Source organism: Streptomyces sp. NPDC001231 (assembly GCF_042896885.1).
GTDB lineage: Bacteria > Actinomycetota > Actinomycetes > Streptomycetales > Streptomycetaceae > Streptomyces.
Window position 1 is genome coordinate 44,311 of the sequence record NZ_JBIAXS010000025.1, and the last position, 105,055, is coordinate 149,365.

The following is a 105,055-nucleotide window of genomic DNA, read 5'->3' on the forward strand; positions in this document are numbered from 1 at the left end:
GCCTGCGCATGTTGCTGTGCTCATCCGGGGGGCGACCCCCGGGCCCCCGGCAGACAGCCGGACGCGCCGTCATCGCCGCACCTCCCGCCGAAGCCTGCGCATGTTGCTGTGCTCATCCGGGGGGCGACCCCCGGGCCCCCGGCAGACAGCCGGACGCGCCGTCATCGCCGCACCTCCCGCCGCAGCCTGCGCATGTTGCTGTGCTCATCCGGGGGGCGACCCCCGGGCCCCCGGCAGACAGCCGGACGCGCCGTCATCGCCGCACCTCCCGCCGAAGCCTCCGCATGTTGAACAGCATCACCGGGATGACCAGCAGCAGGAGGAACACCGCGATGGCGCTGGCGATGCCGGGCTGTCCCTCCGAGAAGCCCTTGCGGTACAGCTCCAGGGCCAGGACGTTGGCGTCGTCCTGGGAGGAACCCGGGGCGATGATGAAGACCAGGTCGAAGATCTTCAGCACGTTGATCATCAGGGTCACCGCGACGACCGCGAGCACGGGTGCCAGGAGCGGCACGGTGACCCTGCGGAACACCTGCCACTCGTTGGCGCCGTCGACCCGGGCCGCCTCCAGCAATTCCCTGGGCACGCCGGCGAGCCCCGCGGCGATCAGCACCATCGCGAACCCGGCCCACATCCACACGTACGCGCCGATGATGGCCGGAGTGACCAGCGACGGGCCCAGCCAGTCCACACCGTTGTACGGCGCCTTGAAGTTGCTCGCCGGAAGCCGGAGCCGAGCGCCGTCCGCCTGCGCGGGCAGCGTGAACGTGCCGTCGTCGGCGGCCTTCGCCGAGGCGACCACCTTGCCGTCCTTGACCGCCTCGATCCGCATCCCGGCATAGCCGAACTCCGACGGGTCGACCGCGCCGAGCTTCCCGACGCCCTTGCCGCGTGTGAAGTCCTGCCAGGCGGTGCCGGTGATCCTCCCCGGCTGTGGCTCGGCCCGCACGGCCCGCTTCGCGCTCTTCGGCATCTGGTCGGGGGCGACGCCGACGAGGGGGAGGGCCACCGACTCGCCGGTGCGGACCGTGGCCGAGGTGATGAAGCCGCCCTGGTCCGGCTTCAGCGGCGAGTCGCGGCCCGGGTGGGCCTTCGGGAACGCCGAGGACTGCGCGAAGGTGTCGTGCACGCCGACCCACACCGCGTTGGCGACGCCCCGGTCCGGGTCCTGGTCGTACACCAGCCGGAAGATGATCCCCGCCGCCAGCATGGAGATCGCCATCGGCATGAAGACGACCAGCTTGAACGCCGTTCCCCAGCGCACCCGTTCGGTCAGCACCGCGAAGACCAGACCGAGCGCGGTGGCGACGGCCGGCGCGAACACCACCCAGATGATGTTGTTCTTCAGCGCGGTGCGGATGCCGTCGTCGGTGAACAGGGCCTCGTAGTTGTCGAACCCTGCGAAGCCGTCGCCGGAGGCGTTGTAGAAGCTGCGGACGACCGAGTACCCGATGGGGTAGACCACGAGCGCGCCGAGCAGCACCAGGGCGGGCAGCAGGAACAGGGCCGCCACGGTTCTGCGGGTGCCGGTCACGCTCTTGCGACGACGGGGCGCGGCGGGGCCCGCTGAGGCTCCCGCCGCCGTGGCCGGCGTCATCGCCGGATCAGCTCCCGCCGCCGTACGCCGCCGCCGCGTCCTTCTCCAGCCTCGCCTGGGTGCCCGCGACGTCCGAGGGGTTCTTCAGGAAGTCCTGGAGTTCCTTCCACTCGCCCTTGCCGGGCGTGCCGCCGAAGGCCTGCGGGGCCTGGTCGGACATGTCGAAGCGGAAGTCGTCGCCCGAGTCGATCAGCGCCTTGGCGATCTTCTGCTGGACCTCGTTCGGATACGCCGAGTCCGGCACGTTCTTGTTGGGCGACAGGTAGCCGCCGAGCTTCGCCTGGATCGTCGCCGCGTCCGCCGAGGCGAGGAAGGTGACCAGGGCCTGGGCCGCCTTGGAGTCCTTCAGGATCACGGCCGCGTCGCCGCCGGAGACCACCGGCGGGGTGGAGCCCACGGCCGGGAACGGGAACACCTTCGCGTCCGTGCCCACCTCGGCCTTGGTCTCACCGATGTTGACCTGGGCGAAGTCGCCCTCATAGACCATGCCGGCCTTCGGCTGGTCGCCGCCGGTGAACGTCTGGGTCACCGAGGCCGGGAACTCGGTCTGGAGCGCGCCCTTCGGGCCGCCCGCGATGTAGTCCTTCTTGGACCAGATCTGGGCGAGCGTGGTGAGCGCGTCCTTGACGGACGGGTCCGTCCACTTGATCTTGTGCTGGGCGAGCTGGTCGTACTTCTCCGGGCCCGCCTGGGAGAGGTAGACGTTCTCGAACCAGTCGGTGAGGGTCCAGCCGTCGGCGCCGCCCACGGAGAACGGGGTGACCCCGGAGTCGTAGACCTGCTGCGCGGTGCTCAGCAGGTCCTTCCAGGTCTTGGGCTCGCTCGCGCCCGCGTTCTCGAAGACCTTGGCGTTGTACCAGATCAGCGACTTGTTCGCGGCCTTGTAGTAAGCGCCGTACTGCGTGCCGCCGACCTTGCCGATGTCCTGCCAGCCCTGCGAGTAGTTCCTGGCGAGCTGCGCCTGGGCCTCCGGGCCCAATGGCTTGGCCCACTTCTTGTCCACGGCCTGCTTGATGGCACCGGGCTGCGGGAGCAGCGCCACGTCCGGCGGCTGGCCGCCCGCGATCTTGGAGCCGAGGAAGTTGATGATCGGGTCCTGGGCCGGGACGAAGGTGACCTTGGCGCCGGTGCGTTTCTCGAACTCGGCGAGGACCTGTTTGAAGTTCTTCTGCTCGCCGCCGGTCCAGACGGCGGCCACCTCCAGCGTCGCGCCGTCCAGCTTGGGGAGGGTGACGGCGGCGCCGGGCTTCGTGCTCCTGCTGCTCTGGTCGTCGCCGCTCTTCTTGTCGTCGCTTCCGCCGCACGCGGTGAGGGAGAGGGCCAGGGCTCCCGCGGCGACGGCCGCCGCGGTCCTGGCGGCCCTGTGGCTGAGGATGGTGCTGCTCGTGCTGCGCATGACTGCCCCGTTCTCCGTTCCTCGTCGAACGTCCGAGCGCTGTCCCGTGCGCTCTGGTGTACGCCGGGGTCCGGGAGTCGGCAAGAGCGCCCACGGTGTCAACCGGGCGATCGTGACCACGTCGTGACTCCGAGTCAGATCCTGATCACGGCGGCGGGGGCTGATCGCGGCAACGGCGGCGGGGCTGATTACAGCAGCGAGGGAACGTGGGCCGCCGACACCTCCCGCGCGGCGCGTTCCAACGCGCTTGCCAGCAGGGCGAGATCCGTCGGCCCGTTGCCCAACTCCCGTACCGAGCGCCGGGTGGGCGGGTCGCCCATGCGGTGCCACTTCAGGGGGACGACCGTGGGGCGCTGGGTCGCGGTGCGGGGGATGCGGCCCGTGACGCGACCGCCCTGGAACGCCGTCACCCGGCCGTCCGCGCGGGCCAGCCGGCCGCGTCCGGGCGCCGGTTCGTCCGGTCCCGGGGCCGGTGCGTCCAGCGTGACCCGCAGCGCGGCCCGGCGCGCCGGTTCGGTCTGCGCCGTACGGCCGCCGGGCGTGGTGGCCGCCACCAGGTGGACGCCGAGCCGCTCGCCCTCCCGGGCCACTGCCTCCAGCGCGCGGATCACCGACCCGGCCGAGGGCCGGCCGGGCGAACCGAGCGAGGGCGAGACCAGGGCGTCCAGATCGTCGACGACCACCACCAGGCGGGGCAGCGGCGGTGCGGCCTCCGCCTGCCGGCGGGCGGCGGCGGGCCGCAGTCGCATGGTCGAACTGGGCGGGCTGTCGAGATCCCCCGTGTCACCGGCGTTGCCGGCGGCGCCCGTTCCGGTGTGCCCCGGGGCGAACGCGCCGTGGGTGGTCGCCGTGCGCTGGGCGGCGCGGGCCGGATCCGGGCCGGGCGTGCCCGCGCCGGACGTCCTCGCGCCGGTCGGTGCCGTGTGGGCCGGGCCCGTGCCGGTGGGGCCTGTGGGGGCGCGTCCCGGCTCGAACGTGCCGCGGGTCGCCGTCGCTCGCTGCGGGGCGCGGGCGGTGCCCGAGCCGGCTGCGTCCGCGCCGGTCGGGGCCGCGTAGGTCGGGGTGGGACCGGGCGTGCCGTGCGGCTGGGGTGTGCGTTGGGGGACGATGCGGCCGGAGACCTCGCGTCGGGTGTGCCACTCGGTGAAGTCCGTCAGCCCCACCAGTTCGGCCCGTCGTTTCAGCTCGGCGCTCAGCGACTGGGCGAACTCCCGCATACGGACCGGGTCGTTGGCGGTGAGGTGGGTGGTCACGTGCGGCACGTCCGTGCAGACCCGCAGGCCGTCGCCGTGCCCGCCGCCCGCGCCGGTGCCGTCCCGGCCGTCCACCAGCACGATGCCGAGGCGGTCGGGCCGCTCGGCTGCGGCGAGCGAGGCGACGACGGATCGCAGCAGTTCCGTGCGGCCGCTGCCCGCCGGTCCCTCGACCAGCAGATGCGGTCCCTCGGCCACGAGGTCGGCGCAGACCGGTCCGCGCGGACCGGCGCCCAGTATCGCCCAGGCCCGCCCGCCCAGGGCCGCCGTGTCGTCGGCCGCGTCCGCCCAGCGGGCCTGGAGCGAGGCCGGGGTGGCCCGGGCCAGCCCCAGCTCGTCCAGCAACCGCGCCGACAGGGGCAGCGGCGCCGTCACCCGGGCCGGCCGGCCCGCTCCGGTCCCGTCCGTCCGCAAGGGCGCCAGGGCCCGCGCGAAACGCTCGGCCCAGGCGAGGGACACCGCGTCGACGACGGCGACGGTGCCGGGGGGTATGGGAGCGCGGTGCGGGGCCCGTGCCGCCGGGGTCCGGGCGGGTGCCTCGGCGCGCGGTGCGCGGAGGGGGTCGTCCGGGTGCCGCCGGATCAGCTCGGGTCCGCTGTCCGGATGGGCCGCGGCCGGGTGTCCCGCGACGCGCATCAGCCGCAGCGCCGTCGCCACGTCGCCGCTGAGCAGCGCGACGGCTCCGCACGCCCCGAACGCCGGTGACACCGCGCACGCCGCCTCGTAGGTGTCCGTCACCGGGGACGCGGGTGAGGCGGGCGTCGTCTCGGCGAGACACACCACGTGTATCCCGGCCCGGGGACCCACGTGCGCCAGGCGTGCCACCGCCTCGCGCACCGCCGCGCCGCCCGGGTCGCCGTCCACGACCACCACCGTGTACGGCCCCGCGAAGCCCCACTCGTCCGCCGGATCGTCGTCCCGCGCCCAGGAGGGCCGCCGGGCGCCGGCGCGCGCGTCCTGCGCCCGGTGGTCGCCGGCCGTGGGGCCCGTCCCGGAAGCGGGGTCGCCGCTCGGGTCGTCCGCGGTGTGGTCCTCGACGCGCCGGAGGAGTTCGTCCGTGCGGGCCGCGGCCTGCTCGCGGTCGTAGGCGAGCAGGAGGCGGCAGTCCTGGCCGTGGGCCGGGCGGACGTGCGGCAGCCAGCCGAGCCAGGACCACTCGGCGGTGCGCTCCTCCACCGGGCGGGCGCAGTCGGCGCTGAGCAGCACGATCTCGAGCGTGTCCGGGGAGTGCGCCGCGGCGAGCTGGGCGAGCACCGCGCGGGCCAGTCCCGACAGGCGGGCGCGCGGTCCGGCCAGGCCCAGTGCCCCCACCTCGCGCAGGTCGGCGGTGACCGGGACCGCGGGCAGCAGCCCCGAGCCGTCGGGGGCCGGCCGGTCGGCCGTGCCGAGCCGTACGGTGAGCGCCTCGGGGTGGCCCGCCCCGCGCTCCCACAGCCGCGGTCCCGGGCCCAGGGCCGCGAGCAGCAGTGCCGCCGGGTCCGGCCAGGTCTCCGGCTGTTGCGGCCCCGTGCGCCACGCGCGCGTGTCCTGCGCGCGCGGGTCCGCCCCCGTGCCGTCGTACGTCCCACGCCGGTCGGCCGCCTGCTCGCCGCGCCCGCCGGTCAGCCGCCGCGCCCACGCCCCGAGCCCGCCGCGGCGGCGCAGGACCTGCGGCACGCCGGTGCCGCCGTCGGCCGTGATGGCGAAGGGCACGGGCGGCTGCGCCTGCGCGCTGTGAGTGCCTTCGCCGCTCTCGATCCGGGGCGCGCCGGCCTGCGCGGGGACCGCGGGGGGCTCGACGGTTCCCGGCGCCCCGGCTCCCGGCGGGTGCGGTGCGAATGTTCCCCGGTGGGTCACGGTCGGGCCCGTGGCATCGCCGTACGCGCGCGTGGCCGCCCCGTGCGCACCGCTGCCGTCGTCGTCGCCCCCGCCGTCCCGTACGCGCTCGTGCGCGGTGGTGGTGTCCGGTGCGGGCGCGCCCCCGGAGGGGAGCCGCACATGGCCCTCCCCGTCGGGTGTCGTCCGTACGCGGGCGTCCCGTCCCGCGGCCGGTGTCAGGCGCAGGGCCGACTCGCCGATGCGCAGCAGCGCCCCCGGGGCGAAACGGACCGGGCGGGACCCGACGGGCCTGCCGCCCAGCACCGTGCCGTTGGTGGAGCCAAGGTCGGCGACCGAGACGCCGCCGTCGGGGGCGACCGTCACCGCGCAGTGCACGCGCGAGACGTCGGGGTCGTCCAGCGGCACGTCGGCGTCGGCGGAACGGCCCACCGTGATCTGCCCGCCGTGCAGCAGGTGCACCCCGCCCGCGTCCGGCCCCGCGACCACGTGCAGCTGGGTCGGGGCGTCGTCGAGCTCGGGGTGGGGCTCGGGGTCGGCGGGGGCGCCCAGGGACAGCACCGCGCCGTCGAGCAGCGGGGGCTCGCCGAGCGTGCAGCGCTGGGTGTCCAGCCGCTCCGCGCCCGCGTACAGCACCACGGGGCCCGTGCCCGGCTCCCGGCCGCCGGACGCGCCCCGCTCCCGGCCGCCCCGCTCGGACGCCGACGTCCCCTCGCCGGAGACCGCCGCGGCCAGTGCCGCCGCCACGGAGGCCAGAGCGGTGCCGGCGGGCGCCGTGATCAGCACGTCGCAGCTCGCGGCGCTGCTTCGCGCCGATGGGTGGCCGCCCCGCTCCTGCGAGGCCGAGACCGTGGGGGAGGGCGGGCCCAGCGGATCTACGACGGTCAGCCGGATCTGCATCGCCGTCAGCGGTCCCTTCTGCGCGGGCGCCCGCGACCGGCGTGGGGCGAAACCGCCCCGCGGTCCCCCACCGCGGACTTTCCCCCACCACCGCACGAGCACGTCGGCCAGTTCTGGAGGCATCCTCGCACCTACCACCGACACCGCGCCCGCCGCCCAGCGGCAAGTGATCTTGATTGGTCGGCTCTGCCCGCAAAAGTTCCCGGCCCATGCCCGGCGAATGTCCGCTCGACGCCTGCTCGGGATCGTTCATGTCCGTACCGGGCAACCAACCGACCCGAGCCGAGCGTCTTTCCGTCGAACATGTACGGGGCCCCGTGCGTACGTCGCCGTGGAAGGAGCCGGTGCGGCGCGGGCGGCGGCACCGGGCGCGGCAGCTCGACCGCCCGGCACCGCGGAGGGCGGCACTAAAGTGGGTCGGAACACCCGCGCGGCGGGTCGCAGCACCCGCGGGACGCCCCAGAAGCGCGGGTTCAGGCAAGCAAGTAACAGGGAGCGCATGACGTGCGGCCGGTAGGCAGCAAGTACCTCCTGGAGGAGCCGCTCGGACGCGGTGCCACCGGGACCGTCTGGCGAGCCCGCCAGAGGGAGGCGGCGGGCGCGGAGGCAGCCGTGCCCGGGCAGCCCGGTGAGACCGTCGCCATCAAGGTCCTCAAGGAGGAGCTGGCGAACGACTCCGACATCGTGATGCGGTTCCTGCGGGAGCGGTCCGTCCTGCTCCGGCTGACCCACCCGAACATCGTGCGGGTGCGCGACCTGGTGGTGGAGGGCGATCTGCTGGCGCTGGTCATGGACCTCGTCGACGGCCCCGACCTGCACCGCTACCTGCGTGAGAACGGCCCCTTCACACCCGTGGCCGCCGCGCTGCTCACCGCCCAGATCGCCGACGCGCTCGCCGCGAGCCACGCCGACGGGGTCGTGCACCGCGACCTGAAGCCGGCCAACGTCCTGCTGGGGCAGGACGGCGGGCAGATGCACCCGATGCTGACCGACTTCGGCATCGCCCGTCTGGCCGACTCGCCCGGACTCACCCGTACCCACGAGTTCGTCGGCACGCCCGCGTACGTCGCGCCCGAGTCCGCCGAGGGCCGCCCGCAGACCTCCGCGGTCGACGTCTACGGCGCCGGAATCCTGCTGTACGAGCTGGTCACCGGCCGTCCGCCGTTCGCCGGCGGATCGGCGCTGGAGGTCCTGCACCAGCACCTGAGCGCCGAACCGCGCCGCCCGTCCACCGTTCCCGACCCGCTGTGGACGGTCATCGAACGCTGCCTGAGCAAGAACCCCGACGGACGGCCCAGCGCCGAGAACCTCGCCCGGGGGCTGCGCGTCGTCGCCGACGGCGTGGGCGTGCACGCGAGCCCCGCGCAGATCGCCGCCGCGGAGGCCGTGGGGGCGCTGCTGGCGCCCGACCCGGCGCCCGCGACCGTGCCCGCCCCCGACGTGCCCGGCGCCGCCGACCCCACGCAGGTGCTGCCGCAGGGCGCGGCCTCGTACGACCCGAACGCCGCGACCAGCTTCCTGCCGCACACGGGTGGCGCGCCCGGCGCGGCCGACCCGACCACCGTGCTGCCCGCTAACGGCGGCGACTCCACGCGCGTGATGCCGCCGATGCCGCAGGGGACGCCGGGCGACATGAACGGCGCCGGCGGCGGGCCGTACGGGGACCAGCAGCCCGAGCAGCCGCACCCCTGGCAGAACCAGCTGCGCGCCGCCCGCGACCGCAACGAGCAGACGCAGGTCCAGTACCTGGACCCCAACGAGGACCCGCTGCGCCGCCGCCCCCAGCGGCAGGTCGCCCGGCCCCAGCAGCAGCCGCAGCGTCCGCAGGCGCAGCCCGGTCGCGGCTATCAGCAGCAACAACAGCAACAGCAGCAACAGCCGCAGCGGTACGCGCCCCAGCCCCAGCGGTACGCGCCGCCCGCCCAGCCGGAGCCCCGGCGGCCGGTGCGCGAGCCGAGGCCGCCGCGGCAGCGCAGCGCGAACCCGATGAAGATCCCCGGTCTCGGCTGCCTCAAGGGCTGCCTGTTCACGATCATCATCCTGGTGGTGGCCGGCTGGCTCGTCTGGGAACTGACGCCGTTGCAGCACTGGATCGGGACCGGCAAGGGCTACTGGGAGCAGCTGAGCTCCTGGGCCGGCGCGGTGAGCGACTGGGTCAATAACCTGGGCGGCGGCAACTAGGCGCGGGTTTGGGGATTTGTCGACAGTCGGCGGGTGAATTCCGGCTCTGTGGTGAGGGTTGGCTCGCCGGACGCGTAGCTTTGTCGGCAACACGCGTCTGTAGGAGCAGTCTTGGCACGGAAGATCGGTAGCCGGTACACCGCCAACCAGATCCTGGGGCGGGGCAGCGCCGGCACGGTGTGGCTCGGCGAAGGACCCGACGGCCCCGTCGCCGTCAAGCTGCTGCGCGAGGACCTCGCGTCCGACCAGGAACTCGTGGGCCGTTTCGTGCAGGAGCGGACCGCGCTGCTGGGCCTGGAGCACCCGAACGTGGTCTCCGTACGGGACCTGGTGGTCGACGGCAACGACCTGGCCCTCGTCATGGACCTGGTCCGCGGTACGGACCTGCGCACCCGGCTGGAGCGGGAGCGGCGGCTGGCGCCCGAGGCGGCCGTGGCGATCGTGGCCGATGTGGCGGACGGGCTTGCCGCGGCGCACGCTGCCGGGGTCGTGCACCGGGACGTCAAGCCGGAGAACGTGCTGCTGGACATGGAGGGGCCGCTCGGCCCCGGTGGCGCGCACCCGGCGCTGCTGACCGACTTCGGTGTGGCCAAACTCATCGACTCGCCCAAGCGGACCCGGGCGACGAAGATCATCGGGACGCCGGACTATCTCGCGCCGGAGATCGTGGAGGGGCTGCCTCCGCGGGCCGCCGTGGACATCTACGCGCTCGCCACGGTCCTGTACGAGCTGCTGGCGGGCTTCACGCCGTTCGGCGGCGGGCATCCGGGCGCGGTGCTGCGCCGGCACGTCACGGAGACGGTGGCGCCGCTGCCGGGCATCCCGGACGAGCTGTGGCGGCTGATCGTGCAGTGCCTGGCCAAGGCGCCGGCGTCGCGGCTGCGGGCCTCGGAGCTGGGTGCCCGGCTCAGGGAGCTCCAGCCGATGCTCGCGGGGATGCCGCCGCTGGACGTGGACGAGCCGGGTGCGGAGCCTTCGCAGGAGGCGGGCGAGGAGTCGTCGTCCGACCGGTCGACGGATCCGGCCGGGGGCGGGGCCGGGGAGCGGGTACGGCGACGGGGAGCGGTCCCGTTGGTGCCCGGGGCGAAGCCGGACTCCAACCGGGACACCCACACGTCGATGCGGGTGCCGGCGCCGGACGAGCTGGCGGGAGGCGCGCGGGGGACGGCGCGGGTGCCGCGGGCGGCGGGTGCGCCGCGGCCCGGTTCCGCCGCGCGCCACCGGGCCGCGGCGCGGCGGCGGCGGGTGACGCTGGCAGTTGCGGGGGTGGTGGTCGCGGGGGTGCTCGGGGCGGGGGTGTGGTGGGCGTCGTCGGGGGACGGGGCGGATGTGGCGCCGGGGGCGCCTGGGCAGTCGGCGTCTCCGTGACGCGTTGGTTTCGGTTTTCGGGACCTGGTGTCCCGGACCGGGGTTCGGGACCGCGCCCCGCTTCGCCCACCCGCTCGCCCGTCTCGGTGGGTCCCGGAGGAGGGGAGCGCCGGTTGTGGTGGGCCCTGAGGGCCGTGGGCGTCCGGCAGTAGTGCGGCCTGAGAGGCCGGGGTGGCCCGAGGGGGCGGGGGTGTGCGGCGTTTGTCGGTTGCCGGAGCCGTTACGCTGGATGCGTGGCAGTCGTCGATGTATCCGAAGAGCTGAAGTCCCTCTCCTCGACCATGGAGTCGATCGAGGCCGTTCTGGACCTCGACAAGATGAGGGCAGACATCGCCGTGCTCGAGGAGCAGGCGGCCGCGCCCTCCCTGTGGGACAACCCCGACGAGGCGCAGAAGATCACCAGTCGGCTTTCCCACCTCCAGGCGGAGGTCAGGAAGGCGGAGGCCTTGCGTGGCAGGATCGACGATCTCGGTGTGCTCTTCGAGCTCGCCGAGGCCGAGGACGACCCGGACACCCGCGACGAGGCCGAGGCCGAGCTCGTCGACGTCAAGAAGGCGTTGGACGAGATGGAGGTCCGGACGCTGCTCTCCGGTGAGTACGACTCCCGCGAGGCGCTCGTGAACATCCGGGCCGAGGCCGGCGGCGTCGACGCCGCCGACTTCGCCGAGCGGCTTCAGCGCATGTACCTGCGCTGGGCCGAGCAGCACGGCTACAAGACCGAGATCTACGAGACGTCGTACGCCGAAGAGGCCGGCATCAAGTCGACCACCTTCGCTGTGCAGACGCCCTACGCCTACGGCACCCTCTCCGTCGAGCAGGGCACCCACCGCCTGGTGCGCATCTCGCCCTTCGACAACCAGGGGCGCCGGCAGACCTCCTTCGCCGGTGTCGAGGTCCTGCCCGTCGTCGAGCAGACCGACCACATCGACATCGACGAGTCCGAGCTGCGCGTCGACGTCTACCGCTCCTCCGGCCCCGGCGGCCAGGGTGTGAACACGACGGACTCCGCGGTCCGCCTCACGCACATCCCGACCGGCATCGTGGTCTCCTGCCAGAACGAGCGCTCGCAGATCCAGAACAAGGCCACGGCCATGAACGTCCTCCAGGCGAAGCTGCTCGAGCGCCGCCGCCAGGAGGAGCAGGCCAAGATGGACGCCCTCAAGGGCGACGGCGGCAACTCCTGGGGCAACCAGATGCGCTCCTACGTCCTGCACCCGTACCAGATGGTCAAGGACCTGCGCACCGAGCACGAGGTCGGCAACCCCGAGGCCGTCTTCAACGGCGAGATCGACGGGTTCCTCGAGGCCGGGATTCGCTGGCGCAAGCAGCAGGACCAGGGCAAGTAGCAGCCCGGGAAATCAGAAGCAGACTGTTTGTCGACAAGGCAACTGCCGCTATTGCAGCGGCAGTTGCCTTTTCTATTGGTCGATGTCCGGGTTTTACGTCACACTCACAGACTCCAACCACGCGCAAACAGCGCACAGTTGGACATCGCGCCCGCAACGACCTTGACGCTCTTCCGAAAAGCGGGAAGGGTGAAACGTGGCATGCGCATTTCTGGGGCGCATGTGAACCGGGGGGATTCGCACTGCGCCAACCACCCCCGTTGATCACGGCCCCGCGCGCCGCTCGAAGACGATTCAGCTACTGGGGGTAGCAACCATATGACGAAGAAGACGCGGGTCCGTGTCGCGCGCATCGCGGCCGGTGCCGTGATCGCTGCCGGCGCCTCGCTGACCGCCGCGGGCGCGGCTTCGGCCCTCGACCTCGGCGTCAGCGCCGGCGTCGGCGGCACCGGCATCAAGGCGAACGTATCGCTGACGAGCGAGGGCGACGAGGATCCCGACCCCTCCTGCAGCATCGCCACCGATCCGAACTGCCCGGACCCGGGCAATGGTGGCACGGACCCGGACCCGGGCAATGGTGGCACGGACCCGGACCCGGGCAATGGCGGGACGGACCCGGACCCGGGTAACGGTGGCACGGACCCGGACCCGGGCAATGGCGGCACGGACCCGGACCCGGGCAACGGTGGCACGAACCCCGACCCGGGTAACGGTGGGACGAACCCGGGTGACGGTGGCAGCACCCCGGGCAACCCCGGTGGCGGCGGTAACGGCGACGGCGGCACCGGCAACAACGGTGGCGGCAACGGCGGCAACGGTGGTTCTACCGGGGGCACCACCCCCAACGGCGGCGGCAACAACACCGTCCCGCAGGAGCAGGGCTCCTCGGCCCTGACCGAGACCGGCTCGGACAGCAACCCGTCCGCGCAGGGCAACGGCCAGGAGCTCGCCGAGACCGGTGCCGCGGAGACCACGTTCCTGCTGGTCGGCGCGGCCACGATGATCGCCGGCGGCATCGGCTTCCGGTTCCTGCCGCGCCTGATGGAGGGCCGCGGCGGCGCCGCTGCCTGAGCGTGGCGACCGGCGTACGCACCGTATGCGGCATCCGGTACGGGGCGTACGTGTGAGTGAATGACCAGGGGCCCGGAGCGGCAAGCTCCGGGCCCCTTCACGTCGTCCTCGGCGCGCGTCCTACACCGTCTGGTGGGCCAGCAGCGCCACCGCGGCGATCAGCACCACCAGCAGCGCGATCAGCGCCGTGGGGTTCAGCCCCGCGAAGAAGTTCTCCTGCTGCAGCCGCTCGCGGTTCGCCCGGCACACGGGGCACCGGCCCTCGCTCACGGGCGCCGCGCAGTTCGCGCACACCAGCCGGTCGTACGTCATGCGCTCGCCCTCCTTGCACCGGTTCCACTCTGTCAACGCCCACGCGCGCGCGAACGTTCCCCTCCCCACAATGCCAGGTTCGCCGGGACGGCGCGCGGGTCGCTCCGCAAGCACGGGCCTTGTACCAACTCCGCGAGAATATGCTCCGTACAAAAACACACAACCCACACGTAACCCTGGCCGGCGACTGCGCGCCCGTACCCGGTTCGCGTATGGTCACGCTCATCTACCCCCGGCGACGCGTGGTGCATCCGTGATCCGATTCGACAATGTCTCCAAGGTCTACCCCAAGCAGACCCGCCCGGCCCTCAGGGATGTCTCCCTGGAGGTGGAGAAGGGCGAGTTCGTGTTTCTCGTGGGGTCCTCCGGCTCCGGAAAGTCCACCTTCCTGCGGCTGATCCTCCGCGAGGAGCGGTGCAGTCACGGCCAGGTGCACGTCCTGGGCAAGGACCTCGCGCGCGTCTCCAACTGGAAGGTCCCGCAGATCCGCCGCCAGTTGGGCACGGTCTTCCAGGACTTCCGCCTCCTGCCCAACAAGACGGTCGCCGAGAACGTCGCCTTCGCCCAGGAGGTCATCGGCAAGTCCAAGGGCGAGATCCGCAAGTCCGTGCCGCAGGTGCTCGACCTCGTCGGGCTCGGCGGCAAGGAGGACCGCAGGCCCGGCGAGCTGTCCGGTGGTGAGCAGCAGCGCGTCGCCATCGCGCGCGCCTTCGTCAACCGGCCCAAGCTGCTCATCTGCGACGAGCCGACCGGCAACCTCGACCCGCAGACCTCCGTCGGCATCATGAAGTTGCTCGACCGCATCAACCGGACGGGCACCACCGTGTTGATGGCGACCCACGACCAGAACATCGTGGACCAGATGCGCAAGCGCGTCATCGAGCTGGAGAAGGGCCGTCTCGTCCGAGACCAGGCGCGCGGCGTCTACGGCTACCAGCACTGACCAGTCCACGACGGAAAGGCTTGACCAGACGTCATGCGCGCCCAGTTCGTCCTGTCGGAGATCGGTGTCGGTCTCCGTCGCAATCTGACGATGACCTTCGCCGTCGTCGTCTCCGTCGCCCTGTCGCTCGCCCTGTTCGGCGGGTCGCTCCTGATGAGCGACCAGGTCAACAACATGAAGGGCTACTGGTACGACAAGATCAACGTCTCGATCTACTTCTGCAACAAGAGCAACGCCCAGAGCGACCCCAACTGCGCCAAGGGCGCGGTCACCGAGGACCAGAAGAAGACGATCCTCGCCGACCTGAAGAAGATGTCGGTGATCGAGAAGGTCACCTACGAGTCCCAGGACGAGGCGTACAAGCACTACCAGGAGCAGTTCGGCGACACCCCACTGGCCAGCACCATCACGCCGGACCAGATGCAGGAGTCGTACCGGATCAAGCTGAAGAACCCGGAGCAGTACAAGGTCATCGCGAGCGCCTTCAACGGCCGGGACGGTGTGTACTCCGTACAGGATCAGAAAGGCATCCTGGACAACCTCTTCGGGCTGCTGAACGGTATGAACTGGGCCGCGCGCGCGGTGATGTCGCTGATGCTGGTCGTCGCGCTGATGCTGATCGTCAACACCGTGCGCGTCTCGGCGTTCAGCCGCAGGCGTGAGACCGGGATCATGCGCCTGGTGGGCGCCTCCGGCTTCTACATCCAGGCGCCGTTCATCATGGAGGCGGCGGTCGCCGGGCTGATCGGCGGCGGGGTCGCCTGCGGATTCCTGGTGACCGCGCGGTACTTCATCATCGACCACGGTCTCGCCCTGTCGGAGAAGCTGAACCTGATCAACTTCATCGGCTGGGACGCGGTGCTGACGAAGCTGCCGCTCATCCTCGCGACAAGTGTGCTGATGCCGGCGTTGGCCGCGTTCTTCGCGCTGCGCAAGTACCTGAAGGTGTGACGCACGCCAAAGAGGTCGTACGGTCGAGCAACCGTACGGCCTCGGGGCGTTGTCCTAGACTCACCGCCATGTCAGGCCGTGACCTGTTCCGTCAGCCCCGCCGCGGCCGCGCCGGGGCCGCCCTGACATTGGTCTTCGCGAGCGTGCTGGTGGCGGGCGCGGCGACGGGCTCCCTGCCCGGCCACGACGACCGCAAGTCCCAGGCGGGCGAGGCTGGTTCGGCCGTTCCCATGGGCCGGCCCGAGGAAGTGACCCGGGCGGCGGCCGAGGCCATGGCCGTCGGCGAGTCCCCCATGCAGGCCGCCGCACGTGCCGTCAGCCGCAGCGGCGACCGCTGGGGAGCCGTCTACTCCCGGGGCGAGTACGAGGAGTTCCAGGAGGCCCTGGACGGCCAGTACACCGGCGTCGGACTGTCGACGCGGCGCCGCCGGGACGGCCGGGTGGAGGTGGCGAAGGTCCGGGCGGGCTCGCCCGCGGCGGCCGCCGGTATCCGCCGGGGCGACCGGCTGCGCAGCATCGACGGCGAGCGGACCGACGGGCTGCCGGTGACCGACGTGGTCGCGCTGCTGCGGGGCGACGCCGACGACGCGCCCGCCGGCACCGCCGTCACCCTGGGCCTGCAACGCGGCAAGCGCTTGTGGACCCAGACGCTCCGCCGGGCCCGTCTGTCGACGGACCCGGTCACGGTACGGCGCTCGGCGGGCGGCGTGACCGTCATCAAGATCGCCGCGTTCACGAAGGGCGTGGGCGACAAGGTCCGCACCGCCGTCCGCCGCTCCCCGGCCGTCGACGGGATCGTCCTCGACCTGCGCGGCAACTCCGGCGGCCTGGTCACCGAGGCCGTCACCACCGCCTCCGCCTTCCTCGACGGCGGTCTGGTCGCCACCTACGACGTCGACGGCGACCAGCGCGCCCTGCACGCCGGCTCCGGCGGGGACACCACCCGGCCTCTGGTCGTACTCGTCGACGGCGGCACGATGAGCGCGGCCGAACTGCTCACCGGCGCCCTCCAGGACCGCGGCCGCGCGGTCGTCGTGGGCTCCCGCACCTTCGGCAAGGGCTCGGTGCAGATGCCGAGCAGGCTGCCCGACGGCTCGGTCGCCGAGCTCACGGTCGGGCACTACCGCACCCCCGGGGGGCACGCCGTGGACGGCCACGGCATCACCCCGGACCTGGACGCCGGGCAGGACGCGCTGCGGCGCGCGCAGACGGTTCTGACGGGTTTGGGCGAGGCGTCCTAGCCCGGCCGGGCACGCCCTTTAATACGCTTCCCGCACACCCCCTCCGTAGTGCGAAAATGGGGGGCACTATGGCTAAGGAAAAAGGGCGCAAGCTGATCGCGCAGAACAAGAAGGCGCGGCACGACTACCTCATCATCGACACCTACGAGGCCGGTCTGGTGCTGATGGGGACCGAGGTGAAGTCGCTGCGTCAGGGGCGGGCGTCGCTGGTCGACGGGTTCGTGCAGCTCGACGGGCACGAGGCGTGGCTGCACAACGTGCACGTGCCCGAGTACAGCCAGGGCACCTGGACCAACCACAGCGCCCGCCGCAAGCGGAAGCTGCTGCTGCACCGGGAGGAGATCGACAAGCTGGAGTCGAAGTCCCAGGAGACGGGTCACACGATCGTGCCCCTCGCGCTGTACTTCAAGGACGGCCGGGCCAAGGTCGAGATCGCGCTGGCGAAGGGCAAGAAGGAGTACGACAAGCGGCAGACGCTCCGCGAGAAGCAGGACCGCCGCGAGACGGATCGCGCGGTGGCGGCGGCGCGGCGCAGGCAGCGGGCGTAGCGGCAGGTCCGGGACGCGGGGAATACGCTGGCACGGACCTGCCTTGGTCACGTACGATGACAGCAGCACCGCGAGGCAGGTGCGGATCTCCTCTCCGGAGGGGTTTTGAAAAATCAACATGGGGATGATCGGTTTCGACAGCGGCTGTCGAAGCAGGGGAAGCGTGTCGAGGAAGCGGCCATGATCTCGTAAACCACAGGCCGAAAAAATAATCGCCAACACCAAGCGCGATTCCTCCCAGCAGGCCTTCGCCCTCGCTGCCTGATCTCAGGTAGCAGAGCGAGCCTCCTACTAAGGGAGTGTCAGCCCGGGGCTGTTCCCGACCCGGATCCTGGCATCAGCTAGGGGACTAAACCTTGATCCCGGTCACGGGGTGAAGAGGGAAACCAAACAGTGACTGAGCCCGTCGGAGACTTGTCCGCGTGATCTCCGGGGCTGAGAAAAGCGAAGCGGACTGCACACGGAGAAGCCCTGATTCCGCACCGTTGGACGCGGGTTCGATTCCCGCCATCTCCACGATCGGGAGGCTCCCGAGCCTCCTTCACCCATGTGGGCAAGGCCCCGTCGCTTTCGAGCGGCGGGGCCTTTTCCGTGTGCGCGGCGTCAGCCCAGAGGCAGGGTGGCCGTCACGGAGAACTCCCGGTCTTCCGGGCCGGCACGCAGGGTTCCGCCGAGGGCGACGACTCGGCCTCTGAGGCCGGTGAGGCCTGTGCCGCGGCCGGGTGCCGAGGTGAGGGGCGGGGGCGACGTGGTGGGGACGCCGTCGTTGCGAACGGTCAGGCGGATGTCGTCCTGGCCGGCGCGGAGCTCGATCTCGCAGAACGTGGCACGGCTGTGTTCCAGCAGGTTGCCCACCGCCTCGTGGAGCACCGACCGCAGGCACTCCGTCACCGCGTCGTCCAGTTCGAGGCGCGGCGGCAGCGAGGCGTGCACCCCTATCCCGGAGGTGGTCAGCAGCCGCTGTGCCCGGGTCAGCTCGTCGGCCAGAGACCGGGTTGTCCCGGGGCTGCTGATGAGCCGTACGTCCTCCTGCGTCCGCGGCCGAGAACGCCCTACGGGCGGACGCTTCCGCCGAGTCCGCCGCGGCGGCACTCACCGAGGTCGCCGAACTGGCCCGGCCCACTCCGCATCCTTGACCCGCCCCTGCCATGATCATCTTCGGTCAATTATGGACCCGGCCCGGGTGGCGTCGGAGCAGCTTGAGTCTGTCGTAGTGCTCTGACCTGCACCTTTGCTCGCTTTACATGATCTTCGCAACTTGTGAACCCTTCACTTCTTCGGCTGCGGCATCCCTGCTTTGATCACGGCTCTGCGCCGCCTCATCCGCCGGCATCGGTAGTCTTGTGGGCTACCGGAACGGCAGAAGCCGGTGGAGCGACGCGGCAGTTGCGGGGGGCGCGGCATTCGGGGCGGGCTACTACGCGAAGAGAGGGAAGTGCTTCAGCTAGCTGACAGCTGCTGAGCGGAAGCGAAGGCGCTGAAGCAGGCAGAGTCGGGGCGGAGGGGACTTCTCCCCTCCGCCCCATACGTGAAGGGTCAATGAAGCACCTACGGATAACGCCGCGTTCTCTGATGATCCCCGGTTCGGTGATCGCCTCATGGATTGCTCTGATCGGCCTCGGCCTGCAAGGGGGAGATAATCCGGTTCCTGTCTGGTACCTGATCCTTGCGGGTCTGTTCATCGCGCGTCCGATTCTTTTTCCGATCGTCTTCAAGCGTGAGTACGCGGATGCTGAGGCCGATGCAGGGAGAGTGCGACGCAGTCCCGTCACGTCACGCATCACCTTCATGCTTCTTGCTGTCGGTGGTGCTGTTCCTTTCGTGTCCCGGCAGGGTGATTCCGAAGGTCTGCTGGAACCGCTCGTCTCCGCCCCGAGTTTCTGGCTGGCTGTCGGGATATCTCTTGTCCACTGCACTGTGTCGCCAGTCGTCTGGCCCCTGGCGCGCTGGAGGAGCCGCTTTCGGCAAGGGACAGCCGACCGGTGATCGAAGTGCTCGTGGTCGAGGACCACGCTGTCGTGCGGTCCGGGCTGGTGGTGCTGCTTTCGGGGGAGCTGGGGATGCAGGTGGTCGGCGAGGCCCCCGACGGCTCCTCGGCGCTCACGGAGGCCGAGCGGCTGCGACCCGACGTGGTTCTCCTCGACATCGACCTGCCCGACGTGGACGGTATCGCCGTCGCCTCAGCGCTCGCCGAGCAACTGCCCGAGTGCCGCACCCTGATGCTCACGGCGCTTGACCGGCCCGGGCACTTGGGGCGTGCCATGGACGCGGGCGCCTCCGGCTACCTCCTCAAGTCCGCGACCCCCGCCGAGACCGCGGACGCGATTCGCCGGGTCGCCGCCGGTGGGCGCGTGATCGATCCGCGGATGCGGGACGCTGGGGCCGACACGGTCAGCCCTCTGACCGAGCGGGAGACCGAGGTGCTGCGGCTGGCGTCCTCGGGCGCCCACGCCCGCGAGATAGCCGCCGAACTCTTCCTGAGCCTGGGCACGGTACGCAACCGGCTCTCGTCCGCTGTCGGTAAGCTCCACGCGCGCACCCTCGTCGACGCCGTCCGCATCGCCGAATACCACGGCTGGCTGTAGGCCGCGGTACCGAAAAAATGGGAATTTCATCATGATCAGCTATTGGGTCGCGGTCATACGCCGTTTTGCCGTGGGGCTTGCCGCACTTGCCGTTCTCTGCGGGGGTGCCATGGCCGGTGTCATGATCTGGGACGATGCGACCGCCTGGGTGGCCGCGCTGCTTCAGGGGACACTCTTCGGGCTCGCGGTGGGTGCTGTCGTGGCCATCGTCGGCTCCACGTCGAACGTATGGCAGGCCGCGCGTATGGCTTCGCGCCACGGCCTGACACTTTCCCCCGAGGCCGTGCCCCTGCCGTGCACCGCTGAGATCCGCGTGCCGATACGTCCCGGCACCACCGCCCACCAGCTCACCGCCAGTGTGCTGCACGCCCTCAAGCCGCTCCCGGCCCCCTACGTCGAAAGTGTCACGGAATTCACCCACGGCGAGCTCACCGTCATCTGTAAGGGACGGCTGAGCCTCCCGGTGAGGTTCCACGTCTCCATCACGACGGAAGGGGACACCGCGACCGTGACCATGGACGCCCGTCCCAAGGCCGCCTGGAGAGTCCTTGACGAAGGCGCCAGTTGGTGCGTCCTCAAGGCCTTCGAGCCGCTCGTCGGCAAGGCCGTCCAGGACGAAGCGGGCGGCGTGAGCGCCAATACGTGAAGATCTCACTTCCCGGATTCCCCGCCGCGTGATCGGATCAAGGTCGACCGATGCGCGCCCGCCGCCGCTCGGGCACGGCGCGGCAGGCCTGCGCAGTAGTGGGGGAGTGCACGGTTTCCATGGCGGGGCGGCTGAGTACGGCAGGACGAGCGCGGGCCGAGATGATCGGGGTGTCCGCTCTGGCCGTCCTGGTCCACGGATCGGCCGTGGTGGGTGTGGTGCTCGGTGGGCTGTGGACGCTCGTGTGGTCCCTGCCGGCCATGCTGGGTTCCCTCGTGGTGATCTGGTTCGTCCGTGAAGGGATCCGGGCGGAAAGGTCGGCGGCGGCGGGCGTGGAGGACGGGGAAGAGCCGCGCGAAGGCGACGTCGACCAGCAGTGACATCACCCCTCTGCCTGTGTCCGCGGGTCCGGGGCGAGTTCGAACCACACCGTCTTGCCGATGCCGGCCTCGCGGGGTTCCGCGCCCCAGTCGTTCGCCAGCGTCTCCACCAGCGCCAGGCCCCGGCCCGACTCGTCCTCCGGTGATGCCTCCCGGGGCGTCGGCAGCGTGTCGTTCGCGTCCGTCACCGAGACGCGCAGGCGGCCCTCCTCGCTCAGTACGCAGCGCGCCCGAATCTCCCGGCCCGGCGCCTTCGCGTGGCGGTAGGCGTTCGTCATCAGCTCGCTGAGCAGGAGCACCGCCGTCTCCGTCACTTCATCGGGCAGCTTCCACGACGTTGCCTGTTCGCGCAGGAGCACCCGGGCCCTGCTCACGCTCCTCGCGTCGCGCGGGAAGCGGAACTCGATGTCCTGGGGGAGCGCGGTGGGTGAGCGGTGCGGCGTCGGCATACGGGCTGGTTCCTTGCGTGTGATTCTCCGTCGTTCGGCGGGAGAATGCTGCTGGCCTGCGCCTAGCCTCGGAAGTAGCGGGTCGGGTACGCAGCGTGGCTGTACACGGTGCGGCAGTGGGAGGCGGGTGAGGGCGCGTGGCTACGGGGGACTCCCAGCAGGCGCAGCAGAACTGGCGTTACTGCGGTGGACAGATCAAGCTGTGGCGGGAGGAGGCCCAGGTCACCCGGCAGGTCCTGGCCGAAGAGGCCGGCTACGACTACGAGTACGTCAAGTCGATGGAGTGCGGGCGCCGTCGGCCGACGCTGCGGCTGTTGCAGGTCGCTGATCAACTGTGCGGGGCGCGAGGCAAGTTGTCGGCCGCGCACGAGTTCCTGAAACCCGAGCCGTTCCCCCAACGGACGCAACAGTACGTGCTGGTGGAGGCCGAGGCCATCACCGTCCAGTGGTACGAGCCCCTGTTGATTCCCGGCCTGCTCCAGACTCCGGAGTACGCACGAGCGCTGATCAGCAGCAACTGCCCTCCCCTGGACGAGGAGACGGTGGACGAGCGGGTCGCGGCCCGGCTGAAGCGGCAGGAGAAGCTGACCAGCAAGCCGCCCACGCACTTCAGTTTCGTGGTGCACGAGGCCGCGTTGCGCTCGGTCGTCGGCGGCCGGGACGTCATGCGCAACCAGTGCCGGCACCTGCTGGAGGTTGGCAAGCGGCGTCACCTGTCGATCCAGGTACTCCCGTTCTGCACCGCTCCCACGGCTGCGCTCAGCGGGCCGATGGTGCTGGTGGAGACCGCCGATCATGAGCGCTACGCCTTTGTCGACGGGCAGTCGACGGGCGCCCTTTACTCTGACGGAAACAAGCTCAGTACATTGACTCAGCGCTATGGCATGATCCGCATGCAGGCGCTTAGTGTGGAGGAGTCTGCCCAGTTCACCAGGAAGGTGGCGGAGGAGCTGTGAGCGACGAACTGTCATGGTTCAAGTCGAGTTATAGCGACTCCGAAGGCAGCGCCTGCGTCGAAGTCGCCGCCTCTCCCCGCACCATCCACGTCCGTGACTCCAAACTCGGCGTCCACAGCCCGCGCTTCGCGGTGAACGCCGACGCCTGGTCAGAGTTCCTTGCGTACGCCGCTCACTGAGATCAGCAGCGCGATCGCCGCCGCCGTCACCGGGACCGCGTAGCCCGCCGTCGCCGAGACGTGCTCGACCACCCAGCCACCGGTCGCGCTGCCGCAGGCGATGCCGCCGAGCAGGCCGGTCACCGCGAGGGTCATGCCCTCGTTGAGGCGGCCCTCGGGTGAGCGCTGCTGGACCAGGGTCATGTTGGTGACCATGGTGGGCGCCGTCGCCGTACCTGCGACGAGCAGCGCCGCGGACAGCGCGAGCAGGGAGCCTGTCAGCGCGGCGGCCAGCAGCGGCAGGGCCATGAGGGCCGTCATCGCCGCCACGCACCACGGCAGTCGCCGTCCGGCCGGGCCCGCCGGTCGCAGGGCCCCGTACACCAGCCCGGCCACGCACGAACCGGCCGCCTGGAGGCCGAGTGCCACGCCCGCCACCGACCGATGGCCCCGCTCGTCCGCGAACGCCACGGTGACGACCTCCATCGCGCCGAACACCGCGCCGATGGCGAGGCACACGGCGAGCTGGCCCGGCATACCGGGGGCGCGCAGAGGTGCCCGCGCGGGAGTGCGGGGGCTCGGCGGCGGCTCGGTCGAGCGCTGGGCGGTGAACAGGAGGATGCCGGTCAGCAGGAGTACGGCGCCGACCAGCGTGCCGGCCTCGGGGAAGAACGTCCCGGTGAGGAAGGCCGCGAGGACCGGGCCGAGCATGAAGCACAGCTCGTCCGCGGCCTGTTCGAAGGAGTTGGCGGTGTGCAGGGCCTCGGGGTCGGACCGCAGCAGGTGCGCCCAGCGGGCGCGGGACATTCCGCCGGTGTTGGGGGTGGTCGCGGTGGCGGCGTACGCGGCGAACAGGGTCCAGTCGGGAGCGTCGTGGCGCACGCACAGCAGGAGGGCCAGGCTGCCCAGGACCGCGCAGACGGTGGCGGGCACGGCGATCCGGGCCTGCCCGTACCGGTCCACCAGCCGGGCGACCCAGGGGGCGGTCACCGCGGTCGCCGCGAGGCCGGTGGCGGTGACGGCGCCGGCCAGCGCGTACGAGCCCCGTGCACCGGCGATCATGACGACCGCGCTCACGCCGAACATGCCCGACGGCAGCCGGGCTATCAGGTTCCCGGCGGTGAAGGCGCGGGTGCCGGGGAGGGCGAACAGGCGGCGGTAGGGGACGAGTAGGGAGGCGCGACCTTCCCTGGAGGCCGGCGCGGCGGCCGAGGTGGCGGACGGGGCAGGGGTTTTCGGCATGCCGTCACCGTCGCCCCCGCGCTGACCTGCGGTCCAACACCTGGTCGGGTGCGATTGACGCATCTGCGTTGTAAGTTCGGCCGGTGCCTGCCGAACCCGGACCGCCGTCCCTCTTCGCCGAGGGGATCGCCCCCCGCCTGCTGCGCGCCTTCGTCACCGTCGCCGAGGAACTGCACTTCACACGCGCCGCCGCGCGGCTGTACGTCGCCCAGCAGGCCCTCAGCCGTGACATCCGGCGGCTGGAGCGGGAGTTGGGCGCCGTGTTGTTCGTACGGACCACCCGGCAGGTCACGCTGACCGCCGAGGGCACCCGGCTGCTGCCGTACGCCCGCCGGGTGCTCCAGGCGCAGCGCGCGCTGCTCGACGCCTTCGGCCGGGGCGAGCCGGAGCGGCCGCTGCTCGTCGACGTCAACAGCCCGGGGCTGCTCGGGGAGCGGGTGCTGGACCGGGCGCGGTCCCAAGTCCCGCACCTCGAACTGATGACCCGTTTCGAGAGCGGTCTGACCGGTGCCGCCGCCGAGATCCTGGCCGGCCGGCTCGACGCGTCGTTCGGACGGTTCGCCGGGCTCGATCCCGTGGTCCGGCAGGGACTGCTGCACCAGCCCGTGCGGTACGAGCGGATGGCCGTCATCCTGCCCGAGGGGCACCGGCTCGCGCACCTGGAGCAGGTGTCGCTCGACGCCCTGGCGGGGGAGACCGTGTACGCGGGCGCGGGCAATCCGCGCACGCTGGAGTGGACCGACCTCGCGCGGGAGCTGTTCGAGGGGCGCGGCATCGGCATCGCACCGCCCGCTCCGCTCGCGATCGGCGTGGCCGAGTTCCGGCGGATCATGGCCAAGCACAGGAACCCGATTCTCGCCGTGGTCGACTTTCCGGCGATGCCCCAGACGGTTCTGCGGCCTCTCGTCGAACCCCTTCCGCTGTCGCCGGTGTCGCTGGTGTGGCGAAAGGGGCAGGTTCATCCAGGATTGGATGCGCTCAGGCGTTCTGCTGCCGAACTGGCGCACGAGGAAGGATGGTTGCGCAAGCCGGTGGAGGGGTGGATTCCGGCCATGGACGCGGTCGTGATGGGTGCACACATCTGAGACCCATCTCCACGGCATAGCCACATGCGATACATTCGGGGGCCCGGGTGCACTGTGATAAAGGGGGCGCTCGGGCCGGGTGGAGGCCCTGGCCCGACGACAGTACGTAGGCCCGGATTCGTACGCCTACCTGGAAGTCATGCCCCTGGGGGGAAGCACGTGCGCGTCGACAAATGGCCAGATCACGCCCAACCGAGCGGCTCCGGATCTCCATCCGGAGACGGTCGGCGGACGGCCGGGGCCGCGGACCCGAGCGAGTCACCCATATCCGGTGATGCCCTCGGCACGGAACCGGATTCAGGCCACCCCGCCGTAACGGCGCCGGGTTCCGGTGACCGGGGTGCGTGGCCGGATGCCGCCGGGCGGACGGCGGCCTGGCCGACGGCCGGTCCTGGCGGTGCGCAGAGACGCCCCCAAGGAGTCGGTGAGGACCGGGGTCCGGGTCCGGCGGCGGGCTCCTGGTTCGACAAGGGCCGCACGGCCGAGCCGGCGATCGCGGCGGAGACCCGGGTACTGCCGGGGTCGGGGCCGATGGCGGACACCTGGATGACGACGGACCCGGAGGCTGCCGCCGAGACGCAGATGCTGCCTGGAACGGCTGCCGCCGCGGAGACGCGGATGCTCCCCGGACCCGCGGCCGTGGCGGAGACGCAGTTGCTGCCCGGAGCGCCGGGTGCCGCGGCACCCGGGGTGTCGGCAGGCGCGGGCACCGGTCCCGCCGGCACCGGCCCCCTGCGGGTGCAGGTCGAGGACCCCTGGGAGACCCACGACCCGCACGAGGTCACCGTGCAGCTCGACGCCGTGAGCCTGCGGCCGGGCGGCACCCTCGGGTCGGCCGGCCCCGCCGGCAAGGAGGCCGACCGGCCCGTCTTCGTCGACGAGTCCGGCCGCCGCAGCCGCCGCTTCCGCCGGCTCGGCATGGCCATCGGCCTCGCCTGCGCGGTCTACGCGGTCGTCATCGTCGTCACCCTGCTGTCCGGCAACGCGGCCGCCCCTTGGGTACCGGTCCCGGTCCCGGGCGCCGACGACCAGCCGGCGAGCAAGGTCAAGGAGTCCCCGCAGCAGTCGGATGCCACCAGCCCGTCCCCGGACACCAGCGGTTCGCCCGAGGCCACCACCGACCCCTCCGCCCCCACCGTCCCGAGCGCCGGTGTGAACCCGCCCGCGGGATCCACCGCCGTATCGGGAGCCCCGGCCGTGTCCGGCGGGACGCCCGCCGCGCCGAGCGACCCCGCGCCCTCGGTGTCCAGCACGAAGAAGGCCACCCCGGACCGCAGCGTGCCGCCCGCCACCGGGGGCAACGGCTCGTCCCCGGAGACCAACACGCCGCCGACCGACTCGGGTTCGGCCGATCCCGGCCCGGACCCGACCGCGACCGGCAAGCCCGGCGATTCCGGCGGCAGCGGCGTCACCACCAACAACAATGCCGGGGGAGCCCCCACGGCGAACCCCGTCGCCACCACCGGCCGGGCCGCCGACCGGCCCGGCGTCACCCCCGACCACTCTCCGGAGAACGTCCTCTGATGGCCTCCCGTTCCAACCGTCGCCGCTCCACCAGAGGCGACGGGCGATCACAGCGTGCCCCGGCACACGTCAATCTGCGACGTCGCCGGCTGCCCATGCGCTGGGTGCTCCCCGTCATGCTGCTGGTCGCCATGACCGCGATGCTGATGCTGCGCGGCTATGTGCACAGCGAGATCCTCGCCGACTACCGCATCAGGCCCGAGGCCGGCTACGACAAGGTGCCCGAGGAGATCCTCGAGGGCGGCCCGGTCATCGACACCCGCAGTGGCAAGACCGCCAGCCTGAGCGTGCCCAAGCACCGGCTCGTCCTCACCTTCGACGACGGTCCCGACCCCGAGTGGACCCCCAAGGTGCTCGACGTGCTCAAGAAGCACAACGCGCACGGGGTTTTCTTCATCACCGGCACCATGGCCTCGCAGTACCCGGACCTGGTCAAGCGCATCGTGCGCGAGGGACACGAGATCGGGCTGCACACCTTCAACCACCCCGACCTGTCCTACAAGTCCCCCGGCGGCATCGACTGGCAGCTGTCCCAGAACCAGATGGCCCTGGAGGGCGCCGCCGGCATCCGCACGTCGCTGTTCCGGCCGCCGTACTCGTCCTTCGCCGACGCGATGGACAACGCGTCCTGGCCGGTCACCGAGTACATCGGCTCCCGCGGCTACCTCACGGTCCTCAACAACACCGACAGTGAGGACTGGCAGAAGCCGGGCGTCGACGAGATCATCCGCAGGGCCACCCCGAAGCACGGCGACGGTGCCATCGTCCTGATGCACGACTCCGGTGGCGACCGGCACCAGACCGTCGAGGCGCTCGACAAGTTCCTGCCCGACCTCCAGGCCAAGGGCTACAAGTTCCAGAACCTCACCGAGGCCCTCGGCGCACCCAGCGCGCACACCCCGGTCGCCGGTGCCGAGCTGTGGAAGGGCCGGGCCTGGATCTTCCTGGTCCAGGCGTCGGACGAACTCACCGGCGTGCTGGTCGTCGGCCTCGCCGTCATCGGCTCCCTCGTCCTCGTCCGCTTCGGTCTGATGCTGCTGCTCTCGGGGGCGCACGCCCGCCGGGTGCGCAAGAAGAACTTCCGCTGGGGTCCCGACGCGCCGATCACCCGGCCGGTGTCGGTGCTCGTCCCGGCGTACAACGAGGCCAAGTGCATCGAGAACACGGTGCGTTCACTTGTCGCGAGCGACCATCCGATCGAGGTGCTCGTCATCGACGACGGCTCCAGCGACGGCACCGCGCGCATCGTCGAGAACCTGAACCTGCCGGGCGTGCGGGTCATCCGGCAGCTCAACGCGGGCAAGCCGGCCGCGCTCAACCGGGGCCTGGCCAACGCCCGGTACGACATCATCGTGATGATGGACGGCGACACCGTGTTCGAGCCGTCCACCATCCGCGAGCTGGTGCAGCCCTTCGCCGACCCGAAGGTCGGCGCGGTCGCCGGCAACGCCAAGGTGGGCAACAAGGACTCGCTCATCGGGGCCTGGCAGCACATCGAGTACGTGATGGGCTTCAACCTCGACCGCCGGATGTACGACATCCTCGGCTGCATGCCGACCATCCCCGGAGCGGTCGGCGCCTTCCGGCGCAGCGCGCTGGAGCGGGTCGGCGGCATGAGCGAGGACACGCTCGCCGAGGACACCGACGTCACCATGGCACTGCACCGCGACGGCTGGCGGGTGGTGTACGCGGAGAACGCCCGCGCCTGGACCGAGGCCCCGGAGTCCGTGCAGCAGCTGTGGTCCCAGCGCTACCGCTGGTCGTACGGCACCATGCAGGCGATCTGGAAGCACCGCCGGGCCATCGTGGAGCGCGGCCCCTCGGGCCGCTTCGGCCGCGTCGGACTGCCGTTCGTCTCCCTGTTCATGGTGGTGGCCCCGCTGCTGGCCCCGCTGATCGACGTCTTCCTGCTGTACGGGCTGGTGTTCGGCCCCACGGAGAAGACCGTCGGCGCCTGGCTCGGCGTACTGGCGGTGCAGGCGATCTGCGCCGCGTACGCCTTCCGGCTGGACCGCGAGCGGATGAGCCACCTCATCTCGCTGCCGCTCCAGCAGATTCTCTATCGGCAACTGATGTACGTCGTCCTGCTCCGGTCCTGGATGACGGCGCTCACCGGCGGTCGGCTGCGCTGGCAGAAACTGCGGCGCACCGGCGTGGTGGAGGCGCCGGGTTCGGTCCCGCAACAGCGGGCGACGGGCAACGGCAGTGAACGGAGGCCCGTCGGATGACGGCACACGAGTACGGGACGGCGGACGGCACACCGCCGCCGGGCGTACCGGGGACGCCCCCGGGCCCGGGTCCCGGTTACGGTTCCTCGGTACCCGCCAACTCGGGGCCGGCCCCGGGGAGCCGGCCGTACGGGGACGCGACGGGGACGACGGCCGGTACCGCGGGCGGATACCCGGCCGGGCCCACGACCGGGACCACGGCCGGGTGGCCGTACGACGGTGCCGGCGAGGTGAGGATCCCCGCGCAGAAGACGGCGGACGCGGTGCACGGGGCGGCCCCGGCGGACACCACCGGCGCCGACTCGACCGGCACGACCGGTGGGGCCGACACGGCCGGCGCGGAGAAGAAGCCGGCGGTCCCCGGCCGTGACCGCTATCTGGACCTGCTGCGCTCCATCGCCCTGATACGTGTGGTGGCGTACCACCTCTTCGGCTGGGCCTGGCTGTCGGTCCTCTTCCCGTCCATGGGCGTGATGTTCGCGCTGGCGGGCTCGCTCATGGCGCGCTCGCTCAACCGTCCCGCCGTGTCCGTGATCAAGAGCAGGGTGCGCAGGCTGCTGCCCCCGCTGTGGGTGTTCGGCGCGCTGATGCTCGGGATCCTGTTCGTGCAGGGCTGGAGTCCGGCGAGGGATCCGGACCTCGGGGGCCCTCTCTGGGGCCCGGTCAGCGTGTTCAACTACCTGGTGCCGATCGGCGCCCCGCCGTACCCCTTGAGCATCGGCTCCGAGTCCGGGCTGCTGGAGAGCAGTTGGGCGGACCAGGCGGCGGGTCCGCTGTGGTACCTGCGGGCCTACCTGTGGTTCGTGCTCGCCTCCCCGCTGCTGCTGTGGGCGTTCCGCCGGGTGCCGTGGGCGACCCTGCTGTTCCCGCTGGGGCTCACCGCCGTGGTCGGCACCGGGCTGGTCACCATCCCCGGCGAGACCGGCAACGCGGTCCAGGACTTCGCCGTGTACGGCAGCTGCTGGGTGCTCGGCTTCGCCCACAACAACGGCATGCTGAAGCAGATCCCGCGCTATGCGGCGGTGTCCGGCGCGGCGGCGTTGATGGCCTTCGGCCTGTGGTGGGCGTCCGGCCACCTCGGCTCCGAGGGCTGGGACCTGAACGAGATCCCGCTCGCGCAGGCGACCTGGTCGTTCGGCATCGTGGTGATCCTGTTGCAGTACTCGCCGTCGTGGCAGACGCTGCCGGGTCGGCTGGCCAAGTGGGACAAGCTCATCACCCTCTCCAACAACCGAGCGGTGACGATCTACCTCTGGCACAACCTGCTCATCATGGCGACGGTGCCGATCCTCGACCTGGCCTACGACCTGCCCTTCATGCAGAGCGACGCGGCCTCGTCGTGGCTGGACTCGACGGAAATCATCTGGCAGTTCGTGCTCGTCTGGCCGCTGATAGGGCTGGCCATACTGTCCGTCGGCTGGATCGAGGACCTGGCGGCGAAGCGCAAGCCCCGACTGTGGCCGAACGGGGCGCAGAAGAAGCGGGCAAGGGCTCACTGAGCCGGGCCCGCTGAGCCGGGTTTGCCGAGCCGGGTGCCCCGCGTCCTACGGGCGCGGGGCACCGTCTGTTTGCCGGGCATGGAGTCGTCGGAGTGCCGCCGGACTCTGGCCAACGCGCGTAGACGGGCGCATCATGGGGGTGCTTTGTGCGCACAACCCTCGCACTGAAATTGTCATGCACGCGTCATTCCCGCCTCATTCCGACGTGTGCGTGCACGCTCATCCACGCGCGTCATTCAGCGACAAAGGGAGACGGCACGATGGCTTGCGGATCGACCAGCCTATGGGCCGGTGAAACGAGCTGGTTCTGTTGCGGATCCTCCTGGGGTCCGTGCGGCAGCGCGGGCGGCGGCGCCTGCGGCAACTGCCGGTCCAGCGCGAATCACGGCGCCTGGCCCAACGCGTCACAGGCATGCTGGAACATCACCCGGCCCGACCTGTGCGGCGAGAACATCCCCAGACGCGGCTGCGGTGCGGTGATGAACATCAGACACCAGTGCTCCGGCGCCACCGTCTGCATCACGATCACCGACTGCGGACCGCGCACCAAGGACTGGTGCGGCGAGGCCACCTGCTGCAACGGCGCCTGCCGCACCAACCGCGTGCTGGACCTGACCCCGGCCGCCTTCTCGGCGATCGGCAACCTCAGCTCCGGCAAGCTTCCGGTCTACATCTACGAGTGAGGGGGAGTTCGTCATGACGTACCGTCAGAAGGGCGACGGCGGCCTGGGCCGCCGGCGCTTCCTCACCACGGCCGCCCTCACCGGCGCCACCATCGTCGGCGCGTCCGCCCTCGGCGGCTTCGACGCCGACGCGGCCTTCGCCGCCGAGCCGTCGCTCGACCCGGCGGTCCCCAAGTCGGTCTTCGTGGAGGGCCGGATCACCGGCATCACCGGCAGCGTCCTGGAAGTCGCGGGATCCTACGGCGACCACGCCCGGGTCCAGATGACCAACGTCACCAGCGTCTGGAAGGTCCGGCCCACCACCGCGGCCGAGATCGAGATCGGGGACGGGCTGTACGCGCGGGGCGTCCCGATGCCGGACGGCACCGTCGCCGCCGACGCGGTGTGGGTGAACATCGTGAACCTCGACACCACGATCCGGGGCATCGCGAAGAACCGGGTGCACCTCTCCCACGGGCAGCACGAGATCGTCGGCCACGTGCGTCAGGACGCGACGAACGCCTCCTACGCGGGCCGCGCGCTCACCTCGGACCTTTCCCGACTGCGCATCGGGCAGAGCGCCCAGGTGCTCGGCGCCTGGCGGCCGTCCGACAACTCGGTGGACGTCGTCCGTATCTCCGTCGGGCACTGACGGCCGGATCCGAGGAGGGGAAGGGAAGGGAAGGATGCTCTCACTGACAACGGGCCTCGTACCGCTGGTCCTCGCGGGTCTGCTGGGGTGGACCGGCGCGGTCAAGCTCTTCGACCGGGACACCGTGCGCCGGGCACCGAAGACGGCGCTGGCCCGGATGCTGCGCAGCAGCGAGCGGGCGGCGCTGGTGCTGCGCGGAACCGGAGCCGTGGAACTCCTGCTCGCCGCGGGGCTGCTGGCCGTACCGGCGAACCCGGTGCCGGGCATGGCCACCGCCGCCCTCGGGGCCGGGTTCCTCGGCTATCTCGGCTACGGCCGGGCGCTGGCACCGGAGTCCTCCTGCGGCTGTTCCGCGAACGAGGACACCCCGATCACCTGGCGGGCGTTCGCGCGTGCCGCACTGGTGCTCGCGGGCGGCGCGACGGCGGCGGTGGCGCACGGGGTCTGGTGGTCCACGCTCACCGAACGGCCCGGTGGATCGGTCGTGTTCCTGGCCGTGGCGGTGGCCGTACTGGTGGCGCTGTCGGTCGATCCCGACCGGTGGTGGCTGCTGCCGCTGCGCCGGCTGAGGCTGCGTGTCTTCGGGCATCCGCTCTTCGGCAGTGAGCCGGGGGACCGTGTGCCGGTCGCCGCCAGCGTCGAACTGCTGGAGAACTCCCTCGCCTGGCAGACCGCGTTCCCGGTGGTCCGGTCGGGTCTGCTGGACCACTGGGAGGAGGACGGCTGGCGGATCCTCCTCTACTCGGGCGTGTACGGGACGCGGGAGAACGCGCGGCCGGTCTCCGTGGTCTTCGCCCTGGACGCCACCGCCGGCCGCGACACCCCCGGCGACCCGGTGGTCCGCGTCAGCTTCATCGACGCGAACACCGGCAACCGGGTGGCAGAGGACCTCCTGAAGGCGGTCCCTCCGCGCAGGGCTCTGCCCACACTCGGCTGACGGGGTGACCTCCCACGGCTCGCCGTCCCTGCGGGGCCGGTGAGCCGTGAGCGGAGGTGCGGGCTCCGTTCGCGTACGTCTCATGTGCGGGCGTGGTGGTTGAACCTCTCGCTGGTGTGGGTGCGGGTGATCTCGGTAGCGTGTCGGCTGTTTCGTCCCAACCCACCTGCCCCACCAGGAGCCTGCTGTGAACCGCCGTCCAACCCGCCTGCTCACCACAGTCGTCGCCGGCACAGCGGCCGCAGTACTCCTCGCCGGTTGCGGCGGGAGCGAAGGCGACGCCAAAGCCAACGAGAAGATCGCGGGCGCGGACACGGGTACGGAGACGCCGGCCTCCCCGACTCCGTCCGCGACGGCGGGGCGACCGGAGATCGCGTTGCCGTCGGATCTCACCTACTCCTTCGAGTGGCCCAAGACGGGCGACAAGGCCAAGGACGCCGTTCTCTACGACAGCCAGCAGCTCATCAAGGCAGTGGACATGGCGATCGCCGAGCAGAAGCCGCTCGACAAGGGGTATCGCTTCTACTCAGAGGGCGAGGCGGCGGCGGGAAGCCAGAAGTTCATCCAGGAGTTCGTGGACTACAAGGACCGGATCACCGGCGCCAAGCGGTACTACGCCGCCAAGGTCCAGGTCAACGATGGCGGAACGGCGAGCCTCGTCTACTGCGAAGACCAGAACAAGGCGTACAACAAGAGCCTGAAAACCGGAAAGACGGAGGTGACCCCGCAGTCGAAGGACAACTACGTCCTCTACAGCAGCCGACTGCGAGTCAACAAGCAAGGCATCTGGGTCACTGAGAAGCTGATGTCGCAGCGGGGGAGTTCCGTATGCCAGCCCTGAGCGACCTGCGACGCGCAGGCGTCGTCACCGCCACAGCCGCGCTGTTGCTCTGCCCGACACAGGCATGGGCGGGCTACGGGCACGGCGGCAGCACCAATGGCGGGAGCGACACCGCCGCTTCGGGCGACGCCGACGGTGACACGATCTCCGCGACCGCCGGAGGCATCGTGTTCGACCGGTCCAAGAACGGCACCGGCAGCTCCGCGGGACCGGTCGCCCCGGTTTCGTCCTGGACCCCGCCCGCCTGCTGGTATGCCCCGAAGTACACGCCGGAGCAACTGCAGAAGTACTTGGAGCCGATCTGGGAGGCCGAGTCCACCGGGCACGAGTGGGACGCCCAGCAGCGTGACCGGTACGTCGACGGCCACCCGTACAAGGACTTCAACAAGGACAAGGCCGGCAAGGGCTACTGGTGGGCCTCGTACGTCAACAAGGACTTCCCACCGGGGTGGGACAAGTGCGACGAGCCGATCTTCTGGGTCGACCAGGGCGCCGCTCCACCCGCGAACATCGTGAATGCCGTGACTCCCCGGATCCTTGCCGAACTCGCCTACAACGAGATCCGTGTGCCCGGTACCGAGGTGACGCTTGCCCCGGCGGGGGCGACCAAGGTGAATCTGCCGACCTGGGCGTGGCTGGACGGGGCGCGGTTCAGGCCGGTTTCCGTGACGGCTTCCGTACCGGTGCTGGGGATTTCCGCGACCACCACCGCCGAGCCCGTCTCGCTGAAGATCGATCCCGGTACGGCGGACGCCGAGACCTACCCCGCGTCGGGGGTCTGCGCGATCAACGGTGACCGTATCGGTGAGGCGTACGCCAAGGGGAAGGCCGACCGGACGCCGCCCTGCGGGGTGAAGTACCTGCGGTCGTCCGGTGACGGCTCGTACCGGTTGAGGGCCACCATCACCTGGAAGATTCACTGGACGGGTACCGGCGGTACCGGCGGGGATCTGCCCGAGGGAACCTTCGGCGACACCCAGGACGTCACGGTTCAGGAGATCCAGGCCGTGAACCGCTGAGCCGGAGTCGGACAACCGAAAAGAGGGGGCGCCGCGGTGAACAGGTGGCGGGTTCGGAAGGTGCTCGAGCAGGTGCGGCGGGGGCAGCGCGTGGAGCTGCGCCTCAGTAAGTCGTCCGTGGCGAAGGCAGCCGGACTCGCCTGTCTCGCCGAGCAGTTCGGGTACGAGTACGTGGGTGCCCAGCGAGTGCGCGACAACAAGATGCAGTTGCTCCTGGCGCCCGACCCCAGCCCGCAGGCCCGGGCCCGGGCCGCGCAGAACTGGGCGCAGTATCCGAACGCCGGGGACGGGGTGTCGCTGCCGCCGCTCGTGCCGGACGCGTTCGAGCTGATGACGGCGCGCATCACCTTCGACCTCACGGACGACCGGGATCGGATACCCCTGGCGCTCGTCGGCGTGTTCGCGACCATCGGGTGTGGTTTCTGCGCGGTGCAGGTCCGGGGGGATCGGCTCTTCCTCGTCGTCGTCGGGATCCTGTGGGTTTTCTTCCTGACCTTCTCCGGTGTCGGGTTCGTCGTCATGGGGAGGCGCCATGCCAGGGCCGTGGCACGGCTCCAGGCCGCCGGATTCGTGGCGGTGACGGAAGAGGGCGGGAGGCTGCGGTATCGGCCGCCGGGGCCGCAGGGGGCGGGGCAGGACTGGCAGGGCGGACCGTATGGGCAAGGCCCCTACGGGCAGGGCCCCTACGGCCAGGGGCCGTACGGGCACGGGCCCTACCACCCGCAGTAGAGGGCGGCCCCGCGCCGCCCGGGGTCTACCGGTCCGGCCGGTGGGCGGGCACTGTGGGAGGGAACGGTTTTCCGGCCTCCGACGATGCCCCGGCGAGGCCTGCCGACCGGGGTGAGCCTAGGCGGTGACAGGCACATGGCACTGGCTGCGGCCACGGTCCCGTACGAGCTGAGGTTCGACGCCGGGCGGGTCTGCCTGGATCTTCTCTCCACCACCCATCCCGTGGAACGGCTGGACTCCCTCGCGCCGCTGCGCGCGTGGATCACCGGATCAGGGTTGGTCCCGCCCGGCTGCCCGCTGGCGCACGCCGACGCCTCCTGGCTCACGTGCTTCCAGGAACTGAGGTGCGACGTAGGGGAGTTGGTGCGAGGCCATCTCGCCCAGGAGGTCCGGGCGTACGACCTCGCGCTCGCCCGCGTCAACGACATCGCCCGTACGGCGCCGCCGGCGCCCCGCGCCGTACGAGGTGAAGACGGCACCCTCGTACGCGAGTTGGCGGATCGACCCGAGTGCGCGGCCCTGCTCGCGGCCGTCGCCCGGGACACCGTTGGGCTGCTCACCGATCCCGTGGCACGGGCGGGCCTGCGCCAGTGCGAGGGCGACAACTGCCCGATCGTGTACCTGGACACGTCCCGGGGGCGCCGGAGGCGCTGGTGCTCCAGCGAGGTCTGCGGGAACCGCGAACGGGTGGCCCGCCACCGCCGACGCGCCGCCCTCTCCCGGACGTAGAGGGGCGGGGAGCAGCAACTCCCGCATCCCATTTGCCGGTTGTGGGTGTTCCGCGTCGAAGTGATTTCGGTAACACTCCGTTTGGTTCCCGCCGGGAGCGGGCACTGCTCGCGCCCCTGCTTCTGTGTCGGAAATGTGAAGGTGAAGCGGGGGGAATGTGCGCCCATGTCCTCCCTCGTCACGTCACCCCCCAGAAATCCGTCGGCCGGTTTTGAACACGGCGTGCCCGAGATCCGTACCCGTCGGCGAGCGACCGACTGGGGGCAAGCCCCGGACACCGGAGGTGGGCGTGCGCAAGGATGCGGCCGTGGCCAATGAACGTGGATCGAGGGCCCGACATCGCATGTCCCAGTCCTCGGAACCTGATGAGGAGTTGATGCGTGCGCTCTATCGCGAGCACGCCGGACCTCTCCTCGCGTATGTCCTGCGGTTGGTGGCGGGAGACCGGCAGCGCGCCGAGGACGTGGTGCAGGAGACGCTCATCCGTGCCTGGAAGAACGCCGGTCAGCTCAATCGAGCCACCGGTTCGGTACGCCCCTGGCTGGTGACGGTCGCCCGGCGCATCGTCATCGACGGCCACCGCAGCCGGCAGGCCCGGCCGCAGGAGGTCGATCCGTCGCCGCTGGAGGTCATCCCCGCGGAGGACGAGATCGACAAGGCGCTGTGGCTGATGACGCTGTCGGACGCGCTCGACGACCTGACCCCGGCCCACCGGGAGGTGCTCGTCGAGACGTATTTCAAAGGGCGTACCGTCAATGAGGCAGCCGAGACACTGGGCATACCCAGCGGCACCGTCCGCTCGCGGGTGTTCTACGCCCTGCGGTCGATGAAGCTGGCGCTGGAGGAGCGGGGGGTGACGGCGTGATGAGCGTGTACGGGGGATTCGGAACGGGTGGTGCGGGTATGTCTGGGGCCATGCAGGGAACCCCGGCTCCGAACGAGCACGAGACCGTCGGCGCCTACGCCCTCGGGATTCTCGACGACGCCGAGGCAACCGCTTTCGAGGCGCATCTCGCCACCTGCGAGTGGTGCGCCCAGCAACTCGACGAACTCGCCGGGATGGAGCCGATGCTGGCCGCGCTCGCGGACCTGCCGGGCTCCGGCGCACCCGCGGTCGGCGAGTCCCTGTCGGCCAAGCCGAGCCCGCGCCTGGTGGAGAAGCTCGTCGACGAGGTCGCCGAGCGCCGCGCCCAGAAGCGCCGGCGCGGCTTCTACATGGTCGCGGCGGCGGCAGCGCTGATCATCGGCGGCCCGCTGACGGCGGTCGCGGTGAGCGGCTCGGACGGCGGCGGGAGCGCCGCGGTGGCCGCGAGCCCCGCGAAGTCCGCCTTCGAGTCGATGCCCGACAAGGTCACGGCGACGGACCCGACGACGAAGGTCACCGCGACGGTCGCCGTCGAGAAGAAGGACTGGGGCACGAACGCCGTTCTCGAGCTGAACAACGTCACCGGCCCGCAGAAGTGCTCGCTCATCGCCGTCGGCAAGAACGGCGAGCGTGAGACGGTCACGTCCTGGTCCGTCCCGAATTGGGGCTACGGCGTCCCGAACGCCAAGACGGAGGAGGCCAAGAACCCCCTCTACGTCCGTGGCGGCGCGGCCCTGGAGCCGAACCAGATCGACCACTTCGAGGTGATGACCTTCGACGGGAAACGACTCGTCGAGGTGCCGTCCTAGCCTCTGTGTGGCGGACCGCGTCTGCGACACGGTCCGCCGGACAGACGTTGGCTTCCGCGAGCGGGCCCCCTTCGCGTACGGTTGACGGCTGCCCAGCACGTCAGAAGGGGGCCCGGTGGCCGCACAGGCTCAGCAGGATTCCGCGGTCGGATCGGTCCACGCCGCGGCGCACGAAGCGGCGCACGACTCCGTACGGGACCGAGAGATCGGCGTGGAACAGCAGCACCTGGACCGGGTGTACCGCCGCCTCGAGGAGAAGATCCACGAGGCCGAGTTCCTCATGCGCGACGCGGCCCAGCGCGGCCAGGTGGGTACACCCGGCGCGCTGGCCGAGCGCGACGCGCAGGTGTTCCGGGCGGGCATCCACCTCAACCGGCTGAACAACGAGTTCGAGGACTTCCTCTTCGGCCGGATCGACCTGCTGCTCGGCAAGGACGGCAGGAAGGGCCCGGACGGCGCGTACACCGCGGTCGAGCCGGCCGAGGGCACGGTCCGCGAGGACGGCACGGCGGAGATCGCCGAGACCCTGCACATCGGCCGCATCGGCGTCCTCGACGAGGACTACTCCCCGCTGGTCATCGACTGGCGGGCACCGGCCGCGGCCCCGTTCTACCGCTCCACCCCGGTCGACCCCGGCCGGGTCGTGCGCCGGCGGGTCATCCGCTCCAAGGGGCGGCGCGTGCTCGGGGTCGAGGACGACCTGATGCGTCCCGAGCTGAAGGCCTTCCTCGACGGCCATGAGCTGCCCGCGATCGGCGACGGCGCGCTGATGGCCGCGCTCGGCCGGGCCCGCAGCCACACCATGCGGGACATCGTCTCCTCCATCCAGGCCGAGCAGGACCTGGTCATCCGCGCCCCCGCCGCCTCGGTGACGTACGTCGAGGGCGGTCCGGGGACGGGGAAGACGGCGGTCGCGCTGCACCGGGCGGCCTACCTGCTCTACCAGGACCGGCGCCGCTACGCGGGCGGCATCCTGATCGTCTCCCCGACGCCGCTGCTCGTGGCCTACACCGAGGGCGTGCTGCCCTCGCTCGGCGAGGAGGGCCAGGTCGCCATCCGGGCGATCGGCTCGCTCGTCGACGGCGCCGGGGCCACGCTGTACGACTCTCCGGCGGTGGCGCGGGCCAAGGGCTCGTACCGGATGCTCAAGGTGCTGCGCAAGGCGGCGCGGGGCGCGCTGGAGTCGAACGGCTCGCCGGACCGGCTGCGGGTCGTCGCCTTCGGCCGCCGGCTGGAGCTGGAGGCCGAGGAGCTCGACCACGTCCGGCGCACCGCCCTCGGCGGCACGGCGCCGGTCAACCTGCTGCGCCCGCGCGCCCGCAAGCTGCTGCTGGACGCCCTGTGGGAGAAGTCGGGCGCCGCCGGCCGGCACACCGACCCGGAACTGGCCGCCGAGCTGCGCTCCTCCTTCGACGAGGACGTGACCGGTGAGGACTCCTTCATCGCCTTCCTCGACGCGTGGTGGCCCGAGCTGACCCCGCCGGCCGTGCTCACCGCCATGGCCGACGAGCGGCGGCTGGGCCGCTGGGCGCGCCGGATCCTCAACCCGGGTGAGGTGCGCCGGGTGGCCCGCTCGCTGCGGCGGAACGGGTACTCGGTGCACGACATCGCCCTGCTCGACGAGCTCCAGGCGATCCTCGGCACCCCGGCCCGCCCGCGCCGGAAGCGCGAGCTGGACCCGCTGGACCAGCTCACCGGTCTCGAGGAGCTGATGCCGACGCGCGAGGAGTCGCAGCGGGAGCGGGCGGAGCGCCTCGCTCAGGAGCGCACCGAGTACGCGCACGTCATCGTGGACGAGGCGCAGGACCTCACGCCCATGCAGTGGCGGATGGTCGGCCGCCGCGGCCGGCACGCCACCTGGACGGTCGTCGGCGACCCGGCCCAGTCCTCCTGGTCCGACCCGGACGAGGCGGCCGAGGCCCGCGACGAGGCCCTGGGCACCCGGCCGCGCCGCCGTTTCCAGCTGACCGTGAACTATCGCAACCCGGCGGAGATCGCCGACCTGGCCTCGAAGGTCCTCGCCCTGGCCATGCCCGGCTCCACCGCGCCGACGGCCGTGCGCTCCACCGGGGTGGAGCCGCGCTTCGCCGTCGTCCGGGGCTCCGTGGAGAAGAGCGCGCGGGCGGAGGCCGAGCGACTGCTGGACCTGGTGGACGGCACGGTCGGCGTGGTCGTCGCCATGAACCGGCGCGAGGAGGCCAGGCGCTGGCTGGCCGGGCTCGGCGACCGGGTGGTGGCCCTCGGCAGCCTGGAGGCCAAGGGCCTGGAGTACGACGCGACGGTCGTCGTCTCGCCCGCGGAGATCGCGGACGAGTCCCCGGCCGGTCTGCGGGTCCTGTACGTGGCCCTGACCAGGGCCACCCAGCAGCTGACGGTGGTCTCCGGGGAGCGGGACGAGCCGGACGGGGCCGGGGTGCCGGATCTGCTGCGGGACTGAACCCGGGGTAACCGCAGCGACGGGAATGGCCATGAGGGATCCGTTTGTTAGCCTGGATACGGCACCGGCCCGATCCAAGCCCCCGGGCCCAACCTTCGTCGCTACGAGCGACCACTTGCCGCGAGGCGAGCATGGCGGGTCGGTGTCATACAAACCTCCAGGAGGCCCACGTCACTCATGTGACGTGGGCCTCTTTTGCTGCCTGCGCATCTTCCGTCACTTCGACTGTTCTCGTATGGTGGAATTCAGTTTCCGAAAACGGCACCTCCAGGTGAACACAACGTCCACAACCCGGGGCGGCTAGCACGTACTCGCGGGTAGGTGCGACGATCGGACGGCAGAACTTCGCGACACGGTGAAAGCAGAGGAAGTCGGCCATGGCAACGGCGCCCAGCGTCTCCTACTCGATGACCATCCGTCTGGAGGTGCCGGCGGGCGGAACCGCCGTATCGCAGCTCACCACGGCCGTGGAGTCCTCCGGAGGCTCGGTGACCGGCCTCGACGTCACCGCGTCGGGCCACGAGAGGCTCCGTATCGACGTCACCATCGCTGCCACCTCGACGGCCCACGCCGAGGAGATCGTCGAGAAGCTGCGCGGCATCGAGGGCGTCACGCTGGGCAAGGTCTCGGACCGTACGTTCCTCATGCACCTCGGCGGCAAGATCGAGATGGCGTCCAAGCACCCCATCCGCAACCGTGACGACCTGTCCATGGTCTACACCCCCGGTGTGGCTCGCGTGTGCATGGCGATCGCGGAGAACCCCGAGGACGCCCGGCGCCTGACCATCAAGCGCAACTCGGTTGCGGTCGTGACGGACGGCTCGGCGGTGCTGGGCCTGGGCAACATCGGCCCCAAGGCCGCGCTGCCGGTCATGGAGGGCAAGGCGGCCCTCTTCAAGCGGTTCGCCGGCATCGACGCCTGGCCGCTCTGCCTGGACACCCAGGACACCGACGCGATCGTCGAGATCGTCAAGGCGATCGCCCCCGGGTTCGCCGGCATCAACCTCGAGGACATCTCCGCACCGCGCTGCTTCGAGATCGAGGCGCGGCTGCGCGAGGCCCTGGACATCCCCGTCTTCCACGACGACCAGCACGGCACCGCGATCGTCGTGCTCTCCGCGCTGACCAACGCGCTGCGCGTGGTCGGCAAGTCGATCGACAGCGTGCGCGTGGTGATGTCCGGCGCCGGCGCGGCCGGCACGGCGATCCTGCGACTGCTGCTCGCCGCGGGCGTGAAGAACGCCGTCGTCGCCGACATCCACGGTGTGGTGCACGCCGACCGTGAGGACCTCGTCGGGGCCGCCCCGGACTCCCCGCTGCGCTGGATCGCGGACAACACCAACCCGGAGGGTCTGAGCGGCACGCTGAAGGAGGCCGTGCACGGCGCGGACGTCTTCATCGGCGTCTCGGCGCCCAACGTGCTCGACGGCGACGACGTGGCCGCCATGGCGGAGGGCGCGATCGTGTTCGCGCTCGCGAACCCCGACCCCGAGGTGGACCCGGCAATTGCCCGTCAGACGGCGGCAGTTGTGGCCACCGGCCGCTCCGACTTCCCCAACCAGATCAACAACGTGCTGGTCTTCCCGGGCGTCTTCCGCGGCCTGCTGGACGCGCAGTCCCGGACCGTCAACACGGAGATGATGCTGGCCGCCGCGCAGGCCCTCGCCGACGTGGTCACCGGGGACGAGCTGAACCCGAACTACATCATCCCGAGCGTCTTCAACGACAAGGTCGCCGGCGCGGTGGCCGGGGCGGTCCGGGAGGCGGCCGCGAAGACGGCGGCAACGGCGTGACGATTGCCACGGCGCCGCGAAACCGGCGCGTCGTGAAGCACCCCGCCGCCGGTGGAGCCTTATCGTGACGGCCAGGCTCGGGCATCTCTTCGTGTGACTCCCAAGGGTGTTCTCACGACTCCTATGGGTGCCGGATTGGCATTCGCGCCGCAGGTGGGGGCAGGATGCCTCCCTGGGCGCGAGGGTTCGGCGACGGACCCGGGTCCGGGGACTCACCGAGGACCCTGGCAGCATCGGCTTCGCTGTGCCCAACATGCGGCCTCGCCGCAACGGTAAGAAGAACACGGGAGTAACAACATGAACCGCAGTGAGCTGGTGGCCGCGCTGGCCGACCGTGCCGAGGTGACCCGCAAGGACGCCGACGCCGTGCTGGCCGCGTTCGCCGACGTCGTCGGCGACATCGTCTCCAAGGGGGACGAGAAGGTCACCATCCCTGGTTTCCTGACCTTCGAGCGCACCCACCGTGCCGCTCGCACCGCTCGCAACCCGCAGACCGGCGAGCCGATCCAGATCCCGGCCGGCTACAGCGTGAAGGTCTCCGCGGGCAGCAAGCTCAAGGAAGCGGCCAAGGGCAAGTGACCTCGCCGTCTCGTACGCCGTGGGACGGCGTACGAGACGCTGCAGGCCGGCTCTCGGGCCACCACGACGCCAATGGGGCGGTCTCCCTCACCGGGGGCCGCCCCAAAGTCGTACGCACGTTCCCCGGCGCCCGCCGGGGGAGCGTGGACCCGCCGAGGGCCTCATGCTGTGCCTGCCCGGGAGTGACCCCCGGACCCCCAGCCGGGGCGACGTCGGCCGGCCCGGCTGGGAGGTTCGGTCAGCCGAGGGCCTGGCCCGGGAGTTCCACCTTGGCGCCCAGCTCCATGAGCTTCTCCATGAAGTTCTCGTAGCCGCGGTTGATCAGGTCGATGCCGTGGACGCGGGAGGTGCCCTGGGCGGCCAGGGCCGCGATCAGGTAGGAGAAGCCACCGCGCAGGTCGGGGATGACCAGGTCGGCGCCCTGGAGCCGGGTCGGGCCGGACACCACCGCGGAGTGCAGGAAGTTGCGCTGGCCGAAGCGGCAGTCGGAGCCGCCCAGGCACTCGCGGTAGAGCTGGATGTGGGCGCCCATCTGGTTGAGCGCGGAAGTGAAGCCCAGACGCGACTCGTACACCGTCTCGTGGATGATCGACAGGCCCGTGGCCTGGGTCAGGGCGACCACCAGCGGCTGCTGCCAGTCGGTCTGGAATCCGGGGTGCACGTCCGTCTCCAGCGCGATGGACTTCAACTGGCCGCCCGGGTGCCAGAAGCGGATGCCCTCGTCGTCGATCTGGAACGCGCCGCCGACCTTCCGGTAGGTGTTCAGGAAGGTCATCATCGACCGCTGCTGGGCGCCGCGGACGTAGATGTCGCCCTCGGTCGCCAGCGCCGCCGACGCCCAGGACGCGGCCTCCAGCCGGTCCGAAAGGGCCCGGTGGTTGTAGCCGCCGAGCTTCTCCACACCCGTGATCCGGATCGTGCGGTCGGTGTCGATCGCGATGATCGCGCCCATCTTCTGCAGGACGCAGATCAGGTCCTCGATCTCCGGCTCCACGGCCGCGTTGGACAGCTCGGTGACACCCTCGGCCAGCACGGCCGTCAGCAGCACCTGCTCGGTCGCGCCGACGGACGGGTACGGCAGCCGGATCTTCGTACCGCGCAGCCCCTTGGGCGCCTCCAGGTACTGCCCGTCCGCCCGCTTCTCGATGACCGCGCCGAACTGCCGCAGCACGTCGAAGTGGAAGTCGATGGGCCGGCCGCCGATGTCGCAGCCGCCCAAGCCGGGGATGAACGCGTGCCCCAGACGGTGCAGCAGCGGCCCGCAGAACAGGATCGGGATGCGCGAGGAGCCCGCGTGGGCATCGATGTCGGCGACGTTCGCGCTCTCCACCCGGGTCGGGTCGAGCACCAGCTCACCCGGTTCGTCACCCGGACGGACCGTCACCCCGTGCAGTTGCAGCAGACCGCGCACGACACGCACGTCACGGATGTCCGGAACGTTGCGGAGGCGACTTGGCTCACCTCCCAGCAGGGCGGCGACCATGGCCTTCGGTACGAGGTTCTTCGCACCGCGGACACGGATCTCGCCCTCCAGCGGGGTTCCGCCGTGGACAAGCAGGACGTCATCAGTGCCGTTGACGGTCATGTATCTCGCGTTCCGATGAGGTGGGCAGGATCCGGCCGATCACTTCGGAGGGGGCCGGAGAGACAGGGTAATCGCCGTGCGCCCCCCTTCAGAAAAGCCCGTCGGCGGCCCGGGTTGGCTCGGGACCCTGCGCCAACACGCCCCGTTGAGCGCCGGGCACGTGCGGTCACCGCGGCCGCCGTGCGCCGGTGACGCTTCCGTGTCCCCTGAGCTGCGCTCACCCCCGTAGCCGGATTGGCTCCCCACGCGCAGGAAAGATGCGGGATCATGTCTGGCATGACCGAGGTGTCCTCGCTCACAGGGCGGCTGCTCGTGGCCACGCCCGCCCTGGCGGACCCGAACTTCGACCGCGCGGTGGTGCTCCTTCTCGACCACGACGAGGAGGGCTCCCTCGGTGTCGTCCTCAACCGTCCCACCCCCGTGGACGTGGGCGACATCCTGGAGGGCTGGGCGGATCTCACCGGGGAGCCCGGCGTCGTCTTCCAGGGCGGCCCGGTGTCGCTGGACTCCGCACTCGGCGTCGCCGTCATCCCCGGCGGCTCCGGCGAGGGCGCCCCGCTGGGCTGGCGCCGGGTGCACGGCGCGATCGGGCTCGTCGACCTGGAGGCACCTCCCGAGCTGCTGGCCTCCGCCCTCGGCTCGCTGCGGATCTTCGCCGGATACGCCGGCTGGGGCCCCGGTCAGCTCGAGGACGAGCTGGCGGAAGGGGCCTGGTACGTCGTCGAGTCGGAACCCGGCGACGTGTCCTCCCCGTTCCCCGAGCGACTGTGGCGCGAGGTGCTGCGCCGCCAGCGCAACGAACTGGCGATGGTCGCCACATATCCGGACGACCCTTCGCTCAACTGATGCCCGGGGCCTTCAGTACCCTTGCCGTATGAGCACTCTCGAGCCCGAGCGCGGCACTGGTACGGGTACCCTCGTCGAGCCGACGCCGCAGGTGTCCCACGGCGACGGCGACCACGAGCGCTTCGCCCACTACGTCCAGAAGGACAAGATCATGGCGAGCGCCCTCGACGGTACGCCCGTCGTGGCGCTGTGCGGCAAGGTGTGGGTGCCGGGCCGCGACCCGAAGAAGTACCCCGTCTGCCCGCTGTGCAAGGAGATCTACGAATCCATGAGCGGCGGCGGCGAAGGCGGCGACGACAAGAAGAAGTAACCGGCTCCCCGCTCGGCAGAGACTCGCAGGGCCCCCGAGGCGCGCTCCGGCGTGCCTCGGGGGCCTGTGTCGTCGGACGGCCTGTGCACGATGTGCAACGCTCGTTGCGCCGTGTCGCGGCCGACGCTACCCATGGGTGGCATGACCGACGTGATTCCGGCCCCGCGCGCCGCGGCCCTCTCCCCGGACCGCGCCGTCCCGCTCGACCGGGGCACCACCCTCTGGGCCGCCGAGGGCACCGGCGGCACGGAACGCTGGCTGCGCGGCACACTCGGCGCGGCCCTCGGCCTGCCCTTCCCGCCCGGCGCCGAGGACGACCCGGACTCCGTACGGCTGCGCCTGGACGACTCCCTGGAGCCCGAGGCGTACCGGCTCGCCGCCGTCGCCGGCCGGGGCGTCGAGATCCGCGGCGGCTCCCCGGCCGGGGTGTTCTGGGGTGCGCAGACCCTGCGCCAGCTGCTCGGCCCCGACGCCTTCCGGCGCGTCCCCGTACGGCCGGACGCCGCCCACGCGGTCCCGGCGGGGGTGATCGAGGACGCACCCCGCTTCCGCTGGCGCGGCCTGATGCTCGACGTGGCCCGCCACTTCATGCCGAAGGACGGCGTCCTGCGCTACCTCGACCTGATGGCCGCGCACAAACTCAACGTGCTGCACCTCCACCTGACGGACGACCAGGGCTGGCGGATCGAGATCAAGCGGTACCCGAGGCTGACGGAGGTCGGCTCCTGGCGGGCGCGGACGAGATTCGGCCACCGGGCGTCCCTGCTGTGGGAGGACAAACCGCACGGCGGCCACTACACCCAGGACGACATCCGGGAGATCGTCGCCTACGCGGCCGAGCGGCACATCGCCGTCGTCCCCGAGATCGACGTGCCCGGGCACTCGCAGGCCGCCATCGCCGCGTACCCGGAACTCGGCAACACCGACGTCGTCGACACCGCCGCCCTCACCGTCTGGGACGACTGGGGCGTCAACCCGAACGTCCTCGCTCCCACCGACACCACCCTGCGCTTCTACGAGGGCGTCTTCGAGGAACTGCTCGAACTGTTCCCCGCGGACGCCGTGACGTCCACCGGGCCGGGGTTCTCGGATTCCTCGGGGTTCTCGGGGTTCTCGCGCTTCGTCCACATCGGCGGTGACGAGTGCCCCAAGGAGCAGTGGCGGGCCTCGCCGGCCGCGCAGGCGCGGATCGCGGAACTCGGACTGGCCGGCGAGGACGAGCTCCAGGCCTGGTTCGTGGGGCACTTCGACGCCTGGCTCGCCGCGCGCGGGCGAAGGCTCATCGGCTGGGACGAGATCCTGGAGGGCGGCCTGGCGGCGGGGGCCGCGGTGTCGTCCTGGCGCGGGTACGAGGGCGGGATCGCCGCAGCGCGGGCCGGCCACGACGTCGTCATGTGCCCCGAGCAGGAGGTGTACCTGGACCACCGCCAGGCCCCGGGCGAGGACGAGCCCGTGCCGATCGGCTTCGTGCGCACCCTGGAGGACGTCTACCGGTTCGAGCCGGTCCCCCCGGAGCTGGACGGGGCCCAGGCCCGCCATGTGCTGGGCGCGCAGGCCAACGTGTGGACCGAGGTGATGGAGGATCAGGCACGCGTGGACTACCAGGCGTTCCCCAGGCTGGCCGCGTTCGCCGAGGTGGCCTGGAGTGCCCTGCCCGCCCCGGCGGAACGGGACTTCGCGGACTTCGAGCGGCGGATGACCGCCCACTACGGGCGTCTGGACGCCCTGGGCGTCCGCTACCGGCCGCCCACCGGACCGCACCCGTGGCAGCGGCGCCCCGGCGTCCTCGGGCGGCCCCTCGACGGTCCGCCGCCGAGGTAGCGGGAGGCAGCGGAACGGCCGGCACCGCCCGCCGTCTCGAACAGGTGCCGGAAAAAGGTCGCAAGAGTCAGCGAAGAGTGGGAATTCGCTCGCATCGGTGATGGTGTGCCAAATCGGACCATGTCCCCGATGAGGTGGGCGAATGCCACCTAGCGGACCCCTGTCTTCGGGCCCTGCGAAGATGTGCCAGAGTTGCCACGTCCGCCCTGTCAGCACGTACCGTACGGCAGCACAGGTGGGACCAGTGGGGGCAGCGGGAAGGGGCAGCCGGTTTTGACCACGCACGCACCTCAGGCGGCGCAGGCCGTCACGCTGCCCACGACGCTGAACGAGGCGGTGGCGGCACTCACGGCCATGCCCGCCGCGGTGCCCGTGGCGGGCGGCACCGACCTCATGGCCGCCGTCAACTCCGGGCAGCTCAGGCCCACCGCGCTGGTCGGCCTCGGCCGGATCAGCGAGATCCGCGGCTGGCAGTACCAGGACGGCCACGCGCTGCTCGGCGCCGGGCTCACCCACGCGCGCATGGGGCGCCCCGACTTCGCCGCGCTGATCCCGGCGCTGGCCGCCGCCGCGCGTGCCGCGGGCCCGCCGCACATCCGCAACGCGGGCACCCTGGGCGGCAACATCGCCTCCGCCGCCCCCACCGGGGACGCGCTGCCGGTGCTGGCAGCCCTGGAGGCGATCCTGATCATCGCGGGCCCGGGCGGAGCCCGCCGGGAGATCCCGGTGTCGCACCTGCTGGCCGGCGTGGAGATGCTCCGCGCGGGCGAACTCATCGGCTACGTGCGCGTGCCGCTGCTGCACGCGCCGCAGGTCTTCCTCAAGGCGACCGGCCGCACCGGACCGGGCCGCGCGGTCGCGTCCGTGGCGCTGGTCCTCGACCCGGCCCGGCGCGGGGTGCGGTGCGCGGTGGGCGCCATAGCGCCGATGCCGCTGCGGCCGCTGGACGCCGAGCACTGGGTGGCCCAGCTCATCGACTGGGACAACGGCCGCGTGATCGTCCCGGAGGCGCAGAACGCCTTCGGCGAGTACGTGGCCGCGGCCTGCATCCCCGATCCGGTCCCGGCCGAGGACGGCTCCGTGCAGCAGCTTCCGCCCGCCGTACTGCACCTGCGGCGCACCGTCGCCGCGCTGGCCCGACGAGCACTGGGGAGGGCGCTGTCGTGACCGACGACCAGCACGCGGAGGGCACGCCGGGCAGCGGCGGCCGATGGGACCCGCTGCCTCAGGGCGAGTACGACGACGGCGCCACCGCGTTCGTGAAGCTGCCCGAGGGTGGCATCGACGCCCTTCTCGCCGCCGACAGCCCGCTCGCGGCGCCTGGCCACGGGTACGTGCCGCCGCCGATAGCGGTCACGCCCGCCCCGCAGGCGGCGACCGACCCGGCGGGGACGGGCGGTTGGGCCGTGCCGGGCGTGCCCGCCCAGGGCACCCAGTGGCCCGACCCGAACGCCGTGCCGCAGGACGCGGGCGCGGGCGCGGACGACCGGTTCACGTACCGCCCGGAGGCCACCCAGCAGTGGAACTTCGACGAGGCTCAGGCGGGCCCGGCCGCTCAGGCCCCTCCCGCGCCCCGGCAGGACGTGACCGGGCAGTGGTCGATCCCGGTCGCCGGGGGTGACATCCCGGACGAATCAGGCGAGTTCACCACGTCGTCACTGGTCCAGCAGTGGGGCGGCACCCCTCCGACCACCCTCCCCGGCGGCGCGGCCGCCCCGTGGGCCACGGAGGAGGTCGGCCAGGCCTGGAGCCGCCCCCGCACCGGAGCCGAGGCGCCCGGACAGCCCGGCGAGCCCACGGCGGGCGGCCCGCACGGGAGCGCACCGGCCGCGAACACCTACGAGAACGGACCGACCGGCGCCGCGTTCCCGGCCGGAGGGCCGGGCGGTGGCGGACAGGGTGCCGGGGCGGCTGAGGCGGCGTACGGCGCGCGTGGAGACGCGGGGTTGCCGGGGGCTTCCGCTGCGGGCGGTGCGGCCGGTGGTGGTTCCCCGGCCGGGCGGCCGGGCGGTGGCGGACAGGGTGCCGGGGCGGCTGAGGCGGCGTACGGCGCGCGTGGAGACGCGGGGTTGCCGGCGGCTTTCGCTGCGGGCGGTGTGACCGGTGGTGGTTCCCCGGCCGGTGGGCCGGGCGGTGGCGGAAACGGTGCCGGGGCGGCTGAAGCCGCGTACGGGACGGCGGTGGACGGCTCGCGCGCGGACGTGCGGTTGCCGGGCGTTCACGCTGCGGGCGGTGCGGCCGGTGGTGGTTCCCCGGCCGGAGTGCCCGGCGCGGGCGCGCACGGTGCCGGGGCGGTCCAGGACGCGTACAGGGCCGGGACTTCGGCGGGCGGTGCGCGCGAGGGCGAGCCGGCGGCTTCGGGCGCGGGCCATGCGGACGGCCGTTCGGCGGGGGTCCGGCACCCGGCCGAGGAGCCGGCGTCGGAGGCCGCCCGGCCATTCCCGCCGATCGCGACCGGACCCGGCGCGGACACCGCCGCCACTCGGGGACCCGAGGCTCCGCATGGACAAGGCGCGGCCGCCGTACCCGGGCAGGGCGCCACCGGTTCCCCGGCGGAGCGGCAAGCCCAACTTCGCGCGGAGCAAGGCGCGCAGGCCTCGCGGCCCCGGTCCGAGTCCACGGCGGAGCCCGACGCGGACTCCCCGCGGCCGGCCTCCGGCGCGGTCGAGGCCGGCAAGGACCCCCGAGAGGCCGGGGAGGCCGCGGAGGGGCCCGCCGGGCCGCCCGCGCGACCCGGCTCGCCCCAGAAGACCCAGCCGTCCTCCCGGGCCGCCGGAGAGCCCGTCACGGGCTCCGGCTCCGCGACCCCGGACGGCGCGGCCGCCGGTCCGGACCCGGACGCCGGACAGCCGGATGCCGCCACCCAGGAGGACCCGCCTCCCGCGCCCCCGCAGGACGAGCACCCGCTCGCCTCGTACGTGCTGCGCGTCAACGGCGCCGACCGGCCCGTCACCGACGCCTGGATCGGTGAGTCGCTGCTGTACGTGCTGCGCGAGCGGCTCGGGCTCGCGGGCGCCAAGGACGGCTGCTCGCAGGGCGAGTGCGGCGCCTGCAACGTACAGGTCGACGGACGCCTGGTCGCCTCCTGCCTGGTGCCCGCGGTCACCGCGGCCGGCAGCGAGGTGCGCACGGTCGAGGGACTGGCCGTGGACGGGCAGCCCTCGGACGTGCAGCGGGCGCTCGCCCGGTGCGGCGCGGTGCAGTGCGGCTTCTGCGTACCCGGCATGGCGATGACCGTGCACGACCTGCTGGAGGGCAACCCGGACCCGACCGAGCTGGAGACCCGCCAGGCGCTGTGCGGCAACCTGTGCCGCTGCACGGGCTACCGGGGCGTTCTCCAGGCCGTCAAGGAGGTCGTCACCGAACGCGAGGTGCACACCGCGGCGGACGAGGCCGAGCAGGAGGCCGAGGAGCCGCGCATCCCCCACCAGGCGGGTCCGGGCGCCGGCGGGGTCCACCCCTCCGCGTTGGACACCCCGGCACCGCACGACCCCTACGGCCAGGACGGAGGCCAGGCGTGAGCAACGAAGCCGCCACCGCCGCCGCGGAGACCGCCCCCGCGCCCGAACCCCTGCCGCACGGTCTCGGCTCCTCACTGCCGGCCACCGACGCCCGCGCCAAGACGGAGGGCACCTTCCCGTACGCGGCCGACCTGTGGGCCGAGGGCCTGCTGTGGGCGGCCGTACTGCGCTCGCCGCACCCGCACGCGCGCATCGTGTCCATCGACACGGCACACGCGCGCGAGATGCCCGGCGTACGGGCCGTCGTCACCCACGAGGACGTCCCGGGCCGCCCCGTGCACGGCCGCGGCACGCCCGACCGCCCGGTGTTCGCCTCCGAGGTCGTACGCCACCACGGCGAGCCCATCGCGGCCGTGGCCGCCGACCACCCGGACACCGCGCGGATGGCCGCCGCCGCCGTCATCGTCGAGTACGAGGTGCTCGACCCGGTGACCGACCCCGAACAGGCCTTCGAGGCCGAGCCGTTGCACCCCGACGGCAACCTGATCCGGCACATCCCGCTGCGCCACGGCGACCCGGAGGCGGCCGGCGAGGTCGTCGTCGAGGGCCTGTACCGCATCGGCCGCCAGGACCCGGCCCCCATCGGCGCCGAGGCCGGCCTCGCGGTGCCCCGCCCCGACGGCGGGGTGGAGCTGTACCTGGCCTCCACCGACCCGCACACCGACCGCGACGCGCTCGCCGCCTGCTACGGACTGGAACCCGAGCGCGTGAAGATCGTCGTCACCGGCGTGCCGGGCGCCACCGCCGACCGCGAGGACCAGGGCTTCCAGCTACCGCTCGGCCTGCTCGCGCTGAGGACCGGCTGCCCGGTGAAGCTCACGGCGACCCGCGAGGAGTCGTTCCTGGGCCACACCCACCGCCACCCGACGCTCCTGCGCTACCGCCACCACGCCGACGCCGAGGGCACGTTGGTCAAGGTCGAGGCGCAGATCCTGCTGGACGCGGGCGCCTACGCCGACACCTCCTCCGAGGCCCTCGCCGCCGCCGTGTCCTTCGCCTGCGGCCCCTACGTCGTCCCGAACGCCTTCATCGAGGGATGGGCCGTGCGCACCAACAACCCGCCCTCCGGCCATGTCCGCGGCGAGGGCGCGATGCAGGTGTGCGCCGCCTACGAGGCGCAGATGGACAAGCTGGCCAAGAAGCTCGGCCTGGACCCGGCCGAGGTGCGCCTGCGCAACGTCATCGCGACCGGCGACGTGCTGCCGACCGGCCAGACGGTGACGTGCCCGGCCCCGGTCGCGGAACTGCTCCAGGCCGTACGGGACCACCCGCTGCCGCCGCTGCCCAAGGACGTCCCCGAGGACGAGTGGCTGCTGCCCGGCGGCCTCGAGGGAGCGGGCGAACCGGGCGCGGTGCGCCGGGGCGTGGGCTACGGCCTGGGCATGGTGCACATGCTCGGCGCGGAGGGCGCCGACGAGGTCTCCACGGCGACCGTGCGGGTCCAGGGCGGCGTGGCGACGGTGCTGTGCGCGGCGGTGGAGACCGGCCAGGGCTTCACGACGCTCGCCCGGCAGATCGTCCAGGACACGCTCGGCATCGACGAGGTGCACGTGGCCCCGGTCGACACCGACCAGCCGCCGGCCGGCGCCGGCTGCCGAGGCCGCCACACCTGGGTGTCGGGCGGCGCGGTGGAACGCGCGGCGAAGATGGTCCGCACCCAGCTCCTCCAGCCGCTCGCCCACAAGTTCGGCATGTCCACCGAGCTGCTCCAGATCACCGACGGCAAGATCACGTCGTACGACGGCGTGCTGTCGACCACGGTCACGGAGGCGCTGGACGGCAAGGAGCTGTGGGCGACCGCCCAGTGCCGCCCGCACCCCACCGAGCCGCTGAACGAGTCGGGCCAGGGCGACGCCTTCGTGGGCCTGGCCTTCTGCGCCATCCGCGCGGTGGTGGACGTGGACATCGAACTGGGCTCGGTACGGGTCGTGGAGATGGCCCTCGCCCAGGACGTGGGCCGGGTGCTCAACCCGGCCCAGCTGGCCGCCCGGATCGAGGGGGGCGTCACCCAGGGCGTGGGCATCGCCCTCACGGAGAACCTGCGCACCCCGCGCGGGCTGGTCCGCCACCCCGACCTCACCGGCTACGCCCTGCCCACGGCCCTGGACGCGCCCGACGTCCGGATCGTGAAACTGGTCGAGGAGCGGGACGTCGTCGCCCCCTTCGGCGCGAAGGCGGTCAGCGCGGTACCGGTGGTGACCTCCCCGGCGGCCGTCGCCTCCGCGGTGCGCGCCGCCACGGGCCGTCCGGTCAACCGTCTGCCGATCCGCCCGCAGGCCGCGGTCGTGACCGCGCAGTGAGCGGTGTTCGTCCGCGGTTGCCCGGGCCGGAAGGGAACGCCGGGCGCCCGCCCGGCGTCTTCCGTTTTGAGGTGTTGTCAGTGAGGGGGCGTAGTCTTCGGGCAGTGGGGAAAGGGCCGTCGCCCGAGGGCGGCGCCCGGACGCGCCCAGCCCGGGACGCCGTCCGTTCCGGAACCTGAACCGAACCGCACGGGGGACCGATGAGCACGACCGATACCGTTGTCAGGGTGATCACCCTGCCCGAGGCGGGCCGCGATCTGCGCCGTGGGTACGGCGAGTTCGCGTTCCGCCCTGCGGCGGCTCCCACCCGCCCGGCGGCCCGTGTCCGCGCGGCGGTGCCGGCCGTGAGGCCCGGCACGGCCTCCGGACTGACCCTCGACCTGCGCGCCCGCCTGCTGCACCGTGAGTTCGGCCACGGCCGGATCGCGCGCTACGAGGAAGTCGACTTCCCCGCCACGCTCACCCACGAGCCCACCCGCCGCTTCCTGCGCGACACGGGCCTGCCCGAGGACGGCGTACTCCTCCAGTCCGACACCGACGTACCCCTGCCGACGCTCGCCGAGTTCTGCGCCGACGAGTGCCCCGACGACTTCTGGCCGGACGAACTCCCCGCCCGGGCCCACCACTTGATACGCCTCGGCCGCTTCGCAGGCGGCAGCAGCCTGCTGGTCGACGGCACCACCGGCGCGGTCCTCACCTGGACCGGCCCCGAAGCCGCCCCGGCCCCCCTGACCAAGGACGTCTCCACCCTCGCCTTCACCCTCTGGCTCCTGCGCCGCCGGGCCACCCGCCGCTGAACCGCTCGGTCGCACGGCCTAGGACCAAGGTCCCGGCCGCGGGCCGACTCCCGACAGGGGCCAAAGTGGACTGCGCACCTTACGCTGGCGACCATGAGCGCCCTGGAACCGCGCGACACCGAGGTCGCGGACATCTCTGACAGATCCGGTCCCCACGACGTGGCGACCGACACCGTGCTGAGCCGCAACCACCGGGCGCTGAGCATCGGGATCGTCTCCGTCGTCCTGCTGATCGCCTTCGAGGCGACCGCCGTCGGTACGGCGATGCCCGTCGCGGCGCGGGAACTGGACGGGGTGTCGCTGTACGCGTTCGCGTTCTCGGGGTTCTTCACCACCAGCCTGTTCGGGATGGTGCTCTCCGGGCAGTGGTCGGACCGCCGGGGGCCCCTGGCGCCGCTGACCACGGGGATCGGCTCGTTCGTGGCCGGGCTGGTGCTGGCGGGGACGGCGAGCACGATGTGGGTGTTCATCGCGGGGCGGGCCGTGCAGGGACTCGGCGGCGGCCTGGTGATCGTCGCCCTGTACGTCGTCGTCGGGCGGGCCTACCCCGAGCGGCTGCGTCCGTCGATCATGGCGGCGTTCGCGGCGGCCTGGGTGGTCCCGTCGATCGTCGGCCCGCTCGCCTCGGGCGCGGTGACGGAGCACCTGGGCTGGCGCTGGGTGTTCGTCGGCATCCCGGTGCTCGTGGTGTTCCCGCTGGCGATCGCCCTGCCGCAGATACGGCGGCGGGCGGGCGGCCCGGTGGGCGAGGGCGCCGGGGAGAGTGCTCAGCGGTCCTCCTTCGACCTGCGCCGCATCCGGCTCGCCTTCGGTATCTCCCTGGGCGCCGGGCTGCTGCAGTACGCGGCCCAGGACCTGCGCTGGCTGTCGCTGCTGCCCGGGGTGGCGGGGGCCGCGCTGCTGGTCCCGGCCGTGCGGGGGCTGCTGCCGCGCGGCACGTACCGGGCGGCGCGCGGGCTGCCGTCCGTGGTGCTGCTGCGCGGGGTCGCGGCGGGCTCCTTCATCGCCGCCGAGTCCTTCGTGCCGCTGATGCTCGTCACCCAGCGGGGGCTGTCCCCGACGCTGGCCGGGTTCTCCCTCGCGGCCGGCGGGGTCACCTGGGCGCTGGGCTCGTGGGTGCAGTCGCGTCCGCTGATGGCGCGGCACCGGGAGCGGCTGATGACCGCTGGGATGGTGCTGGTGGCCGCGGCCATCGCCGCCGCGCCCAGTGTGCTGATCGAGGCCGTCCCGGTCTGGACGGTCGCCGTCGCCTGGGCCTTCGGCTGCTTCGGCATGGGCCTGGTCATCGCCTCCACCAGCGTGCTGCTGCTGCGGCTGTCCGCCCCTGAGGAGGCCGGCACCAACTCCGCGGCCCTGCAGATCTCCGACGCCCTCTCCAACGTCGTCCTGCTCGCCGCGGGCGGCGCCGCCTTCGCCGCACTGGGCGGCGGCACGGTGGCCCACACGACCGCGACCACCGCCTCCGCCTCCCACCCGGCGGCGTTCGCGGTGGTCTTCCTGCCGATGGCGGCGGTGGCGTTGACGGGGGCGTGGGTGACGCGACGGTTGCGGGCTCACCCTTGAGCGGTATCGGTCCGATCCCATCTCCCGGCTGCCTTTCCTGGCGCTGAACAACGTGCAGCTGCGCCCGGACATCGACGCCGCCGAGCGCCTGGTCATCGACGTGGCGACGGGCGCTCTCGAAGAAGTCAAGGTGATCGGTGAGGCGCTGCGGGAGCTCGGGGAGCGAGAGATGTGACCTCAGTCCCATCCCCGGGTGACGCCGTGCCGTTGGCGCGTTGACACCGGCGGGCCGCCGGTAGGGTGGCCCGGTCGTCATACGTAGCCGAGCCCCTCAGCACAGCGAACCGGAGACCGTGACTACTACCGCCGCCAGCTCGTCCCACTCGCATCACCTCTCGCCCGCCTTCCCCGGTCGCGCCCCCTGGGGTACCGCCGGGAAGCTGCGTGCCTGGCAGCAGGGCGCGATGGAGAAGTACGTCCAGACCCAGCCCCGCGACTTCCTGGCGGTGGCCACCCCCGGCGCCGGAAAGACGACCTTCGCGCTGACGCTGGCCTCCTGGCTGCTGCACCACCACGTCGTCCAGCAGGTGACCGTGGTCGCGCCGACCGAGCACCTGAAGAAGCAGTGGGCGGAGGCCGCCGCGCGGATAGGCATCAAGCTCGACCCGGAGTACAGCGCGGGCCCGCTCGGCAAGTCGTACCACGGCATCGCCGTGACGTACGCCGGTGTCGGCGTGCGCCCCATGCTGCACCGCAACCGCGTCGAGCAGCGCAAGACCCTCGTCATCCTCGACGAGATCCACCACGCCGGCGACTCCAAGTCGTGGGGCGAGGCGTGCCTCGAGGCGTTCGAGCCCGCGACCCGCCGGCTCGCCCTCACCGGTACGCCGTTCCGCTCCGACACCAACCCCATCCCGTTCGTCACGTACGAGGAGGACGGGGCCGGCATCCGGCGTTCGGCCGCCGACTACACCTACGGCTACGGCTCCGCCCTCTCCGACGGCGTCGTCCGGCCCGTCATCTTCCTCTCCTACAGCGGCAACATGCGCTGGCGCACGAAGGCGGGCGACGAGATCGCGGCCAAGCTGGGCGAGCCGATGACCAAGGACGCCGTCAGCCAGGCCTGGCGCACCGCGCTCGACCCGCGCGGCGAGTGGATGCCGGCCGTGCTGCGCGCCGCCGACCAGCGGCTGACCGAGGTCCGCAAGGCCATCCCGGACGCCGGCGCCCTGGTCATCGCCTCCGACCAGGAATCCGCCCGCGCCTACGCCAAGCTGATCCGCGAGATCACGGGCAGCAGCGCGACACTCGTCCTCTCCGACGACGCCGGCGCCTCGAACCGGATCGACGACTTCAGCGGCAGCGAGGACCGCTGGATGGTCGCCGTCCGCATGGTGTCCGAGGGCGTCGACGTGCCCCGGCTCGCGGTCGGGGTGTACGCCACCACCATCTCCACCCCGCTCTTCTTCGCCCAGGCCGTCGGTCGTTTCGTACGGTCCCGCAGGCGCGGCGAGACCGCCTCCGTGTTCCTGCCGACCGTCCCGGACCTGCTGACCTTCGCCAACGAGATGGAGGTCGAGCGCGACCACGCCCTCGACAAGCCGAAGAAGGACGGCGAGGAGGACCCGTACGCCGAGTCCGAGAAGGAGATGGACGAGGCGAACCGGGAGCAGGACGAGGACACCGGCGAGCAGGACATGCTGCCCTTCGAGGCGCTGGAGTCCGACGCCGTCTTCGACCGGGTCCTCTACGACGGCGCCGAGTTCGGCATGCAGGCCCACCCGGGCAGCGAGGAGGAGCAGGACTACCTCGGCATCCCGGGCCTGCTCGAACCCGAACAGGTGCAGATGCTGCTGCAGAAGCGGCAGGCCCGGCAGATCGCGCACAGCCGCAAGCGGCCCGACACCGAGGCCGACCTCCTCGAACTGCCCGCCGACCGGCGGCCGGTGGTGACCCACAAGGAGTTGATGGAGCTGCGCCGGCAGCTCAACACGATGGTCGGCGCGTACGTCCACCAGAGCGGCAAGCCGCACGGGGTCGTCCACACCGAGCTGCGCCGGGTGTGCGGCGGCCCGCCCAGCGCCGAGGCGACGGCGGGTCAGTTGCGCCAGCGCATCGCCAAGGTGCAGGAGTGGGCGACGCGGATGAAGTGACACGGGGGTGCCACCACGCGTTCCTGATGCGTGGTCCGACGGCATCGCCGGAGTACGTATCGGGATGAACATCGCACTCCGTACCGGACGGTGACCGGATTCTGGACGGAGGCTTCCGCTCAGCGAACCGGCTTCGCTAATGTCCCGCTACGCCGACGCACCGTGGCCACGCCGCCGCGGAGCGCAGCCGTGAAGCGACTTCAGTCCGGGGCGGCCCGGACCGCCGGCCGATCGGCGGCCTCTGCTGCACGTCACCGACGGGACCCGGTGACGTGCCCGACGCGAAGAGGGCCGCCGACCTCACCACTAAGGAGTGGGCGTCGTGACCGCGGAGACCTCCCAGACGCTCGACCGGGGACTGAGAGTCCTCAAACTGCTGGCCGAGACGGACCACGGGCTGACCGTCACCGAGCTGTCGCACAAACTGGGCGTCAACCGGACCGTGGTGTACCGGCTGCTCGCCACCCTGGAACAGCACACGCTCGTCCGCCGTGATCTGGGCGGCCGCGCCCGGGTCGGGCTGGGAGTGCTGCGGCTGGGCCGCCAGGTGCATCCGCTGGTACGGGAGGCGGCGCTGCCCGCGCTGCGGTCGCTGGCCGAGGACATCGGGGCGACCGCGCATCTGACGCTGGTGGACGGTTCGGAGGCGCTGGCCGTCGCCGTGGTCGAACCGACGTGGACCGACTACCACGTGGCCTACCGGGCCGGTTTCCGGCACGCCCTGGAACGGGGCGCCGCGGGCAAGGCGATACTCGCGGCCCGCCTGCAGCCGGCCGTGGATCCCGGCTACACGCTGACCCACGGCGAACTCGAGGCCGGGGCCTGCGGGGCGGCGGCACCGCTGCTCGGCGTGACGGGCCTCGAGGGCAGCGTCGGGGTCGTCATGCTGGCGGACTCCGTACCGGAACGTGTGGGCCCACGCGTCGTACACGCGGCCCGCGAGGTAGCGGAGGCCCTCCGCTAGTGCTGTGACCGGAAAGGTTCACCGGCTCGCGACGCCCGGCACGGCTCCCCCCAAGCTCTTCGAGCAGGGGGGACCCCCAGCCGCGTTGTCGCATCACCCGAGTACATCCAGTACGCGGGTCATGCTCCGCCTTGCGATGTTCCCCCACTGCCCGAACGGCGTGGGAGGTGCCCCCAGCACCGGACGCCGCGAGCTTCCCGGCGAACCTTTCCGGTCACAGCACCAGCCACTGCCTCGGGGTGCCGCGCCACTGCACGCACCTCGCGCCGTGACGACGGCCGACCTCGTGCCACCCAGCAGCTCGCCCTGTGCCGTCCCGCCGGAGTGCGGTGCCCGAGCCCACCCGTACCGTGCCCTCGAGCCCACTCGTACCGTGCCCCCGAGCCCACCCGTCCCGGTCTTCGGCGGCATGGCCGCCCCCGGTGGGCGGGAACGGCTGTCGGGTGGCCGGATCTCGTTCGGGGGATAGATTGATCCCGTGCTCTCTCGCCTCACACGTTCCCAGGCCCTCGCCGTCTGTGCGGTGCCCGTCGCGGCTCTGATCGCCACGGCGGTGTTCGCGCCGCTGCCGTTCTCGGTGGCACAGCCCGGGATGACGGCGAACGTGCTCGGGGAGAACAAGGGCACCCAGGTCATCACCATCTCCGGCGCCCCCACCCGCGACACGAGCGGTCAGCTCCGTATGACGACCATCGAGGCCACCGGCCCGGACGCGAACGTCTCGCTGGGAGACGTGATCGACGGCTGGTTCGCCACCGACCGGGCGGTCATGCCGCGCGACGCGGTCTACCCGAGCGGCAACAGCCTGAAGGAGATCGAGCAGCACAACACCGAGCAGATGAGGCAGTCGCAGGACGCGGCCACCCGGGCCGCCCTGAAGTACCTCGGTGTCAGCGACAAGAAGGTCAAGGTCACGCTGAAGCTCGCCGACGTCGGCGGCCCCAGCGCGGGCCTGCTGTTCTCCCTCGGCATCGTCGACAAGCTCCACGGCGACGGCAACGGCGGCGACCTCACGGGCGGCCGCACCATCGCCGGTACGGGCACCATCAACGCCGACGGCACGGTCGGCGCGGTCGGCGGCGTCGCCCTCAAGACGCAGGCCGCCCACCGGGACGGCGCCACCGTCTTCCTGGTCCCGAAGGCCGAGTGCGCCGACGCCAAGGCCGAACTGCCCAAGGGACTGCGCCTGGTCCCGGTGACCACCCTCAAGGGCGCGGTCGGCGCGCTGGTGGCCCTGGAGAACGGCAAGGGCACGGTCCCGAGTTGCTAGACCGCTGACACGGCGGGGGCCGTCCTGGGAGCGGCGGCAAGACGCAGGCCGAGTTCAACGAGGGTCCAGCCGAGCTGGGTACGGAGGGCGCCGGGCTGCCTGGCCTGGGCGGCAGCGTGGTGCGCCGCGGCCTGGGCCCGGAGTTCGGCGGCGCGGGTGCGGTGCAGGATGAGGTGGGTCTCGGCGTGCATGGGGCTGCCTCTCAGTCCGTACGAGTGGGGAAGACGTGCGTGTGGACGCGCACCTGCTCGGTGTCCGGGGTGCCGTCGGCGGGGGCCAGGGCGCGGTAGCTCTCCACGACCCCGTGCATCTTCTCGATCATTTCGAGGGCGAGTTCGGGCGTGAGGCGCAGCGTCCAGGAGCTCATGTCCGCGGCGCGGGTCCATGCCTCGGACCAGTCGCTCCTCGTGCCGAGCCAGGTCGCCAGCTCCTGAGTGCGCTGGTTCGCGACCTCGTGCATGAACAGGTCCGCGGCGCCGCGTACTTCGGGGTCGGGGTCCCTCAGCAGCGTGTCGTCGAAACTCTCGGCCATGTGGGCCGCCCGCCACCAGCGCTCCCGCCCCTTGCCGTGCTCGGGCGCGTCCTCGACGAAGCCGTGCGCGGCGAGCTGGCGCAGGTGGTAACTGGTGGCGCCGCTGGACTCACCCAGTTTCGCGGCCAGTTGGGACGCGGTGGCCGGCCCGCTGCGTCGCAGCGCGGTCAGCAGCCGCATGCGCAGGGGGTGCGCCAGACCACGCAGCGAGCGGGCATCGAGAGGGCGGACCCGAGGGTCCAGGGGTTCGGCCATGCATACAAAGATAGCGTTGCAAAGAAGGCTTTGCAACGAGTTCTTTGGAAGTAGTCCCTCTCACTCCTCCGCAGCCTGCTCCACCAGCGGGATGATCCGCAGCGGCACCGGGTTCTCCATGACGATCGCCGTCGAGGCCCGGTCGATGCCCTCGAACCCCACCACCCGGTCGATCACGCGCTGGAGATCGGCGTTGGAGCGGGCGACCAGGCGGCACAGCATGTCGCCGGTGCCGGTCGTGGTGTGCAGCTCCAGCACCTCCGGCACGGTCGCCAGATGGGCCCGCACGTCCGGGCCCTGCCCCTGCCGGATCTGGAGCGTCGCGAACGCCGTGACCGGATAGCCGAGCGCCGCCGGGTCCACCTCCGGACCGAAGCCGCGGATCACCCCGCGCGCCTGAAGACGGTCCAGACGTGCCTGGACCGTCCCCCGCGCCACCCCCAGCCGCCGTGACATCTCCAGCACGCCGACGCGCGGCTCGCGCGCCAGCAGCACGATGATGCGGCCGTCCAGATGATCGATCGCCACGCGTCCCGCCTCCCGAATGGTCATCCTGTACAGAAAGTCCGAAGGTGCGCTGCCTTCACCGAGCACATTGCCCAGTGAATGTGCGAACTATTGCGCACCTTGCGAGACCGGGTGACGCTTCCGCTATGACGCAGACCACACACCTCACTCCCGACGCGACCGCCCGGCAGGCCGACCCCTTCCCGGTCAAGGGAATGGACGCGGTCGTCTTCGCCGTGGGCAACGCCAAGCAGGCGGCGCACTACTACTCCACCGCCTTCGGCATGAAGCTGGTCGCCTACTCCGGACCGGAGAACGGCAGCCGCGAGACCGCGAACTACGTCCTGGAGAGCGGCTCCGCCCGGTTCGTGTTCACCTCGGTGATCAAGCCCGCCACCGACTGGGGCACCTTCCTCGCCCAGCACGTGGCCGAGCACGGCGACGGCGTCGTCGACCTCGCCATCGAGGTCCCGGACGCGCGCGCCGCGTACGCCTACGCCATCGAGCACGGCGCCCGCTCGGTGACCGAGCCGTACGAGCTGAAGGACGAGCACGGCACCGTCGTCCTCGCCGCGATCGCCACCTACGGCCAGACCCGCCACACCCTGGTCGAGCGGGCCGGCTACGAGGGCCCGTACCTGCCCGGCTACGTGACCGCGAAGCCCATCGTCGAGCCGCCCGTCCAGCGCGTCTTCCAGGCGGTCGACCACTGCGTCGGCAACGTCGAACTCGGCCGCATGAACGAGTGGGTGGAGTTCTACAACAAGGTCATGGGCTTCACGAACATGAAGGAGTTCGTGGGCGACGACATCGCCACCGAGTACAGCGCGCTGATGTCGAAGGTCGTGGCCGACGGCACGCTCAAGGTCAAGTTCCCGATCAACGAGCCCGCCGTCGCCAAGAAGAAGTCCCAGATCGACGAGTACCTGGAGTTCTACGGCGGCGCCGGCGTCCAGCACATCGCGCTCAACACCAACGACATCGTGCAGACCGTACGCACGATGCGCGCCGCCGGTGTCGAGTTCCTGGACACCCCCGATTCCTACTACGACACCCTCGGCCAGTGGGTCGGCGACACCCGCGTGCCCGTGGAGACCCTGCGCGAGCTGAAGATCCTCGCCGACCGCGACGAGGACGGCTACCTGCTGCAGATCTTCACCAAGCCGGTCCAGGACCGCCCGACCGTCTTCTTCGAGCTCATCGAACGGCACGGGTCGATGGGCTTCGGCAAGGGCAACTTCAAGGCCCTGTTCGAGGCGATCGAGCGCGAGCAGGAGCGCCGCGGGAACCTCTGAGCCCCCGCCGCGAGCCCGCCCACGGGCACCGAGCCCAGGGCATTCCGCCCGCCCGCCGCGACCAGCGAGCCGCGGCGGGCGGGGTTCACACCCGTGGCCCCGGGTGCGAGGCTGTGATCGTGAGCCGCATTGAAGCCGCACCCGACGAAGCCCAGGACAACCTCACCGATCGGCTCCTCGCGGGCCTGCCGGCCGAGGCTGTCCTCATCGATCCCGATGTCACGGCCTCCTACGCCAACGACATGGCCAGCTTCTGCCCGTCCGGCGCCCCGGCCGTCGTCGTCCTGCCGCGCACGGTGGAACAGGTCCAGCACGTCATGCGCACCGCCACCGAACTACGTGTCCCGGTCGTCCCGCAGGGCGCCCGCACCGGCCTGTCCGGCGCGGCCAACGCCTCCGACGGCTGCATCGTGCTGTCCCTGACCAAAATGGACCGCATCCTGGAGATCAGCCCGGTCGACCGGGTCGCGGTCGTCGAGCCGGGCGTCGTCAACGCCGCGCTCTCCCGCGCGGTGAACGAGCACGGCCTGTACTACCCGCCGGACCCCTCCAGTTGGGAGATGTGCACCATCGGCGGCAACATCGGCACCGCCTCCGGTGGCCTGTGCTGCGTGAAGTACGGGGTCACCGCCGAGTACGTGCTCGGCCTGGACGTCGTGCTGGCCGACGGGCGGCTGATGTCCACCGGCCGCCGCACCGCCAAGGGCGTCGCCGGATACGACCTGACCCGCCTGTTCGTCGGCTCCGAGGGCTCGCTCGGCATCGTGGTGCGGGCCGTTCTGGCGCTCAGGCCGCAGCCGCCGCAACAGCTCGTGCTGGCCGCCGAGTTCGACTCCGCGGCCACCGCCTGCGACGCCGTGTGCCGGATCATGGCGGGCGGACATGTGCCCTCCCTGCTCGAACTCATGGACCGTACGACGGTGAAGGCCGTCAACGACCTCGCCCGCATGGGCCTGCCGGAGACCACCGAGGCACTGCTGCTGGCCGCGTTCGACACGCCGGACCCGGCCGCCGACCTCGCCGCGGTCGGCGCGCTGTGCGAGGCGGCCGGCGCCACCCAGGTCGTCCCCGCCGACGACGACGCCGAGTCCGAGATGCTGCTGCAGGCGCGGCGGCTGTCGCTCACCGCGCTGGAGGCCGTCAAGGGCACGACGATGATCGACGACGTGTGCGTGCCCCGCTCCCGGCTCGGCGAGATGCTCGAAGGCATCGAACGGATCGCCGAGAAGTACCAGCTCACCATCGGGGTCTGCGCGCACGCGGGCGACGGCAACACCCATCCGACCGTCTGCTTCGACGCACAGGACCCCGACGAGTCGCGGCGCGCCCGCGAGTCCTTCGACGAGATCATGGCCCTCGGCCTCGAACTCGGCGGCACCATCACCGGCGAGCACGGCGTGGGCGTGCTGAAGAAGGAGTGGCTGGCGCGCGAGATCGGCCCGGTGGGGGTCGAGATGCAGCGGGCGATCAAACAGGCCTTCGACCCGCTGGGCATCCTCAACCCCGGCAAGCTGTTCTGACGCCCCCGCGTTCACTGGGCGAGCAGCCCGGCCAGCTCGTCGTCGATGCCGAGCTGCTCGCCCTCGGTGCCCGGCGGCACCAGGCGCAGCGTGCGCTCCAGCCAGGCCGACACCTGCGCGGCGGACGCCTCCAGCAGGGCCTCGCCGTCGGGCGCGCTCAGTGCCAGCAGGACCACGCTGCGGCCCAGCGCCTTCGACGGCCACACCCGCACGTCGCCGTCCCCGCACGGCCGGAACACCCCTTCCACGAGCAGTTCCCGGGCGAACGTCCAGCGCACGGGGTGCTCGGAGTCGACGTGGAAGACGATGTGCACGGCGTACGGGTCGTCGGTGCGGTAGGCGAGCCGTGCCGGGACGGGGATGCCGCACTCGGGCGACAGGATCAGTCTCAGCTCCAGTTCGCGCTCCACCACGGTGTGCCGCATGGTTCTCTCCTCTCTCCCACGGGCCTCTCGGCGGGCCCGTGTGAAGGGAGAGGGCGCTGGACGCCGGGCATTACGCGGGTTGTCCGAACTTTTTCGATCCGGATCTCGCGTGATCGTGAAGTATGTGTACGAGGTTGCCCGGAAAGGAGTGGGTCCGGCCGGTCCGGCGGTGTCGGCTGCCTCGGTCTGATAGATGTGGAGGCCCCCAAGACGACCTCCGAGCAGATACGGGACGACGGACATGAGCGCCCCAACCCCGGCACCCGGTGACGACAGGCCACGCGAAGGCTACTACCCGGACCCGTCCATCCCTGGCTACGTCCGGTACTGGAACGGCGCCGCCTGGGTGCCGGGCACCAGCCGCCCGGCACCGACCGACGGCGAGCCGCTCGGACCGCCGCCCGGCGTGCACCCCGCGGCGGTCCCGGCGGTGGAGGAGACGGGACCGCACTTCTTCGACGAGGACCCCGTCGCCGACCCGAATCCCGCCGCGGCACCGCAGGGCGGCCGGCCCGAACCGGCGTCGGCGTGGGGCGCCGACCGCAACCGGCAGTCCGGCTTCGGCGGCGGGCAGGACCACCGCGTCTCCTGGGGCGCCCCGGCCGACCCGAGGGTGGCCCACACGGCGGACCCGGCGCCGGCCGACGCGGATCAGGCCCGGGACGGGGGCCGCTCCGACGGCACGTTCGTCTTCCGCCGCCCCACGACGGGCGGCACTCCCGGGACCCCGGGTGACGCCGTCCCCGGTGTTCCGGGACCGGGCACGCCCGTCGACGAGGGCACGATGACCTTCCGCGCGGTGCCCCCCAGGACTCCGGGTGCAGGCACGCCGGGCCTTCCCGGCCAGGGCTCGCCCGTCTCCGGGGCCGCGTCCGGCTCCGGCCTGCCGGGCGGCGCCGGGGCCCCCGCTGCCGGTGGGCCCGCCGCCGGTGGTGCCGGCGGTCCCGGTTTCGGGGCCGGAAAGGCCGCCGCCGCGCGGGCGGCAGCCGCGCAGCCGCCGGGCCAGGCCGGGGCCCGGCCCGGTGGTGCCTCCGCACAGGCTTCCGGCCCGGCGGCGCCCCCGATGTCCTCCCCCTCGGCCCCGCCCCTTCAGCCCGGTGGGCCGCAGAGCCCCGGCGCTCCCGCCGGGACGCCGCTGACCAGTGGTGCCGGTGGTGGGCAGTCCTCCTGGGCGCAGCAGGTGCACCGGCTCGCCGGGTCGGGTGAGCAGCAGCCCGTGGCGCCCTGGAAGCCGCCGGTCGAGGACCCGTTCCAGGCGGCGGCGCGGCGGCAGGCCGCGGCCCGGCCCGCCGGCCTCGGCAAGCGGCTGGCCGCCCGGATCGTCGACTCGGTCGTCCTCGGGAGCGTCACCGCCGTGGCCGCCGTACCGCTCGGCACCAAGGCGATCGACCACGTCAACGGCAAGATCGACGAGGCCCGGCTCTCCGGCCGCACGGTGACGGTCTGGCTCCTGGACGGCACCACGGCGACGTACCTCGGCGTGGTCCTCGCCGTCCTGCTGCTCTTCGGCGTGGTCTACGAGGTGCTGCCCACAGCCAAGTGGGGCCGCACTCTGGGCAAGAAGCTGTGCGGCCTGGAAGTGCGGGACATCGAGGGCCACGAGCCCCCGTCGTTCGGCCCGGCCCTGCGCCGCTGGCTCGTCTGGGGTGTCCCGGGACTCCTCGGCATCGGTCTGGTGGGCATGGCGTGGTGCCTGTTCGACCGGCCGTGGCGCCAGTGCTGGCACGACAAGGCGGCGCACACGTTCGTGGCGGGCTGAGGAAACCGGCGGGGCGGCTCCGCACCCGCGCCGGCCTCATCCACGCCGGCCTTGTCCGTGCCGGTCCCATGCACGCCGGTCCCATGCACGTCGGTCCCATGCACGTCGGTCCCATGCACGTCGGTCCCATGCACGCCGGTCCCATGCACGCCGGTCCCATGCACGTCGGTCTCGTTCACGCCGGTCCCATGCACGCCGGTCCTATCCACGTCGGTCTCGTTCACGCCGGTCTCATCCGTCCGGCCGCGCACCGGGTGCGCGGCGGCCGGGCTCGCGATCCACTCGGCGCATGAGCACCGAACCGCCCCCCGGCTCCGGACCGCAGCCCCCTACCCCCGGGGGACGGCGACCACCCCACGGCGAGGGTCCGTGGGGCGAGAACGCGCGGGGCGACGACGGGCAGGGCGGCGGCGCGTGGGGCGACGCCCAGGAAGGCGGACGGTCCGGCGGCTCCCCGTACTCCGACGACCCGTCAGCAGGCATGCCCCCGCCGCCCGGCGAGCAGCCTCCGCCGCCCGGCGAGCAACCACCCCCCGGCGGCGGACCACAGGGCGGTGGGCCGTACGGCGGTGGCCCGCAGGGCGGCGGGGGGCCTTACGGTCCGCAGGGCGGCGGCCACGGCGGTGGCGGCCCCTACGGTGGAGGCCCGCAGGGCGGCGGTTACGGCGGCGGTCCCTACGGCGGTGACCCGCTCGCCGGTATGCCCCCGCTCGCAGACAGCGGCAAACGCACCCTCGCCCGCATCGTCGACCTGGTCCTGGTCGGCATCGTCGTCACCCTGGTCACCTGGGGCCTGCGGGTCAACGAGTACGTGGTCAACGCCGAGAACGTGCAGGTCGGCAAGTCCGTGGCGCAGTCGGTGGTCGGCGTGGTGTTCTACATGGCCTACGACACGTTCATGATCTCCAGATACGGGCAGACCCTGGGCAAGAAATGGCTGGACATGCGGGTGGCCAACCTCGACGACGGCTCCACCCCGTCCGTCCCGACCGCGCTGGCACGCGCGGCGGTGCTCTGGGTGCCCTTCTGGTTCTGCTGCGCCTGCCTGTGGCTGGCGATCAGCGGCGGCTGGAGCTTCTTCGACCGCCCCTACAAGCAGGGCCTGCACGACAAGGCGGCCAAGACGGTGGTGGTCAGCACCGGTTGACCTCGGCCCGGGGCGGCGAGGAGTTTCGGAGGAGGTCGGAGAACGCCGGAGGGGGTCAGGAGGCCGTCGGCCCCCGTACCGGCTCGACTCCGGCCGTGACGGGCTGCCGGTGTGCCCGCGCCCGGACGCGCGTCTGGACCCGTGCCTGCCTGGCGCCGGCCGGCTCGGCCGTGCGTGCCTTCGGCATCGGCACCGTCATGGCGACCAGGAGCCCCAGCGCGAGTGCCGCGAGGGCGATGACCACGATCCCCAGGCCCGAAGTCGTCCGGGACAGCAGCAGCATGGCGAGCGTCGAGAAGATCACGGTGCAGGAACCGTAGGCGAGCTGTGCGGCGGTGGGACGAGGCATGGCAATCGGTCCTCGGAAGTGGGGGTCTCCCCCCGTGCCTCTCGCTGCGGGGGAGGGTGCGGACAGGGATCTGTAGGTGTGACGTGGGCATCGGCCTGGCATTCCACCGGTTTCCTGGCGGTCCGCCAATCGACTCTATTCGCCTGTGTGCCCGAGTGGAACCACTGGTAAGCACGACCTAACCCATGGTGCCGGTGCACGGGGGGCGCACGGAGTCATGCGGTCCACGGAGTGGACGGGCGCACGCGCCCGGCGGGGCCGTTCGGCCCTGGTGCACCGGTGTCCGCAAAGCGAACACCCGCTCCACATAATGCACTTGACGGGTTCAAGTCAAGGTCTGTTTTTTCTTGCGAACGTCTAGTCGAATGACGTCACTTGACTACACGCGTTCATCGTGCGCGGACCTTTCCATGGCCCATGACCCCCCTTCCGCGCGCACGGACGCGGCTGGGGAGGACCACAAGTGACCAGTAGACGCTGGACGTTCAGAACGACCGCGATCGGTGTCGCGCTCGCGGCGGCCACCGCCACGTTCTCGACGTTCGCCGTGGCGGAGGCCGCGACGACGGCCGACTCCGCCTCCGTGAACCGGCACGACCCGCAGCCGGTGGGGCAGCACTCGCACGACCTCGACGGCCCGCTGAGCAAGACGCAGAAGGCCCAGCGCCAGGAGGCCCTGAGCCAGGTCATCGCCGGCAAGACCAAGGTGCAGGACCGCAAGGGCTCCAAGGTCGTCGAGCTCAAGGGCAAGAAGGGCGACACCAAGTACGTCGAGCTGGGCCGGGAGAAGACCGACAAGATCTTCACCATCCTGGTCGAGTTCGGCGACAAGACGGACCCGAAGTACGGCGGCACCCCCGGTCCGCTGCACAACGAGATCGCCGCGCCGGACCGCAAGAAGGACAACTCCACGGCCTGGCAGAAGGACTACAACCAGCAGCACTTCCAGGACCTGTACTTCGGCACCGGCAAGAACACCGAGTCGGTGAAGAAGTACTACGAGACCCAGTCCTCGGGCCGCTACTCGGTCGACGGCGAGGTCTCCGACTGGGTCAAGGTGCCCTGGAACGAGGCCCGTTACGGCAACAACGCCTGCGGCTCCACCAACTGCCCGAGCGTGTGGAACATCGTCAGCGACGGTGTGAACGCCTGGGTCGCCCAGCAGAAGGCGGCCGGCCGGACCGACGCCCAGATCAAGGCGGACCTGGCCCAGTACGACCAGTGGGACCGCTACGACTACGACGGCGACGGCGACTTCAACGAGCCGGACGGCTACATCGACCACTTCCAGATCGTGCACGCCGGTGAGGACGAGTCCGCCGGCGGCGGCGCCCAGGGCACCGACGCGATCTGGGCCCACCGCTGGTACGCCTTCGGCACCGACGCCGGCGCCACCGGCCCCGAGTACAACAAGCTCGGCGGCGCGCAGATCGGCGACACCGGCATCTGGGTCGGCGACTACACCATCCAGCCGGAGAACGGCGGCCTCGGCGTCTTCGCCCACGAGTACGGCCACGACCTCGGCCTGCCGGACGAGTACGACACCGCCGGCGGCGAGAACTCCACCGGCTTCTGGACGCTGATGTCCTCCGGTTCCTGGCTCGGCCGCGGCAAGGAAGCCATCGGCGACCTGCCCGGCGACATGAACGCCTGGGACAAGCTCCAGCTCGGCTGGCTCAACTACGACGTCGCCAAGGCCGGCGTGAACTCGGCGCACAAGCTGGGCCTGTCCGAGTACAACACCAAGCACCGGCAGGCCGTGGTGGTCTCCCTGCCCGACAAGGCGGTCACCACCACGATCGTCACCCCGGCCCAGGGTGCCACCCAGTGGTGGAGCGGCAGCGCCAACAACCTGAAGAACACCCTGACCCGGTCCATGGACCTCACCGGCAAGAAGTCGGCCGCCCTCACCCTTGACGGCTGGTACGACATCGAGGCCAACTACGACTTCCTCTACACCGAGGTCTCCACCGACGGCGGCGCCAACTACACCGCACTCGACGGCACGGTGAACGGCCAGCCGATCCCGCGCGACGGCAGCGGCAACCCGGCCCTGCACGGCACGGTCGACGGCTGGAAGAACCTGTCGTACTCCCTGGACGCCTACGCGGGTCAGAAGGTCCTGCTCCGCTTCCGCTACCAGACCGACGGCGGAGTGGCGCTGAAGGGCTTCACGGCCGACCGGATCACGCTGACCGCGGACGGCTCGGTGGTCTTCGCGGACGACGCCGAGAGCGCGGACCCGGCGTGGACGGCGAACGGCTTCTCCCGCATCGGCGCGTCCTTCACCAAGGACTACAAGCAGTACTACATCGCCGAGAACCGCCAGTACGTGTCGTACGACACCACGCTGGAGACCGGCCCGTACAACTTCGGCTTCGCCGACCGTCCGGACTGGGTCGAGCACTTCCCGTACCAGAACGGCCTGCTGATCTGGAAGTGGGACACCTCCCAGGCCGACAACAACACCAGCAAGCACCCGGGTGTCGGCCGGATCCTCCCGGTCGACTCGCACCCGGACGCGCTGCGGTGGTCCGACGGCGCGCTGATGCGCAACCGCATCCAGACCTACGACTCGACGTTCAGCCTGTACGGCACGGACGGCATCACGCTGCACAAGGCGGGCGTCAAGACCAAGATCAAGTCGTCGAAGGGGGTGTCGGTCTTCAACGACCGCGCCAACACCTACTACGACCCCGCGAACCCGGCCGGCGGTGTCAAGATCACTGACACCAACACCAAGATCAAGATCACCAAGGAGGCCAAGGACGGCTCCACGATGGAGATCGAGATCGGCGGCGCGCTGAAGTAATCAGCGTTTACGCAGGTCAAGCGCACATCGGCGGCAACCCCCTGGCGGGTTGCCGCCGATCGTGTTTAGGTGCGTCCTGTGACCCGCTTATTGACACCGACCGGAACGGGGGAGTGACCGCATGGCCGCAGGAGGTTTCTGCAAGCTGCCGAACGGCACCGTGGTGGTGGCGCTGAACCTGCCCAGCCCCACCCTTGACGGCGCCGACGGCGTGCGCGTGCTCGTCCACGCGCACAACCGCGCCCGGGCCCTGACCCGGCTGCGCAACCTGGGCCTGCGCGCGGTCTACCTGCGGGGCAACGCGGCTCCGCCGACCCCGGACGAGGTCACCGCGGTCCTGCACCACCCCGACGGCCTGATATGGCGTACGTCACCCGGTGACACCGTGGGCGCCCCGGAACTGTGGCACCCGATCAGAGCCCTGCTGCGCAGACCGGCCGCACACCGGCAGGCGTCGTGACAGTCACCGGCAGGCGTCGCGACAGCCCGTCCCGCACAGGGCCCCCACAGGGCCCGGACAGGACCTGGAGGGGCGCGGTCGGGCCCGGACCGGCTCCCACAGGCCCGGGACACGATCTGGAGCCGGCTGACAGGACCTAGGCGACGACCGGCTTGCCCATGAGTTCCACGCCCGCCTGCCGCAGCTCCTCCAGTGCCCGTTCGGTGGTCGCCTGGGCCACCCCGGCGGTGAGGTCCAGGAGCACCTGGGTGCGGAAGCCCTCCCTCACGGCGTCCAGGGCGGTGGCGCGCACGCAGTGGTCCGTGGCGATCCCGACCACGTCCACCTCGTCGATGTGCCGGGCCCTGAGCCAGTCGGCCAGCGGCTCGCCGTTCTCGTCGGTGCCCTCGAAGCCGCTGTAGGCCGCCGAGTAGGCGCCCTTGTCGAAGACCGCGTCGACGGCTCCGGAGGCGACGGCGGGGGCGAAGTTGGGGTGGAAGCCCACACCCTCCGTGCCCGCGACGCAGTGCGCGGGCCAGGAACGGACGAAGTCGGGGTTGTCGGCGAAGTGACCGCCGGGCGCGATGTGGTGGTCCCGGGTCGCCACCACGTGCCGGTAGCCCGCGGGAGCCTGCCCGATGAGCTCGGTGATCGCGGCGGCGACGTCGGCGCCCCCGGCCACCGCGAGGCTGCCCCCCTCGCAGAAGTCGTTCTGCACATCGACGACGATCAAGGCGCGGCGCATGGTCGGTGTCCTTCGGTTGTCGGATCGGCGGGCGGAGGGGACGCGGGTCCGGTCGTGAGGCCACGGTCCCGGCGGATCCGCCACTCGGACGTGAGGGGACTTTCGGGGGCGTACCGAAGCGGGGGCACGCGCTTTAGCTACCCGAGCCCGTGTGGACGTACTCCGTCGGAAGGACGGGTTCCCCTCGGGAGAGCTGGGTCGCCGACAGCGGCAGGTTGGCGCGGGCGGTAGCGTGCCGGTCCCGGGCGGCGTCCAGCGGCTCGCGGGCGATCACCTCACCGCCCTTGACCAGCTCCACCAGGAGCTGCCGGCCGGCCAGCCGGTCCGGCACCGGACCGGTGCCCACGACCTCCGCCTCCGCGACCCCGTGCGCGTCCAGCCGGCGTGCCGCCCACTTGCGGCCGCCGACGGAGGTCTTGCCGCCGGTGGACTTCTTCGCCACCGGCACCAGCGGCGCCCCGGCGTCGCCGGTCTCGGCGCGCGCGACCAGCTTGTAGACCATGGACGCCGTCGGGTGGCCGGAGCCGGTGACCAGCTGGGTGCCGACGCCGTAGGCGTCCACGGGCGCCGCCGCCAGCGAGGCGATGGCGTACTCGTCCAGGTCCGAGGTGACGATGATCTTCGTGTCCCGTGCGCCCAGTTCGTCGAGCTGCTGGCGCACCCGGTGCGCGACCAGCAGCAGGTCGCCGGAGTCGATGCGCACCGAGCCCAGCTCGGGCCCGGCGATCTCGACGGCCGTACGGACCGCCTCGGTCACGTCGTAGGTGTCCACCAGCAGCGTGGTGTCCCGGCCGAGCGAGTCCACCTGCGCCTGGAAGGCGTCCCGCTCGCTGTCGTGCAGCAGGGTGAAGGCGTGGGCGGAGGTGCCCACCGTCGGGATGTTGTAGCGGAAGCCGGCGGCCAGGTCGGAGGTGGAGGTGAAACCGCCGAGGTAGGCGGCCCGGGAGGCGGCGACCGCGGCCAGCTCGTGGGTGCGGCGGGCGCCCATCTCGATCAGCGGGCGGCCGCCGGCGGCCGAGGTCATCCGGGAGGCGGCGGCCGCGATCGCCGAGTCGTGGTTGAGGATCGACAGGATCACGGTCTCCAGCAGCACGCACTCGCCGAACGACCCCTCCACCCGCATGATCGGCGAGCCCGGGAAGTACACCTCGCCCTCGGGGTAGCCCCAGATGTCCCCGCCGAACCGGTAGTCGGCGAGCCATTCCAGGGTCGGCTCGTCCACCACCCGGCGCTCGCGCAGGAAGGCGAGGACGTCCGCGTCGAAGCGGAAGTTCTCCACCGCGTCCAGCACCCGCCCGGTGCCGCCCACGACCCCGTAGCGGCGTCCGTCGGGCAGCCGCCGGGTGAAGACCTCGAAGACGCTGCGCCGCCCGGCCGTCCCGGCCTTCAGAGCGGCCTGGAGCATCGTCAGCTCGTAGTGATCGGTGAACAGAGCCGTCGAGGGAACGTCCACCGGCAGCCCAAGGTCCGCAACGCCCACCGAAGCTCTCCTAGACATGTCGCGCGGGTGCCCCCGGCGTCGGCCGGGGGTCCGGGGGCCGTCCCCGGATGATGCCTGGCGAAGAATCGTACTCCCATTTCGTCAGACTGACGATTTGGCCCTCCGTTTATGCGAGTACCCCCTCGGGATGGCAGCATGGGCCGTGTGACGGCAGCCGCACCCATCGAGATCGAGAAGACCGAGTCGGCGGAGGAGGTCTTTGCCGTACCCGAACCCGACGTGCCCTGGGTGACGATCGTCCACAACGACCCCGTCAATCTCATGAGCTATGTGACGTACGTCTTCCAGACGTACTTCGGCTACTCCAAGGACAAGGCCACCAAGCTCATGCTCGACGTCCACCACAAAGGCCGGGCCATCGTCTCCAGCGGAACCCGTGAGGAGATGGAACGGGACGTTCAGGCCATGCACGGCTATGGTCTGTGGGCCACCCTCCAGCAGGACCGGAAGTAGCGAACTCCCTCCATGCCAGGAACCTTCGAACCGCTCCCCGGCGGCGGCGCGTCCGTCGCCCTCGACGACGTCGAGATCTCCATCATCCGCTCGCTGGCCGTGCAGCTCCTCGAGCTCATCGGTCCCGGCCCCGCCGAGGACACCCCCGCCGACCCGCTCGCCGAGCTGTTCGCCGAGGGCCCGAGCGAACCGCCGTCCGATCCCGTCCTCATGCGGCTCTTCCCGGACGCCTACCGCGACCCCGAGACTCCCGGCAACCCCCAGGAGGCCGCCGAGCAGCGCGCCCACTCCGCCGAGTTCCGCCGCTACACCGAGAACGACCTGCGGGCCGGCAAGCGCGAGAACGCCCTCGCGGTGATCCACTCGCTCAACGCGCTCACCCCCGGCGAAGGCGGCCTTGCGGAGCTGGAGCTGACGCCGGCCGAGTCCCAGCGGTGGCTCGGCGCGCTCAACGACCTGCGCCTCGCCATCGGCTCCCGGCTGGAGATCACCGACGAGGACGACACGGACGACTTCTACCGGCTGCCGGACGAGGATCCGCGCAAGCCGATGGTGATGGCCTACCTCTGGCTGGGCGGACTCCAGGAGACCCTCGTCTCCACGCTCATGCCGTAGTACCGCGCCTCATGCCGTAGCCCCGCGCCTCTCGCGCTGTGGCCCCGGGCATCGCGCTGTGGTCCCATGCCGTGATCCACCCGGCTCATGCCGTGATCCACCCGGTATATCCGGATTTCGCGTTCGCTCAGAGGACGCTCAAATCCGGATAACGATCGCGTCACTGCGACGGCCGGGTATGGGTGCGCCCTGCGCGCTTCGTCCGCTTCTTCCCGTGGGATGCATCACACAGCTCCCCGTCGATCAGTGTTGCGGCCGTGATAAATCTTCACGACCGCCCGGCGGACACCACCCATGTCCGGCCGGGTGCGCCACCGAGCCGGCAACAGCCGGCCAGGCACAGCGGATCCGGGGAGACCCGGGCACGCACTCCATCAATCCGGGGGGATCGAAACCCGATCCGGGGCCGACCGAGGGCCCGGGGTCGGCATGGAGAAAGGCGCACACCACATGACCTCACCGCAGGTCACGGAAGCCCCCGAAGAGGGGTACGAGCGAGGACTCGGCAGCCGCCAGGTCCAGATGATCGCCATCGGCGGCGCCATCGGCGTCGGCCTCTTCCTGGGTGCAGGGGCGAACATCGCCAAGGCCGGACCAAGCCTCATCGTCATGTACGCCCTCGCGGGCCTGATCATCTTCTTCATCATGCGGGCACTCGGCGAGCTCCTGCTCTACCGCCCCGTCTCGGGTTCCTTCGCGGAGTACTCCCGCGAGTTCCTCGGCCCGTTCTTCGGCTTCTTCACCGGCTGGACGTACTGGCTGATGTGGGTGGTGACCGGAATGGCCGAGCTGACGGCCGCCGCGATCTACGTCCACTACTGGTTCCCCGCCATTCCGCAGTGGGTGACCGCGCTGGTGTTCCTGGTCGTCCTGTTCCTGGCCAACCTGATCTCCGTGAAGGTCTTCGGCGAGATCGAGTTCTGGTTCTCGATGGTCAAGGTCACCGCCCTCATCGGCATGATCGTGATCGGTCTCGGCGTCCTCACCTTCGGCTTCAGCGCCGCCGGTGACACCGCCACCGTCAGCAACCTCTGGGAGTTCGACGGCTTCTTCCCCAAGGGCGTCGGCTCCTCCCTGATGACCCTCCAGGGCGTGATGTTCGCCTACCTCGCCGTCGAACTGGTCGGCGTCACCGCGGGTGAGTCCGAGAACCCGGAGAAGACCCTCCCCAAGGCGATCAACACCCTGCCCTGGCGGATCGCGCTGTTCTACGTCGGCGCCCTCACCGTCATCCTGTGCGTGGTGAAGTGGACCGAGTTCGCGCCGGGCGTCAGCCCCTTCGTGAAGGCGTTCGCGGTCATCGGTATCCCGGCCGGCGCGGGCATCGTGAACTTCGTGGTGCTCACCGCGGCCCTGTCCTCCTGCAACTCCGGCATGTACTCCACCGGCCGCATGCTGCGCACCCTCGCGGACAACGGCGAGGCCCCCCGGTTCTTCAGCCGCCTGTCGACCTCCAAGACCCCGGCGCTGGGCATCACCGTCTCCGTCGCCTTCATGGGCATCGGCGTCGTGCTGAACTACATCGTCCCGGAGAAGGCCTTCGGCTACGTCACCTCCGTCGCCACCGCGGCCGGCATCTGGACGTGGCTGATGATCCTGATCAGCCACGTCCTGTACCGCCGGGGCGTCGAGTCGGGCCGGCTGCGGGCCTCCTCCTTCCCGGCCCCCGGCGGCTCCAAGTGCTCCTACGTCGCCATCGCGTTCCTGCTCTTCGTCACCGGCCTGATCGCGTACGACGCCGACTCCCGCGTCTGCCTGTACGTGATGGCCGCGTGGGCCGCCGCCCTCGCCATCGGCTGGGCGGTCCTCAAGAACCGCAACCCGCAGGTCGCCGACCGCCGCGAGCCGCAGCTCGAGAAGGTCGGCTGATCCCGAAGGCGCTCCCGGACCGGACGTCCCGGCAGGAGCGGGCCCCCAACCCGCTCCCGCGGCCGCTCAGGATGTCCGCAATGTGGGCCGTTCCGTACCGAACTCCGGTACGGAACGGCCCGCCTGTCTATGCTGGCCGCCATGCTGACCCTTACCCAGGCCCTCTACGACCAGATCGTCGCCCACGCCCGCAAGGACCACCCCGACGAGGCGTGCGGCGTCGTGGCCGGACCCGTGGGCTCCGGCCGGCCCGAGCGGTTCATCCCCATGGTGAACGCGGCCCGCTCGCCCACCTTCTACGAGTTCGGCTCGCAGGACCTGCTCAAGCTCTACCGGGAAATGGACGATCTGGACGAGGAGCCGGTGATCGTCTACCACTCGCACACCGCGACCGAGGCCTACCCCTCCCGCACCGACATCAGCTACGCCAACGAGCCCGGCGCGCACTACGTGCTGGTCTCCACCGCCGACACCGACGGGCTCGGCGAGTTCCAGTTCCGCTCGTTCCGCATCGTCGAGGGCGAGGTCACGGAGGAGGAGGTCAAGGTGGTGGAGGCGTACTGATCGGGGAATGATCGGGGAACGTCTCGTGGCGTGGATGGAAAGTGTCCGCGTGACGAGATCACACTCCGGGTCCCGGACCGGGAATCGATACGATGACCGCATGGTTTCCCACGACGTGAGCGAGAAGACGCCGGGCATGCTGCTCGTGGCGCGGCTGCACGTCGACCTGTGCAGGCTGAACAGCGCCATCTGTTGACGTTCCGCGCCGCCGCACGGCCGTGAGGGCCGCGGCGCTCCCCCCAGTGCCGAAAGCCCGGGGGTACCCCTACGGTGCGCCCGGCCGCGTCCGAGCCGGGGGATCCATCCCGACGACATCCTTACCGACAGGAGCCCGCAACCATGGCCATCGAGGTCCGCATCCCCACCATCCTCCGCCAGTACACCGACGGCCAGAAGGCCGTGGACGGCAACGGGGAGACCCTCGCCGAGCTCTTCGCCGACCTCGAGACCCGGCACCCGGGCATCCAGGCCCGGATCGTCGACCAGGCGAACGGCGAGCAGCTGCGCCGCTTCGTCAACGTCTACCTGAACGACGAGGACGTGCGCTTCCTGGACGGTATCGCCACCAAGCTCGCCGACGGCGACAACGTGACGATCCTGCCGGCCGTCGCCGGCGGCATGCGCTGATCGGTCGCTGATCAGAGATGCGTTACGACTCCCCGCTGGCCGCGGTGGGCAACACCCCTCTGGTGTGCCTGCCGCGGCTGTCGCCGTCGGCCGACGTCCGCATCTGGGCGAAGCTGGAGGACCGCAACCCGACCGGCTCGATCAAGGACCGGCCCGCCCTGCACATGATCGAGCAGGCGGAGAAGGACGGCCGGCTCACCCCGGGCTGCACGATCCTCGAACCCACCTCCGGCAACACCGGCATCTCGCTTGCCATGGCGGCCAAGCTCAAGGGCTACCGCATGGTGTGCGTGATGCCCGAGAACACCTCGCAGGAGCGCCGGGACCTGCTCGGCATGTGGGGAGCGGAGATCATCCCCTCCCCGGCCGCGGGCGGTTCCAACACCGCCGTGCGCGTCGCCAAGGAGCTGGCCGCCGAGCACCCGGACTGGGTGATGCTCTACCAGTACGGCAACCCGGACAACGCCGGTGCCCACTACGCCACCACCGGCCCCGAGATCCTCGCCGACCTGCCCTCGATCACGCACTTCGTCGCGGGCCTCGGCACCACGGGCACCCTCATGGGCGTCGGCCGCTACCTGCGCGAGCACAAGCCGGACGTGAAGATCGTCGCCGCCGAGCCACGCTACGACGACCTGGTGTACGGCCTGCGCAACCTCGACGAGGGTTTCGTCCCCGAGCTCTACGACGCCTCCGTCCTCACCACCCGCTACTCGGTCGGCTCGGCCGACGCGGTCACCCGCACCCGTGAACTCCTCCAGCGGGAGGGCATCTTCGCGGGCGTCTCCACGGGCGCCGCGCTGCACGCGGCGATCGGCGTCGGGAAGAAGGCGCTGAAGGCGGGCGAGAGCGCCGACATCGTCTTCATCGTCGCCGACGGCGGCTGGAAGTACCTCTCCACCGGCGTCTACACCGCGGCCACCACCGAGGAGGCCATCGAGACCCTCCAGGGTCAGCTCTGGGCGTAGGTTCTGCCGCCCACCACCGGTCCGTCCAATATCCGCGTGCGCGGGGCCCCGGCCGTCGTATCGGCCGGGGCTCCGGCGTGCGTGGGGGACGGGATCCTGATGTGCTGGAGAAACGTCACACCGGCAGAAGGACAGGGCACGGCACCCCGGGCACAGCAGAAAGGCGGCCGACCCCATGCGCCGTTCGACGCTTCACGGCACCGCCGTCGCCGCCGCGGCGGCGACCCTGCTCCTCGTCGGCTGCGGCGCACAGCACGACGGCGCGGGCTCCGGCAAGGACGGCACCCCCACCCGGCCGACGACCGCGCCCGCTTCCCCGCCCGGATCCGTCCCCTCAGAGTCCGCGACCGGGACCGCCCCGGCCTCCTCCGGCCGTCCCGCCCCCGGCTGCACGGACCGCGCCGAACTCACCGTCGCCGACTCCGGGCGCACCCTCTGCCTGACCGTCGGCGGGCAGGTGCGTCTCACCCTGGACGGCACCGAGGACCGTCCCTGGACACCGGTCAGGTCCAGCGGCTCCGCTCTGCGGGCCGCCAACGCCGGCATCGTGATCCTGCCGGGCGACGCCGTCGCCGCGTTCGACGCCGTCACGCCCGGAACGGCCCGGCTGACGTCCATCCGTCCGCTGTGCGCGGCGGGCCCCGGCCGGATCGCGTGCCAGGGCATCCGGCAGTGGACGGTCACCGTGCGGGTGACAGGGCCGTGAGCCCGACGCGCCACGACACCCGGACACGGCAGCGCCGCGCCTGTTCCGCTCGGCTGGGCCGCGCTCGTCCCGTTCGGTCGGGCCGCGCCGACTCCGTTCGGCTGGGCCGGGCCTGTCCCGTCTGGTCGGGCCGCGCCCGTCCCCTGCGGCTGGGCTGCGCGCGCTGCGTTTGGTGGGGCCGCGTCTGTCCTGTTCGGCTGGGACGCGTTCGTCCCGTTCGGTCGGGCCGCGTCTGTCCCGTTTGGCTGGGCTGCGTCCGCTGCGTTTGGTGGGGCCGCGTCTGTCCTGTTCGGCTGGGACGCGTTCGTCCCGTTCGGTCGGGCCGGGCCTGTCCCGTTTGGCTGGGCTGGGCCCGCTGCGTTTGGTGGGGCCGCGTCTGTCCCGTTCGGTCGGGCCGCGTTCGTCCCGTTCGGCTGGGGCGGGCCTTTCCTGTCAGCTGGGTCGCGTCCGTTCCGTTCAGCCTGCCAGGTACCGCACCTGGTCCCAGAGGACCGGGTCCACGACCCCCACCCGGCGGCGGAAGTCCCACACCGGTATCTCCCGGACCTCGTCGGTCTCCAGGAAGCTGGTCCGGCCCTGCGTGTCCCCGACCGAGCCCGGCGGCAGCGGGATCACTCCGGACCGCTCGTCGTGGTACCTGCTGGTGATCTCCGCGACCCTGGCGCGCTTGCCGTGCACCGCCAGAACCAGACAGGGCCGGTCCTTCGCCCCCGGCCCGTCTCCATGGGGCACGCTGGCCCACCAGATCTCCGCGGGCTGCGGACGCGCCGCGGCACGGTGGCCGGTCAGACGGCCGGGACGCGACCTTCTCGGAGGCCTGCGACCCCGTCCCCAGCCGTCGACGAGCGTGGCGACGAGCGCGAGCAGCACCACCGCCGCGAGCGCCAGCCACCAGGACGTGTCCACAGCCATGACGTTACCGGCGTGCGACCCTCGGTGCGCGCCCTTCAACGCTCCCCATGCGCCCCAGGTCCAGCCGAACCGGTGACACCACAGGTGAGTTCGCCCACAACAGCCCTTGCCGGAGGAGCGACCGGACGTATCCCGCCTTACGCTCGACGGACCGCACGACCCCCGTCATCTTCCTCTCTGAAGTTTTCCCGCCAGCGGAGGTTTCTGCTTCATGAAGCTCACCGTCGTCGGCTGCTCGGGGTCGTTCCCGTCCGCGGAATCGGCCTGCTCGAGCTACCTCGTCGAGGCCGACGGCTTCCGGCTGCTTCTCGACCTGGGCAACGGCGCCCTGGGCGAGTTGCAGCGCCACTGCGGTCTCTACGACCTCGACGCCATCTTTCTGAGTCATCTGCACGCCGACCACTGCATCGACATGCTCGGCTACTTCGTCGCGCGCTACTACCGGTACGACGGAGGCCGTTGCGACCCCATCCCGGTGTACGGGCCCGAGGGCACCGAGCACCGGCTGACCACCGCCTACGCCGACACCCCCACGGCCTCCTCGATGAGCGAGGTCTTCGACTTCCACACGGTCAAGCCCGGCACCTTCGAGATCGGCCCCTTCACCGTGCACACCGAGCGGGTGGCCCACCCCGTGGAGGCCTACGCCATCCGCGTCGAGCACGGCGGGCGGGCGCTGACGTACTCCGGGGACACCGGGGTGAGCGAGGCGCTGGAGGAACTCGCCCGGGACAGCGACCTCTTCCTGTGCGAGGCCGCCTTCACGGACGGCAAGGAGAGCATCCCCGATCTGCACCTCAACGGCCGCGAGGCAGGTGAGACCGCCGCGCGCGCCAAAGTCCGCCGCCTGGTCCTCACCCACATCCCCCCGTGGACCGACCCGCAGATCAACCTCGCCGACGCCCGCGCGGTCTACGCCGGCCCGGTGGAGCTCGCGGCGCCCGGAGCGTCGTACGACATCTAGGCCCAGGACCGCAGGTCCAGGAAGGCCCAGGACACGAAAGGCCCCCGGAGTCATGGAACTCCGGGGGCCCTCCCACGCCGTGACCGGGCTCACGCCTTCGTGAGGTCCTCGGTCTCCTCCTCGGGTTCGCGGCCCGGGGTGGGGAGGTTGAACTTGGTGATGGCGAAGCGGAACACGGTGTAGTAGATGACCGCGAACACCAGGCCGATCGGGATGATCAGCCATGGCTTGGTCGCCAGGTTCCAGTTGAGGGCGTAGTCGATGAAGCCGGCGGAGAAGGTGAAGCCGGCGTGCACGCCGAGCGCCCAGGTTATCGCCATGGACAGGGCGGTCAGCACCGCGTGGATCACGTACAGCACGGGGGCGATGAACATGAACGTGAACTCGATCGGCTCGGTCACACCGGTCACGAAGGAGGTCAGTGCGAGCGACACCATCATGCCCAGGACGGCCTTGCGGCGCTCCGGCCGGGCCGAGTGCGCGATGGCCAGGGCGGCGGCCGGCAGACCGAACATCATGATCGGGAAGAAGCCCGACATGAACTGGCCGGCGTGCGGGTCACCCGCGAAGAAGCGGTTCAGGTCGCCGTGGACGACCTGGCCGGCGGAGTTGGTGAAGTCGCCGATCTGGAACCACGAGACGGTGTTGACGAACTGGTGCATGCCGACCGGGATCAGCGCACGGTTGACCAGACCGAACAGGCCCGCGCCTGCGGCGCCCAACCCGGTGATCCACTTGCCGAGGTCGGTGATCACGTCACCGATGGGCTGCCAGCCCACCACGACCAGAACGCCCAGCGCGGTACCGACGAAAGCCATGATGATCGGGACCAGGCGGCGGCCGTTGAAGAAGCCCAGCCAGTCGACGAGCCTGGTGCGGTGGAACCGCTGCCAGATCACGGCGGAGAGCAGACCGAGGATGATGCCGCCCAGCACGCCCGGGTTCTGGTAAGACGCCGCGGTGATCTCGGAGCCGTGCTTCCACACGCCGCCGAGACCGGTTGAGACGAACTCGGCGCCCTTCGGCACACCGTCCTCGATCGGGAACTGGTGGATCACCGTGTAATAGGTGAGGAACCCGACCACCGCGGCGAGCGCGGTCGAGCCGTCGGCCTTCTTGGCGAAGCCGATGGCGACGCCGATGCAGAACAGCAGCGGCAGGCCGAGCGAGGCATCCAGCAGCGCGCCACCGGCGCCGGCGAACACCTTGGCGACCTTGTCCCAGCCGAGTCCGTCCGCGCCGAACACGTCCGGCTGTCCCAGACGCAGCAGGATGCCGGCCGCCGGCAGTACGGCGATCGGGAGCTGCAGGCTGCGGCCGACCTTCTGCAGGCCCTGGAACAGGCCGGATCCCCATTTCTTCGCCGGGGCCGCCGTCTCGGTGGCGGTGCTCATACATCCTCCATCGGGTGGTGGTCTACACCACTCAGTGGTGTAGACCTGTTGTAACACGATGAAGGGGGCGTAAGGAACCCGTGATTCCCGCGACCGAGCCACTACGCACCGTGTGGATTCGAGCTCAGGGTCAGTGATGTGGGGCAGGGGCGCTGGGCGTCGAGCCGCGTTTGGTCGCCGCGCCTACGCTGGTGTAGACCAGTCGGCGGACGGTTCCGCTGCCGTGAGCGCACCATTCTGCACCCATGGCACGGCCGCTCGCAAAGATGGGCCAACTGTGGGTTACTGCGACAAAGCGGATCGGATCAGGGAGAAGGAACATGGCCACCAAGGCTGAGAAGATCGTCGCCGGGCTGGGCGGCATCCAGAACATCGACGAGATCGAGGGCTGCATCACCCGGCTCCGCACCGAAGTGCACGACGCCTCCCTGGTCGACGAGGCCGCCCTCAAGGCCGCCGGCGCGCACGGCGTCGTCAAGATGGGCACCGCCATCCAGGTCGTCATCGGCACCGACGCCGACCCGATCGCCGCGGAGATCGAAGACATGATGTGAACCCCGCGGTCCGCCGCTGTTCACCTTCAAGGGGCTCTTCCCGATGCGGGAGGAGCCCCTTGTCCATGGGGGACTACGCTCGACGCCATGTCTCGTATCGACGGCCGCACCCCCGAACAACTCCGCCCGGTCACCATCGAACGCGGGTGGAGCAAGCACGCCGAGGGCTCCGTCCTCGTCTCCTTCGGCGACACCAAGGTCTTCTGCACCGCCTCCGTCACCGAAGGCGTCCCGCGCTGGCGCAAGGGCAGCGGCGAGGGCTGGGTCACCGCCGAGTACTCCATGCTGCCCCGTGCCACCAACACCCGCGGCGACCGCGAATCGGTCAAGGGCAGGATCGGCGGCCGCACCCATGAGATCTCCCGCCTCATCGGCCGCTCCCTGCGCTCGGTCGTCGACTACAAGGCACTCGGCGAGAACACCATCGTCCTGGACTGCGACGTCCTCCAGGCCGACGGCGGCACCCGGACCGCGGCCATCACGGGCGCCTACGTCGCCCTCGCCGACGCCGTCGCCTGGGCCCGCGGCAAGAAGCTGATCAAGGCCGGCCGTCAGCCGCTCACCGGCACCGTCAGCGCCGTCTCCGTCGGCATCGTCGGCGGTGTGCCGCTGCTCGACCTCTGCTACGAGGAGGACGTCCGCGCCGAGACCGACATGAACGTCGTCTGCACCGGCGACGGCCGCTTCGTCGAGGTCCAGGGCACCGCGGAGGCCGAACCCTTCGCCCGCGAGGAACTCAACAGCCTCCTCGACCTCGCAGTGGCCGGCTGCACCGAACTCGCGGTGATCCAGCGCACGGCACTCGAGACGGCCCTGGCGAAGTAGAGGAGCAGCCCCACATGACCCGCTTGATCCTCGCCACCCGCAACTCCGGCAAGATCGTTGAACTCAGGGCGATCCTGGCCGACTCGGGCCTGCCCCACGAACTCGTCGGCACCGACGCCTACCCGGACGTCCCCGACGTCAAGGAGACCGGCGTCACCTTCGCCGAGAACGCCCTGCTGAAGGCCCACGCCCTGGCCCAGGCCACCGGCCTCCCCGCGGTCGCGGACGACTCCGGCCTCTGCGTCGACGTCCTCGGCGGCGCCCCCGGCATCTTCTCGGCCCGCTGGGCCGGTCGCCACGGCGACGACAAGGCCAACCTCGACCTGCTCCTGGCCCAGCTCTCGGACATCGCCGACGACCACCGTGCCGCCCACTTCGCCTGCGCGGCGGCCCTCGCCCTGCCGGACGGCACGGAGCGGGTGGTGGAGGGGCAACTGCGCGGCACCCTGCGCCACGAGCCCGCGGGCGCGAACGGCTTCGGCTACGACCCGATCCTCCAGCCCGACGGGGAGACCCGCACCTGCGCGGAACTGACCCCCGAGGAAAAGAACGCGATCAGCCACCGCGGCAAGGCCTTTCGCGCCCTGGTGCCGGTGGTGCGGGAACTGCTGGGCTGAGCACAAAACGGCCTGCGCATCGATCCTTCGATGCGCAGGCCGTTCATGTGCGGCGGAAGGGATTCGAACCCTCAAGCCCGATCAAGGGCCACAGATCCTAAGTCTGCTGCGTCGCCATTGCGCCACCGCCGCTAGCCGTCTGCCATCGTACCGGGAGCCGCCCGTCGCCTTCTGCCTCCCCTGCACCAGGTGTTGGTGATCGCATGACAGTTGGGGCACAGCAGGCGCAGGTTCTCCCTCCGGTCGTCACTCCAGTCTCCATCGATGTGGTCGACCTCCAGCGTCATGGGCTTCCCGAGCCACTCGGGGCCGACCCCACATCCGCGCAGCGTTCCGGTACTCCGATGTCCCGGAGGGCACGACGCAACAGCGCGGTGTCTGTCCGACGCTTCCCTTCATGGCGGACCAGGATGTCCTCGGGGCCTCTGGCGTTGTGGCTCCGCTTGCCACGCCGGTGCCCCTGCCCGAGGAAGTGGGCGGTAGAGATGCCCTCTTCGGCGATCCACTGGCGCAGCAGCGCACGCTGCCAGAGGTTGTCGGGACGATCCAAGCGTTGCAGCACCTCTGTGAGAGATGCCGACTCAGCGATCACCCCGCGCAGTTCGTCGTACGTGGGCTGGGGACGCCTGCCGCAGGGGCTGAAGTGCGATACGTCAATGCCGAAGTCGGTGAATCGCTTCATGAGATAACGCCGGAGGCCGGCGTATGGCCGCGCGCCTGGGAAGCCGATGACCTCGTCGATATCGGAGCGCTCCGCGGCGGCTTCCTCCAGCCGCTCACGGGTGTATTGCAGACCGCTGCTCATCGGTCACGCCTGTCACGGACCGTGCCGCGTCCCCGGTATGTGTCCGTTGTGGAATGACAGTTGGGGCACAGGGGGCGCAGGTTGCCGACGCGGTTGTCGCGCCAATTGCCGTTGATGTGGTCGACCTCCAGCGGCAGTGATTGCCCCTGCCACACCGCCTCGATACCGCACAGGACGCAGCGCTCTTCCAGGCCATGAGCGAGCAGCGCTCGCTTGAGGCGATCGCTCGGGATTCGCCGGGCCTGAGTGTCTCGCAGTTCGACGAGCACGGCTCCTGGCGCCCGACGGGGCCTGGCGTCGCCACCTCGCGTCGGCACCTGAAAGTGCGAGGTGTCGAGACCGTACGCCTGGACACGTCGGCTGATGTGCGTGTGCTGCCCTCCGACGATCTCCAACCCGAGATGGCGCAGTACCTCGCACATGTTCGTCGACGCCGAGACTGCTGCCTGGAGTACTTCCCTGGTCCACCGCACACCCTCCCGCTCGAAGTGCGACGTATCCACGCCCAGTTTCCTCATCCGTTCCCGGATGTAGTGCCGCGTCGAACTCCCTGGATCCACCCGCCAACCGCTCCAACGCTTCCGACAACGTCCGCGACGTCCGCGCCGCCTCCTCCAGCCGTTCTTCGGTGTACGGGCCGGCCCCCATCGAATCCCCTCCGATTCCGGCCGCGCGTTCGTGGCCTCGTACGGAGTAACGAACCGGTTATCGGACAGTCACGTAAGGGATGCGGAACGGCCCGCACCGGGCACCCCCGGTGCGGGCCGCGCAAGTGGTGGGAGTGCTCCTCAGATCCCCAAGTCCTTGATGATCTTGGCCACGTGGCCTGTCGCCTTCACGTTGTAGAGGGCTCGTTCGACCTTGCCCTCCTCGTCGACGACGATCGTGGAGCGGATGACGCCGACGACGGTCTTGCCGTAGAGCTTCTTCTCGCCGAAGGCGCCGTAGGACTCCAGGACCTTCTTGTCCGGGTCGGCGAGCAGCGTGACCTTGAGGGACTCCTTGTCGCGGAACTTCGCGAGCTTCTCCGGCTTGTCGGGGGAGATGCCGATCACGTCGTACCCCGCGCCTGCCAGCAGGTCCAGGTTGTCGGTGAAGTCGCAGGCCTGCTTGGTGCAGCCGGGGGTGAGGGCGGCCGGGTAGAAGTAGACGATGACCTTGCGGCCCTTGTGGTCGGCCAGCGACACCTCCTTGCCTTCGGCGTCGGGGAGGACGAAGGCGGGGGCCACGTCCCCGGGCTGGAGTCGCTCGGTCATGGAAGCTCGTCTCCTCGTGCGTGCGCAGCGTGCGTGCGGATACCGTGTCGCTCCGAGGGTAACCGGGGGTGCCGACAGTGCGGTCGGAGCGAGAACTGACAGACTGTCCCGCACAGGCATCAGTTGACTTCGGAGGCGGCACGGTGGCGGACACCGCGGACACCAGAACCCCGGCTGAGATCGAGGCGGACATCAGGCGCCGCCGCGAGGTGCTGGCCGAGACGCTCGACGAGATCGGGGTGCGCGTGCACCCGAAGACCATCGTCGGGGACGCCAAGGCCAAGGTCGCCTCCAACATCGACCACACGCTCGGACGGGCCTACGTGCAGGTCAACCGGGTGGTGAGCGATGTGCGGGCGCAGTTCGTGGACGAGGAGGGCGCCCCGCGCCTGGAGCGGGTCGTACCGGTCGCGCTCGTCGCCGTCGGCCTGGTCGGACTGCTCGCTCTGGGCGCCCGCCGGCGTCGCCGCTGAGCGGCACGACGCCCCACCGCGTGACGACGTGCCGAAGGCAGGTAGGTTCGAGGCGTGAGCGCCAAGAGAAATGAGCACAGCAGCCAGCACGACAAGCTGCCCATCCGGATGCTGCACGACCGGGTGCTCGTCCGGCAGGACACGAGCGAGGGCGAGCGGCGTTCGGGCGGTGGCATCCTGATTCCCGCGACCGCGGCGGTGGGACGCCGGCTGGCCTGGGCCGAGGTCGTCGCGGTGGGGCAGAACGTGCGGACCGTCGAGCCGGGGGACCGGGTGTTGTTCGATCCGGAGGACCGTGCCGAGGTCGAGGTGCGCGGGGTCGCGTACGTGCTCATGCGCGAGCGTGATCTGCACGCGGTGGCCGCGGACCGGTTCGAGGGTTCGGAGGACTCCACCGGCCTGTACCTGTAGCGGTTCGGGACGTCCTGGGACGTCCTGCGCGACGCTGTACGACGGCTTCGAAGGGCCGACCGCCGAGGGGCTGGTGACCATGGTCACCAGCCCCTTTGTCGTTCTTTTGCTAGCCTCGGGTCCAACCCGACGAGACGCGCCGTACCGGGATGAACGCAAAGACGACGCACACCCGTTCATGTCCTTACGTCGTCCCGGAGGTGCCTGTCATGGCCTGGGTCCTGCTCATTCTCGCCGGTCTGCTGGAAGTGGGCTGGTCGATCGGGATGAAGTTCACCGACGGCTTCACCCGCCCCCTGCCCAGCGTGCTCACCGGCGCCGGGATCGTGACCAGCATGGTTCTGCTGTCGTACGCCGCCCGCTCCCTGCCCATCGGCACCGCCTACGGCGTGTGGGTGGGCATCGGGGCGGCCGGTGCGGCGGTGATCGGCATGGTGGTGCTGGGGGAGCCGGCGACCGCCGCCAGGATCTTCTTCGTGTGTCTGCTGCTGGTGGCCGTGGTGGGGCTCAAGGTCACGTCCGGTCACTGAACACGCCTTGCAGGCCGGTGTTCGTGCCGCCGTCGCCGGGGGTACCGGCCCCCGCGTTCCCGCCCGTGTTGCCCGGGGTGCCGGTGTTGCCTCCGCCGGGTGTGGCTCCCGGGCCACCCGGCGGGGTGCCTCCGACGTCCCCGGTGCCCGGGTCGGTGGGACCGCCCGGCGGGGTGCCGGCGTCGGTCCCGCCGGTGGTGGGGTCGCCGCCGCCGGTGTCACCCGTGCCGCCGTCGCCCTGCCCCTGGTCCTGCCCCTGGTCCTGTCCCGGGTCCTGGTCGCCGGTGTCGGCCGTGCCGCCGCCGTCCTGACCGCCGTCGCCCGGGTTCTCGTCGGGCTCCGAGGGCGGCGGCTGGATCTGGTCGGCGCCCGGCTGGAGCTGGAGGTCGAAGTCGGTCACCAGGGTGTTCTTCAGGGCGTCCCCGCTGTACTGCGCCCAGATCTGGGCGGGCGGCCCGCCGCCGTTGACACGGGCCAGCCCCATGGCGCCGTAGAGCGGCTTGTGATGGGCGGTGACCGGGTCCTGGCCCATGACCGAGACGACGGTGGCGAGTTCGGGCGTGTAGCCGGCGAACAAGGCCGCGGTGTCCTCCTCGGCGGTGCCGGTCTTGCCGGCGGCGGGCCGGCCGGCGGCCTGGGCGGCGGTGGCGGTGCCGTTCTGCACGACGCTGCGCAGTATCGAGGTGGTGGTGTCGGCGGCCTCACGGCTGATCGCCTGGATCTCGGTGCGCCGGGGCAGCTCGACGGTGTCGGTGCCGTCCTTGGTGATCTTCTTGATCATCGTGTACGGGGCGTGCTTGCCGTGGTTGGCGAGTGTGGCGTAGGCGTCGGCCATGTCGACGACGCTGGCGGTGGCCACTCCGAGCGCGATGGACGGGGTGGGGGTCAGGGACGGGGTGTCGGCCGGCAGGCCGAGGGCGATGGCGGTGTCCCTGACCTTGTCGGAGCCGACGTCGGCGGCCATCTGCGCGTACACCGCGTTGACGGACTTGTCCGTGGCCTCGCGGACGGTGATGTCGCCGTAGGACCGCTGGTCCTCGTTCTCGGGGGCGTAGGAGCCGCTCCAGCCCTGTACGGGGCGCTTGTTGGTGCCGTCGTAGTAGGTGTTCGGGGTGATCGTGCGGCCGTCCTGGGTCGCGGAGCCGTTCTGGACGGCGGAGGTGAACACGAACGGCTTGAAGGTGGAGCCCACCTGGAAGTCACGGCGGGTGGCGTTGTTCGTGTACTGCTTGACGTAGTCGATGCCGCCGTACATGGCGACGAGCTCGCCGGTCTTCGGGTCGATGGAGGCGGCGCCGGCCCGGACGTAGGTGTCGACCTTGCGGTTCTTCCGGTCGAGCTTGCTCATCACCTGGTCGTCCACGGCCTTGACCAGGGCGTCCTGCTTGCGCTTCTCCAGGGTCGTGGTGATCTGGTAGCCGCCCGCGGAGAGCTGGTCCTCGTTCAGGATCCTGTTCGCGGCCAGGTAGTCCTTGACCGCGCGGACGATGTAGCCGCGCTGCCCGGACATGCCCGTGGGGGCGGTGGCCTCCTTCGGCATCGGGAACTTCATCCCGGCCCGCTGCGAGGCGCTCAGCCAGCCCTTCTTGACCATGCCGTTCAGGACGTAGTTCCAGCGGGCCAGGGCGGCGGACTTGTTCTCCGGGTGGGCGACGACGTCGAACTCGCTGGGCGCGTTGACCAGCGCGGCCAGGTAGGCGGCGCGGGCCGGGTCGAGGTCCTGGGCCTTGACGCCGTAGTACGCCTGGGCGGCGGCCTGGATGCCGTAGGCGTTGCGGCCGAAGTAGCTGGTGTTGAGGTAGCCCTCGAGGATGTCGTCCTTGGACTCGGTGCGGTCCAGCTTGATCGCGATGAAGAACTCCTTCACCTTGCGGGTGACGGTCTGCTCCTGGCCCAGGTAGTAGTTCTTCACGTACTGCTGGGTGATCGTCGAACCGGACTGCTTGCCCTTGCCGCGGGCGGTGTTCCAGCCGGCCCGCAGCATCGCCTTGGGGTCGACGGCGGACTCGGTGTAGAAGTCGCGGTCCTCGGCGGCGAGTACGGCGTGCTGGGCGTCCTTGGAGACCTGGGCGAGCGTGACGTTCTCCCGGTTGATCTCGCCGTCCCGGGCGATCTCGGAGCCGTCGGCGTACAGGTAGACGTTGGCCTGCTTGACGGCCATGGCGTTGGCGGGCGGGATCTGCACCAGCGAGTAGCCGATCACAAACGCGCCGATGACCATCAGCATGGCGGTGAGGAAGCCGCCGAGCACCATCCGCCAGGTCGGTACGGCGCGGCGCCAGCCGGTGCGCCGGGGCCGTCCGGCCTTTCCGCCGCCCGTCCCGCTGTCCGCCCCGCTCCCCGTCCCGCGCTCCGCCTCGCTCCCTGGACCGCTCTCCGCTTCGCCCCCGGTCTCGGGTGCCGCCGTCGGCTGGTGGTCGGCCACGCCCTGGTTCGGCTGCTGCGGCTCGTCACTCATGTCGTGCTCGGACTCCTGTTTCCCGTCGTACGTCCCCGTACGTGTCACGGCGTACGTCCCCGTACGTCGTCATGCGCCTTCGGCGCCCCCCAGGTGAAGACTCTCGCAGCAACCGTTCCGTTCCCGGTCCCGGGCATTTGTCAGGGCCGGAAAATGCGTGGCATGTCACGCCCGGCACGCATTAGGCTCCCGCGCTTTCGGTGTCGTGGCCTGGGAGGCGGTGCACGTGGGCGCGGGACGGTTGTACGCGGCCGTCGCGGCGGGGGGATTCAGACGGTACGCGACGTATCGGGCGGCGACGGCGGCCGGGGTGTTCACCAATACGGCATTCGGGCTGATCCTGGTGTACACGTACCTCGCGCTGTGGGATGTCCGACCGCACCTGGGCGGTTACGACCAGGCGCAGGCCGTGACGTACGTGTGGCTGGGGCAGGCGTTCCTGGCGGCCCTCGCGATCGGCGGGGGCGGCGTCGAGGACGAGCTCATGGAACGCATCCGAACGGGTGACATCGCCGTCGACCTGTACCGGCCGGCCGACCTCCAGCTGTGGTGGCTGTCGGCCGACGCGGGCCGGGCGATGTTCCAGCTGCTGGGCCGCGGGGTGCTGCCCTTCGTGTTCGGGGCGCTGTTCTTCCCGGTGGCCCTGCCGTCGGACCCGCTGATCTGGGCGGCGTTCCTCGGGGCGGTGCCGCTGGCGCTGCTGGTGGGCTTCGGGATCCGCTTCCTGGTGGCGCTGAGCGCGTTCTGGCTGCTGGACGGCGCGGGCGTGGTGCAGATGGCCTGGCTGGCCGGGTACTTCTGCTCGGGGATGCTGCTGCCGCTGAACGTCTTCCCGGGCGCGCTCGGGGAGGTGGTCCGGGCGCTGCCGTGGTCGTCGCTGCTCCAGGCCCCCGCCGACATCCTGCTGGGGCACGCGGACCCGCTCGACACGTATGTCTTCCAGGGCGCGTGGGCGGTGGCACTGCTGGCGGCGGGGCGGCTGGTGCAGTCGGCGGCGACGCGGCGGGTGGTGGTGCAGGGTGGCTGAGTTCACCGTGGACCCGGCCGGCAACCGGCTGGTGGAGGGACTGCGCGCCTACCGCCTGATCGCCGCGATGTGGATCCGCTCCACGATGGCCTACCGCGCCTCCTTCGTCATGACCACCGCCGGGAGCTTCGTCGCGACCGGGCTGGACTTCGTGGCGATCCTGCTGATGTTCTCCCGCGTCGACGCGCTCGGCGGCTATGCGCTGCCGGAGATCGCCTTCCTGTACGGGCTGTCCGCCACCGCCTTCGGGCTCGCCGATCTGGCGATCGGCTCCATGGACCGGCTGGGGCGGCGGGTGCGCGACGGCACCCTCGACACGCTGCTGGTCCGGCCGGCGCCGGTGCTCGCGCAGGTGGCCGCCGACCGCTTCGCGCTGCGCCGGCTGGGCCGGCTGGCGCAGGGGGCGCTGGTGCTGGGCTGGGCGATGTCGCGGCTCGACGTCGACTGGACGCCGCTGAAGCTGCTGCTGATGCCGGTGATGGTGGTGAGCGGCTGCGCGATCTTCTGCGCGGTGTTCGTGGCCGGGGCGGCCTTCCAGTTCGTGGCGCAGGACGCCTCGGAGGTGCAGAACGCGTTCACCTACGGCGGCACCACGCTGCTCCAGTACCCGCCGACGGTGTTCGCCAAGGAGCTGGTGCGCGGGGTGACGTTCGTCCTGCCGCTGGCCTTCGTCAACTGGCTGCCGGCGCTGTACGTGCTGGGGCGGCCGTATCCGCTCGACCTGCCCCGGTGGACCGCGTTCGCGCCGCCGCTGGTCGCGGTGGCGTGCTGCGCGCTGGCGGGGGCGGCCTGGCGGGTGGGGCTGCGGTCGTATCGGAGCACCGGGAACTGACGGGAACTGACGGGATCCAAAGGGGCGAAGGGGAGAAGGGGCGTACAGGGCGCATGGCGATGGCGGTGGACGGTGTGGAGGACGGGGACAGTGTGGGCGGCACGGACAACAGGGAGGGCGCGGGCGGTGGTCTCATCGAACTCGACCGGGTCGAGAAGGTCTTCGACGTGCGGAAGAAGACCGGGTTCCTGAGGCGCGAGCGGCGGCAGGTGCGGGCGGTCGACTCGATCTCCTTCAGCGTGGCGCGCGGGGAGATGGTCGGCTACATCGGCCCGAACGGCGCGGGCAAGTCGACGACGATCAAGATGCTCACCGGCATCCTGACGCCCAGCGGCGGCCGGCTGCGGGTCGCCGGCATCGACCCCTCCCGCGAGCGGACCCGGCTCGCCCGGCGCATCGGGGTGGTGTTCGGGCAGCGTACGACCCTTTGGTGGGACCTGCCGTTGATCGACTCCTACCGGCTGATGCACCGCATGTACCGGATCCCCGACGGCCGTTACCGCGACAACCTCGACCGCTGTGTCGAACTCCTCGAACTCGGCGAGCTGTTGGACGTTCCCGTACGGCAGCTCTCGCTGGGCCAGCGGATGCGCGGCGACATCGCGGCGGCCCTGCTGCACGACCCGGAGGTCCTCTACCTGGACGAGCCGACCATCGGCCTGGACGTCATCAGCAAGGCCAAGGTCCGTGAGTTCCTGCGCGACCTGAACGCCGAACGCGGTACGACGGTGCTGCTGACCACGCACGACCTCCAGGACATCGAGCAGCTGTGCTCGCGGGTGATGGTCATCGACCACGGGCGTCTGATGTACGACGGCCCCCTCACCGGCCTGCACCAGGCGGGCGAGAGCGAACGCACCCTGGTGGTAGACCTGGAGCGCGAGCTGCCGCCGATCGAGCTGCCGTCCGCGCGCGTGGTGCGGGTCGAGGGGCCCCGGCAGTGGCTGGCCTTCCCGGCGGCGGAGTCGGCGGCGCCCCTGGTGGCGCGGATCGCGGCGGAGTACCCGCTGGTGGACCTGTCGGTGCGGGAGCCCGACATCGAGGCGGTCATCGCGAGGATGTACGCCGAGAAAGCGGTCTCGTAGGCTGCTGCCATGACGGAGGACCTGCCGGAGCTTCGCGCTTCCGACGCCGATCGTGAACGAGTCGTCGAACATTTGCGGGACGCCCTCGCCGAGGGACGGCTCGACATGACCGAGTTCGAGGAGCGGCTGGAGGCGGCGTACCAGGCGCGCACGTACGGCGAACTCGCGCCGCTCACCCGGGACCTGCCCGTGCCCGGGGTGGTCGCCCCGGCGGTGAACATGGTCAAGCAGCCCGTGCGGGACGGCAGTTGGGCGTCGCGAGTGGTCGGCGGCGAGGGGTCCTCGTCGTGGGCCGTCGCCATCATGGGCGGGTTCGAGCGCAAGGGGCGCTGGACCGTGCCCAAGCGGTTCAACTGCTTCACCTTCTGGGGCGGCGGCGGCATCGACCTGCGCGACGCCGACTTCGCCGACCACGAGGTCGTGATCAACTGCGTGGCGATCATGGGCGGTGTGGATGTGATCGTGCCGCCCGGCGTCGAGGTGGTGGTGCGCGGCATCGGCATCATGGGCGGCTTCGACCACCGCGAGGACGGCGCGCACGGCGAGCCGGGCGCCCCGCGTGTGATCGTGACCGGCGTGGCCTTCTGGGGTGGCGTGGGCGTCAGGCGGAAGCCCACCGAAGCGGAAAGGCGCCGCCTGAAGGAGCAGCGCCGCCAGGAGAAGCTGGCGCGCAGGGAGGAACGCCGCAGGCTCGAGTAGCCGCGGCACCCCACCACGGCGCGCCTCACAGCTGTGCCTGCCCCGCCTTCTTCAGCAGCCTCAGCTCGAACACCTCGGCCATCTCGCGGTACCCCTGGTCACTGGGGTGCAGATGGTCCCCGGAGTCGTAGTCGCCCCGCAGCCGCCGCGGAGCGTAGGGGTCCCGCAGCGCCCTGTCGAAGTCGACCACCGCGTCGAACACCCACCCGCTGCGGATCTCCGCGTTGACCTGCTGCCGTACCGCGTCCCGGGCGGGCGTGTACCCGCGGTGCCCCTCGAACGGCATCAGCGTCGCCCCGACGACCTTCAGCCCGCGCGCGTGCGCCCGCGTCACCAGCGTGCGCAGCCCGCCGGTGATCCGCTGCGGGTCGGCGAGTCGCGGATTGCGCAGGATGTCGTTGACGCCGAGGTCGATGACGACGACCTTGGCACCGGTCCGCTCCAGCACGTCCCGCTCGAACCGGCTCAGCCCGCTGGGGTTGTCCGAGGGCCGCCCGAGCCCGTCGGCCAGCACCTGGTTGCCGCTGATGCCCTCGTTGACGACGCTGTAGCGCGGCACGTCCCGGCCGTCCTCGACCGCCGCCCACAGCCGGCCGGACAGGACGTCGGTCCAGCGGCGGTCGGCGCCGACGGTGGCGGTGACGCCGTCGGTGATCGAGTCGCCGAGGACGACGACCGTCCCCTCGGCCTCGCCGCTCAGCACGTCCAGCGCGGTCAGATAGCGCCAGACCGTCGTCCGCTCCGTGTACGGCGCTCCGGTCGCGTCCTCGGTGCGGTCGCCCTGGGCGACGTACGAGATCTGGCGGGCGTGCGGGTGGTAGGTGACCGGGCCCGACGGGGTGGGGGAGTAGGTGGTGACCAGGACGTCGCCGCCCCGCGGTACGGCGATGCGTACGGAGTCGCTCGTCACCTGCCCGCCGGCCGGTACGACGACCGTGGGCGCGCCGGCGAAGGTGAGCCGCCGCATGGTGCGCGTGGCGGCGGCCGCGGTCGCGTCACCGGCGGCGACGGCGATCGAGGCATGGGTGACGTTCAGCGGCGCCTGGCCGTAGAGATTGGACAGCGTGATCCGGGCACTCGTCCCGGCGACGCTCGTGTGCACGACGTTGCGCACCGAGCGGCCCGCCATGCCGTTGATCGCCGTGCCGGGTTCCGCGGCGGCCGGGGAGGTGGCCCAGGTGGCGACCCAGGTGCCGGCGGAGGCCGGAGCGGCGGAATGGCCCGGCGCGCGGCCGGCGGCCGGGGCGTCGGCCAGGCGACCGGAGCCGGAGGCGATCCCGGCGTAGATGGCGGCGGAAACGACGACGATCAGCGCGACGATCGCGGTCAGCAGGGTGTAACCGTGGCGTCTGGTCATGCGGGCGATGCTCTCCTCGGGCGACGCCGGCCGGAGCCCAGGGACTCCGATCTGATGGGCACATGGTGGGTCATGAGCCCGGGGAGAATCGGCAGGATCCTGCCGAACCCCCTCCGGACAGACGCCGGGAACTCTTGTTCCGTTCCGGGAGTCGGTCAGGAAGGGACAATTGTCTGCGGGATCACCGAACGGGTGGAGTGGATGGAACAGACGACACAGGCCGGCCGGGGAACGGCGGACGCCGTCTCCCAGCGCGCGATGACCGTGTTCAGCCCCGCCGACGAGGAGCGGCGCCGCGGGGTGCGCCGCATGAAGCTGACCGCCACCGGGCTGCTGCTGCTCGTCGCCGTGGTGTACGTGCTCGCCAAATGGGGCGAGAACGCGGGCGCCGGCACCTGGACGGCGTACGTCGCCGCGGCCGCCGAGGCCGGCATGGTCGGCGCGCTCGCCGACTGGTTCGCGGTCACCGCCCTCTTCCGCCACCCCCTCGGCCTGCCCATCCCGCACACCGCGATCATCCCGACCAAGAAGGACCAGCTCGGCATCTCACTGGGCGAGTTCGTCGGTGAGAACTTCCTCTCCGAGGACGTCGTACGGCAGCGGCTGCGTGCCGTCGGCATCGGCAGCCGCCTCGGCGCCTGGCTCGCCCAGCCGGAGCACGCGGACCGGGTGACGGCGGAACTGGCCACCGCGCTGCGCGGCGCCCTGACCGTGCTGCGCGACTCCGACGTCCAGGCCGTCGTCGGCGAGGCGATCACCCGCAGAGCCAACACGCAGGAGATCGCGCCCGGCATCGGCAAGCTGCTGGAGAAGGTCGTCGCCGACGGCGGCCACAAACGGGTCGTCGACCTGGTCGTCTCCCGCGCGCACGACTGGCTGGTGCTGCACAGCCACTCCGTGATGGACGCCGTGCAGGGCGGCGCGCCCGGCTGGACGCCGAGGTTCGTCGACAGGAAGGTCGGCGAGCGGGTCTACAAGGAACTGCTGCGCTTCATCACCGAGATGCGGGACATGCCCTCGCACCCGGCGCGCGGCGCGCTCGACCGCTTCCTCACCGACTTCGCCGCCGACCTCCAGTCCGACACCGACACGCGCGCGCGTATCGAGCGGCTCAAGGGCGAGGTGCTGCGGCGCGGCGAGGTCCAGGACCTGATCGCCTCCGCCTGGACGGCCGTACGGTCCATGATCGTCGCGGCGGCCGAGGACGAGCGCAGCGAGCTGCGCCTGCGGGTCCGCGCCTCGCTGCTGTCCCTGGGCGCCCGGATGGCCGAGGACTCCAAGACGCAGGGCAAGGTCGACTCCTGGGTCGAGGGCGCGGCGGTCTACGTGGTGACGACCTACCGCAAGGAGATCACCTCCCTGATCACCGACACCGTCGCCGGCTGGGACGCCGAGCACACCACCCGCAAGATCGAGGCCCACATCGGCCGCGACCTCCAGTTCATCCGCATCAACGGCACGGTGGTGGGGTCGCTGGCGGGAGTGGTGATCTATGCGGTGACGCGGGCCATGGGGGCGTAGGGCCTGGGCGACGGACGGGACGGGGCCTCCGGGCCCTGTCGTCGCGTTCCCGCCTGTCCGGTGGGGCCCGGGCTTGGGCCGGTCGGCCGTCGCTCGGGCGTGATCCACGCGGTTCGGGGGAACTCGCATGGCGTTCCGCTCGTCGTGGAGGGAGCCCATGGCCACCGCCGAGGCCGAGACCGGCCGTACCGTGACCACCGCCATTCCCGCCCGCCTGGACCGCCTTCCGTGGTCGCGCTGGCACTGGACGATCGTCGTCGGTCTCGGCACCGTGTGGATCCTCGACGGTCTGGAGGTCACGGTCGTCGGCAACATCGCCAGCCGTCTGTCCGAGCCCGGCAGCGGCCTGTCGATCAGCTCCGCACAGGTCACGGGCACCGCGGCCGCCCTCTATGTGGCGGGCGCCTGCATCGGCGCCCTCTTCTGGGGCCGCCTGACCGACCGCTACGGCCGCAAGAAGCTCTTCATGATCACCCTCGCGGTGTATCTGGCGGCCACCGCCCTGACCGCGGTCTCCTTCGAGGTCTGGTGGTTCTTCCTCTTCCGCTTCCTGACCGGCTTCGGCATCGGAGGCGAGTACGCGGCCATCAACTCCGCGATCGACGAACTGATCCCCGCCGCGTACCGCGGGCGCGTCGATCTGATCATCAACGGCAGCTTCTGGGTGGGCGCCGTCGGCGGTTCACTGCTGTCGATCCTCGCCCTGAACACCGGCATCCTGGCCGCCGACGTGGGCTGGCGGCTGACGTTCGCGCTCGGCGCCGTCCTCGCCCTGGTGATCCTCCTCGTCCGCAGGCACGTCCCGGAGAGCCCGCGCTGGCTGCTGATCCACGGCAGGGACCGGGAGGCGGAGGAGGTGGTGACCGATATCGAACACAGGATCGAATCCGAGCGAGGCGAGCCACTGCCCGAGCCGCACAGCGAGATCACCATCCACCAGCGCCGCAGCGTGAGCTTCGTCGAGATCGCCCGCGCGGTCTTCGCCGACTACCGCAGGCGCGCCGTCCTCGGCTTCTCCCTCTTCGTCGGCCAGGCCTTCCTCTACAACGCCATCACCTTCGGCTTCGGCGCGATCCTGACCAGGTTCTTCCACGTCCCCTCGGACCACACCGGCTACTACTTCGCCGTCATCGCGGCGGGCAACTTCCTGGGCCCGCTGCTGCTGGGCCGCCTCTTCGACACGGTCGGCCGCCGGGTGATGATCTCCTCCACCTACCTGCTGTCCGGCCTGCTCCTGTTCGGCACGGCCTGGCTGTTCGGCCGCGGAACGCTGAGCGCCGGCACGCTGACGGCCTGCTGGTGCGTGGTCCTGTTCTTCGCCTCGGCCGGCGCCTCCAGCGCCTACCTGACGGTCTCCGAGATCTTCCCGATGGAGACCCGGGCGATGTCCATCGCCTTCTTCTACGCCCTCGGCACCGCGGCCGGCGGTATCAGCGGCCCGCTCCTCTTCGCCGACCTCACCAGCACCGGCAGGGTCGGCGACACGGTCCTCGCCTTCCAGATCGGCGCCGCCCTGATGTGCGCGGCGGGCCTGGTCGCCGCCTTCCTCGCGGTCAAGGCCGAACGCCGCTCCCTGGAGGACATCGCCACACCGCTGACGGCGGTGCAGGCACCGGAGGCTGAGGCGTTGCCCTAGCCGGTACGGCCTCCTACGGCACGGCCACGCGGGACGGAAACGCGCGGACTCGCGCAACCCTTCGACTAGGTGGGTGGTCATGCATGCATCACGTTGATAACTGATGTCACCGAGGTGAACATGAAGTTCCGTCGTTCTCTGACTCTCGCGGCGGCGACGGCCGCCATGGCCCCGGCCGTACTTCTCGCAGCCCCGGGCGCGTATGCGACGGACGGCGCCTCACCCGCGAGTACGGCGACGGTCACCACCGCCGCCGAGGACGATTCCTCATCGACCGAGGGGGACTCGATCCAGTCCGCAGGGGACACGAATCCGTCCGCAGGGGACTCGAACCCGTCCGACGACACGAACGGCAGCACCGGCCCGGGTGGGCCCGGCTCCGTCGGGGGCAGTGACGAGAAGGCCGGTACCGGTACCGGCGCGGACGGTTCGGCCGGCGAAGGCCAGGGCGGCTCGGCCGGCGAAGGCCAGGGCGGCTCGGCCGGTGAGGACAACGCGGGTAAGGACGGGGAGAACGCTGCCGAGGACCCCTCCAAGCCCGGCTCGGACGGCCCGAAGGGCGAGGACGAGCCAACCGGTAACTGGTGCGGCCCCTACAACTACAACGACAAGCTGTACACCTCCTTGGGGCGCGATTTTCCTCAAACGGTCGTCGCCGGCAGCGGGTTCCACCCCTTCACCCTCTACGTGACCAACCGCAGCGACCATGACATCAAGGACCTCGAACTCGCCATCAGTGCCAGGACATACGACTTTGAGCGTAAGTCCGCGTACAAGTACCTCGCCTTCCAGTACAAGGACCCGGCCGCTGGGACGTGGTCGGACATCGGCCTGAGCCAGTGGGGCGGCGGCAGCTTCACCACCGTTGATGTGGCGGCCCAAGAGTCCCTGACCGTCGACATGCGCATGAGCGTGGCCGACGACGCGCCGATCGGAACCGGCGAGCTCGATACCGGAGGCTGGTACCCGCTCGAAGACGGCAACCACTGCTCCTCCAATACGCAGATCACTTCCGAGTTCAACATCGACGCGGCCGGCACCGACACGGGCAACCCGCCGGAGACCGAACCCGGGACGAAGCCCGGGACCGAGCCCGGGACCGAGCCTCAGGGCGGCAGGAACGAGAACACGCCGACGCCCACCGCCACCGCCACTGCCACCAACGGGACGACCCCGAACGGTCACCTGGCCGAGACCGGCGCCGGTTCCGCCCTTCCCGCCATCGCCCTGGCCGGCGGCCTCGCGGTCTGCACCGGTGTCGGCGCGGTGTACGTAGTCCGCCGACGCAAGGCCACGCACGCCGGCACCACAGCCTGACGCACGACGAGGTGAACGCGGTACGGACACACGGGCGGGGTGTCACCGCCGGCCGCACCGGCGGCCGCACCGGCCTCATCGGAGGAACCGGTCGGCCGCCTCGGCGCCGGAGGATCAGCCGCCGTAGAAGTACCGCGTGCCCTTCTCGATGAAGTGGGACGCGTAGACCCGGCCGAAGACGGGCTTGCCGCGGTACATGCTCACATGGCGCTGCCCGCTGTCGACCACCACCGGCCGGGCCATGCAGGCGAACTTGTTGCGCTGCCGCTCCTCCGCCCACCGCACGGCGGCCGGGTCGACGTTCTCGCTGACCAGGACGGGGAAGGCGGCGACCCCGGTCTGGAGGCCCACGGGCAGCCCGCCCTTGGTGTCCTCGGCGTACTTCAGGACTCCGTAGGTGAAGTCCCTGATGGCGCCCACCGTGATCTCGGGGACCGCCGCGGCCACCGTGAACAGGTGCACATTCGTGGCCATCCAGCGCATCCGGAAGTCGGAGCGGCGTCCCACGAGCACGGGCATCCCGTGCCAGTCCTCCCACCGGGTGCCGCAACCGTCGGCCCGCAGCCGGCCCTCCAGGGCGGCGAGGTAGGCCCCCGACCCCGACTGCTGCTGCCCGACCCCCTGTTCATACATGAGCGGGATCCTATGCCTGCCGTGACGTCGCCCGTCAGGCTCCCGTCGTCGAGCCCGGCCTGACGATCATCAGCACCGTCACGGCGGCCCACAACAGGTTGAACTGGCCGGTGAACATGGCGAGTCGAACGGTGGCCCTGGGGGTGAGGGTGGGGGCGGTAGCGGTGGTGACGGCGGTGGTCGTGGCGGCGTCACCACCCCCACTGTCAGTGCTCTCTGCCACCCGCCGTTCCTCCAAGGCCTCGGCCATGGCGGTCTGCCGGGGCAACACCAGCGCGACGAGGACGACGGCGGCGAGCGCGGTGAGGACGATCGACACGATCAGCCAGGTGTCGCCGAGCACGCCCATGTTCTTGGCCGTGGCGAACCCGAACACCGGGACGGCGACCCCGACGACGGCGTAGACCCGGCAGATGCGCAGCAGCAACAGCACGGTCTCCACCGCCCGCGGGTCCTCGGGCGAGGCCAGAGCCCGGCGCGCGGCGGGCGGGAACATGCTGGCGGCGACGGTGACGGGCCCGATGGCGACGATCGCGGCCAGGACGTGCACGACGAGAAGGAACTTGGTCACGCCCCGACGCTAGACACCGGGCCGATCTTGAAGAAGTGGCGAGAGTGACAGGGATCAACGGATTCCCGCCACCACTCCCGGCGCGGACGATCGGCGCCCTGCCAACCCCTCCGGGAGACCGGGGCCTCAGCGGGCGTCCCGCCGGTCGGCGACGGCCCAGGAGGCGAGGGCGACCGCGCCGGCGACCGTGAACACGGATGGCCAGGCACCCATTTTCTTGGCCAGCGGATGCGACCCGGCGAAGGCGGCGACGTAGGCGGCGGTGAGCGCCCCTGCCGCCTTCCCGCCGGCCTGCTGCCGCCACTGCCACGCGGACGCGGCACCGGCGACCGCCAGCACGGCCCCGCCCAACTCCCGCTTCCCGGTCCACCGGGCCACGCCGTACCCACCGACGAGCCCACTCGCGGCGACCACCGCCGCAGGAACCCTGGCCATCACTGCCTCCCGCACTCGTAGGACAAACCAGGCTAACCCGCACGTCAGGCGGTGGGCCGGCGGGGGCCTGCCACACCCACCGAGTGATGAGACGCAGGTCACGTCAATTGCCCCGGCGGGTCTGTCACACATCGGCGACCGGCTCCGTCGTAGGTATGGAAGCGAAACCAAGCGAAGCAGTGCGAAGCAGAACGAACTCTCACAAGGAGCCCAGGATGGAAGCTCGTCTCAACCTCTTCGGCAACGCCCTCGCGGCCAAGTTCCTCCGCCAGATCAACGCCGCGGGCAAGACCGTGTCGGACTCGCCTCTCCCGGCCTCGACCCAGGAACTGGTGAAGATCCGCGCCAGCCAGATCAACGGCTGCGGCTTCTGCCTCGACATGCACACCAAGGACGCCGCCCACGCCGGCGAGACCACCGTACGCCTCAACATGGTCGCCGCCTGGCGCGAGGCCAAGGTCTTCACCGAGGCCGAGCGCGCCGCCCTGGAACTGGCGGAGCAGGGCACCCGCATCGCCGACGCCGCGGGCGGTGTCACCGACGAGGCCTGGGCCAACGCCGCCAAGCACTACGACGAGGACCAACTGGCGGCCCTGGTCGCCCTCATCGCCATGATCAACGCCTACAACCGCCTGAACGTCATCGTCCAGCAGCCCGCGGGCGACTACGAACCGGGCATGTTCGGCTGACCCGGGACCCGGGACCCCGTCGACCGTGACGGCTCGCTCGTCGACCTCAACGGCCCGCCCGAGGACCCGTCGAGCCGGCCTGAGACCCTGTCCCCATGACCACACCACCAGATGGACTGCCCCGCTACCGGGTCCTGACCGGCCCGGACGACGCCTCGTTCTGCCGCCGCGTGAGCGAGGCGCTCGACCTCGGCTACCGACTTCACGAAGGCCCCGCCCTCACCTTCAACGGCGAGAACGTCATCGTCGCCCAGGCGGTGGTCTGGCCGACGGGGCCGGAGGAGCGGGGATAGGGACGTTCGTGCCCGGGCGGGCCGAGAGTCACGCCCGGGCCGTGCGGCCGGTTCCGGGGCCGGTCACGACCACCCCGGCTCTCTTGTACGAACGCAGCAACAGCGCCGCCTCCGCCCCCGTCACTCCGTCCAGTTCCGCGAACACCCGCGTGGTGAAGTCGTGCACGTCCTGGGCCGAGCGGTGGCTGGAGTAGCCGAGAACGTTCGCCCGGCCGGTGGTGATGACCAGGTGCCGTACGTCGGACTCACGAGCCAGGCGGCGAACGGCCATGTCCAGCGCGCGGTGTTCGACGGAGAGCCGGAAGCGGGCCTCGACGGGGAAGCCGAGCACACCGGGCTCGGCGTGCAGGCGCAGGTGCAGCACGTGCGAGTCCATGAGCCGGGCGAGCCTGCGCCGGGCCGTGGTCTCGCTCACACACAGCTCGCGGGCGAGCCGCGCCATGGGGATGCGGGCGTCCCGCTCGAGCAGAGCCACCAGATGGCGGTCGAGCTCGTCGACGACCAGCGGCTCGGGCAGGGCACCGCCCTCGGCGACGCGACGGCGGGACGGTGTGGGCGCCTGGCGGTACGGGTCCCAGTCGTTGGCCGTCAGCAGGAGCCGCAGGACCACCGCCGTGTGCACGTCGGTGACACCGGGAATGCCGGCGATCGACCCGTCCACCGTGGTCAGGAGCTGCTCGGGGCCCGGCACGAGGACCTCGGCCAGCACCTCGGGCGAGCCGGTGGCCACGTCCACGGAGCGCGTGTCCGGGCGGCGGGCGAGCGCGAGAGCCACCGCGTGCAACTTGCCCGGCGCGCAGCGCACCGCCAGCTCCACGACCAGTCCCTCACCCAGGTACTCGGGCACCAGGAACGCCGTGAACCGCACCAGGCCGGAGCCGATGAGCCGGTCCAGCCGGCGCGCGACGGTGCGCTCATGTACATCGAGGCGGCCCGCCACATCAGCCCAGGCGGCTCTCGGGTCGCGGGCCAGCAGCCGGAGGATGGCGTGGTCCAGCGCGTCCAGGGCCGACGGCGCCGCTTCACTGGGCTTGCCCGAATCCGCCAACGATCACCTTTCAAATGCTTGTTTCCGCTGAATCTTCAGGGAGTCATTGCCGAGACTAAGTCGTTCGAGCGACCTTGAGTGGCACTTTCAGCCAGCCACTTTCCGTGAACAGGTGCGGCTTCCATGAACGACACCCCGATCCTCGCCCCTTCGCCCGCGAGACCCGCTCTCCGCCCGACCCCGGTCGCCGCGGTGATCGTCTCCCTGGTCCTGGTGGAACTGTCCAGCGGCATCACCCAGGGCTTTCTGGGCCCGCTGCTGAAGGGGCTCACCACCACCCTGCACGTGAGCGTCGCCGAACTGAACTGGATCAGCATCGCGAACCTGCTCTCCAGCGTCGCCTTCACGCCCATCCTGTCCCGTCTGGGCGATCTGCACGGCCACCGTCGCGTGCTGCGCTGGAACCTGGGCATCGTGCTGATGGGCTCGGTCCTGGTGGGGCTGAGCCGGTCGTTCGGGCTGCTGCTCGCGGGGCAGGTGCTCCAAGGCGCGTTCGCCGGGTTCTTCCCGCTGCTCGTCGGCATCCTGCGCAACCGGCGCACCGCCGCCGAGAGCCGGCGCGGCATCAGCCTCATGGTGGCCGCGCTGGTCGGCGGGCTCGCGCTGGGAACGGTGAGCAGCGGCCTGATCGCGGAGTACGTGGCGGTGCCGACCGCCGCCCTGTGGGTGCCCGCCGCAGCGGTGGGTCTCGCCCTTGCGGTGACCTGGCCGCTGCTGCCGGAGACCGAGGAACGGCCGGGCGGCTCCGCGGACTGGCTCGGCGCCGGGCTGCTGTGCGTGGGGCTCGTCGCCATCACGCTCGGGCTCGGGCAGGGCGGAGCGCCCGGCTGGGAGTGGACCTCGGCGAGGACGCTGAGCTGTCTGGCCGGCGGTGTGCTGGTGACGGCGGTGTGGGTGCTGGCCGAGCTGCGGACCGCGGCGCCCGTCATGGACGTACGCCTGTTCCGGCGCCGCAACGTCGTCGTGGTCGCGATCGTCACCCTGACCTTCAGCTCCTGCATGCTCGGTCTGCTGGTCGCCAACCCGGTGTTCCTGAGCACCTCGCGCGCCGAGGCGGGCTACGGGCTCGGGCTCACCCCGCTGGCCACCGCGTTCGCGCTGCTGCCGAACATGCTGGCGCTCGTGCTCGGCGCCCTGGTCGCGCCCGCCGTCGCCGCACGGCTCTCCGACCGGCGGACCCTGCTCGCGGGCTCGCTGCTGATGGCTGCCGGAAACCTCGCCGTGTACGTCTCCCACAGCAGCCTCGTGCCCTACCTGGCCTGCACCGCCGTCGTCGGTCTCGGCAGCGGGCTGCTCCAGCACTCCACCCGGACCCTCGCCGTCGAGGCCGTACCGCACGACCAGACCTCGGTGGGCTCCGGCATCAACGAACTCCTCATCAACGTCGGCGGCTCGCTCGGCGCCGCCGTGGTGCTCTCCGTCTTCGCCGCCGAGACCGCCGCGGGCAGGTCGCTGCCCGCCGTCACCGCCTACACCCACGCCTGGGCGATCTGCGCCGTCGTGTCCCTGGCGGGCGCCCTCGTCTCCCTGCTCTACCGCCGCCCCGTGAAGGAGACCCAGTGACCAGCGCCCAGCTGAAGGAACGGTGCCGGGACACCGTCACCCGCGCGCAGGACCAGGTCCTCGCGCTCAGCCACAGCCTGCACGCCGAGCCGGAACTCGCCTACGAGGAGCACCGGTCCGCCAGGAAGATCGCCGACCTGGTCGAGGGCGCGGGCTTCACGGTCGAACGAGGCGTGTGCGGCCTGCCGACCGCGTTCACCGCGGCCGCCGGCTCCGGGGACCTGGTCATCGGGATCTGCGCCGAGTACGACGCGCTGCCGGGCATCGGCCACGCCTGCGGCCACAACGTCAACGGCGCCGCCGCCGTCACCGCCGCCCTCGCGCTCGCCTGCGTCGCCGACGACATCGGCGTCACCGTCAAACTCCTCGGCACACCCGCCGAGGAGTACGGCGGCGGCAAGGCCGACATGCTGCGCGAAGGGGCCTTCGACGACGTGGCGGCGGCGATCATGGCACACGCCGCGCCCGCCGACGCCATCGGCATGACCTCGCTCGCCATCAGCAGCTGGAAGGTCGCGTACACCGGTCGTACGGCGCACGCGGCGGCGATGCCGCACCGCGGGGTGAACGCCGCCGACGCGATGATGATCGCGCAGGTCGCGATCAGCGCCTACCGGCAGCAGATGACGCCCGGCGCGGTCGTCTCCGGCATCGTCACCTCCGGCGGCGAGGCACCCAACGTCATCCCCGGCCGTACGACAGCGGACTACGACTGCCGGGCCGAGACGATCGAGGAACTGCGGGAGCTCCAGGCCCGGGTGCGCGCCTGTTTCGAGGCGGGGGCACTGGCGACGGGCGCCGAGCTGGCGCTCGAAACGGTCGGCAACGACTACGCCGATCTGCGGCAGGACCTGGACATGTGCGCGCTGTACCGCGAGGCGGCGGGCGACCTCGGCCGCACCGTGCCGCCGCGCGACCCCCGGCTGCGCGGCGGGTCGACGGACATGGGCAACGTCTCGCAGACCGTGCCGTCCATCCACCCCATGATCGGTTACGACTGCGGCGACGCGATCATGCACAACCCCGATTTCACGCGGTACGGCACGACCGCGAGCGCGGACCTCGCCGTCCTGGACGGCGGGCTCGCCATGGCATGGACGGCGCTGGGCCTCGCGACCGACGAGGGGCAGCGGAGCCGGTTGCTGAATCGGCTGACGGAGCGCGGCCGTCGCTAGTAGGGCTTGGTCAGGTCCGTATTGGTGCTGGTATGTCGCGGTGGCAGGTCGGACAGGTGCCGGTCCAGACCGCGAGTAGTGTCTGTAGCTC

At 71.3% G+C, this 105,055-nt stretch carries 97 protein-coding genes, 1 tRNA gene, 1 other RNA gene, 3 pseudogenes and 1 riboswitch; of the genes and pseudogenes, 75 read left to right on the plus strand and 27 right to left on the minus strand.

Annotation, left to right across the window (positions count from 1 at the left end; genetic code table 11):
• Window positions 1–253: 253 nt before the first annotated feature.
• The 3 genes from ACFY3J_RS27390 to ACFY3J_RS27400 form a co-directional block, all read right to left on the minus strand.
• A complete protein-coding gene (locus tag ACFY3J_RS27390; protein ID WP_384179568.1) occupies window positions 254–1,597 on the minus strand; it encodes a carbohydrate ABC transporter permease in 1,344 nt (447 codons plus the stop codon).
• 7 nt (window positions 1,598–1,604) lie between these two features.
• Entirely contained in the window at window positions 1,605–2,993 is a 1,389-nt protein-coding gene (locus ACFY3J_RS27395; protein ID WP_390841933.1) for an ABC transporter substrate-binding protein, read from the minus strand.
• Window positions 2,994–3,181: 188 nt separating this feature from the next.
• Window positions 3,182–6,961 (minus strand): FHA domain-containing protein, encoded by a 3,780-nt coding sequence (locus tag ACFY3J_RS27400; RefSeq protein ID WP_390841973.1) that lies wholly within the window; start codon window positions 6,959–6,961, stop codon window positions 3,182–3,184.
• A gap of 504 nt (window positions 6,962–7,465) precedes the next feature.
• Between ACFY3J_RS27400 and ACFY3J_RS27405 the strand changes: the two genes are divergently transcribed.
• The 4 genes from ACFY3J_RS27405 (at window position 7,466) to ACFY3J_RS27420 (ending at window position 12,927) form a co-directional block, all read left to right on the plus strand.
• The gene (locus ACFY3J_RS27405) at window positions 7,466–9,142 is read left to right on the plus strand and encodes a protein kinase (RefSeq protein WP_390841934.1); all 1,677 of its coding nucleotides are present in this window, start codon (window positions 7,466–7,468) and stop codon (window positions 9,140–9,142) included.
• 111 nt (window positions 9,143–9,253) lie between these two features.
• The gene (locus ACFY3J_RS27410; protein ID WP_384179562.1) at window positions 9,254–10,510 is read left to right on the plus strand and encodes a serine/threonine-protein kinase; all 1,257 of its coding nucleotides are present in this window, start codon (window positions 9,254–9,256) and stop codon (window positions 10,508–10,510) included.
• 233 nt (window positions 10,511–10,743) lie between these two features.
• Window positions 10,744–11,856, plus strand: a complete 1,113-nt coding sequence (gene prfB / locus ACFY3J_RS27415) for a peptide chain release factor 2 (protein ID WP_384179559.1) — start codon at window positions 10,744–10,746, stop codon at window positions 11,854–11,856.
• A gap of 318 nt (window positions 11,857–12,174) precedes the next feature.
• A complete protein-coding gene (locus ACFY3J_RS27420) occupies window positions 12,175–12,927 on the plus strand; it encodes a hypothetical protein (RefSeq protein WP_384179557.1) in 753 nt (250 codons plus the stop codon).
• 120 nt (window positions 12,928–13,047) lie between these two features.
• Here ACFY3J_RS27420 and ACFY3J_RS27425 read toward each other — a convergent pair whose 3' ends face one another.
• Window positions 13,048–13,239, minus strand: coding sequence for a hypothetical protein (locus tag ACFY3J_RS27425; RefSeq protein ID WP_141360499.1), 192 nt, complete (start codon window positions 13,237–13,239; stop codon window positions 13,048–13,050).
• Window positions 13,240–13,492: 253 nt separating this feature from the next.
• On the opposite strand from ACFY3J_RS27425, the gene ftsE reads away from it, so the two are divergent.
• The 5 genes from ftsE to ssrA all read left to right on the plus strand — a co-directional run bounded on the left by ftsE (window position 13,493) and on the right by ssrA (window position 17,441).
• On the plus strand, window positions 13,493–14,182 hold the full coding sequence (gene ftsE / locus ACFY3J_RS27430) for a cell division ATP-binding protein FtsE (protein WP_384179555.1): 690 nt from the start codon (window positions 13,493–13,495) through the stop codon (window positions 14,180–14,182).
• A gap of 33 nt (window positions 14,183–14,215) precedes the next feature.
• The gene (gene ftsX / locus ACFY3J_RS27435) at window positions 14,216–15,133 is read left to right on the plus strand and encodes a permease-like cell division protein FtsX (protein WP_384179553.1); all 918 of its coding nucleotides are present in this window, start codon (window positions 14,216–14,218) and stop codon (window positions 15,131–15,133) included.
• A 68-nt stretch (window positions 15,134–15,201) separates the two neighbouring features.
• Window positions 15,202–16,374 carry a S41 family peptidase gene (locus ACFY3J_RS27440; RefSeq protein ID WP_384179551.1) on the plus strand — a complete coding sequence of 391 codons (1,173 nt, stop codon included), beginning with the start codon at window positions 15,202–15,204 and terminating at the stop codon, window positions 16,372–16,374.
• 68 nt (window positions 16,375–16,442) lie between these two features.
• Window positions 16,443–16,922 carry an SsrA-binding protein SmpB gene (gene smpB, locus ACFY3J_RS27445; protein ID WP_384179549.1) on the plus strand — a complete coding sequence of 160 codons (480 nt, stop codon included), beginning with the start codon at window positions 16,443–16,445 and terminating at the stop codon, window positions 16,920–16,922.
• A gap of 120 nt (window positions 16,923–17,042) precedes the next feature.
• Window positions 17,043–17,441, plus strand: a transfer-messenger RNA (tmRNA) gene (gene ssrA / locus ACFY3J_RS27450).
• Window positions 17,442–17,525: 84 nt separating this feature from the next.
• On the opposite strand, the gene ACFY3J_RS27455 is transcribed toward ssrA, so the two are convergent.
• On the minus strand, window positions 17,526–17,855 hold the full coding sequence (locus tag ACFY3J_RS27455) for a sensor histidine kinase (RefSeq protein WP_390841935.1): 330 nt from the start codon (window positions 17,853–17,855) through the stop codon (window positions 17,526–17,528).
• Window positions 17,856–18,461: 606 nt separating this feature from the next.
• Between ACFY3J_RS27455 and ACFY3J_RS27460 the strand changes: the two genes are divergently transcribed.
• The 4 genes from ACFY3J_RS27460 (at window position 18,462) to ACFY3J_RS27475 (ending at window position 20,533) form a co-directional block, all read left to right on the plus strand.
• The gene (locus ACFY3J_RS27460; protein WP_390841936.1) at window positions 18,462–18,908 is read left to right on the plus strand and encodes a hypothetical protein; all 447 of its coding nucleotides are present in this window, start codon (window positions 18,462–18,464) and stop codon (window positions 18,906–18,908) included.
• Window positions 18,905–19,507, plus strand: a complete 603-nt coding sequence (locus tag ACFY3J_RS27465) for a response regulator (RefSeq protein ID WP_390841937.1) — start codon at window positions 18,905–18,907, stop codon at window positions 19,505–19,507. The genes ACFY3J_RS27460 and ACFY3J_RS27465 overlap by 4 nt, the downstream gene beginning before the upstream one ends.
• Window positions 19,508–19,628: 121 nt before the next feature.
• Window positions 19,629–20,153 carry a hypothetical protein gene (locus tag ACFY3J_RS27470; protein ID WP_390841938.1) on the plus strand — a complete coding sequence of 175 codons (525 nt, stop codon included), beginning with the start codon at window positions 19,629–19,631 and terminating at the stop codon, window positions 20,151–20,153.
• Between the two features lie 119 nt (window positions 20,154–20,272).
• Window positions 20,273–20,533 carry a hypothetical protein gene (locus ACFY3J_RS27475; RefSeq protein WP_390841939.1) on the plus strand — a complete coding sequence of 87 codons (261 nt, stop codon included), beginning with the start codon at window positions 20,273–20,275 and terminating at the stop codon, window positions 20,531–20,533.
• A 2-nt stretch (window positions 20,534–20,535) separates the two neighbouring features.
• On the opposite strand, the gene ACFY3J_RS27480 is transcribed toward ACFY3J_RS27475, so the two are convergent.
• Entirely contained in the window at window positions 20,536–20,982 is a 447-nt protein-coding gene (locus ACFY3J_RS27480) for an ATP-binding protein (RefSeq protein ID WP_390841940.1), read from the minus strand.
• Between the two features lie 137 nt (window positions 20,983–21,119).
• On the opposite strand from ACFY3J_RS27480, the gene ACFY3J_RS27485 reads away from it, so the two are divergent.
• Together ACFY3J_RS27485 and ACFY3J_RS27490 are read left to right on the plus strand one after the other, a co-directional pair.
• Window positions 21,120–21,938 carry a helix-turn-helix domain-containing protein gene (locus tag ACFY3J_RS27485; protein ID WP_390841941.1) on the plus strand — a complete coding sequence of 273 codons (819 nt, stop codon included), beginning with the start codon at window positions 21,120–21,122 and terminating at the stop codon, window positions 21,936–21,938.
• A complete protein-coding gene (locus ACFY3J_RS27490) occupies window positions 21,935–22,117 on the plus strand; it encodes a DUF397 domain-containing protein (protein ID WP_390841942.1) in 183 nt (60 codons plus the stop codon). The genes ACFY3J_RS27485 and ACFY3J_RS27490 overlap by 4 nt, the downstream gene beginning before the upstream one ends.
• Here ACFY3J_RS27490 and ACFY3J_RS27495 read toward each other — a convergent pair.
• Window positions 22,088–23,338: an MFS transporter gene (locus tag ACFY3J_RS27495; protein ID WP_390841943.1), complete on the minus strand. Its 1,251-nt coding sequence runs from the start codon at window positions 23,336–23,338 to the stop codon at window positions 22,088–22,090. The two genes, ACFY3J_RS27490 and ACFY3J_RS27495, sit on opposite strands and share 30 nt — an antisense overlap.
• 83 nt (window positions 23,339–23,421) lie before the next feature.
• On the opposite strand from ACFY3J_RS27495, the gene ACFY3J_RS27500 reads away from it, so the two are divergent.
• The 16 genes from ACFY3J_RS27500 to ACFY3J_RS27575 all read left to right on the plus strand — a co-directional run bounded on the left by ACFY3J_RS27500 (window position 23,422) and on the right by ACFY3J_RS27575 (window position 41,726).
• Window positions 23,422–24,423: a LysR family transcriptional regulator gene (locus ACFY3J_RS27500; RefSeq protein WP_390841944.1), complete on the plus strand. Its 1,002-nt coding sequence runs from the start codon at window positions 23,422–23,424 to the stop codon at window positions 24,421–24,423.
• 531 nt (window positions 24,424–24,954) lie between these two features.
• A complete protein-coding gene (locus tag ACFY3J_RS27505) occupies window positions 24,955–25,947 on the plus strand; it encodes a translation initiation factor IF-2 (RefSeq protein ID WP_390841945.1) in 993 nt (330 codons plus the stop codon).
• Window positions 25,947–28,175: a glycosyltransferase gene (locus ACFY3J_RS27510; RefSeq protein ID WP_390841946.1), complete on the plus strand. Its 2,229-nt coding sequence runs from the start codon at window positions 25,947–25,949 to the stop codon at window positions 28,173–28,175. The genes ACFY3J_RS27505 and ACFY3J_RS27510 overlap by 1 nt, the downstream gene beginning before the upstream one ends.
• Entirely contained in the window at window positions 28,172–29,674 is a 1,503-nt protein-coding gene (locus ACFY3J_RS27515; RefSeq protein ID WP_390841947.1) for an acyltransferase, read from the plus strand. Before ACFY3J_RS27510 ends, ACFY3J_RS27515 begins: the two co-directional genes overlap by 4 nt.
• A 479-nt stretch (window positions 29,675–30,153) precedes the next feature.
• Entirely contained in the window at window positions 30,154–30,357 is a 204-nt protein-coding gene (locus ACFY3J_RS27520; RefSeq protein WP_324838204.1) for an RlpA-like double-psi beta-barrel domain-containing protein, read from the plus strand.
• A gap of 13 nt (window positions 30,358–30,370) precedes the next feature.
• Complete coding sequence (locus ACFY3J_RS27525) at window positions 30,371–30,988, plus strand: cell wall protein (RefSeq protein WP_384179515.1); 618 nt, start codon at window positions 30,371–30,373, stop codon at window positions 30,986–30,988.
• A gap of 34 nt (window positions 30,989–31,022) precedes the next feature.
• Complete coding sequence (locus ACFY3J_RS27530; RefSeq protein WP_390841948.1) at window positions 31,023–31,925, plus strand: MauE/DoxX family redox-associated membrane protein; 903 nt, start codon at window positions 31,023–31,025, stop codon at window positions 31,923–31,925.
• Between the two features lie 187 nt (window positions 31,926–32,112).
• Window positions 32,113–32,766: a hypothetical protein gene (locus ACFY3J_RS27535; protein WP_384179511.1), complete on the plus strand. Its 654-nt coding sequence runs from the start codon at window positions 32,113–32,115 to the stop codon at window positions 32,764–32,766.
• On the plus strand, window positions 32,754–33,785 hold the full coding sequence (locus ACFY3J_RS27540) for a hypothetical protein (RefSeq protein ID WP_384179509.1): 1,032 nt from the start codon (window positions 32,754–32,756) through the stop codon (window positions 33,783–33,785). Before ACFY3J_RS27535 ends, ACFY3J_RS27540 begins: the two co-directional genes overlap by 13 nt.
• Window positions 33,786–33,845: 60 nt before the next feature.
• Window positions 33,846–34,514: a hypothetical protein gene (locus ACFY3J_RS27545; RefSeq protein ID WP_384179507.1), complete on the plus strand. Its 669-nt coding sequence runs from the start codon at window positions 33,846–33,848 to the stop codon at window positions 34,512–34,514.
• A gap of 135 nt (window positions 34,515–34,649) precedes the next feature.
• Window positions 34,650–35,243 (plus strand): CGNR zinc finger domain-containing protein, encoded by a 594-nt coding sequence (locus ACFY3J_RS27550; RefSeq protein WP_390841949.1) that lies wholly within the window; start codon window positions 34,650–34,652, stop codon window positions 35,241–35,243.
• Window positions 35,244–35,586: 343 nt separating this feature from the next.
• Window positions 35,587–36,108: a sigma-70 family RNA polymerase sigma factor gene (locus tag ACFY3J_RS27555; protein ID WP_019056398.1), complete on the plus strand. Its 522-nt coding sequence runs from the start codon at window positions 35,587–35,589 to the stop codon at window positions 36,106–36,108.
• On the plus strand, window positions 36,108–36,917 hold the full coding sequence (locus ACFY3J_RS27560; RefSeq protein ID WP_384179503.1) for an anti-sigma factor family protein: 810 nt from the start codon (window positions 36,108–36,110) through the stop codon (window positions 36,915–36,917). Before ACFY3J_RS27555 ends, ACFY3J_RS27560 begins: the two co-directional genes overlap by 1 nt.
• Before the next feature lie 115 nt (window positions 36,918–37,032).
• On the plus strand, window positions 37,033–39,354 hold the full coding sequence (locus ACFY3J_RS27565) for a HelD family protein (RefSeq protein WP_390841950.1): 2,322 nt from the start codon (window positions 37,033–37,035) through the stop codon (window positions 39,352–39,354).
• Between the two features lie 377 nt (window positions 39,355–39,731).
• On the plus strand, window positions 39,732–41,147 hold the full coding sequence (locus ACFY3J_RS27570) for an NAD-dependent malic enzyme (RefSeq protein ID WP_384179499.1): 1,416 nt from the start codon (window positions 39,732–39,734) through the stop codon (window positions 41,145–41,147).
• A gap of 297 nt (window positions 41,148–41,444) precedes the next feature.
• Window positions 41,445–41,726: an HU family DNA-binding protein gene (locus tag ACFY3J_RS27575; RefSeq protein ID WP_003990598.1), complete on the plus strand. Its 282-nt coding sequence runs from the start codon at window positions 41,445–41,447 to the stop codon at window positions 41,724–41,726.
• Window positions 41,727–41,964: 238 nt separating this feature from the next.
• Here ACFY3J_RS27575 and murA read toward each other — a convergent pair whose 3' ends face one another.
• Complete coding sequence (gene murA / locus ACFY3J_RS27580) at window positions 41,965–43,311, minus strand: UDP-N-acetylglucosamine 1-carboxyvinyltransferase (protein ID WP_384179497.1); 1,347 nt, start codon at window positions 43,309–43,311, stop codon at window positions 41,965–41,967.
• Between the two features lie 276 nt (window positions 43,312–43,587).
• On the opposite strand from murA, the gene ACFY3J_RS27585 reads away from it, so the two are divergent.
• The 12 genes and pseudogenes from ACFY3J_RS27585 to ACFY3J_RS27640 all read left to right on the plus strand — a co-directional run bounded on the left by ACFY3J_RS27585 (window position 43,588) and on the right by ACFY3J_RS27640 (window position 58,796).
• The gene (locus tag ACFY3J_RS27585) at window positions 43,588–44,157 is read left to right on the plus strand and encodes a YqgE/AlgH family protein (RefSeq protein WP_384179495.1); all 570 of its coding nucleotides are present in this window, start codon (window positions 43,588–43,590) and stop codon (window positions 44,155–44,157) included.
• A gap of 28 nt (window positions 44,158–44,185) precedes the next feature.
• A complete protein-coding gene (locus ACFY3J_RS27590; RefSeq protein ID WP_141360526.1) occupies window positions 44,186–44,467 on the plus strand; it encodes a DUF3039 domain-containing protein in 282 nt (93 codons plus the stop codon).
• Between the two features lie 141 nt (window positions 44,468–44,608).
• Window positions 44,609–46,288, plus strand: a complete 1,680-nt coding sequence (locus tag ACFY3J_RS27595) for a beta-N-acetylhexosaminidase (RefSeq protein WP_390841951.1) — start codon at window positions 44,609–44,611, stop codon at window positions 46,286–46,288.
• A gap of 273 nt (window positions 46,289–46,561) precedes the next feature.
• Window positions 46,562–47,455: a xanthine dehydrogenase family protein subunit M gene (locus ACFY3J_RS27600; protein ID WP_141360528.1), complete on the plus strand. Its 894-nt coding sequence runs from the start codon at window positions 46,562–46,564 to the stop codon at window positions 47,453–47,455.
• Window positions 47,452–49,809 (plus strand): 2Fe-2S iron-sulfur cluster-binding protein, encoded by a 2,358-nt coding sequence (locus ACFY3J_RS27605; RefSeq protein ID WP_390841952.1) that lies wholly within the window; start codon window positions 47,452–47,454, stop codon window positions 49,807–49,809. The genes ACFY3J_RS27600 and ACFY3J_RS27605 overlap by 4 nt, the downstream gene beginning before the upstream one ends.
• Window positions 49,806–52,109 (plus strand): xanthine dehydrogenase family protein molybdopterin-binding subunit, encoded by a 2,304-nt coding sequence (locus ACFY3J_RS27610; RefSeq protein WP_390841953.1) that lies wholly within the window; start codon window positions 49,806–49,808, stop codon window positions 52,107–52,109. Before ACFY3J_RS27605 ends, ACFY3J_RS27610 begins: the two co-directional genes overlap by 4 nt.
• A gap of 200 nt (window positions 52,110–52,309) precedes the next feature.
• Entirely contained in the window at window positions 52,310–52,906 is a 597-nt protein-coding gene (locus tag ACFY3J_RS27615) for an SUKH-4 family immunity protein (protein ID WP_384179486.1), read from the plus strand.
• 93 nt (window positions 52,907–52,999) lie between these two features.
• Entirely contained in the window at window positions 53,000–54,469 is a 1,470-nt protein-coding gene (locus tag ACFY3J_RS27620) for an MFS transporter (RefSeq protein WP_390841954.1), read from the plus strand.
• 19 nt (window positions 54,470–54,488) lie between these two features.
• A pseudogene (locus ACFY3J_RS27625) lies at window positions 54,489–54,644 on the plus strand (type II toxin-antitoxin system death-on-curing family toxin); the annotation flags it as partial.
• 118 nt (window positions 54,645–54,762) lie between these two features.
• The gene (locus tag ACFY3J_RS27630) at window positions 54,763–56,562 is read left to right on the plus strand and encodes a DEAD/DEAH box helicase (RefSeq protein ID WP_384179482.1); all 1,800 of its coding nucleotides are present in this window, start codon (window positions 54,763–54,765) and stop codon (window positions 56,560–56,562) included.
• Between the two features lie 322 nt (window positions 56,563–56,884).
• Entirely contained in the window at window positions 56,885–57,526 is a 642-nt protein-coding gene (locus tag ACFY3J_RS27635; protein ID WP_384179480.1) for an IclR family transcriptional regulator, read from the plus strand.
• Between the two features lie 478 nt (window positions 57,527–58,004).
• Window positions 58,005–58,796 carry a PDZ domain-containing protein gene (locus tag ACFY3J_RS27640; RefSeq protein ID WP_384179478.1) on the plus strand — a complete coding sequence of 264 codons (792 nt, stop codon included), beginning with the start codon at window positions 58,005–58,007 and terminating at the stop codon, window positions 58,794–58,796.
• Here the strand turns inward: ACFY3J_RS27640 and ACFY3J_RS27645 are convergent.
• From ACFY3J_RS27645 to ACFY3J_RS27655, 3 genes are read right to left on the minus strand one after another with little or no spacing between them, the layout of a single operon-like run.
• The gene (locus ACFY3J_RS27645; protein ID WP_384179476.1) at window positions 58,793–58,987 is read right to left on the minus strand and encodes a hypothetical protein; all 195 of its coding nucleotides are present in this window, start codon (window positions 58,985–58,987) and stop codon (window positions 58,793–58,795) included. The two genes, ACFY3J_RS27640 and ACFY3J_RS27645, sit on opposite strands and share 4 nt — an antisense overlap.
• Before the next feature lie 11 nt (window positions 58,988–58,998).
• Window positions 58,999–59,583: an ArsR/SmtB family transcription factor gene (locus ACFY3J_RS27650; protein WP_384179474.1), complete on the minus strand. Its 585-nt coding sequence runs from the start codon at window positions 59,581–59,583 to the stop codon at window positions 58,999–59,001.
• Between the two features lie 60 nt (window positions 59,584–59,643).
• Entirely contained in the window at window positions 59,644–60,111 is a 468-nt protein-coding gene (locus tag ACFY3J_RS27655) for an Lrp/AsnC family transcriptional regulator (RefSeq protein WP_225078626.1), read from the minus strand.
• A 125-nt stretch (window positions 60,112–60,236) separates the two neighbouring features.
• Here ACFY3J_RS27655 and hppD point away from each other — a divergent pair, with 125 nt between their 5' ends.
• Both hppD and ACFY3J_RS27665 read left to right on the plus strand, forming a co-directional pair.
• The gene (gene hppD / locus ACFY3J_RS27660; RefSeq protein ID WP_384179472.1) at window positions 60,237–61,385 is read left to right on the plus strand and encodes a 4-hydroxyphenylpyruvate dioxygenase; all 1,149 of its coding nucleotides are present in this window, start codon (window positions 60,237–60,239) and stop codon (window positions 61,383–61,385) included.
• A gap of 113 nt (window positions 61,386–61,498) precedes the next feature.
• The gene (locus tag ACFY3J_RS27665) at window positions 61,499–62,905 is read left to right on the plus strand and encodes an FAD-binding oxidoreductase (RefSeq protein ID WP_390841957.1); all 1,407 of its coding nucleotides are present in this window, start codon (window positions 61,499–61,501) and stop codon (window positions 62,903–62,905) included.
• 11 nt (window positions 62,906–62,916) lie between these two features.
• On the opposite strand, the gene ACFY3J_RS27670 is transcribed toward ACFY3J_RS27665, so the two are convergent.
• Entirely contained in the window at window positions 62,917–63,330 is a 414-nt protein-coding gene (locus ACFY3J_RS27670; protein ID WP_384179468.1) for an SsgA family sporulation/cell division regulator, read from the minus strand.
• Between the two features lie 241 nt (window positions 63,331–63,571).
• On the opposite strand from ACFY3J_RS27670, the gene ACFY3J_RS27675 reads away from it, so the two are divergent.
• Together ACFY3J_RS27675 and ACFY3J_RS27680 are read left to right on the plus strand one after the other, a co-directional pair.
• On the plus strand, window positions 63,572–65,089 hold the full coding sequence (locus tag ACFY3J_RS27675) for an RDD family protein (protein WP_390841958.1): 1,518 nt from the start codon (window positions 63,572–63,574) through the stop codon (window positions 65,087–65,089).
• A gap of 289 nt (window positions 65,090–65,378) precedes the next feature.
• Complete coding sequence (locus tag ACFY3J_RS27680) at window positions 65,379–66,236, plus strand: RDD family protein (RefSeq protein ID WP_384179464.1); 858 nt, start codon at window positions 65,379–65,381, stop codon at window positions 66,234–66,236.
• A 55-nt stretch (window positions 66,237–66,291) separates the two neighbouring features.
• Here the strand turns inward: ACFY3J_RS27680 and ACFY3J_RS27685 are convergent, their stop codons facing one another.
• On the minus strand, window positions 66,292–66,585 hold the full coding sequence (locus ACFY3J_RS27685; RefSeq protein WP_390841959.1) for a hypothetical protein: 294 nt from the start codon (window positions 66,583–66,585) through the stop codon (window positions 66,292–66,294).
• Between the two features lie 463 nt (window positions 66,586–67,048).
• On the opposite strand from ACFY3J_RS27685, the gene ACFY3J_RS27690 reads away from it, so the two are divergent.
• Complete coding sequence (locus ACFY3J_RS27690) at window positions 67,049–69,397, plus strand: immune inhibitor A domain-containing protein (RefSeq protein WP_390841960.1); 2,349 nt, start codon at window positions 67,049–67,051, stop codon at window positions 69,395–69,397.
• A gap of 121 nt (window positions 69,398–69,518) precedes the next feature.
• A complete protein-coding gene (locus tag ACFY3J_RS27695; RefSeq protein WP_384179457.1) occupies window positions 69,519–69,857 on the plus strand; it encodes a hypothetical protein in 339 nt (112 codons plus the stop codon).
• A gap of 136 nt (window positions 69,858–69,993) precedes the next feature.
• On the opposite strand, the gene ACFY3J_RS27700 is transcribed toward ACFY3J_RS27695, so the two are convergent.
• Both ACFY3J_RS27700 and ACFY3J_RS27705 read right to left on the minus strand, forming a co-directional pair.
• Window positions 69,994–70,581 carry an isochorismatase family protein gene (locus ACFY3J_RS27700; RefSeq protein ID WP_384179454.1) on the minus strand — a complete coding sequence of 196 codons (588 nt, stop codon included), beginning with the start codon at window positions 70,579–70,581 and terminating at the stop codon, window positions 69,994–69,996.
• A gap of 133 nt (window positions 70,582–70,714) precedes the next feature.
• Entirely contained in the window at window positions 70,715–72,061 is a 1,347-nt protein-coding gene (locus ACFY3J_RS27705) for a nicotinate phosphoribosyltransferase (protein WP_384179452.1), read from the minus strand.
• A 156-nt stretch (window positions 72,062–72,217) separates the two neighbouring features.
• On the opposite strand from ACFY3J_RS27705, the gene clpS reads away from it, so the two are divergent.
• The 8 genes from clpS (at window position 72,218) to ACFY3J_RS27745 (ending at window position 77,884) form a co-directional block, all read left to right on the plus strand.
• On the plus strand, window positions 72,218–72,535 hold the full coding sequence (gene clpS, locus ACFY3J_RS27710; RefSeq protein WP_141360548.1) for an ATP-dependent Clp protease adapter ClpS: 318 nt from the start codon (window positions 72,218–72,220) through the stop codon (window positions 72,533–72,535).
• Window positions 72,536–72,547: 12 nt separating this feature from the next.
• Complete coding sequence (locus ACFY3J_RS27715) at window positions 72,548–73,150, plus strand: DUF2017 domain-containing protein (protein WP_384179450.1); 603 nt, start codon at window positions 72,548–72,550, stop codon at window positions 73,148–73,150.
• Window positions 73,151–73,600: 450 nt separating this feature from the next.
• Window positions 73,601–75,019, plus strand: coding sequence for an amino acid permease (locus tag ACFY3J_RS27720; RefSeq protein WP_384179448.1), 1,419 nt, complete (start codon window positions 73,601–73,603; stop codon window positions 75,017–75,019).
• 141 nt (window positions 75,020–75,160) lie between these two features.
• A complete protein-coding gene (locus tag ACFY3J_RS27725) occupies window positions 75,161–75,583 on the plus strand; it encodes a Mov34/MPN/PAD-1 family protein (protein WP_225078614.1) in 423 nt (140 codons plus the stop codon).
• 100 nt (window positions 75,584–75,683) lie between these two features.
• Complete coding sequence (locus ACFY3J_RS27730) at window positions 75,684–75,779, plus strand: putative leader peptide (protein WP_384179446.1); 96 nt, start codon at window positions 75,684–75,686, stop codon at window positions 75,777–75,779.
• A gap of 143 nt (window positions 75,780–75,922) precedes the next feature.
• Window positions 75,923–76,210 carry a MoaD/ThiS family protein gene (locus ACFY3J_RS27735; RefSeq protein ID WP_384179444.1) on the plus strand — a complete coding sequence of 96 codons (288 nt, stop codon included), beginning with the start codon at window positions 75,923–75,925 and terminating at the stop codon, window positions 76,208–76,210.
• A gap of 17 nt (window positions 76,211–76,227) precedes the next feature.
• Window positions 76,228–77,178: a PLP-dependent cysteine synthase family protein gene (locus tag ACFY3J_RS27740; RefSeq protein ID WP_384179442.1), complete on the plus strand. Its 951-nt coding sequence runs from the start codon at window positions 76,228–76,230 to the stop codon at window positions 77,176–77,178.
• A gap of 175 nt (window positions 77,179–77,353) precedes the next feature.
• Entirely contained in the window at window positions 77,354–77,884 is a 531-nt protein-coding gene (locus tag ACFY3J_RS27745) for a hypothetical protein (protein ID WP_384179440.1), read from the plus strand.
• A 456-nt stretch (window positions 77,885–78,340) separates the two neighbouring features.
• Here the strand turns inward: ACFY3J_RS27745 and ACFY3J_RS27750 are convergent, their stop codons facing one another.
• Window positions 78,341–78,790, minus strand: a complete 450-nt coding sequence (locus ACFY3J_RS27750; protein ID WP_384179644.1) for a type II toxin-antitoxin system PemK/MazF family toxin — start codon at window positions 78,788–78,790, stop codon at window positions 78,341–78,343.
• Between the two features lie 217 nt (window positions 78,791–79,007).
• Between ACFY3J_RS27750 and ACFY3J_RS27755 the strand changes: the two genes are divergently transcribed.
• On the plus strand, window positions 79,008–79,760 hold the full coding sequence (locus tag ACFY3J_RS27755; RefSeq protein ID WP_390841961.1) for an MBL fold metallo-hydrolase: 753 nt from the start codon (window positions 79,008–79,010) through the stop codon (window positions 79,758–79,760).
• Between the two features lie 89 nt (window positions 79,761–79,849).
• Here the strand turns inward: ACFY3J_RS27755 and ACFY3J_RS27760 are convergent, their stop codons facing one another.
• Entirely contained in the window at window positions 79,850–81,154 is a 1,305-nt protein-coding gene (locus ACFY3J_RS27760) for a PTS transporter subunit EIIC (RefSeq protein ID WP_384179436.1), read from the minus strand.
• A gap of 320 nt (window positions 81,155–81,474) precedes the next feature.
• Here ACFY3J_RS27760 and ACFY3J_RS27765 point away from each other — a divergent pair, with 320 nt between their 5' ends.
• From ACFY3J_RS27765 to rdgB, 3 genes are all read left to right on the plus strand, one after another.
• The gene (locus ACFY3J_RS27765; protein WP_225078608.1) at window positions 81,475–81,708 is read left to right on the plus strand and encodes a glucose PTS transporter subunit EIIB; all 234 of its coding nucleotides are present in this window, start codon (window positions 81,475–81,477) and stop codon (window positions 81,706–81,708) included.
• A gap of 87 nt (window positions 81,709–81,795) precedes the next feature.
• Window positions 81,796–82,533, plus strand: coding sequence for a ribonuclease PH (rph, locus tag ACFY3J_RS27770; RefSeq protein ID WP_384179434.1), 738 nt, complete (start codon window positions 81,796–81,798; stop codon window positions 82,531–82,533).
• Window positions 82,534–82,547: 14 nt separating this feature from the next.
• Window positions 82,548–83,150 (plus strand): RdgB/HAM1 family non-canonical purine NTP pyrophosphatase, encoded by a 603-nt coding sequence (rdgB, locus tag ACFY3J_RS27775; RefSeq protein ID WP_390841962.1) that lies wholly within the window; start codon window positions 82,548–82,550, stop codon window positions 83,148–83,150.
• A gap of 48 nt (window positions 83,151–83,198) precedes the next feature.
• On the opposite strand, the gene ACFY3J_RS27780 is transcribed toward rdgB, so the two are convergent.
• The 4 genes and pseudogenes from ACFY3J_RS27780 to bcp all read right to left on the minus strand — a co-directional run bounded on the left by ACFY3J_RS27780 (window position 83,199) and on the right by bcp (window position 85,211).
• Window positions 83,199–83,282 (minus strand) — tRNA-Leu (locus ACFY3J_RS27780).
• A pseudogene (locus ACFY3J_RS27785) lies at window positions 83,282–83,955 on the minus strand (HNH endonuclease). The gene ACFY3J_RS27780 and the pseudogene ACFY3J_RS27785 overlap by 1 nt, the downstream one beginning before the upstream one ends.
• Window positions 83,952–84,603: pseudogene (locus tag ACFY3J_RS27790) on the minus strand (HNH endonuclease). Before ACFY3J_RS27790 ends, ACFY3J_RS27785 begins: the two co-directional pseudogenes overlap by 4 nt.
• 140 nt (window positions 84,604–84,743) lie before the next feature.
• Window positions 84,744–85,211: a thioredoxin-dependent thiol peroxidase gene (gene bcp / locus ACFY3J_RS27795; RefSeq protein WP_384179429.1), complete on the minus strand. Its 468-nt coding sequence runs from the start codon at window positions 85,209–85,211 to the stop codon at window positions 84,744–84,746.
• Window positions 85,212–85,354: 143 nt separating this feature from the next.
• Between bcp and ACFY3J_RS27800 the strand changes: the two genes are divergently transcribed.
• From ACFY3J_RS27800 to ACFY3J_RS27810, 3 genes are all read left to right on the plus strand, one after another.
• Entirely contained in the window at window positions 85,355–85,684 is a 330-nt protein-coding gene (locus ACFY3J_RS27800; protein WP_384179427.1) for a DUF3618 domain-containing protein, read from the plus strand.
• Window positions 85,685–85,738: 54 nt separating this feature from the next.
• Window positions 85,739–86,095 (plus strand): co-chaperone GroES, encoded by a 357-nt coding sequence (locus tag ACFY3J_RS27805; RefSeq protein ID WP_141360564.1) that lies wholly within the window; start codon window positions 85,739–85,741, stop codon window positions 86,093–86,095.
• A 107-nt stretch (window positions 86,096–86,202) separates the two neighbouring features.
• Window positions 86,203–86,266, plus strand: a riboswitch (guanidine-III (ykkC-III) riboswitch).
• Between the two features lie 38 nt (window positions 86,267–86,304).
• The gene (locus tag ACFY3J_RS27810) at window positions 86,305–86,625 is read left to right on the plus strand and encodes a multidrug efflux SMR transporter (RefSeq protein ID WP_141360565.1); all 321 of its coding nucleotides are present in this window, start codon (window positions 86,305–86,307) and stop codon (window positions 86,623–86,625) included.
• Here the strand turns inward: ACFY3J_RS27810 and ACFY3J_RS27815 are convergent.
• The gene (locus ACFY3J_RS27815) at window positions 86,609–89,083 is read right to left on the minus strand and encodes a transglycosylase domain-containing protein (protein WP_384179424.1); all 2,475 of its coding nucleotides are present in this window, start codon (window positions 89,081–89,083) and stop codon (window positions 86,609–86,611) included. The two genes, ACFY3J_RS27810 and ACFY3J_RS27815, sit on opposite strands and share 17 nt — an antisense overlap.
• Window positions 89,084–89,309: 226 nt before the next feature.
• On the opposite strand from ACFY3J_RS27815, the gene ACFY3J_RS27820 reads away from it, so the two are divergent.
• From ACFY3J_RS27820 to ACFY3J_RS27835, 4 genes are read left to right on the plus strand one after another with little or no spacing between them, the layout of a single operon-like run.
• Window positions 89,310–90,110, plus strand: a complete 801-nt coding sequence (locus ACFY3J_RS27820; protein WP_384179642.1) for an ABC transporter permease — start codon at window positions 89,310–89,312, stop codon at window positions 90,108–90,110.
• Complete coding sequence (locus tag ACFY3J_RS27825; RefSeq protein ID WP_390841963.1) at window positions 90,103–90,942, plus strand: ABC transporter permease; 840 nt, start codon at window positions 90,103–90,105, stop codon at window positions 90,940–90,942. Before ACFY3J_RS27820 ends, ACFY3J_RS27825 begins: the two co-directional genes overlap by 8 nt.
• Window positions 90,943–91,001: 59 nt before the next feature.
• On the plus strand, window positions 91,002–92,027 hold the full coding sequence (locus ACFY3J_RS27830; RefSeq protein WP_384179640.1) for an ATP-binding cassette domain-containing protein: 1,026 nt from the start codon (window positions 91,002–91,004) through the stop codon (window positions 92,025–92,027).
• A gap of 9 nt (window positions 92,028–92,036) precedes the next feature.
• The gene (locus ACFY3J_RS27835; RefSeq protein WP_384179420.1) at window positions 92,037–92,726 is read left to right on the plus strand and encodes a DUF1707 domain-containing protein; all 690 of its coding nucleotides are present in this window, start codon (window positions 92,037–92,039) and stop codon (window positions 92,724–92,726) included.
• A gap of 25 nt (window positions 92,727–92,751) precedes the next feature.
• Here the strand turns inward: ACFY3J_RS27835 and ACFY3J_RS27840 are convergent, their stop codons facing one another.
• The gene (locus ACFY3J_RS27840) at window positions 92,752–94,083 is read right to left on the minus strand and encodes an SGNH/GDSL hydrolase family protein (protein WP_390841964.1); all 1,332 of its coding nucleotides are present in this window, start codon (window positions 94,081–94,083) and stop codon (window positions 92,752–92,754) included.
• Window positions 94,084–94,284: 201 nt separating this feature from the next.
• Here ACFY3J_RS27840 and ACFY3J_RS27845 point away from each other — a divergent pair, with 201 nt between their 5' ends.
• From ACFY3J_RS27845 to ACFY3J_RS27855, 3 genes are all read left to right on the plus strand, one after another.
• Window positions 94,285–95,604 (plus strand): DUF445 domain-containing protein, encoded by a 1,320-nt coding sequence (locus ACFY3J_RS27845; protein WP_390841965.1) that lies wholly within the window; start codon window positions 94,285–94,287, stop codon window positions 95,602–95,604.
• Between the two features lie 157 nt (window positions 95,605–95,761).
• A complete protein-coding gene (locus ACFY3J_RS27850; RefSeq protein WP_390841966.1) occupies window positions 95,762–97,240 on the plus strand; it encodes an MFS transporter in 1,479 nt (492 codons plus the stop codon).
• Between the two features lie 69 nt (window positions 97,241–97,309).
• The gene (locus ACFY3J_RS27855) at window positions 97,310–98,557 is read left to right on the plus strand and encodes a hypothetical protein (RefSeq protein ID WP_390841967.1); all 1,248 of its coding nucleotides are present in this window, start codon (window positions 97,310–97,312) and stop codon (window positions 98,555–98,557) included.
• A 114-nt stretch (window positions 98,558–98,671) separates the two neighbouring features.
• On the opposite strand, the gene ACFY3J_RS27860 is transcribed toward ACFY3J_RS27855, so the two are convergent.
• The 3 genes from ACFY3J_RS27860 to ACFY3J_RS27870 all read right to left on the minus strand — a co-directional run bounded on the left by ACFY3J_RS27860 (window position 98,672) and on the right by ACFY3J_RS27870 (window position 100,196).
• A complete protein-coding gene (locus ACFY3J_RS27860) occupies window positions 98,672–99,190 on the minus strand; it encodes a levansucrase (RefSeq protein ID WP_390841968.1) in 519 nt (172 codons plus the stop codon).
• Between the two features lie 34 nt (window positions 99,191–99,224).
• Complete coding sequence (locus ACFY3J_RS27865) at window positions 99,225–99,761, minus strand: DUF2269 family protein (protein WP_390841969.1); 537 nt, start codon at window positions 99,759–99,761, stop codon at window positions 99,225–99,227.
• A gap of 126 nt (window positions 99,762–99,887) precedes the next feature.
• Entirely contained in the window at window positions 99,888–100,196 is a 309-nt protein-coding gene (locus ACFY3J_RS27870) for a hypothetical protein (RefSeq protein ID WP_384179405.1), read from the minus strand.
• 215 nt (window positions 100,197–100,411) lie between these two features.
• On the opposite strand from ACFY3J_RS27870, the gene ACFY3J_RS27875 reads away from it, so the two are divergent.
• On the plus strand, window positions 100,412–100,885 hold the full coding sequence (locus ACFY3J_RS27875) for a carboxymuconolactone decarboxylase family protein (protein ID WP_384179403.1): 474 nt from the start codon (window positions 100,412–100,414) through the stop codon (window positions 100,883–100,885).
• Window positions 100,886–100,980: 95 nt separating this feature from the next.
• Window positions 100,981–101,178 carry a DUF1737 domain-containing protein gene (locus tag ACFY3J_RS27880; protein ID WP_141360578.1) on the plus strand — a complete coding sequence of 66 codons (198 nt, stop codon included), beginning with the start codon at window positions 100,981–100,983 and terminating at the stop codon, window positions 101,176–101,178.
• A 28-nt stretch (window positions 101,179–101,206) separates the two neighbouring features.
• Here the strand turns inward: ACFY3J_RS27880 and ACFY3J_RS27885 are convergent, their stop codons facing one another.
• A complete protein-coding gene (locus tag ACFY3J_RS27885) occupies window positions 101,207–102,226 on the minus strand; it encodes an Lrp/AsnC family transcriptional regulator (protein ID WP_390841970.1) in 1,020 nt (339 codons plus the stop codon).
• A gap of 123 nt (window positions 102,227–102,349) precedes the next feature.
• On the opposite strand from ACFY3J_RS27885, the gene ACFY3J_RS27890 reads away from it, so the two are divergent.
• Entirely contained in the window at window positions 102,350–103,789 is a 1,440-nt protein-coding gene (locus tag ACFY3J_RS27890; RefSeq protein WP_390841971.1) for an MFS transporter, read from the plus strand.
• Entirely contained in the window at window positions 103,786–104,964 is a 1,179-nt protein-coding gene (locus tag ACFY3J_RS27895; protein WP_384179397.1) for a M20 family metallopeptidase, read from the plus strand. Before ACFY3J_RS27890 ends, ACFY3J_RS27895 begins: the two co-directional genes overlap by 4 nt.
• Window positions 104,965–105,055: the final 91 nt, after the last annotated feature.

Coding starts and splice junctions, on each gene's coding strand:
- ACFY3J_RS27390 (WP_384179568.1), bottom strand. CDS start 1,597: ATGACGCCGGCCACGGCGGCGGGAGCCTCAGCGGGCCCCGCCGCGCCC.
- ACFY3J_RS27395 (WP_390841933.1), bottom strand. CDS start 2,993: ATGCGCAGCACGAGCAGCACCATCCTCAGCCACAGGGCCGCCAGGACC.
- ACFY3J_RS27400 (WP_390841973.1), bottom strand. CDS start 6,961: ATGCAGATCCGGCTGACCGTCGTAGATCCGCTGGGCCCGCCCTCCCCC.
- ACFY3J_RS27420 (WP_384179557.1), top strand. CDS start 12,175: ATGACGAAGAAGACGCGGGTCCGTGTCGCGCGCATCGCGGCCGGTGCC.
- ACFY3J_RS27425 (WP_141360499.1), bottom strand. CDS start 13,239: ATGACGTACGACCGGCTGGTGTGCGCGAACTGCGCGGCGCCCGTGAGC.
- ftsX (WP_384179553.1), top strand. CDS start 14,216: ATGCGCGCCCAGTTCGTCCTGTCGGAGATCGGTGTCGGTCTCCGTCGC.
- ACFY3J_RS27440 (WP_384179551.1), top strand. CDS start 15,202: ATGTCAGGCCGTGACCTGTTCCGTCAGCCCCGCCGCGGCCGCGCCGGG.
- smpB (WP_384179549.1), top strand. CDS start 16,443: ATGGCTAAGGAAAAAGGGCGCAAGCTGATCGCGCAGAACAAGAAGGCG.
- ACFY3J_RS27460 (WP_390841936.1), top strand. CDS start 18,462: ATGAAGCACCTACGGATAACGCCGCGTTCTCTGATGATCCCCGGTTCG.
- ACFY3J_RS27470 (WP_390841938.1), top strand. CDS start 19,629: ATGATCTGGGACGATGCGACCGCCTGGGTGGCCGCGCTGCTTCAGGGG.
- ACFY3J_RS27475 (WP_390841939.1), top strand. CDS start 20,273: ATGGCGGGGCGGCTGAGTACGGCAGGACGAGCGCGGGCCGAGATGATC.
- ACFY3J_RS27480 (WP_390841940.1), bottom strand. CDS start 20,982: ATGCCGACGCCGCACCGCTCACCCACCGCGCTCCCCCAGGACATCGAG.
- ACFY3J_RS27495 (WP_390841943.1), bottom strand. CDS start 23,338: ATGCCGAAAACCCCTGCCCCGTCCGCCACCTCGGCCGCCGCGCCGGCC.
- ACFY3J_RS27505 (WP_390841945.1), top strand. CDS start 24,955: ATGGCGGACACCTGGATGACGACGGACCCGGAGGCTGCCGCCGAGACG.
- ACFY3J_RS27510 (WP_390841946.1), top strand. CDS start 25,947: ATGGCCTCCCGTTCCAACCGTCGCCGCTCCACCAGAGGCGACGGGCGA.
- ACFY3J_RS27515 (WP_390841947.1), top strand. CDS start 28,172: ATGACGGCACACGAGTACGGGACGGCGGACGGCACACCGCCGCCGGGC.
- ACFY3J_RS27520 (WP_324838204.1), top strand. CDS start 30,154: ATGAACATCAGACACCAGTGCTCCGGCGCCACCGTCTGCATCACGATC.
- ACFY3J_RS27525 (WP_384179515.1), top strand. CDS start 30,371: ATGACGTACCGTCAGAAGGGCGACGGCGGCCTGGGCCGCCGGCGCTTC.
- ACFY3J_RS27530 (WP_390841948.1), top strand. CDS start 31,023: ATGCTCTCACTGACAACGGGCCTCGTACCGCTGGTCCTCGCGGGTCTG.
- ACFY3J_RS27540 (WP_384179509.1), top strand. CDS start 32,754: ATGCCAGCCCTGAGCGACCTGCGACGCGCAGGCGTCGTCACCGCCACA.
- ACFY3J_RS27550 (WP_390841949.1), top strand. CDS start 34,650: ATGGCACTGGCTGCGGCCACGGTCCCGTACGAGCTGAGGTTCGACGCC.
- ACFY3J_RS27555 (WP_019056398.1), top strand. CDS start 35,587: ATGTCCCAGTCCTCGGAACCTGATGAGGAGTTGATGCGTGCGCTCTAT.
- ACFY3J_RS27560 (WP_384179503.1), top strand. CDS start 36,108: ATGAGCGTGTACGGGGGATTCGGAACGGGTGGTGCGGGTATGTCTGGG.
- ACFY3J_RS27570 (WP_384179499.1), top strand. CDS start 39,732: ATGGCAACGGCGCCCAGCGTCTCCTACTCGATGACCATCCGTCTGGAG.
- ACFY3J_RS27575 (WP_003990598.1), top strand. CDS start 41,445: ATGAACCGCAGTGAGCTGGTGGCCGCGCTGGCCGACCGTGCCGAGGTG.
- murA (WP_384179497.1), bottom strand. CDS start 43,311: ATGACCGTCAACGGCACTGATGACGTCCTGCTTGTCCACGGCGGAACC.
- ACFY3J_RS27585 (WP_384179495.1), top strand. CDS start 43,588: ATGACCGAGGTGTCCTCGCTCACAGGGCGGCTGCTCGTGGCCACGCCC.
- ACFY3J_RS27590 (WP_141360526.1), top strand. CDS start 44,186: ATGAGCACTCTCGAGCCCGAGCGCGGCACTGGTACGGGTACCCTCGTC.
- ACFY3J_RS27595 (WP_390841951.1), top strand. CDS start 44,609: ATGACCGACGTGATTCCGGCCCCGCGCGCCGCGGCCCTCTCCCCGGAC.
- ACFY3J_RS27615 (WP_384179486.1), top strand. CDS start 52,310: ATGAGCACGACCGATACCGTTGTCAGGGTGATCACCCTGCCCGAGGCG.
- ACFY3J_RS27620 (WP_390841954.1), top strand. CDS start 53,000: ATGAGCGCCCTGGAACCGCGCGACACCGAGGTCGCGGACATCTCTGAC.
- ACFY3J_RS27645 (WP_384179476.1), bottom strand. CDS start 58,987: ATGCACGCCGAGACCCACCTCATCCTGCACCGCACCCGCGCCGCCGAA.
- ACFY3J_RS27650 (WP_384179474.1), bottom strand. CDS start 59,583: ATGGCCGAACCCCTGGACCCTCGGGTCCGCCCTCTCGATGCCCGCTCG.
- hppD (WP_384179472.1), top strand. CDS start 60,237: ATGACGCAGACCACACACCTCACTCCCGACGCGACCGCCCGGCAGGCC.
- ACFY3J_RS27670 (WP_384179468.1), bottom strand. CDS start 63,330: ATGCGGCACACCGTGGTGGAGCGCGAACTGGAGCTGAGACTGATCCTG.
- ACFY3J_RS27675 (WP_390841958.1), top strand. CDS start 63,572: ATGAGCGCCCCAACCCCGGCACCCGGTGACGACAGGCCACGCGAAGGC.
- ACFY3J_RS27680 (WP_384179464.1), top strand. CDS start 65,379: ATGAGCACCGAACCGCCCCCCGGCTCCGGACCGCAGCCCCCTACCCCC.
- ACFY3J_RS27685 (WP_390841959.1), bottom strand. CDS start 66,585: ATGCCTCGTCCCACCGCCGCACAGCTCGCCTACGGTTCCTGCACCGTG.
- ACFY3J_RS27695 (WP_384179457.1), top strand. CDS start 69,519: ATGGCCGCAGGAGGTTTCTGCAAGCTGCCGAACGGCACCGTGGTGGTG.
- ACFY3J_RS27700 (WP_384179454.1), bottom strand. CDS start 70,581: ATGCGCCGCGCCTTGATCGTCGTCGATGTGCAGAACGACTTCTGCGAG.
- clpS (WP_141360548.1), top strand. CDS start 72,218: ATGGGCCGTGTGACGGCAGCCGCACCCATCGAGATCGAGAAGACCGAG.
- ACFY3J_RS27715 (WP_384179450.1), top strand. CDS start 72,548: ATGCCAGGAACCTTCGAACCGCTCCCCGGCGGCGGCGCGTCCGTCGCC.
- ACFY3J_RS27720 (WP_384179448.1), top strand. CDS start 73,601: ATGACCTCACCGCAGGTCACGGAAGCCCCCGAAGAGGGGTACGAGCGA.
- ACFY3J_RS27725 (WP_225078614.1), top strand. CDS start 75,161: ATGCTGACCCTTACCCAGGCCCTCTACGACCAGATCGTCGCCCACGCC.
- ACFY3J_RS27730 (WP_384179446.1), top strand. CDS start 75,684: ATGGTTTCCCACGACGTGAGCGAGAAGACGCCGGGCATGCTGCTCGTG.
- ACFY3J_RS27735 (WP_384179444.1), top strand. CDS start 75,923: ATGGCCATCGAGGTCCGCATCCCCACCATCCTCCGCCAGTACACCGAC.
- ACFY3J_RS27740 (WP_384179442.1), top strand. CDS start 76,228: ATGCGTTACGACTCCCCGCTGGCCGCGGTGGGCAACACCCCTCTGGTG.
- ACFY3J_RS27745 (WP_384179440.1), top strand. CDS start 77,354: ATGCGCCGTTCGACGCTTCACGGCACCGCCGTCGCCGCCGCGGCGGCG.
- ACFY3J_RS27755 (WP_390841961.1), top strand. CDS start 79,008: ATGAAGCTCACCGTCGTCGGCTGCTCGGGGTCGTTCCCGTCCGCGGAA.
- ACFY3J_RS27760 (WP_384179436.1), bottom strand. CDS start 81,154: ATGAGCACCGCCACCGAGACGGCGGCCCCGGCGAAGAAATGGGGATCC.
- ACFY3J_RS27765 (WP_225078608.1), top strand. CDS start 81,475: ATGGCCACCAAGGCTGAGAAGATCGTCGCCGGGCTGGGCGGCATCCAG.
- rph (WP_384179434.1), top strand. CDS start 81,796: ATGTCTCGTATCGACGGCCGCACCCCCGAACAACTCCGCCCGGTCACC.
- rdgB (WP_390841962.1), top strand. CDS start 82,548: ATGACCCGCTTGATCCTCGCCACCCGCAACTCCGGCAAGATCGTTGAA.
- bcp (WP_384179429.1), bottom strand. CDS start 85,211: ATGACCGAGCGACTCCAGCCCGGGGACGTGGCCCCCGCCTTCGTCCTC.
- ACFY3J_RS27810 (WP_141360565.1), top strand. CDS start 86,305: ATGGCCTGGGTCCTGCTCATTCTCGCCGGTCTGCTGGAAGTGGGCTGG.
- ACFY3J_RS27815 (WP_384179424.1), bottom strand. CDS start 89,083: ATGAGTGACGAGCCGCAGCAGCCGAACCAGGGCGTGGCCGACCACCAG.
- ACFY3J_RS27830 (WP_384179640.1), top strand. CDS start 91,002: ATGGCGGTGGACGGTGTGGAGGACGGGGACAGTGTGGGCGGCACGGAC.
- ACFY3J_RS27835 (WP_384179420.1), top strand. CDS start 92,037: ATGACGGAGGACCTGCCGGAGCTTCGCGCTTCCGACGCCGATCGTGAA.
- ACFY3J_RS27840 (WP_390841964.1), bottom strand. CDS start 94,083: ATGACCAGACGCCACGGTTACACCCTGCTGACCGCGATCGTCGCGCTG.
- ACFY3J_RS27845 (WP_390841965.1), top strand. CDS start 94,285: ATGGAACAGACGACACAGGCCGGCCGGGGAACGGCGGACGCCGTCTCC.
- ACFY3J_RS27850 (WP_390841966.1), top strand. CDS start 95,762: ATGGCCACCGCCGAGGCCGAGACCGGCCGTACCGTGACCACCGCCATT.
- ACFY3J_RS27860 (WP_390841968.1), bottom strand. CDS start 99,190: ATGTATGAACAGGGGGTCGGGCAGCAGCAGTCGGGGTCGGGGGCCTAC.
- ACFY3J_RS27870 (WP_384179405.1), bottom strand. CDS start 100,196: ATGGCCAGGGTTCCTGCGGCGGTGGTCGCCGCGAGTGGGCTCGTCGGT.
- ACFY3J_RS27875 (WP_384179403.1), top strand. CDS start 100,412: ATGGAAGCTCGTCTCAACCTCTTCGGCAACGCCCTCGCGGCCAAGTTC.
- ACFY3J_RS27880 (WP_141360578.1), top strand. CDS start 100,981: ATGACCACACCACCAGATGGACTGCCCCGCTACCGGGTCCTGACCGGC.
- ACFY3J_RS27890 (WP_390841971.1), top strand. CDS start 102,350: ATGAACGACACCCCGATCCTCGCCCCTTCGCCCGCGAGACCCGCTCTC.